Source organism: Amycolatopsis sp. NPDC005961 (genome assembly GCF_040629235.1).
Classification (GTDB): domain Bacteria; phylum Actinomycetota; class Actinomycetes; order Mycobacteriales; family Pseudonocardiaceae; genus Amycolatopsis; species Amycolatopsis camponoti.
In genome coordinates, this window is record NZ_JBEXVF010000016.1 from 1 (window position 1) to 112,404 (window position 112,404).

General features: G+C 69.8%; 110 protein-coding genes and 2 pseudogenes (1 of these 112 only partly in view). 62 read left to right on the plus strand and 50 right to left on the minus strand.

Annotated elements, in window-relative coordinates:
- Positions 1–139: 139 nt before the first annotated feature.
- Both ABZ342_RS16845 and ABZ342_RS16850 read right to left on the minus strand, forming a co-directional pair.
- Complete coding sequence (locus ABZ342_RS16845; protein WP_360473676.1) at positions 140–1,147, minus strand: right-handed parallel beta-helix repeat-containing protein; 1,008 nt, start codon at positions 1,145–1,147, stop codon at positions 140–142.
- 13 nt (positions 1,148–1,160) lie between these two features.
- Complete coding sequence (locus tag ABZ342_RS16850; RefSeq protein WP_360473678.1) at positions 1,161–3,080, minus strand: hypothetical protein; 1,920 nt, start codon at positions 3,078–3,080, stop codon at positions 1,161–1,163.
- Between the two features lie 317 nt (positions 3,081–3,397).
- Between ABZ342_RS16850 and ABZ342_RS16855 the strand changes: the two genes are divergently transcribed.
- Positions 3,398–3,838: a hypothetical protein gene (locus ABZ342_RS16855; RefSeq protein WP_360473680.1), complete on the plus strand. Its 441-nt coding sequence runs from the start codon at positions 3,398–3,400 to the stop codon at positions 3,836–3,838.
- A 313-nt stretch (positions 3,839–4,151) separates the two neighbouring features.
- On the opposite strand, the gene ABZ342_RS16860 is transcribed toward ABZ342_RS16855, so the two are convergent.
- The gene (locus ABZ342_RS16860) at positions 4,152–4,907 is read right to left on the minus strand and encodes an NAD(P)-binding domain-containing protein (RefSeq protein ID WP_360473682.1); all 756 of its coding nucleotides are present in this window, start codon (positions 4,905–4,907) and stop codon (positions 4,152–4,154) included.
- Positions 4,908–4,979: 72 nt separating this feature from the next.
- On the opposite strand from ABZ342_RS16860, the gene ABZ342_RS16865 reads away from it, so the two are divergent.
- The 6 genes and pseudogenes from ABZ342_RS16865 (at position 4,980) to ABZ342_RS16890 (ending at position 8,731) form a co-directional block, all read left to right on the plus strand.
- On the plus strand, positions 4,980–5,564 hold the full coding sequence (locus ABZ342_RS16865; protein ID WP_360473684.1) for a TetR/AcrR family transcriptional regulator: 585 nt from the start codon (positions 4,980–4,982) through the stop codon (positions 5,562–5,564).
- Positions 5,565–5,626: 62 nt separating this feature from the next.
- Positions 5,627–6,193: a hypothetical protein gene (locus ABZ342_RS16870; protein WP_360473686.1), complete on the plus strand. Its 567-nt coding sequence runs from the start codon at positions 5,627–5,629 to the stop codon at positions 6,191–6,193.
- Positions 6,194–6,333: 140 nt separating this feature from the next.
- Positions 6,334–6,474: pseudogene (locus ABZ342_RS16875) on the plus strand (hypothetical protein); the annotation flags it as partial.
- 47 nt (positions 6,475–6,521) lie between these two features.
- Entirely contained in the window at positions 6,522–6,656 is a 135-nt protein-coding gene (locus ABZ342_RS16880) for a hypothetical protein (protein ID WP_360473990.1), read from the plus strand.
- The gene (locus ABZ342_RS16885) at positions 6,653–6,862 is read left to right on the plus strand and encodes a hypothetical protein (RefSeq protein ID WP_360473992.1); all 210 of its coding nucleotides are present in this window, start codon (positions 6,653–6,655) and stop codon (positions 6,860–6,862) included. The genes ABZ342_RS16880 and ABZ342_RS16885 overlap by 4 nt, the downstream gene beginning before the upstream one ends.
- Before the next feature lie 180 nt (positions 6,863–7,042).
- A complete protein-coding gene (locus ABZ342_RS16890) occupies positions 7,043–8,731 on the plus strand; it encodes an SIR2 family protein (protein WP_360473688.1) in 1,689 nt (562 codons plus the stop codon).
- A 7-nt stretch (positions 8,732–8,738) separates the two neighbouring features.
- On the opposite strand, the gene ABZ342_RS16895 is transcribed toward ABZ342_RS16890, so the two are convergent.
- Positions 8,739–8,900, minus strand: a complete 162-nt coding sequence (locus ABZ342_RS16895; protein ID WP_360473690.1) for a hypothetical protein — start codon at positions 8,898–8,900, stop codon at positions 8,739–8,741.
- 821 nt (positions 8,901–9,721) lie between these two features.
- On the minus strand, positions 9,722–9,913 hold the full coding sequence (locus ABZ342_RS16900; RefSeq protein ID WP_360473692.1) for a hypothetical protein: 192 nt from the start codon (positions 9,911–9,913) through the stop codon (positions 9,722–9,724).
- A gap of 463 nt (positions 9,914–10,376) precedes the next feature.
- On the opposite strand from ABZ342_RS16900, the gene ABZ342_RS16905 reads away from it, so the two are divergent.
- The 6 genes from ABZ342_RS16905 (at position 10,377) to ABZ342_RS16930 (ending at position 22,337) form a co-directional block, all read left to right on the plus strand.
- Complete coding sequence (locus tag ABZ342_RS16905; RefSeq protein WP_360473694.1) at positions 10,377–13,667, plus strand: LamG-like jellyroll fold domain-containing protein; 3,291 nt, start codon at positions 10,377–10,379, stop codon at positions 13,665–13,667.
- 45 nt (positions 13,668–13,712) lie between these two features.
- Positions 13,713–20,453 (plus strand): polymorphic toxin-type HINT domain-containing protein, encoded by a 6,741-nt coding sequence (locus ABZ342_RS16910; RefSeq protein WP_360473696.1) that lies wholly within the window; start codon positions 13,713–13,715, stop codon positions 20,451–20,453.
- 57 nt (positions 20,454–20,510) lie between these two features.
- A complete protein-coding gene (locus ABZ342_RS16915) occupies positions 20,511–21,257 on the plus strand; it encodes a barstar family protein (protein ID WP_360473698.1) in 747 nt (248 codons plus the stop codon).
- 112 nt (positions 21,258–21,369) lie between these two features.
- Positions 21,370–21,630: a hypothetical protein gene (locus ABZ342_RS16920; protein ID WP_360473700.1), complete on the plus strand. Its 261-nt coding sequence runs from the start codon at positions 21,370–21,372 to the stop codon at positions 21,628–21,630.
- Positions 21,627–21,902: an Imm53 family immunity protein gene (locus tag ABZ342_RS16925; RefSeq protein WP_360473702.1), complete on the plus strand. Its 276-nt coding sequence runs from the start codon at positions 21,627–21,629 to the stop codon at positions 21,900–21,902. The genes ABZ342_RS16920 and ABZ342_RS16925 overlap by 4 nt, the downstream gene beginning before the upstream one ends.
- Positions 21,903–22,091: 189 nt before the next feature.
- Positions 22,092–22,337 (plus strand): hypothetical protein, encoded by a 246-nt coding sequence (locus ABZ342_RS16930; protein WP_360473704.1) that lies wholly within the window; start codon positions 22,092–22,094, stop codon positions 22,335–22,337.
- A 44-nt stretch (positions 22,338–22,381) separates the two neighbouring features.
- Here the strand turns inward: ABZ342_RS16930 and ABZ342_RS16935 are convergent, their stop codons facing one another.
- Positions 22,382–22,573: a hypothetical protein gene (locus tag ABZ342_RS16935; protein WP_360473706.1), complete on the minus strand. Its 192-nt coding sequence runs from the start codon at positions 22,571–22,573 to the stop codon at positions 22,382–22,384.
- A 154-nt stretch (positions 22,574–22,727) separates the two neighbouring features.
- Here ABZ342_RS16935 and ABZ342_RS16940 point away from each other — a divergent pair, with 154 nt between their 5' ends.
- From ABZ342_RS16940 to ABZ342_RS16950, 3 genes are read left to right on the plus strand one after another with little or no spacing between them, the layout of a single operon-like run.
- Positions 22,728–23,066, plus strand: coding sequence for a YciI family protein (locus tag ABZ342_RS16940; RefSeq protein ID WP_360473708.1), 339 nt, complete (start codon positions 22,728–22,730; stop codon positions 23,064–23,066).
- Between the two features lie 3 nt (positions 23,067–23,069).
- Positions 23,070–23,384: a YciI family protein gene (locus tag ABZ342_RS16945; protein WP_360473710.1), complete on the plus strand. Its 315-nt coding sequence runs from the start codon at positions 23,070–23,072 to the stop codon at positions 23,382–23,384.
- Positions 23,381–24,619: an RNA polymerase sigma factor gene (locus ABZ342_RS16950; RefSeq protein ID WP_360473712.1), complete on the plus strand. Its 1,239-nt coding sequence runs from the start codon at positions 23,381–23,383 to the stop codon at positions 24,617–24,619. The genes ABZ342_RS16945 and ABZ342_RS16950 overlap by 4 nt, the downstream gene beginning before the upstream one ends.
- Positions 24,620–24,801: 182 nt before the next feature.
- Here the strand turns inward: ABZ342_RS16950 and ABZ342_RS16955 are convergent, their stop codons facing one another.
- On the minus strand, positions 24,802–25,323 hold the full coding sequence (locus ABZ342_RS16955; RefSeq protein WP_360473714.1) for a hypothetical protein: 522 nt from the start codon (positions 25,321–25,323) through the stop codon (positions 24,802–24,804).
- Between the two features lie 60 nt (positions 25,324–25,383).
- On the opposite strand from ABZ342_RS16955, the gene ABZ342_RS16960 reads away from it, so the two are divergent.
- Positions 25,384–25,557: a hypothetical protein gene (locus ABZ342_RS16960; protein ID WP_360473716.1), complete on the plus strand. Its 174-nt coding sequence runs from the start codon at positions 25,384–25,386 to the stop codon at positions 25,555–25,557.
- A 219-nt stretch (positions 25,558–25,776) separates the two neighbouring features.
- Complete coding sequence (locus ABZ342_RS16965) at positions 25,777–27,033, plus strand: sialidase family protein (RefSeq protein WP_360473718.1); 1,257 nt, start codon at positions 25,777–25,779, stop codon at positions 27,031–27,033.
- A gap of 153 nt (positions 27,034–27,186) precedes the next feature.
- Here ABZ342_RS16965 and ABZ342_RS16970 read toward each other — a convergent pair whose 3' ends face one another.
- The 5 genes from ABZ342_RS16970 to ABZ342_RS16990 all read right to left on the minus strand — a co-directional run bounded on the left by ABZ342_RS16970 (position 27,187) and on the right by ABZ342_RS16990 (position 31,438).
- Entirely contained in the window at positions 27,187–28,221 is a 1,035-nt protein-coding gene (locus tag ABZ342_RS16970; protein ID WP_360473720.1) for a tellurite resistance/C4-dicarboxylate transporter family protein, read from the minus strand.
- Positions 28,222–28,263: 42 nt separating this feature from the next.
- A complete protein-coding gene (locus ABZ342_RS16975) occupies positions 28,264–28,968 on the minus strand; it encodes an SDR family oxidoreductase (RefSeq protein ID WP_360473722.1) in 705 nt (234 codons plus the stop codon).
- A 1-nt stretch (position 28,969) separates the two neighbouring features.
- The gene (locus ABZ342_RS16980) at positions 28,970–29,662 is read right to left on the minus strand and encodes a type 1 glutamine amidotransferase domain-containing protein (protein WP_360473724.1); all 693 of its coding nucleotides are present in this window, start codon (positions 29,660–29,662) and stop codon (positions 28,970–28,972) included.
- Positions 29,663–30,002: 340 nt separating this feature from the next.
- Complete coding sequence (locus ABZ342_RS16985; protein WP_360473726.1) at positions 30,003–30,770, minus strand: SDR family NAD(P)-dependent oxidoreductase; 768 nt, start codon at positions 30,768–30,770, stop codon at positions 30,003–30,005.
- 50 nt (positions 30,771–30,820) lie between these two features.
- On the minus strand, positions 30,821–31,438 hold the full coding sequence (locus ABZ342_RS16990) for a VOC family protein (RefSeq protein ID WP_360473728.1): 618 nt from the start codon (positions 31,436–31,438) through the stop codon (positions 30,821–30,823).
- Between the two features lie 170 nt (positions 31,439–31,608).
- On the opposite strand from ABZ342_RS16990, the gene ABZ342_RS16995 reads away from it, so the two are divergent.
- Entirely contained in the window at positions 31,609–32,220 is a 612-nt protein-coding gene (locus tag ABZ342_RS16995; RefSeq protein WP_360473730.1) for a muconolactone Delta-isomerase family protein, read from the plus strand.
- A gap of 82 nt (positions 32,221–32,302) precedes the next feature.
- Here the strand turns inward: ABZ342_RS16995 and ABZ342_RS17000 are convergent, their stop codons facing one another.
- The gene (locus ABZ342_RS17000) at positions 32,303–35,083 is read right to left on the minus strand and encodes an AAA family ATPase (RefSeq protein ID WP_360473732.1); all 2,781 of its coding nucleotides are present in this window, start codon (positions 35,081–35,083) and stop codon (positions 32,303–32,305) included.
- Positions 35,084–35,292: 209 nt separating this feature from the next.
- Here ABZ342_RS17000 and ABZ342_RS17005 point away from each other — a divergent pair, with 209 nt between their 5' ends.
- Positions 35,293–38,001, plus strand: a complete 2,709-nt coding sequence (locus tag ABZ342_RS17005; protein ID WP_360473734.1) for an AAA family ATPase — start codon at positions 35,293–35,295, stop codon at positions 37,999–38,001.
- A gap of 37 nt (positions 38,002–38,038) precedes the next feature.
- On the opposite strand, the gene ABZ342_RS17010 is transcribed toward ABZ342_RS17005, so the two are convergent.
- The 3 genes from ABZ342_RS17010 to ABZ342_RS17020 all read right to left on the minus strand — a co-directional run bounded on the left by ABZ342_RS17010 (position 38,039) and on the right by ABZ342_RS17020 (position 41,595).
- Complete coding sequence (locus tag ABZ342_RS17010; RefSeq protein WP_360473736.1) at positions 38,039–39,031, minus strand: DUF4331 family protein; 993 nt, start codon at positions 39,029–39,031, stop codon at positions 38,039–38,041.
- A gap of 11 nt (positions 39,032–39,042) precedes the next feature.
- A complete protein-coding gene (locus ABZ342_RS17015) occupies positions 39,043–40,296 on the minus strand; it encodes an epoxide hydrolase N-terminal domain-containing protein (RefSeq protein ID WP_360473738.1) in 1,254 nt (417 codons plus the stop codon).
- A 96-nt stretch (positions 40,297–40,392) separates the two neighbouring features.
- A complete protein-coding gene (locus ABZ342_RS17020; RefSeq protein WP_360473980.1) occupies positions 40,393–41,595 on the minus strand; it encodes an epoxide hydrolase family protein in 1,203 nt (400 codons plus the stop codon).
- Positions 41,596–41,880: 285 nt separating this feature from the next.
- On the opposite strand from ABZ342_RS17020, the gene ABZ342_RS17025 reads away from it, so the two are divergent.
- Positions 41,881–42,390 (plus strand): hypothetical protein, encoded by a 510-nt coding sequence (locus ABZ342_RS17025; RefSeq protein WP_360473982.1) that lies wholly within the window; start codon positions 41,881–41,883, stop codon positions 42,388–42,390.
- A 74-nt stretch (positions 42,391–42,464) separates the two neighbouring features.
- On the opposite strand, the gene ABZ342_RS17030 is transcribed toward ABZ342_RS17025, so the two are convergent.
- Positions 42,465–43,241: a hypothetical protein gene (locus ABZ342_RS17030; RefSeq protein ID WP_360473740.1), complete on the minus strand. Its 777-nt coding sequence runs from the start codon at positions 43,239–43,241 to the stop codon at positions 42,465–42,467.
- 110 nt (positions 43,242–43,351) lie between these two features.
- Here ABZ342_RS17030 and ABZ342_RS17035 point away from each other — a divergent pair, with 110 nt between their 5' ends.
- Positions 43,352–43,750 carry a TetR-like C-terminal domain-containing protein gene (locus ABZ342_RS17035; RefSeq protein ID WP_360473742.1) on the plus strand — a complete coding sequence of 133 codons (399 nt, stop codon included), beginning with the start codon at positions 43,352–43,354 and terminating at the stop codon, positions 43,748–43,750.
- Positions 43,751–43,782: 32 nt separating this feature from the next.
- Here ABZ342_RS17035 and ABZ342_RS17040 read toward each other — a convergent pair whose 3' ends face one another.
- From ABZ342_RS17040 to ABZ342_RS17050, 3 genes are all read right to left on the minus strand, one after another.
- On the minus strand, positions 43,783–44,529 hold the full coding sequence (locus ABZ342_RS17040; RefSeq protein WP_360473744.1) for a GAF and ANTAR domain-containing protein: 747 nt from the start codon (positions 44,527–44,529) through the stop codon (positions 43,783–43,785).
- Between the two features lie 104 nt (positions 44,530–44,633).
- Positions 44,634–45,308 carry a class F sortase gene (locus tag ABZ342_RS17045; RefSeq protein ID WP_360473746.1) on the minus strand — a complete coding sequence of 225 codons (675 nt, stop codon included), beginning with the start codon at positions 45,306–45,308 and terminating at the stop codon, positions 44,634–44,636.
- Positions 45,305–46,129 carry a DUF4397 domain-containing protein gene (locus ABZ342_RS17050; RefSeq protein WP_360473748.1) on the minus strand — a complete coding sequence of 275 codons (825 nt, stop codon included), beginning with the start codon at positions 46,127–46,129 and terminating at the stop codon, positions 45,305–45,307. Before ABZ342_RS17050 ends, ABZ342_RS17045 begins: the two co-directional genes overlap by 4 nt.
- A gap of 179 nt (positions 46,130–46,308) precedes the next feature.
- On the opposite strand from ABZ342_RS17050, the gene ABZ342_RS17055 reads away from it, so the two are divergent.
- The 3 genes from ABZ342_RS17055 to ABZ342_RS17065 are packed head-to-tail and all read left to right on the plus strand — an operon-like array spanning position 46,309 to position 48,326.
- The gene (locus tag ABZ342_RS17055; protein WP_360473750.1) at positions 46,309–46,968 is read left to right on the plus strand and encodes a sigma-70 family RNA polymerase sigma factor; all 660 of its coding nucleotides are present in this window, start codon (positions 46,309–46,311) and stop codon (positions 46,966–46,968) included.
- Complete coding sequence (locus ABZ342_RS17060) at positions 46,925–47,656, plus strand: anti-sigma factor (RefSeq protein ID WP_360473752.1); 732 nt, start codon at positions 46,925–46,927, stop codon at positions 47,654–47,656. The genes ABZ342_RS17055 and ABZ342_RS17060 overlap by 44 nt, the downstream gene beginning before the upstream one ends.
- 49 nt (positions 47,657–47,705) lie before the next feature.
- Positions 47,706–48,326, plus strand: a complete 621-nt coding sequence (locus ABZ342_RS17065; RefSeq protein WP_360473754.1) for a hypothetical protein — start codon at positions 47,706–47,708, stop codon at positions 48,324–48,326.
- A gap of 52 nt (positions 48,327–48,378) precedes the next feature.
- On the opposite strand, the gene ABZ342_RS17070 is transcribed toward ABZ342_RS17065, so the two are convergent.
- The 5 genes from ABZ342_RS17070 to ABZ342_RS17090 are packed head-to-tail and all read right to left on the minus strand — an operon-like array spanning position 48,379 to position 53,541.
- Positions 48,379–49,842, minus strand: coding sequence for an amidohydrolase family protein (locus tag ABZ342_RS17070; RefSeq protein ID WP_360473756.1), 1,464 nt, complete (start codon positions 49,840–49,842; stop codon positions 48,379–48,381).
- Between the two features lie 31 nt (positions 49,843–49,873).
- Positions 49,874–50,872, minus strand: coding sequence for a fumarylacetoacetate hydrolase family protein (locus tag ABZ342_RS17075; protein ID WP_360473758.1), 999 nt, complete (start codon positions 50,870–50,872; stop codon positions 49,874–49,876).
- Between the two features lie 15 nt (positions 50,873–50,887).
- Complete coding sequence (locus ABZ342_RS17080; protein ID WP_360473760.1) at positions 50,888–51,757, minus strand: pirin family protein; 870 nt, start codon at positions 51,755–51,757, stop codon at positions 50,888–50,890.
- On the minus strand, positions 51,757–52,575 hold the full coding sequence (locus ABZ342_RS17085) for a fumarylacetoacetate hydrolase family protein (protein ID WP_360473762.1): 819 nt from the start codon (positions 52,573–52,575) through the stop codon (positions 51,757–51,759). Before ABZ342_RS17085 ends, ABZ342_RS17080 begins: the two co-directional genes overlap by 1 nt.
- Positions 52,576–52,608: 33 nt before the next feature.
- Positions 52,609–53,541, minus strand: a complete 933-nt coding sequence (locus tag ABZ342_RS17090) for a VOC family protein (RefSeq protein WP_360473764.1) — start codon at positions 53,539–53,541, stop codon at positions 52,609–52,611.
- Positions 53,542–53,658: 117 nt separating this feature from the next.
- Here ABZ342_RS17090 and ABZ342_RS17095 point away from each other — a divergent pair, with 117 nt between their 5' ends.
- On the plus strand, positions 53,659–54,372 hold the full coding sequence (locus tag ABZ342_RS17095) for a GntR family transcriptional regulator (RefSeq protein WP_360473766.1): 714 nt from the start codon (positions 53,659–53,661) through the stop codon (positions 54,370–54,372).
- 73 nt (positions 54,373–54,445) lie between these two features.
- On the opposite strand, the gene ABZ342_RS17100 is transcribed toward ABZ342_RS17095, so the two are convergent.
- Positions 54,446–55,510: an acyl-CoA dehydrogenase family protein gene (locus ABZ342_RS17100; protein ID WP_360473768.1), complete on the minus strand. Its 1,065-nt coding sequence runs from the start codon at positions 55,508–55,510 to the stop codon at positions 54,446–54,448.
- A 123-nt stretch (positions 55,511–55,633) separates the two neighbouring features.
- Here ABZ342_RS17100 and ABZ342_RS17105 point away from each other — a divergent pair, with 123 nt between their 5' ends.
- Positions 55,634–56,542 (plus strand): AraC family transcriptional regulator, encoded by a 909-nt coding sequence (locus tag ABZ342_RS17105; RefSeq protein ID WP_360473984.1) that lies wholly within the window; start codon positions 55,634–55,636, stop codon positions 56,540–56,542.
- 69 nt (positions 56,543–56,611) lie between these two features.
- On the opposite strand, the gene ABZ342_RS17110 is transcribed toward ABZ342_RS17105, so the two are convergent.
- Together ABZ342_RS17110 and ABZ342_RS17115 are read right to left on the minus strand one after the other, a co-directional pair.
- Positions 56,612–57,424 (minus strand): SDR family oxidoreductase, encoded by an 813-nt coding sequence (locus tag ABZ342_RS17110; protein ID WP_360473770.1) that lies wholly within the window; start codon positions 57,422–57,424, stop codon positions 56,612–56,614.
- Positions 57,425–57,478: 54 nt separating this feature from the next.
- On the minus strand, positions 57,479–58,378 hold the full coding sequence (locus tag ABZ342_RS17115; RefSeq protein WP_360473772.1) for a LysR family transcriptional regulator: 900 nt from the start codon (positions 58,376–58,378) through the stop codon (positions 57,479–57,481).
- Here ABZ342_RS17115 and ABZ342_RS17120 point away from each other — a divergent pair.
- Positions 58,377–59,222, plus strand: a complete 846-nt coding sequence (locus ABZ342_RS17120) for an alpha/beta hydrolase (RefSeq protein ID WP_360473774.1) — start codon at positions 58,377–58,379, stop codon at positions 59,220–59,222. The genes ABZ342_RS17115 and ABZ342_RS17120 overlap by 2 nt on opposite strands.
- 34 nt (positions 59,223–59,256) lie before the next feature.
- Here the strand turns inward: ABZ342_RS17120 and ABZ342_RS17125 are convergent, their stop codons facing one another.
- From ABZ342_RS17125 to ABZ342_RS17140, 4 genes are read right to left on the minus strand one after another with little or no spacing between them, the layout of a single operon-like run.
- Entirely contained in the window at positions 59,257–60,729 is a 1,473-nt protein-coding gene (locus ABZ342_RS17125) for an aldehyde dehydrogenase family protein (protein ID WP_360473776.1), read from the minus strand.
- Between the two features lie 42 nt (positions 60,730–60,771).
- Positions 60,772–61,449, minus strand: coding sequence for a DJ-1/PfpI family protein (locus ABZ342_RS17130; protein ID WP_360473778.1), 678 nt, complete (start codon positions 61,447–61,449; stop codon positions 60,772–60,774).
- On the minus strand, positions 61,446–62,444 hold the full coding sequence (locus ABZ342_RS17135; protein ID WP_360473780.1) for a C-terminal binding protein: 999 nt from the start codon (positions 62,442–62,444) through the stop codon (positions 61,446–61,448). Before ABZ342_RS17135 ends, ABZ342_RS17130 begins: the two co-directional genes overlap by 4 nt.
- Complete coding sequence (locus ABZ342_RS17140) at positions 62,441–63,874, minus strand: MFS transporter (protein WP_360473782.1); 1,434 nt, start codon at positions 63,872–63,874, stop codon at positions 62,441–62,443. Before ABZ342_RS17140 ends, ABZ342_RS17135 begins: the two co-directional genes overlap by 4 nt.
- A 110-nt stretch (positions 63,875–63,984) precedes the next feature.
- Here ABZ342_RS17140 and ABZ342_RS17145 point away from each other — a divergent pair, with 110 nt between their 5' ends.
- A complete protein-coding gene (locus tag ABZ342_RS17145) occupies positions 63,985–64,665 on the plus strand; it encodes a GntR family transcriptional regulator (RefSeq protein WP_155546716.1) in 681 nt (226 codons plus the stop codon).
- Positions 64,666–64,740: 75 nt separating this feature from the next.
- Here the strand turns inward: ABZ342_RS17145 and ABZ342_RS17150 are convergent, their stop codons facing one another.
- Positions 64,741–65,505, minus strand: a complete 765-nt coding sequence (locus ABZ342_RS17150; protein WP_360473784.1) for an aldolase/citrate lyase family protein — start codon at positions 65,503–65,505, stop codon at positions 64,741–64,743.
- Between the two features lie 165 nt (positions 65,506–65,670).
- Positions 65,671–66,270, minus strand: a complete 600-nt coding sequence (locus ABZ342_RS17155) for a helix-turn-helix domain-containing protein (protein ID WP_360473786.1) — start codon at positions 66,268–66,270, stop codon at positions 65,671–65,673.
- Between the two features lie 99 nt (positions 66,271–66,369).
- On the opposite strand from ABZ342_RS17155, the gene ABZ342_RS17160 reads away from it, so the two are divergent.
- From ABZ342_RS17160 to ABZ342_RS17175, 4 genes are all read left to right on the plus strand, one after another.
- On the plus strand, positions 66,370–66,894 hold the full coding sequence (locus ABZ342_RS17160; RefSeq protein ID WP_230862851.1) for a cupin domain-containing protein: 525 nt from the start codon (positions 66,370–66,372) through the stop codon (positions 66,892–66,894).
- Positions 66,891–67,676, plus strand: a complete 786-nt coding sequence (locus ABZ342_RS17165; RefSeq protein WP_360473788.1) for a dienelactone hydrolase family protein — start codon at positions 66,891–66,893, stop codon at positions 67,674–67,676. The genes ABZ342_RS17160 and ABZ342_RS17165 overlap by 4 nt, the downstream gene beginning before the upstream one ends.
- A 210-nt stretch (positions 67,677–67,886) precedes the next feature.
- Complete coding sequence (locus ABZ342_RS17170; RefSeq protein ID WP_230862852.1) at positions 67,887–68,549, plus strand: HAD-IA family hydrolase; 663 nt, start codon at positions 67,887–67,889, stop codon at positions 68,547–68,549.
- Between the two features lie 96 nt (positions 68,550–68,645).
- Complete coding sequence (locus ABZ342_RS17175; RefSeq protein WP_360473791.1) at positions 68,646–69,254, plus strand: NAD(P)-binding oxidoreductase; 609 nt, start codon at positions 68,646–68,648, stop codon at positions 69,252–69,254.
- Here the strand turns inward: ABZ342_RS17175 and ABZ342_RS17180 are convergent, their stop codons facing one another.
- Entirely contained in the window at positions 69,255–70,166 is a 912-nt protein-coding gene (locus tag ABZ342_RS17180) for a LysR family transcriptional regulator (protein ID WP_360473793.1), read from the minus strand.
- A gap of 54 nt (positions 70,167–70,220) precedes the next feature.
- Between ABZ342_RS17180 and ABZ342_RS17185 the strand changes: the two genes are divergently transcribed.
- From ABZ342_RS17185 to ABZ342_RS17195, 3 genes are all read left to right on the plus strand, one after another.
- Entirely contained in the window at positions 70,221–71,000 is a 780-nt protein-coding gene (locus ABZ342_RS17185) for an inositol monophosphatase family protein (protein ID WP_155546722.1), read from the plus strand.
- A gap of 327 nt (positions 71,001–71,327) precedes the next feature.
- On the plus strand, positions 71,328–72,089 hold the full coding sequence (locus tag ABZ342_RS17190) for an MOSC domain-containing protein (protein ID WP_360473795.1): 762 nt from the start codon (positions 71,328–71,330) through the stop codon (positions 72,087–72,089).
- Positions 72,082–73,044, plus strand: coding sequence for a PDR/VanB family oxidoreductase (locus ABZ342_RS17195; RefSeq protein WP_360473797.1), 963 nt, complete (start codon positions 72,082–72,084; stop codon positions 73,042–73,044). The genes ABZ342_RS17190 and ABZ342_RS17195 overlap by 8 nt, the downstream gene beginning before the upstream one ends.
- Positions 73,045–73,060: 16 nt before the next feature.
- Here the strand turns inward: ABZ342_RS17195 and ABZ342_RS17200 are convergent, their stop codons facing one another.
- Entirely contained in the window at positions 73,061–73,693 is a 633-nt protein-coding gene (locus ABZ342_RS17200; RefSeq protein ID WP_155547479.1) for a TetR/AcrR family transcriptional regulator, read from the minus strand.
- A gap of 39 nt (positions 73,694–73,732) precedes the next feature.
- On the opposite strand from ABZ342_RS17200, the gene ABZ342_RS17205 reads away from it, so the two are divergent.
- On the plus strand, positions 73,733–74,683 hold the full coding sequence (locus ABZ342_RS17205) for an NADP-dependent oxidoreductase (protein ID WP_360473799.1): 951 nt from the start codon (positions 73,733–73,735) through the stop codon (positions 74,681–74,683).
- Positions 74,684–74,763: 80 nt separating this feature from the next.
- On the opposite strand, the gene ABZ342_RS17210 is transcribed toward ABZ342_RS17205, so the two are convergent.
- Positions 74,764–75,384, minus strand: coding sequence for a DedA family protein (locus ABZ342_RS17210; RefSeq protein WP_360473801.1), 621 nt, complete (start codon positions 75,382–75,384; stop codon positions 74,764–74,766).
- A gap of 313 nt (positions 75,385–75,697) precedes the next feature.
- Between ABZ342_RS17210 and ABZ342_RS17215 the strand changes: the two genes are divergently transcribed.
- Positions 75,698–77,398: an AMP-binding protein gene (locus ABZ342_RS17215; protein ID WP_360473803.1), complete on the plus strand. Its 1,701-nt coding sequence runs from the start codon at positions 75,698–75,700 to the stop codon at positions 77,396–77,398.
- A 7-nt stretch (positions 77,399–77,405) separates the two neighbouring features.
- Here the strand turns inward: ABZ342_RS17215 and ABZ342_RS17220 are convergent, their stop codons facing one another.
- Entirely contained in the window at positions 77,406–78,365 is a 960-nt protein-coding gene (locus tag ABZ342_RS17220) for a Dyp-type peroxidase (protein ID WP_360473805.1), read from the minus strand.
- A 402-nt stretch (positions 78,366–78,767) separates the two neighbouring features.
- On the opposite strand from ABZ342_RS17220, the pseudogene ABZ342_RS17225 reads away from it, so the two are divergent.
- A pseudogene (locus tag ABZ342_RS17225) lies at positions 78,768–78,938 on the plus strand (SAM-dependent methyltransferase); the annotation flags it as partial.
- 61 nt (positions 78,939–78,999) lie between these two features.
- Positions 79,000–79,278, plus strand: a complete 279-nt coding sequence (locus ABZ342_RS17230; protein WP_360473994.1) for a hypothetical protein — start codon at positions 79,000–79,002, stop codon at positions 79,276–79,278.
- Between the two features lie 6 nt (positions 79,279–79,284).
- Here the strand turns inward: ABZ342_RS17230 and ABZ342_RS17235 are convergent, their stop codons facing one another.
- The gene (locus ABZ342_RS17235) at positions 79,285–79,866 is read right to left on the minus strand and encodes a TetR/AcrR family transcriptional regulator (RefSeq protein ID WP_360473807.1); all 582 of its coding nucleotides are present in this window, start codon (positions 79,864–79,866) and stop codon (positions 79,285–79,287) included.
- A 106-nt stretch (positions 79,867–79,972) separates the two neighbouring features.
- On the opposite strand from ABZ342_RS17235, the gene ABZ342_RS17240 reads away from it, so the two are divergent.
- Positions 79,973–80,437, plus strand: a complete 465-nt coding sequence (locus tag ABZ342_RS17240) for a class I SAM-dependent methyltransferase (protein ID WP_360473809.1) — start codon at positions 79,973–79,975, stop codon at positions 80,435–80,437.
- 3 nt (positions 80,438–80,440) lie between these two features.
- A complete protein-coding gene (locus tag ABZ342_RS17245; protein WP_360473811.1) occupies positions 80,441–81,031 on the plus strand; it encodes a DUF2218 domain-containing protein in 591 nt (196 codons plus the stop codon).
- Between the two features lie 95 nt (positions 81,032–81,126).
- Here ABZ342_RS17245 and ABZ342_RS17250 read toward each other — a convergent pair whose 3' ends face one another.
- Complete coding sequence (locus tag ABZ342_RS17250; protein WP_360473986.1) at positions 81,127–82,179, minus strand: NlpC/P60 family protein; 1,053 nt, start codon at positions 82,177–82,179, stop codon at positions 81,127–81,129.
- 550 nt (positions 82,180–82,729) lie between these two features.
- Between ABZ342_RS17250 and ABZ342_RS17255 the strand changes: the two genes are divergently transcribed.
- The 3 genes from ABZ342_RS17255 to ABZ342_RS17265 are packed head-to-tail and all read left to right on the plus strand — an operon-like array spanning position 82,730 to position 86,149.
- A complete protein-coding gene (locus ABZ342_RS17255) occupies positions 82,730–82,933 on the plus strand; it encodes a heavy-metal-associated domain-containing protein (protein ID WP_360473988.1) in 204 nt (67 codons plus the stop codon).
- A 27-nt stretch (positions 82,934–82,960) separates the two neighbouring features.
- Positions 82,961–83,872, plus strand: a complete 912-nt coding sequence (locus ABZ342_RS17260; protein WP_360473813.1) for a hypothetical protein — start codon at positions 82,961–82,963, stop codon at positions 83,870–83,872.
- Positions 83,873–83,890: 18 nt separating this feature from the next.
- On the plus strand, positions 83,891–86,149 hold the full coding sequence (locus ABZ342_RS17265; protein ID WP_360473815.1) for a heavy metal translocating P-type ATPase: 2,259 nt from the start codon (positions 83,891–83,893) through the stop codon (positions 86,147–86,149).
- Positions 86,150–86,175: 26 nt separating this feature from the next.
- Here the strand turns inward: ABZ342_RS17265 and ABZ342_RS17270 are convergent, their stop codons facing one another.
- From ABZ342_RS17270 to ABZ342_RS17285, 4 genes are all read right to left on the minus strand, one after another.
- Positions 86,176–87,159 (minus strand): M56 family metallopeptidase, encoded by a 984-nt coding sequence (locus ABZ342_RS17270; RefSeq protein WP_360473817.1) that lies wholly within the window; start codon positions 87,157–87,159, stop codon positions 86,176–86,178.
- The gene (locus tag ABZ342_RS17275) at positions 87,156–87,518 is read right to left on the minus strand and encodes a BlaI/MecI/CopY family transcriptional regulator (RefSeq protein WP_360473819.1); all 363 of its coding nucleotides are present in this window, start codon (positions 87,516–87,518) and stop codon (positions 87,156–87,158) included. Before ABZ342_RS17275 ends, ABZ342_RS17270 begins: the two co-directional genes overlap by 4 nt.
- Positions 87,519–87,645: 127 nt before the next feature.
- Positions 87,646–88,959, minus strand: coding sequence for a DUF4474 domain-containing protein (locus ABZ342_RS17280; RefSeq protein WP_360473821.1), 1,314 nt, complete (start codon positions 88,957–88,959; stop codon positions 87,646–87,648).
- Positions 88,956–89,264: a hypothetical protein gene (locus ABZ342_RS17285; protein ID WP_360473823.1), complete on the minus strand. Its 309-nt coding sequence runs from the start codon at positions 89,262–89,264 to the stop codon at positions 88,956–88,958. Before ABZ342_RS17285 ends, ABZ342_RS17280 begins: the two co-directional genes overlap by 4 nt.
- 314 nt (positions 89,265–89,578) lie before the next feature.
- Between ABZ342_RS17285 and ABZ342_RS17290 the strand changes: the two genes are divergently transcribed.
- On the plus strand, positions 89,579–90,601 hold the full coding sequence (locus ABZ342_RS17290) for a DUF3592 domain-containing protein (RefSeq protein WP_360473825.1): 1,023 nt from the start codon (positions 89,579–89,581) through the stop codon (positions 90,599–90,601).
- A 176-nt stretch (positions 90,602–90,777) separates the two neighbouring features.
- Positions 90,778–92,106, plus strand: a complete 1,329-nt coding sequence (locus ABZ342_RS17295) for an MFS transporter (RefSeq protein WP_360473827.1) — start codon at positions 90,778–90,780, stop codon at positions 92,104–92,106.
- Here ABZ342_RS17295 and ABZ342_RS17300 read toward each other — a convergent pair.
- Positions 92,093–93,313: a helix-turn-helix domain-containing protein gene (locus tag ABZ342_RS17300; protein ID WP_360473829.1), complete on the minus strand. Its 1,221-nt coding sequence runs from the start codon at positions 93,311–93,313 to the stop codon at positions 92,093–92,095. The genes ABZ342_RS17295 and ABZ342_RS17300 overlap by 14 nt on opposite strands.
- A gap of 122 nt (positions 93,314–93,435) precedes the next feature.
- On the opposite strand from ABZ342_RS17300, the gene ABZ342_RS17305 reads away from it, so the two are divergent.
- From ABZ342_RS17305 to ABZ342_RS17340, 8 genes are read left to right on the plus strand one after another with little or no spacing between them, the layout of a single operon-like run.
- A complete protein-coding gene (locus tag ABZ342_RS17305; RefSeq protein ID WP_360473831.1) occupies positions 93,436–94,929 on the plus strand; it encodes an NAD(P)/FAD-dependent oxidoreductase in 1,494 nt (497 codons plus the stop codon).
- Positions 94,922–95,827: an alpha/beta fold hydrolase gene (locus ABZ342_RS17310; RefSeq protein ID WP_360473833.1), complete on the plus strand. Its 906-nt coding sequence runs from the start codon at positions 94,922–94,924 to the stop codon at positions 95,825–95,827. Before ABZ342_RS17305 ends, ABZ342_RS17310 begins: the two co-directional genes overlap by 8 nt.
- The gene (locus ABZ342_RS17315; RefSeq protein ID WP_360473835.1) at positions 95,824–97,170 is read left to right on the plus strand and encodes an FAD-binding oxidoreductase; all 1,347 of its coding nucleotides are present in this window, start codon (positions 95,824–95,826) and stop codon (positions 97,168–97,170) included. The genes ABZ342_RS17310 and ABZ342_RS17315 overlap by 4 nt, the downstream gene beginning before the upstream one ends.
- Positions 97,171–97,183: 13 nt before the next feature.
- Positions 97,184–98,566, plus strand: coding sequence for a flavin monoamine oxidase family protein (locus ABZ342_RS17320; protein WP_360473837.1), 1,383 nt, complete (start codon positions 97,184–97,186; stop codon positions 98,564–98,566).
- Positions 98,563–99,267, plus strand: coding sequence for a transporter (locus ABZ342_RS17325; RefSeq protein ID WP_360473839.1), 705 nt, complete (start codon positions 98,563–98,565; stop codon positions 99,265–99,267). The genes ABZ342_RS17320 and ABZ342_RS17325 overlap by 4 nt, the downstream gene beginning before the upstream one ends.
- Positions 99,264–100,538: an NAD-dependent succinate-semialdehyde dehydrogenase gene (locus ABZ342_RS17330; protein ID WP_360473841.1), complete on the plus strand. Its 1,275-nt coding sequence runs from the start codon at positions 99,264–99,266 to the stop codon at positions 100,536–100,538. Before ABZ342_RS17325 ends, ABZ342_RS17330 begins: the two co-directional genes overlap by 4 nt.
- Entirely contained in the window at positions 100,535–101,650 is a 1,116-nt protein-coding gene (locus ABZ342_RS17335; RefSeq protein ID WP_360473843.1) for a Zn-dependent alcohol dehydrogenase, read from the plus strand. The genes ABZ342_RS17330 and ABZ342_RS17335 overlap by 4 nt, the downstream gene beginning before the upstream one ends.
- Positions 101,650–102,948, plus strand: coding sequence for an aminotransferase class III-fold pyridoxal phosphate-dependent enzyme (locus ABZ342_RS17340; protein WP_360473845.1), 1,299 nt, complete (start codon positions 101,650–101,652; stop codon positions 102,946–102,948). Before ABZ342_RS17335 ends, ABZ342_RS17340 begins: the two co-directional genes overlap by 1 nt.
- On the opposite strand, the gene ABZ342_RS17345 is transcribed toward ABZ342_RS17340, so the two are convergent.
- The 3 genes from ABZ342_RS17345 to ABZ342_RS17355 are packed head-to-tail and all read right to left on the minus strand — an operon-like array spanning position 102,915 to position 104,133.
- Positions 102,915–103,292, minus strand: coding sequence for an STAS domain-containing protein (locus tag ABZ342_RS17345; RefSeq protein ID WP_360473847.1), 378 nt, complete (start codon positions 103,290–103,292; stop codon positions 102,915–102,917). The genes ABZ342_RS17340 and ABZ342_RS17345 overlap by 34 nt on opposite strands.
- 47 nt (positions 103,293–103,339) lie before the next feature.
- The gene (locus ABZ342_RS17350) at positions 103,340–103,471 is read right to left on the minus strand and encodes a hypothetical protein (protein ID WP_360473849.1); all 132 of its coding nucleotides are present in this window, start codon (positions 103,469–103,471) and stop codon (positions 103,340–103,342) included.
- Entirely contained in the window at positions 103,468–104,133 is a 666-nt protein-coding gene (locus ABZ342_RS17355; protein WP_360473851.1) for an ATP-binding protein, read from the minus strand. Before ABZ342_RS17355 ends, ABZ342_RS17350 begins: the two co-directional genes overlap by 4 nt.
- A gap of 793 nt (positions 104,134–104,926) precedes the next feature.
- Here ABZ342_RS17355 and ABZ342_RS17360 point away from each other — a divergent pair.
- The 4 genes from ABZ342_RS17360 (at position 104,927) to ABZ342_RS17375 (ending at position 107,494) form a co-directional block, all read left to right on the plus strand.
- The gene (locus ABZ342_RS17360) at positions 104,927–105,649 is read left to right on the plus strand and encodes a GAF and ANTAR domain-containing protein (protein ID WP_360473853.1); all 723 of its coding nucleotides are present in this window, start codon (positions 104,927–104,929) and stop codon (positions 105,647–105,649) included.
- Between the two features lie 45 nt (positions 105,650–105,694).
- The gene (locus ABZ342_RS17365; RefSeq protein ID WP_155546738.1) at positions 105,695–106,435 is read left to right on the plus strand and encodes a GAF and ANTAR domain-containing protein; all 741 of its coding nucleotides are present in this window, start codon (positions 105,695–105,697) and stop codon (positions 106,433–106,435) included.
- A 111-nt stretch (positions 106,436–106,546) separates the two neighbouring features.
- Positions 106,547–106,813: a hypothetical protein gene (locus ABZ342_RS17370; RefSeq protein WP_360473855.1), complete on the plus strand. Its 267-nt coding sequence runs from the start codon at positions 106,547–106,549 to the stop codon at positions 106,811–106,813.
- Positions 106,814–107,200: 387 nt separating this feature from the next.
- Positions 107,201–107,494 (plus strand): antibiotic biosynthesis monooxygenase, encoded by a 294-nt coding sequence (locus ABZ342_RS17375; RefSeq protein WP_230862862.1) that lies wholly within the window; start codon positions 107,201–107,203, stop codon positions 107,492–107,494.
- Between the two features lie 112 nt (positions 107,495–107,606).
- Here the strand turns inward: ABZ342_RS17375 and ABZ342_RS17380 are convergent, their stop codons facing one another.
- Together ABZ342_RS17380 and ABZ342_RS17385 are read right to left on the minus strand one after the other, a co-directional pair.
- Positions 107,607–108,155 (minus strand): TetR family transcriptional regulator, encoded by a 549-nt coding sequence (locus tag ABZ342_RS17380; protein WP_360473857.1) that lies wholly within the window; start codon positions 108,153–108,155, stop codon positions 107,607–107,609.
- Between the two features lie 83 nt (positions 108,156–108,238).
- The gene (locus ABZ342_RS17385) at positions 108,239–109,129 is read right to left on the minus strand and encodes an alpha/beta hydrolase (protein WP_360473859.1); all 891 of its coding nucleotides are present in this window, start codon (positions 109,127–109,129) and stop codon (positions 108,239–108,241) included.
- A 129-nt stretch (positions 109,130–109,258) separates the two neighbouring features.
- Here ABZ342_RS17385 and ABZ342_RS17390 point away from each other — a divergent pair, with 129 nt between their 5' ends.
- The 3 genes in view from ABZ342_RS17390 to ABZ342_RS17400 are tightly spaced (each overlapping or abutting the next) and all read left to right on the plus strand, a layout consistent with a single transcriptional unit that may run on beyond the window.
- Positions 109,259–111,091 carry an NAD(P)/FAD-dependent oxidoreductase gene (locus ABZ342_RS17390; protein WP_360473861.1) on the plus strand — a complete coding sequence of 611 codons (1,833 nt, stop codon included), beginning with the start codon at positions 109,259–109,261 and terminating at the stop codon, positions 111,089–111,091.
- The gene (locus ABZ342_RS17395; protein ID WP_360473863.1) at positions 111,088–112,062 is read left to right on the plus strand and encodes an NADP-dependent oxidoreductase; all 975 of its coding nucleotides are present in this window, start codon (positions 111,088–111,090) and stop codon (positions 112,060–112,062) included. Before ABZ342_RS17390 ends, ABZ342_RS17395 begins: the two co-directional genes overlap by 4 nt.
- Positions 112,059–112,404, plus strand: partial view of a long-chain fatty acid--CoA ligase gene (locus ABZ342_RS17400; protein ID WP_360473865.1) — the 5' end (the start) only. It continues 1,142 nt past the right edge of the window; 346 of the gene's 1,488 nt are visible here — the first part of the coding sequence; it begins with the start codon at positions 112,059–112,061; its stop codon lies off the right edge, out of view. Before ABZ342_RS17395 ends, ABZ342_RS17400 begins: the two co-directional genes overlap by 4 nt.

The window sequence follows — 112,404 nt, forward strand, 5'->3', positions numbered from 1 at the left end:
AAGCTCTTGATGGGGGTGACCCTGGTGCTGGTCGCCGACGGCGTGCTGTCGAGGGGGCACCGAAACCGCATCTTGACGGCGGCGATCGACGCCGTCCCCCTCCGCGCCGGAGGGGGACGGCGAGGCCCTGGTCAGCGGGTCAGCTGCCCGAGGTGACGGGCGTCTTCGACACCCCCTTCCCGCCGGTGGCCGTGTTGGACGCGCCGACGACGTTCGGCGACTTCTGCGAGACGCAGCTGCTCTGGTTCGTCGAGTTGATCCCGTAGCCCTGCGCGTTCGTCAGCGTGAACGTGTTCTTGGTGAACGTGTTCCCGCAGCCGGTCTTGCCCCACACGTTGTGCGTCTGGAAGCCGTCGAGGTACGGGTGGGTGACCTTGTTGCCGGTGATCAGGTACTCGTCGCCCTTGACGTCGATGGTCGAGTCGCCGGAGTTCTGGTTCTTCTCGCCCGTCCCGTCGAGGGTGTTGCCGGAGACGACGCCGTCGTGCGTGCCTTCCTTGATGTCGACGCCCTCGGCCGCGACGTTCGGGCCGATCCGGTTGTCGAGCACCTGGACGTAGTTGCTCGCGTCCGGGTCCTTGCCACCGTTCGCTCCGTAGCACTCCCAGTTGCTGTTGGCCGAGCCGAGGTACACGCCCTCGCCGTAGCCCGGCTCCTCCTTTCCGGTGTTCGTGACGGTCGAGTTCTTGATCACGCCGTACGCGCTGCCCTTGCGGAAGTGCACGCCTTCGTAGCCGATGTCGTGCACGGTCACGCCGTCGATGGTGACGTGCGTGGCGCCGTCGAGGACGATGCCCTTCTTCGCATCGGCGACGGTGAAACCGGTGAGGTTCCAGTAGCTCGCGCCTTGCAGCCACAGGCCGTAGCCGGTCTGGCCGGACGGGCAGTCGGTGTCACCGGGGTTGAACAGCGGGTCGTGCAGCACGGCCTTCGCGCTGCCGACGAGGGTGATCGGAGCCGACGCGGTGCCGGGCCGGGTCGCCACGAACTGGCCGCTGTAGTCGCCGTCGGCCAGCTTGATCGTGTCGCCCGCCTTCGCCGCGGACAGCGCCGCCGAGAGCTGGGCGGCCGTGGTGACGTCGATCGTCGTGGCCGCGGGGTGCACGAGCTGCCCGATCAGGGACGGCGCCGCGAGGGTCTTGAACATCGATGCGGTCCTTTCAGCCGAGGTTCTTGAGGAACAGGGACTTCGCGGTGCTGGTCTTCGTGTCGTCGACGCCGTGCCCGCCGGTGTAGTCGCGCTGCTCGTTGTGCGCCCAGTCGGTGATCGGCTTGCCACCGACGTCCAGGTGATGGAACGCCGAGCCGTCCCAGCCGAACTGGTAGATCTTCGTGTGGTCGGGGTAGTACGGCGTGTCCGCCGCGCCCGCGGTGACCTGCTTGGTCATCGTGTTGTTGAAGAAGACGTTGCGCGGGCCGGAAGAACCGGACCACTTGACCGCCTTCTGGCCGGTCGACCAGTAGATCGGGAACCACGTCGAGTCGTCGGGCGCGTCACCGCCTTCGTCGCCGCAGTGCGCCGTGCAGTTGCCCGAGCGGTGGGCGTAGGACACCTTGTTCGTGTTGTTCTCGAACAGGTTGTTGCGTTCGTAGCCGCCGTGGATGTTGAAGTCGGAGTCGATGTCGTTGCCGATCACGACGTTGCCCGACGCCGACCACTGGAACGTGAAGTGCCGCAGGTCGCGGGTTGTGTTGCCGGCGTAGAGCGAGTCCCAGACACGGGAGCCGCGGAAATAGCCGTTGCCGCCCTTGCCCTTGTTCCACGAGCCGTCCAGCTCGTTGTTCACGATCTGGAGGTTCTTGGCCTCCTCGGTGACGATCGGGTGCGACCCGGTCATCGTCGCGTGCGTGTTGCGGACCCAGGAGTTGGCGGCCCACTTGAACACGATGCCCTGCATGGCCAGGCTCGGCGCGAGGTTGCCGTAGTTGTCCTTGGCCTGGGTCTCGGTGACGCCCGGCGGCGCGACCTGGCCGTAGGTGAAGTCCTCGAAGCCGACCCCGACGATCGGATCGATGATCGGGGACGCCTTCGACGCGTAGGTCGAGCCGTCGATCGGCGCCGAACCGTCCGATGTGGAGTCGACCGGGACGTCGTACTCGAGCGGCTTGTCGATCGACACCGTGTGGTTCTTGGTGTCGATCGCGGTGATGGTGAACCACTGCTGGCGCATGTGCAGGTTCTGCAACGGCCACGTCGTGGGCACGGCGTTCATCGACTGGTAGAACTTCATGGTGTTCGCGGCCCGGATGTTGATGAAGCCGCCGACCTTCATGTTCGTGGTCTTGGCGCTGGTGGCCAGGTAGACGGTCTTGTCGCCGGTGCGCGCCGCGAAACCCTTGTCACCGGGCTTCTCGCGCAGCTTCGCGCCCGCCTTCCAGTGCACGTTGATCGTGCCCTCGAAGATGTCCTTCCGGTTGGCCGGGGCGGAGTTGTATTCGCTGGCGTAGCTGGGATCGACGCCGCGCGACTGGACGCGGAAGAGGCCGCGGCCCGGCCACAGCCAGCCGCCCGAGCCGTCCTCGTACGTCATTTCGTGCTGGTCCCACTGGTCGCCGTCCGGCGTGACGAAGTCGTACTGGGTGTTCTTGTCGGGGGCGTAGACGAACTTCGTCTTGTCCATGCCGGCGCCGCGCAGGATCAGGTAGTTCGCGTCGACGTGGATCTCGTGGGTGACGTTGAGCGTGCCGGACGGGAAGGTGATCAGGCTCAGCTTGGTGTAGCTCGCCGACGGCGAGCACGAGGCGTGGATCTTGTCGATGGCCGCCTGGATGCCGGCGGTGTCGTCGGCGCCGTCGTCCGGCTTCACCTTGTACGTACTGGCAAGTTGCGCCGCGGTGATCTGGCAGGTCGCGCTGGGATTGACGGAGCCCGGGCCGGGCAGGTCCTGTCCGCCGCGGAAACCGGCTTTGCTCCAGTCGTAGAGGCCCGGCACCGGCGCCGCGCGGTTGCTCGCCGAGGTGTCGAGGGCGGTCAGCGCGCCGGGGCCGGGCGCGGCGACGGCAGACCCTGAAGGCCCGGCGACGCCGAGGGTGGCGCAGACGAGCACCGCGAGGGTCGCGGTTGTTTTGTGGCGTGACAAAGAGACCTCCGAAAATGGGGGACCCGAGCCGACGGTCAGGTGGCAGTGCTGCCCGGGTGATGGGTGATGAGCGGGGGCGAGACGTCAGCGGCTGCTGGATTTCCTGCCCGCGATGAGTGCGGGGGCGAAGGCCGGTCTGCTCAAAGCTCCTCCATGGCTTGCTGGTGTGCACCAGGACTGCGTGAAGGCGGCGGTGACGGAAACGCTACAGCGTGTCCCCCCGTTAGTAAAGTTACTTTCCAAACTAAGTCCGGCGACCGTCCCGAGCCAGTCATTTGACGGGCGCTATGCGCCGGAGCCTCGGTGAAGATCCCGGCATGCCCGCCGTGACCTCGTCGACCGCATCCAGGCCGGAAACGGTGCACGGCCCGTCGGGGCTGGTTCGTGCCGGGCTGGCGCTGGCCGCGGTGGGTGCGCTCGTCGTGGTCGCGCTGGACGTGTTTCCGGCCGCGACGCCATGGAACCCGCTCCGCGACACCGTGAGCCAGGCGCAGTGGGGCTCGGGGCTGTTCCGGCCGGCCGTCGCCAGCGTGGCGGCGGGATCCGCGGCGGCGCTGACGCACGCTCGTCGAGGCGGCGACGGCCCGCGCTCCTGCCTACCGCTGGACGGCCCCGCTGCCCACCGGTCCGGTGGCCCAGTCGTTCCGCGCCCGTATCGCCATGCGCAGGGCGCACCTACCCTGGAATCAGATGTCGGACTCGAACCGGTGACGAGCCCAGGTCCGCGCGGCCGCCGTGACGGCAACTTCAGGCGGTAAGAGCTGGGGGAGCGCTGGGGAATCGGCCATCGATGAAGATCTGAAAGAGCTCCGGTAGCTCGGCTGGGAGTGGCTTGTCCGTGCACTTGGCCAATGCGGCGGCAGGCCACCAGCGGTGTTCGATGAGGCTGGCTGCGGACTCTCGGCGGCCGACGCCGCGAGGTCATGAGCGACGACGCCGTCAGCCTGAGCAGCGGTGCGAAAGTGTGCGCGGAACGGGTGAGCGAGTCGTCAGAGCGTGGTCAGCGAGCGTGTCCGGGGCGGCCGGGCGACGAAGATTCCCCCGGCCGCCCGGACAGGCTCCGACCGGGACTCAGGACAAGATCGCCTCCGGTAGGAAGCCTCCGACTGGGCCGCGAACAGCGCTGTCGAGCAGTTCGCGCAGCCGCTCGGCGGGCACGGGCACGGAGGGCGTGTCGGCGAACCAGTGCTGCAGTTCTTCCATCGTGGGGTTCTCCGGCGGCTGCCCGGGCATGTACGGCTGCGTGTAGGCGGGCGTGCCGGGCTCGAAGCGCCAGCTGTCCGCGAGCGGGCCGGCGTCCACGGTGTCGTAGCCGAGGGCGTCGAGCAGGGCGGTGGCTTCGGCGTTCGCCTCGGGGAAGTCCCCGGCGATCGGCAGGGCGCTGCGGTCGGGCGCGCCGGCCGGGCGGGCCAGCACGCGCAGGCTGCTGAAGATGATGTTGTTGCTCGCCTTGACCACGTGCGCGCCGGCCAGATGGCGCTGCACGAGGGCGCTGGAGGTCAGTTCGCCGCTGTCGAGCACCGGGATCCGGCCGTCGCGCTGCGGGTAGTAGTTCATCGTGTCGAGGACGGTCTTGCCGGCCAGCGCTTCGGCGGGCAGGCGGTCGTAGGCCACCAGAGGGATGGTCGCCACCACCAGGTCGCCGGCGGCTGCGGCCTCCGCGGGGGTGGCCGCCCGTGCGCCGTCGCCGAGCTCGCCCACCAGGTCAGCCAGCGTTTCGGGGCCGCGGGAGTTGCTGAGGACGACCTCGATCCCGGCGGCGATGGCCAGGTGCGCGAGGGTGCCGCCGATCATGCCGGCGCCGATGAAGCCCAGGGTTTTCGTCACGGTGTCTCCGTTCTTACGATAACCGACATGTGTCGGATATCCAGCGTGTGTTGCCAAAGGTACACTGACTGCGTGGTGACGTCCCCCAGCCCCGCTCCCGACCGCCGCGTCCGCCGCAGCCAGGCCGCGCTGCAGCAGGCGTTGCTGGAACTCGTCGAAGAAACCGACCTGACGCAGCTCACGGTGGCCGACGTCGCCGAGCACGCGGACGTCAACCGGTCGACCTTCTACGCGCACTACCGCGATGTCCACGAGCTGGCCGAAGCCGCCTGCACGGCGATGATCGACGATCTTCTCGACTCTCTGGCGGCCGTCGGCCCCGAGGATCCGGACGCCTGCCCGTCACCCGCCCTGACGAGGTTCTTCGCTCATCTCGCCGAGCACGCCGGCCTGTATCGCAGCCTCCTTGGCCCGGGTGGCAGCGCCCGCGTCCTCGCCCACCTTCTCGCTCGCGCGACGGCGACGATCCACGCCTCCGCTTGCGTGCTGTCCGGCGCGGACTCGGCCGACGACGACTACGACGTGCCTGCCGGGTTCGCCGCCGGCGGCCTCGTCGGAGTCGCGGTCGATTGGCTGGACCGCGGGTGTCCTCGCGCGCCCATCGAGATGGCGGTTCTCACCAAGCCGCTGGTGCTGCACCTCGCTCCGGCCTTGTGAACCGGCGCGCCGACAACGGCGGGGGCAGGTTGTTCTGTGTCGTCCGAAGGCGGATCGCGTGGTTGCGGGTCGCGGTCGAGGCGATCGCCGGTGCCGCCATCGCTCACCAGCTCGTACCGGGCGCACCCACCTGGGCCGCCGCGCTGTTGTTCATGGCCGCGCTGACCGCCGTGAACTTGTATACGGTGAAGTCGTTCGGGCGCTTCGAGTTCGCACCGCTGCTGCGCGAGGGCGGCCGGTTGTGCTGCGCAGTGCGTCGCGTTGCTACGGACCGGTTGCGGATCATGGTCGCCATGACCGCGCCCATGATCCGGACGCGGGTCGGCGTCCTGGCGGCGGCGATCGCGATCGGCGCCGGAGTCGGGCTCGCCACGCCGCTGGGCTTCGCGCACCTCGCTGCGGCCCACCCCGCAGGAACGGCTCGGGCGACGATGGGTGCTGCCGAGGTTGGCCGTGAACTCGGCGATGCGGGCGGCCCCCTGCTGGTCGGCGTGCTCGCCGCGGCGGCCACCCTGGTGCCGGGTTTCCTGATCTCGCCGCGCTCCTGGTTGTGGCCGCGCTGGCGGTCGTCGGCGTACGGATGGGAGCGCCTGCGTGACCGGCTCGCCGCAGGCGCGGGTCAGCGGTGATGAGCCAGCCGGAGATAGGTTTCCTCCGCGCCGGATTCCGGCTCGGTGTGGATCACGGCTTCGGCGAGTGCGGTTGCTAGCCGCCGAAGCCGCTGCCGACTGGCCCGTCCGACGTGGACGGCGACGAGATGTGACGCGCGATGGCCGTCCACATCGCCTGCGGAGTTGGACCAGCCGCGGGTCCTGGAGTTCAAGCAGCAGGTGCTCGACGACTTCGGCGCCCGGCCGCACTGCCGCACTGCCGCCGCCGGCCCGTCGCCGCGGACCTGCCCGACGACTGGCCCATCGCGCTGGAGCGGGCGGGCTTCGACCGGCCCCGGCCGACCGTGTGGCTCACCGAGGACTGCTGCCGTACCTGCCCGCGCGAGCCGAGGAGGAGCTGTTCGACCTCGTCCACACCCGTTCGGCGCCCGGCAGCCGGTTCGGCGTGGAGCAGGTTCCGGCGGCCACGCCGAGGGCATGAACTGGAGCATGGAGGCGATGCGGGCCGCCGAACGCCTGAGCATCAGCATGGCGGGCCTGCTCAACACCAAGCCCCGCCGCGACCCGGTGGCCTGGCCGAACGGCCAGGGCCGGCGGATAACCACCGACATCGCGGACGCCTTGGCGGCGCGGTACTGGCGTCCCCTGCCAGCGTTGCTCAACGACACGATGCGAAAGCTGAACTGATCCGCGCGGATTGCCCCTTTCTTTGACAAAAGCGTGACAAACTCCGGGAGCGCGGAGTAACGCACCCGATCGGCCATTAGCGTGATCTTCCCGGACGGCGTAACAAGTTCGACACACGGCCCGACCTCATGACGCACAGGTGCCAAGATGACACCGCAGCCATGACGCGTGAGGACGGGCATGTCAGAGGGATTCGTCTCGAAAATCGTCGATCCCCGCACGTTCGACGACGGCGACACGTTTTCTTTCGAGAACCAGCAATACCTCACGGAGCTATTCGAAACGGTCCGGGACCGCGACCGCAAGCTGACGATCGTGGTCGGCGCGGGCGTCTCGATGAACTCCGGCCTGCCGTCGTGGCCGTCGCTCATCGAGAAGATGACCGACGCGATCGCCGACCCCGACATCCGGCGGATGGCCAAGGACGACAAGTCCGACCTGATGCGCAAAGCGGAGATCATCCTGCAGTTGCTCAAGGAGGCGAAGAGCGACGTCCTCGAGCACGAGGTGATTCGGAAAGCCCTCTACCAGCAGGACCTGAAGGTGACCCCCGGGCTGCTGGCGGAGTCGATCGCCCGGCTGGCCCGCGTGCGGCGCGCCGACAGCCGCCTGCTCACGACCAACTTCGACATCGTACTCGAAGAGGCGTTGCTGGACTACTTCACCGACGACGAGGTCAAGTCCTTCTCGGTCCCGCTCGACGAGGAGGCGGAGTGGGAGCAGTGGAACGAGTCCGGCAGCCGGATCGGCGTGCTGCACCTGCACGGCAGGATCCGGCAGGCGAGTGGCCCCGACGAGCCGATCCTGCTCACCGAGTCGCAGTTCCTCCAGTACGGCGCCAAGGTGCGGGCGATCCTCGCCGACTCGATCAAGGACTCCTGCACGATCTTCATCGGCCTGAGCATGTCCGACCCGAATCTTGTCGGTTCGCTCTACGAAAACTACGAACGGGCGGCCACGGATTCGCCGTGGTTCTCACTCGGCGTCCCGCCGGCGGTGAAGAACGTCACCCCGACCCTCGCCGCGACGTACGCCATCAACTCGGCCCGGTACCTCGAGCAGAAGCTGGGGCTCAAGCCCATCTTCCTGAAGTCGTACTCGCAGCTTAACCAGGCCATCTCCGACCTCTCGCTCGCAGTCCTGGAGCCCGCGCGGTACCGGCCGGAGTACGAGGTCGGGGACTCCTTGGTCTACAGTCGGCGGTTCGCCAGGGCGCTGGACGACTGCTACACCTCCGTTGGCTGCGAGCCGCGCGCCGAAATCCCCGCCGGGCAGGCGGCGGAGGAACTGACCACTCGGCTGCACGCCGCGCTGAGCATTTCCGGCGGCCCGCTGGATGTCCTCCGGAAATTGTCGAAGGAATACGGCGACCACAAACTCGGCGGCAACGACGGGGAAAACTTCGGGCTGTTCCTCTGGCTTCGCAGCAGGCCCCTGGAAAACGGCCTGCGGCGCTACACCATCAATCTCGTGGGCACGTCGGTCTACACCCACCGCGAGGAATGGTCGCTGCGGCACCACGTGTCCATCGACCGGGGCTCCGACTTCGCCGCCGCGCAGGCGGTTTTCACCGGAACGCTGCAGGCCTCGAACCTCAGCCCGTCGCCGATCGCGCAGATCTGGCGGGGCATCCTCGCGGCTCCCATCCTGCTGTCGGGAGTGGGGAGCGATGTCATGATCGGGGATGCCCCCGCGGACGTGCTCACGGTCGGCGCGATCACCCTGAACTCGACCTACATCATCAAGGCCAACGGGGAGGACGTGGCGCCCGAGCACCTGTCCCTGATCAGCAAGCTGGATTCCGAGCGCTACAACTACCTGCTCGGCAGCCTGCAGCAGGCCGCGCAGCACGTGATGAACCTCGGCTGAGACCGGGCTACTTCTTCTTCGACTTGGCCTTGATCACCGGTACCGGTCCAGGCACGGTGACGTACACGGATCGTCCGACCTTGCGCCGCGGGGACTGGCCGATTATCGGCTCACCCGGTTCGGACGTCGGCGATGTTTCCTGCTCGCGAGCCGCCGTGTCGATGTCCATGGCGTCAGCACTCCCTTTCGCGCCGCGTACCGGTTCCGTCTGCGAGGACGATCGCACGGCGTTCTGGAGAGAGGGTCGAATACCACTCTCCGGCACCCACATTACGCCGACCGGGGGACGGCTCCGTCCAGGTGCTCATGCGATCACACTCCGCGTCAGGGTCGCATTCCGCGTCGATGATGCTACGGGCCGTAGTATCATCGAGGCAACCGCTCAATGCGGGAGTCGTCCGCCCCCATTCCGCCGTTACAGGAACGACGGGTGGTGGAACGCGCCCATCGCCGGGTTCGGTTCCACCAGGACCGCGTCCGGTTCTGCGGGTCGTAGCGGACCTGGACCTTTGCGCCACGCGCCGGAGACTGCATGACCGGCGTGATCATTGTCGTCACCACCGTGGTTGGGGTGTAAACCGGCCTCGGCGAGGCGATTGCCGTAGGGGCGGCCGGCCGCCGAGGAATCTGCCCTGCACGCAGGTCTGTATGTGCATTGCAGCCAGCACTCCGTGCCGGGCCCGCAGCACCTCGCGACGTGACTGGGGCCCGAGCAGGAGCGTCAACGCCTGGTGCACCGGGTCGTCGAGCTTGGCCGGCCCGTCTGCTTCGGGCAGCCACAGCTGGATACCTTGCGCTCGGAGCGCGGTCAGTACGGCCAGAACTGGTCTCCGTAGAACGCTCGCTCGTACTCGCCGATCACGACGGCCTCGAACGGGCGGTTCGCGGCTGCCATCAGCTGTGCCGCAGCGGGTTGTTCGGACCATGGCAGCCGACGGGAAAACCGTCGTCGAAGTACTCGACCACGATCACGCCGTGCCCTCCGATCGTCTACTCGGCGACCTCGCGCTGCCAGCCCGACGACGTTGTCCGGTTCTGGAACTCGACCGTGGACATCCGTCCGTAGAACGCGAACCTCAGCTCGCTGCCCTCGGCAGTGTGCTGGCGGCGTCGGGTGCCGGCCTGCCGCGGCGGGTCGGGTGTGTCGTGGTGGCGCAGCGGGTGGCATTGATCATCGTGCACCTCGGTGATGAGGCGGGTTCGGGTCGAAGGCGGAACGCGACCGCCCGCCATCGATGACGAGTTCGGAGCTGATATGCACCCGATCGGCCGCACCGTCGCTGCTGGCCGTCGACGGCGATCTGGGTACGGCTCATCAGGTGGCCTGGGCGGGAAGGTCCGGTCGCAGGCCCGGAGTCGGCATCACCAAACGAGTCGGATTGATCACAGATCGGCTTGCTAACGTTCTCACTTGCGTCGGTTCGCTCCCGAAGATGGCCTTGTTTCCCAGGTCGGAGCTGGTCCAAGGCGGCGATTTGAGCCCACATGTTGGTAAGTAACCAGCAATCGCGTAAACCTGTCTTGGTGAATCCTTGATCTGCTGCTAGAAGTTCTCGGGGATCAAGATCGGGTTCGGTCGACGCAGTCGGCCGGAGGTGGGGGAGTCTTCGTGCGCTTACTTCGTCGTGTCGTGCTGCCTGTTTTCGTGGGCAGCCTCTTGGCGGCTTCGGTTTCGCCGGTCGCCGCGGCGGCCGAACCGTCCGGTGAGTCGCCGGCGGTGACCGCTGCTCTCGCTGCCGCGAAGCGGTCCGGTGCGGCCGTTGGTGTTCCCGCGGAAACCACTGAATACGCCGAGGTCTTCGCCAACCCGGACGGCACCGTGACCCGGCGGGAAAGCTTGGAGCCCCAGCGCGTCCGGCGCGCGGGCTCGTGGGTGCCGGTCGACCTCACTCTGACGACGCGTCCGGACGGCACGGTGCGTCCGAACGCCGCGCCTGTCGAAGTCCGGCTGTCCGACGGCGGTGCCAATGAGATCCTCGCAGCCGCCACGAAGGGCGAGCACGAAATCGGTCTCGGCTGGCCGGGGACACTGCTTGCTCCGAAGCTGGACGGTCCGGTCGCGACCTACGCCGAGGTCATTCCCGGCGTCGACCTCAAGGTCACCGTGACCACCAAGGGCTTCAGCGAGCACCTCGTGGTGAAGACCCCGGAAGCGGCGCGTGATCCGCAACTGCGTGAGATCAAGTTCGGCAACCACACTCGCGGGCTGACGCCACGCAAGAGCGGCACGGGGACCCTCGAAGCGGTCGACGCGGACGGTGAGGTCGTCTTCCGTGGTGACGCTTCGAAGATGTGGGACTCGTCCGGCGGAACGACGCCGAGTGTCTCGGCGCGCTCTGCGGCGGGGCCCGAACCGGTGCAGCCGCCGAAGAAAGCGACGATGGACGTCGTCGTCACGCCGGAGACGACCGTGGTCAAGCCGGACGCCGCCTTTCTCACCGACCCCGCCCGGGTCTTCCCCGTGGTGATCGACCCGGAGTACTTCTGGCCGGGCGCCAAGCAGAACCATGTCGTGGTCCAGGAGCCGTGGCCTGAGGAGCACAACTTCAACAAGACCGACGGTGACCTGGGTGACCTGAAGGCCGGCTACCAGGGCGGTTACCGCTCGCGGTCGTACTTCAGCGTCGACGTCTCGGCGATGCGCGGGAAGGTCATCCACCGGGCGACCATGCGGACGCGGGTCGTGCACTCCTACTCCTGCAACGGCGGACCGACCGAACTGTGGCGCACCGGTGGCATCGGCTGGGGCACCACCTGGAACGCCCAGCCCGGCTGGGAGGTCAACCTCGGTGGGATCGGCAAGTCCAACAACGCCAAGTACTGCCCGACCGACGGCGCGGCCGAGGTGCGCATCGACGACACCGCGCGCCAGGCCGCGAACGGCGGCTGGACCACCCTGACGTTCATGCTCAAGGCCGCCAACGAAGGCCAGCAGAACGATTGGCGGCGGTTCGCGCTCGACCCGGTGATCGACTACGTCTACAACTCCGTGCCGGGCTTGCCCGCGAACCTGGGCATGGAAGGCGGCCAGATCCCGTGCGCCTCCGGCGACGCCCGGCCGTTCGTCTTCACCCCGACGCCGCGGCTGCGCGGCCGGGTGTCCGATCCGGACGGCGGCATGCTCACTGCCCGGTTCTCCCTGCACAAGGGAAAGCTCGGCGCCAGCAGCGAGGTGTGGTGGACGACGACGTCGAACATCCCGTCCGGTTCGTTCGCGGAGGTGACCGTGCCGTCCGGGGTGGTGACCGGCGAAGGTGTCTACAACTGGTCGATGTACGCCAGCGACGGCGGCAGCAACTCGGTGTGGGTGGGCAACTGCGAGTTCGAAGTGGACAAGACCCCGCCAGGCACGCCAACGGTGACGTCCACGGACTACCCGGTCGGCGGTGACGTCGCGGCCGGCGGCATCGGCCAGACCGGCGCTTTCACGGTGACGGCGAACAACCCGGACGTGCGGCAGTTCCTGTGGTCGGTGACCGACCAGCAGAACGACGATCCGAAGGAGCCGGTGAACGCCGATCGTCTCGGCGGCAGCGGGGTGTTCCGCTGGACTCCGGCCACCGATGGCCCGCAGACGGTCTTCGTGCGTGCCGTCGACCGTGCCGGCAACCTGTCGCCGATCGCCAAGTACTCGATTCTGGTCCGTGGTGGTGATCCGCTGACCGGCAACCTGAAGGCGCACTGGAAACTCGACGGCGATCTCACCGACGCGTCCGGCGAGGGCCGGTCGCTCACCTCCTCCGGCAGCGCGGACGCCACGGCGCCTGGCTACCTGGGCAACGCCGTCGCGCTCGGAACGGGCAAACGCCTCTCCGCGACGGGCCCGGCCGTCGACACGGCCAAGAGCTTCTCGGTGTCGGCCTGGGTGCGGCTGGACCAGGTCGGGGCCTGGCCGTCCGCGGTCTCCCTGGACGGCAAGCGCACCAGCGGGTTCCAGCTGCAGGCCTCACCCGAGGGCAAGTGGTCCCTGGCGATGTTCGGGTCCGATGTGGACGGCGGGGGAGCACCCCATTCCCGCGCCATCTCGGCGGAGTCCGTGCAGCCGGGCGTTTGGACGCACCTGACCGGCGTCTACGACCAAGCGGTGGGCAAGCTGCGCCTCTACGTCAACGGCACGCCGGCCGCCGAGATCGCCCACACCAGCTCCTGGACGGCGAGCGGGGACGTGCAGGTCGGCGCGGCGCTGTGGAACGGCAGCCGGGTCGACTACTTCCCGGGCGCGGTCGACGACGTCCGGCTCTACCAGCGGGTGCTGGTCGGCAGCGAAGCCGCGGCGCTGGCGAACGAATCGGTGCTCAGGGCGCACTACAAGCTCGCCGAAGGCACCGGGACGACGACCAAGGACTCGGTCAGCGGGCGCGACGCGACCTTCCAGGGCTCGGCCGCCTGGACCCAGGCGGACGGCAAGCCCGCGGCGAAGTTCACCGGGATGCCCGACACGGGGTACGGCTCGGTCGAAGCGCCGCGGCCGGACCTGCGCACCGACCGGTCGTACACGGTGTCGGCCTTCGTGCGGATGGACACCGCCGACGAGGCGCCGCGCACCGCCGTCAGCCTCCGCGACACCCGGTTCTCGCCGTTCATGCTGCAGTACCGGCCCGAGGTCGGGAAGTGGTGCTTCCTGATGTCGCTCGGCGCGAACCAGGAGGGTGGCTGGTGGGTGCCCGCCGAGGCCGACGTCGTCACGCAGCGGTGGGTGCACCTGACCGGCGTCTACGACCTGGCCGCGAAGGAAGCCCGGATCTACGTGAACGGCCGGTTCGCCGGCCGTCTCGGCGGTGTCGCGGGCTGGAACGGAACCGGTGACCTGATGCTCGGTGGCAGCCGCTGGGTCGGCCGGGACGTCGATCCGTTCAACGGCGCGGTCCGCGCGGTGCGGGTCTACTCCGGCACCTTGACCGACAACCAGATCCGGCAACTGCCCGTGCAGGACTGACCGCCCCCTTCATTCCCCCTTCGCGACCCGAATCTGGAGTTCGGCATGTCCGGAAGACGTTTCGTGCCCAAGCTCGCCCTCGTCCTGGCCGCGGTCATGGCCACGACGACGGTGCAAGCCGTCCCCGCCGCGGCCGACGAGCCCAGCTTCGTCCACCTGCCGGACCTGCAGCAGGAGAAGTCCGTCCCCGGCGGGCCGGTGCCGGTTCGTCCGCTGCCGGTGAACGCCGTCGATCAGGCGGCCGCCCGGCCGCGGGCGGAAGTGAAGTGGCCCGGCGCGGCGAAGGGGGAGACGACGGCGCCCGCCGCGGCGGCTCGCTCGACCGCGGTATCGGAATTCCGGAAAGCCGGCACGCTGCCGGTCGCGGTGGCCGTCGACGCCCCGCGGGCGCAAGCGCGCTCTGCCGCGCCTGCCGCCGAGGCAAAGGTCCGGGTCGAGACGCTTGACCAGAGCCGTGCGGAGAAGGCGGGCGTCACCGGCCTGGTGCTGGCGGTCGAGGACGCCGGGGGCGCGGCCGGGCGCTCGATGTCGGTCCGGGTCGACTACCGCGGCTTCGAATCGGCCTTCGGCGGCGACTACGGTTCGCGGCTCAAGCTGGTGCAGCTGCCGGAATGCGCGGCGCGGACGCCCGAACGTCCCGAGTGCCGCACGGCGACGCCGGTGGAGACGGTCAACGACGCGGCCACGCGGACCGTCACCGCCAAGGTCACGTTGCCCGCCGAGCAGCAGGCCTCGGAGTCCCGGGTCATGCTGGCCGCCGCGGCGGCGCCGTCCGGCGCGGGCGGCTCGTTCGAGGCCACCGGGCTGTCCCCGGCGGGCTCCTGGTCCGCCGGCGGCTCGAGTGGTGACTTCACCTACTCAGTGCCGCTACGAGTGCCGCCGCCCAACGCCGGCGTGGCCCCGAAACTGGGTCTCGGCTACTCCTCCGGCACGGTGGACGGCCGCACCAGCGCGACCAACAACCAGGCAGCGGCCCCGGGCGACGGCTGGGAGCTGTCCGCGGGCGGGTTCATCGAACGTCGCTACAAAGCCTGCGCGGACGACCTCGGCGGCAGCCAGGGCCAGCGCAAGACCGGCGACCTGTGCTGGGCCACCGACAACGCAGTGCTGAGCCTCAACGGCGTCTCGGCGGAACTCGTCCTCAAGGACGCCAAGGCAGGCCTGTGGGTACCCAAGCACGACGACGGATCCCGGATCGAGCACCTCACCGGCGCCACCAACGGCGACGACAACGGTGAGCACTGGAAGATCACCAGCAGCAACGGCACCCAGTACTTCCTCGGCCTCAACCGGTTGCCCGGCTGGAGCGACGGCAAGCCGGAGACGCGCTCGACCTACACCGTGCCGGTGTTCGGCAACAACTCCGGCGAGCCGTGCGCCAAGGCCGCGTTCGCCGACTCGTGGTGCCAGCAGGGCTACCGCTGGAACCTCGACTACGTCGTCGACCCGAACGGCAACGCGACGACGTACTACTACGAGCCCGAGACGAACTTCTACGGCCGGGACATGGCCGCGGACAAGCAGACCTCGTACGTCGCCGCGGGCCAGCTCCGCCGTGTCGAGTACGGCCTGCGCTCGACCGCGTTGTTCGCGCCCGCGCCCTCGCGCGTGTGGTTCGACACCGCCGAGCGGTGCCTGCCGACGAGCACCTTCGCCTGCAACGCCGACCAGCTGACCAAGGACACGGCGAAGAACTGGCCGGATGTACCGTTCGACCGGATCTGCAAGGCCGGCGAGAAGTGCGACAACCGGACCTCGCCCGCGTTCTTCAGCCGCAAGCGGCTGGTCAAGGTGCTCACCCAGATCCGCCGCGACGACGTCACCGGCGACGCCCAGTGGCGCGACGTCGACGCGTGGACATTGCGGCACCAGTTCCCGGACACCGGCGACGCGCTGTCCCCGGCGTTGTGGCTCGCCGGGATCACACACACCGGATTGGCCGGTGGCACCGAAGCCCTGCCGGAAATGGTGTTCCACGGTCTGTCGATGCCCAACCGCGTCTCTGCTGGTGACGGCCTGCCGCCGATCACCCGTTACCGGATCGAGCGCGTCCAGAACGAGGCCGGCGGCATCACCGAGGTGAAGTACTCGGACCGTGAGTGCGTCTGGGGCTCGGCGATGCCGGCCAGCCCGGAGAGCAACGGCAAGCTGTGCTTCCCGAGCTGGTGGCTGCCGGAGCACGGCTACGACGCGGTTCTGGGCTGGTTCCACAAGTACGTCGTCAAGGCGATCACCGAGGACGACCGGACCGGCGGCTCGGCGCTGAAGAAAACCGCCTACGACTACCTCGGCGACGCCGCATGGCACTTCGACGACGCCGAGTTCAGCGAGCCGAAGCACCGGACTTGGTCCCAGTGGCGCGGGTTCGGCGAGGTCCGCACGACCACCGGCGAACCGGGCACCACGCAGACGGTGACGGTCGAACGGTTCCTGCGCGGCATGGACGGCGACCGACTACCGAGCGGAACCCGCTCGGTCCAGGTGGCGCCGTCCGAAGGCGCCAAGGTCACCGACTCCGAGGCACTGGCCGGGTTCACCTTGGAGTCCCAGTCCTACGAGGGCGGAAAGCTCGTCTCGTCGTCGGTCAAGGTGCCGTGGCTGCACGGCCCGACGGCGACCGCGGGCGAGGACAAGGCGTACATGACGAACGTCGAGACCACGCGCGGGCGCACGCTGCTCGGTGACGGGACCTGGCGGCGCACCGAGGTCAAGAACTCCTTCGACGGCCACGGCAACGTCGTCCAGGTCGACGACTCCGGCGACCTCGCGGTCACCGGCGACGAAACCTGCGCCCGCACCGAGTACGTGGCGAACGACACCGCGTGGATCCAGGACCGCCCCTCGGGCGTGCGCACGGTCGCGCTTCCGTGCTCGGCCGACGAGAACACCCCGGGCAAGCTGATCGGCAAGGTGCGGCAGAGCTACGACGCCCTCGCCACCGGAGCCGCGCCGGTCAAGGGCAACCTGACGGCGACCGAGCGCTGGACCGGCACGGACTGGCAGCTGACCCAGGGCACGACCTACGACGACCTCGGCCGGCCCATCAAGGTGGTCAATTCCGCCGGTGACGAGGTCAATTCGGTCTACGAGCCGGGTCCGGAGTTCGGCGTCCGCAAGGTCACCAAGACCGACCCGCTCGGCTACGAGTCGGTGACGACGATGGACCCGGCGCACGGGCTCACGACGTCCGATGTGGACATCAGCGGCCGCCGCGCCGACATGGAGTACGACGCGCTCGGCCGGCTCGCCCGCGCCTGGGCGCCCGGTCAGTCCAAAGCGGACAAGAAGGATCCGACCAGCAAGTTCGGCTACCGCTACCGGACCGACGCGCCGACCGTCGTCACCACGAGCTCGCTGCGCGAGAACGGCGGCTACACGACGTCGTACACGTTGTACGACGGCATGCTGCGCGAACGCCAGACGCAGCTGCCCGCCGTCGCCGGCGGCCGGATCGTCAACGACTGGTTCTACGATTCCCGCGGCCTGCAGGCCAAGGTCAACGGCTCGTACTACAACGACCAGGCCGCCGGCGAGGCGCTGCTCGGTGTGCTGGACAACGCCGTGCCGAACCAGACGGTCACGGAGTTCGACGCGCAGCAGCGCGAGACCGCGGTGATCTTCCGCAAGCTCGACGTCGAGCAGTGGCGGACGAGCTTCGGCTACGCGGCCGACCGTGTGACGACGGTGCCGCCGCTGGGCGGGACCACCACGACGGTCATCCGCGACGTCCACGGCAACGCCGTCGAGAAGCGGCAGTACCACGGCCGCGAGGCGACCGGGGACTACGACTCGACGAAGTACGAGTTCGACGTGCGTGGCCTGATGACCACGCTGACCGGCCCGGACAACGCGAAGTGGACCTACGAGTACGACGGCCTCGGCCGCAAGCTCACCGACCACGACCCGGACGCCGGCGAGCGGCACTACACCTACACGGCGCTCGACCAGCTCGAGACGTCGACGGACGCCCGTGGGTTCCGCCTCCGGACCGAGTACGACAAGCTCGGCCGTCAGGTGGCGCAGTACGAGCGGCCGGGCGTGGAGGCGCCCGAAGCCAAGGTGGCCAGCTGGTCCTACGACAAGGTCAAGCGCGGCACGGTGGACACGGCTACGCGGCACGCCGGCGGCAAGGACTATACGAAGAAGGTCACCGCCTACGACGCGGCGAACCGGCCCACCGAGACCGAGGTCGTCATCCCCGACGGCGAGGGCAAGCTGACCGGCAGCTACGCGTTCAGCACGTCCTACGACGCGAACACCGGCCAGGTGACTTCCCGCACCCAGCCGGGCGCGGGCGGGCTCGACCCCGAGCTGATCAGCTACTACTACAACGACCTCGGGCTTCCCACCGAAACCCAGGGCGCCGATACCTATGTGCCGGAGCACCTGTACTCGAAGTACGGGGAGACGCTGCGGCTGACGCTGGGCTCGGGCAGCAAGAAGGTCTACACCTCGATGTTCTACGAGGAGGGCACGCGGCGCCTGGCCGGCGTCGACGTCCAGCGCAACCTCGAGAGCGGGGCGTACCTGGCCAAGCGCAGCTACGGCTACGACCCGGCGGGCAACATCACGAGGCTGGCGGACACCCCGCCGGGCGCGGTCGGGGACGTGCAGTGCTTCGGCTACGACTACCTCAAGCGGATGACCAGCGCGTTCACGCCGAAGAGCGGGAACTGCGGCGAGCAGCCGTCGGTCGCCGGGCTGGGCGGAACGGCCCCGTACTGGCACGAGTACGCCTACGACAAGGGCGGCAACCGCACGTCCGACGTCGAGCACACGGCGGCGGGTGACACCACGCGGACCTACGGCTACGGCGGCCCGGACGGCGCCCAGCCGCACACGCTCCGGACCGTCACCCAGACCGGGCCGACGGGCACGGCGAAGGACGAGTTCGCCTACGACCCCACGGGCAACACGACGAGCCGCAAGGTGTCGGGTTCGTCGCAGACCCTCGAGTGGGACGCGAGCGGGCGCCTGGCGAAGCTCGAGGAGCACGACGGGCGCAAGACGTCGTTCGTCTACGACGCCGACGGTGGCCGGCTCATCAAGCGCGAGTCGGGCACTACGACGCTGTACCTCGACGGCATGGAACTGGTCGTGCGCAACGCGACCCAGGAGCTGACCGCGCGGCGGTACTACGACCACGGTGGCTCCGACGTCGCGGTGCGGACGTCCGGCTCGGGTGGTGGTTTGTCGTGGCTGCTGGGTGACCACCAGGGCACAGCATCGATGACCATCAACGCGTCCACTTTGGAGGGCAAGAGCCGTCAGGCCGACCCGTTTGGCAATCCGCGGGGGAAGCAGCCGGCGTCGTGGGCCGACGACAAGGGCTTCGTCGGCGGAACGAAGGACGACAGCGGCCTGACCCACCTGGGCGCCCGCGAGTACGATCCGGTGACCGGCCGGTTCGCCTCGGCCGACCCGGTGCTGGATTTCGACGATCCGCAGCAGCTCAACGGGTACGCCTACGGCAACAACTCGCCGGTGACGAACTCGGACCCGAACGGCCTGTACTGGAAGACCGTCTCGGTGGCCAAGCGGACCGCGGTGACGACGTTCGTCTGGGCGCTCTACATCGTCGGGCTGTTCATGCCGGTCGTGATGCTGGTGGCGGTGACTTATTGGGTTGTGCAGGTCTTCTACTACCGGATCTGGATCGACCCGCCGTGGGCGGGCGGCGGTGGTGCGGGCGCGGGTGACGCCAAACAGCAGGCACTGAAAGAGGCGGGCCTGAGCCAAGCCGAGTACGAGGAAGCCAAGAAGGCGGCGGCGGACAAGCGCAGCTGGATCGACGTGGCGATCCAGGTCGGTGGCGACATCCTGCAGGAGATCATCGGTGTCAAGGGCGTCGTCGACAACTGCATCAAGGACTTCAACCTGGCCGGCTGCGCCTGGGAGATCCTGACCTCGCTGCCATGGGGGAAGGTGCTCAAGGGCGGCAAGATCGTCGACAAGATCGTGTCGGCGTTCAAGGACACGCTGACGTGGATGCGCCGCCGCGACAAGGCGGCAGCGGATCTGCGGCGGGTCGAGCAGGCCGAGGAGCGCCTGTCGAAGGTTTCGTGCAACAGCTTCGCGCCGGGAACGCTGGTCCTGATGGCGGACGGGAGCCGTCGTCCGATCGAAGAGATCCGGCTTGGGGACCGGGTGCTGGCCACGGACGTTTCGACGGGCCGAACCACCTCACGCGAGGTGGTCGCGACGATCATCGGCCAGGGCTGGAAGCACATGGTGCAGATCTCGGTCGCGGGTCAAACCCCGATCGTGGCCACCGACGGTCACCCGTTCTGGGTGCCCTCGCAGCGTGGCTGGGTGGATGCGGAGGCCCTCCGGGCGGGCGATGACCTGCTGGTGGCGGGTGGGGCCGTGGTGACGGTTTCAGCGGTCCGCGAGCTGACTCGGCCGGCGCGGGTCCACAACCTGACGGTGGACGCGGACCACACCTTCTACGTCGAGGCCGGGGAGCGTCCGGTGCTCGTCCACAACGACAATTGCCCGAAGGGCAAGTTGTCCGACCCCCTGCCCAAGGGCATGAACAACAAGATCGCCTCTGCCTACGACGATGTGAAAGCCGGAAAGCTGACGTCGCATGACACCTACTCGGGACGCGAGTACCCGTGGTGGGGTGGAGCCAAGGAATACCGGGTTCCCGGCCGTCCCGAGACCGACCGCATCCTGGAGAAGGAGCTCTCCAACGGCTCGAAGGTGTACGGCTGGACGTCGACCCACTATGACAAGATCCAACGGTTCAGCGCGCCACACTTCCCTGATTCGGGCTGGAACTGAGGAGTCGGCAGCGGTCGTGCGCGTCCAGCGGTGACGGGAAGGGGAAAGGGGAGTCAGGTGGAGTCCGTTGAGAGTGGTGCGCTGTACCGCCTGGTCGACGGGAGCGGGGGCAACCTGCTCGTCGAGGCCGAAGAGCTGGACGGTTTCTTCGTCTCTCCGGGTGACGACTCGTCGGAAGTCGCGTTCTTACGGGCGCGCCTCGGTGAGAGACCTCCGCGGCGCGTCGAGGACGCGGTCCTCGAGGTAGTGAACACAAAGCGCGAAAGGAAAGGTGAGTACCTCGTCGGAGGGGTGATTTTCGGTGACTCCGGTACGGCGGACGCGCGGGGCGAAGTTCCCCGCGTTTCGTTCCGGTACTTCGGCGACCGGTGTGAGTATCCGGAAGCAGCCGGGATTTGGCCGCGGTGGGCGTCGGGACGGCCGCTGCGGACGGGCGAGTGGCTTCAACGCCCGGCCGGCCACCACCAGGCTTGGCTGCACGTCGTGCGGAACTCGTGGTTCGCCACCGGTCACGGTGCTGTCAGGTACGGGAACGCGGAGGTGATGACCCTCGACGGTGCGTCGACTGTGACGAAGGCCGGCTTTTACTGTGCGTTGGGCGAAGCTGCCAACGGTCCGGGGGGCTACTTCGGTTCGAATCTCGACGCACTCGCCGATTGCCTCCGCTCGAGTCCGGTAGGGACACGACCGGTCAGGCTCTTGTGGAAAGACTTCTCCTCCTCTGAAGAGGCGCTGGGGAAGCAGTTCGTGAGCGCGATCACGGCTGTCTTGGGTGAGTTCGGCGTGGTCGTCGAGGTTCGATGACTCCGGACGACATGGGTGAGGACAGCAGGGGCGGTTTGCCCGCCGCACTGTCCGGGTCGAGTTCTTCGAGTCCCGAACCGCCGCCCACGTCACCGGTGAGATGGTCCACGTGATGCCGGGCGACTTGCTCGCCTCGGAGGAGATCGCGCTGGTGGAGTGGGGTGGTCCCGCCCGATGTAGTGACGAGCTTGCGGAGATCGTCTTCGTCAGTGATCTGGCGGGTACGGGGTGCGAGTGGCCGACGACGACCGGGCTTGACGATGTGGTGACGCTCCGGACTTTGCGTGGAATCCAGCGGAAGCTGGGGAAGGTGGTTCGCGCGTACTACGGGAAGCGGCGGAGCGAGGCGCGACAGAAGAGATCCGGTGGTTGAGCGAGTGGTTCTCGAGTCAATGCGACGGCGACTGGGAGCACGAGTCCGGCGTCCGGCTCGAGACGCTGGACAATCCGGGTTGGAGGCTGCGCGTCGACATCGTGGGCACCGGTGTGGAGGGCCGAGTGCTGCCGAGGTCGAAGGTGGACCTTGGAGCGGGTCGCTGGCTCTGGACGTCCGCTGACGGGAAAAGTTACGAAGGGTCCTGTGACGTGCGGTCGCTGCGTGAGTTGGTCGCGGCGTTCCGGGGGTTCGTGTCGTCTCTGGGGTGAGGAACGGTCATGACCGAGCAGGCGAGTGGTATGCGATGCGCCGCGTTCCGGTGAACCGAAGTCAACGATCCGGCGTACGACGCACTGGTCACATTGGAGTGGGCTCCCCGCGCGTCCGCTGTCGGGGAGGTGCGTAGTGATCGTTCCGGTGATGCTGTCCTGGCAGCGTCGCCAGGACGCGGTGTCGATGTGATCGGCAAGGTCTTATCGCAGTCTCCTGGCGGCCAGGCTGAGCCGTGTCGGCGAATAACCGATCAGCGGCATGAGCGGATGTTCGCCATCTTGATAGACGGCGATGGCGGCCGACGTGTGGAGAAGGGTGTGCTGGGCATCGTTACTGTGGGCGGCGTGGAGCGCCGTATCGACCTCAGCAACCCTGATCTGGATCGGGCGGCTGCGGTGATGGCCGCGCGGTGCGTTGGCTGGCGCGGCTGACAGCTCAGGCCACGAGGACAGCACCACGGACGGCCGAAGGCGTTCTACTCCTGTATCGACGGGCGGGTCGACTGGGTTCCCGTCCACTCGTGTGCGCGCGGCTCCCCGGTGGACGGACGCCGGCGGCGCGTCCACCGGACGACCAGCTCGCCCAGGCGTTCCTCGGCCCGGCGGCGGTCGCGTTCGCCCTGGTGGGTGGCAGCCCACAGCTGTCCGGTCTGGCTGATCGGGATCATGACGGCTCCTCCGGTCGTGGGGTGGTTCCGCCAGGACGACGCCGCGCTTCGCCCGGATCGACAGATCGCCGGAAAACTTTTCGAGCACCTGTCGATTCCGGGCCGCGGCGGCGTCGGGTGGGTGAGAAGCTTCACCAGACGAACAGGAGGAGTCTTGCGGTACATGCTGATGATCTGCGATGACGGCGCGGAGTTGTCCAGCCCGCCGGAGATCGACGCCAAGCCCGAGTTCGTTGCCTGGCTGCGCGACGTCGAAGCGCGCGGTGCCCGCCGGGCCGGGACGCTGCTGCGCCCACCCGTCGAAGCCGTGACCGTGCGGGTGCGCGACGGGCGGCGGCTGACGTCGGACGGCCCGTTCGCCGAGACGAAGGAGTGGATCGCCGGTTGCGAGGTCGTCGAGTGCGACGACCTCGACGAAGCCATCGCGATCGCGTCCGCGCACCCCGCCGCCGGGCGGTTCCCCATCGAGATCCGGCCGTTCGGGGAGGACTGAACGATGAAGTTCCTGATGTGGGTGTGCGTCGACCCCGAGCTCGTCGGCACCGCTGAGGACTGCCCGGACGACTGGGTCGCCGAAGCCGGCGTCCGCCGGCTCGAAGGCAGCCAGCTGAGGTCGGTCGCCGACGCGACGACGCTGTGGCCGCGGGACGGCGGCACGTTCGTCTCCGACGGCCCGTTCGCCGAGACGAAGGAGCAGATCGCCGGCTACGACATCCTCGACTGCGCCGACCTCGCCGAAGCGATCGACATCGCGGCGGCACACCCGGTCGCGAAGTTCGGTGCCATCGAGCTGCGCCCGGTGTGGGAGTGACGGACACCGTCCGCGCGGCGGTCGACGAGGCCTTCCGCGGCGAGTGGGGTCGCGTCGTCGCCACCCTGATCCGGGTCACCGGCGACTGGGACCTGGCTGAGGAGTGCGCGCAGGAAGCGTTCGCCAAGGCCCTGGACACCTGGCCCCGGGACGGCGTGCCGCGCCGTCCCGGGGCGTGGCTCACGACGACCGCCCGCCACCGGGCGCTGGACAAGCTGCGTCGCGGCGCCGCCGAGGCGAACCGGCTGCGGGACGTCGCGGTCACGGCGTCCGGGGGCGACGACGTGCCGCCGGAGCCGGACGACGTCCCGGACGACCGGCTGCGGCTGATGTTCACCTGCTGTCACCCGGCTCTGCCGCTGGAGGCGCAGGTGGCGCTGACGCTGCGGACGCTCGCCGGCCTGAGCACCCCGGAGATCGCCCGTGCGTTCCTGGTGCCGGAAGCGACGATGGCGCAGCGGATCGTGCGTGCCAAGCGGAAGATCCGCAACGCCCGCATCCCGTACCGCGTCCCGCCGGCCGACCTGCTGCCCGAGCGGACGGCCGGCGTGCTCGGCGTTCTCTACCTGCTGTTCAACGAAGGCTATTCGGCCAGCGCGGGCGCCGACCTGGTCCGCCGGGAACTGACGGCAGAGGCGATCCGGCTCACGCGCGTCGTCGTCCGGTTGCTGCCGACCGCACCGGAAGCGAGCGGGTTGCTGGCCCTGATGCTGTTCCACGACGCCCGCCACGCGACTCGCACCGACGACGTGGGGGACCTGGTCACCCTGGCCGAGCAGGACCGCACCCGCTGGGACCGCGCGGTGATCGACGAGGGCGTGAGCGTCCTGGACACCGCGCTGGCCCTCGGCCGGCCGGGCCCGTACCAACTCCAAGCGGCGATCGCCGCGTGCCACGCGACGGCGTCCCGCGCCGAGGACACGGACTGGGCGCGGATCGCCCGGCTGTACGAGCTGGTGGCAAAGCTGAGCCCGTCCCCGGTGGTCGAGCTGAACCGGGCGGTGGCGGTGGCGATGGCCGACGGCCCGGCGGCGGGCCTGGCCCTGACCGACGACCTCGCGGCCGGGGGCCACTTGGCGGGCTACCACCTGCTCTCTGCGACCCGTGCGGACTTCCTGCGTCGTCTCGGCCGGCTCGGGGACGCGGCGGCGGCGTACCGGGAGGCACTGGAACTGGCGCCCACGGAAGCGGAACGGCGGTACCTCACCCGGCGGATCGAAGAACTGGATCCGTGACGCGGCGGGTGACGGCGGCGTGGCGAGCCGAGCCCGGATCGGCCGGCCGCGTGGTTCACGATGACGGCGGCGCACCCCATTGCAAGGTTCGGTCAGCAACACGAGTTGGATGGCGCTCTTGTTCCTCGCAGGCTGGCGGCTTCGGTCGGCGCGGTAATGACGGGTAGAGCGCAAGACTATTGTCAGCGACCGTTCGCCACATCGCGAATGAGTTGAACAACGTCGGCGGGCGTCGCCACATGCCGGAAGTTGGGCATCGTGATCGAGCTGTCGTCGGACGCGAACATCTGTTCCCCGTGAGACTTGGCGGCGGCTGCTAGCGCGTCGTGCATGTCGATACCCGTGGTGATGATCAGACGGCAATGGAGGGCGAGCACGCCGTTGAGGAAGGGTGCGATCGCGCCGGGGTGTGCGTTCGGTGAAATGAGGTGCTGGGCGTTCACGGGCTCGGCGTTGGTCTCTGCCTGGATTGCTCGCCATATTTCCGGAGCGTTGCCCGCGGGGGTGCTGGCCAGGCAGACGCGCGCGTTGCGCGAGATGTTGGCGTAGACGACCGGCTGCGGGGCCGGCTCTGCGGGCCACAGCAGAACGGTGGCTGCAGCCACCAGCACACCGAGGACGGCCCAGTGTAGGCGTTTCACGACTTGCCCTTTCCGTTGATCGCCCTCCGGCGTAGCAACCCACATGAAGAAGTCTGCATCCAACCTGTGCCTAGTCTCTGCATCGTCACACGCGGCACCGGTGAGTCCAAAGCAGTGGTGAGCATGTGCGACGCCGATTACGCCGATCAATTGTGGGATTGGTGGTGGGATTCCACTTATTCCGGCTACCACTTCATGAACCGGATCTCGAACTTGTGCCTCGTCGCCCGCGGCACGTCGCCTGCGATTCAATCAACCTGCGGCAACTACTCCGACCAAGTCTGGCAGCTCTACTGACAGAGCGAGCGTCTACAGACGCGACGTAAGTGCAGATTTACTGGATGACCAGCCACCGGCGAAAGCCTTGGCCGTCGCCTCGGGGTTGCGGTAGTAGCCGAGCATGACGTTGTTGGCGCGCATGACGATCGCCCGGCAAACACCGGAAGCCCGGCCTAAACCTGGGAGCCCGCTGGAGCGTGCGTACCCCTGGAGGATCGCACGGTGAAAGGGAAATCGGTGAGAAAACGGATATTTGCCATCGTTCTGGGCACGGTGGCGAGCGCGGTGGTGTGGACCGGCCCGGCCGGGGCCACGACCGGCACGACCGCGGCGCTGCAGGCGACGTACGGGGCGGTGGTGGTCGAACCCCAGGACCCGAACCGGCAGTACCGGGCCATGCCGTCGCTGCAGTACGTCACCTGGACCGACGCGGCCGGGGTGACCCGTCACCGGTTCGTCCGCAGCTTCCAGGTCAGCGCCGACGGCGATTCCGCCGTCAAGCTGCGCATCGAATACCAGGACGACGCCGGCAAGTGGCAGGCGGCGCTCGACGCCCGCACCGGCGAGCCGCTGCTGGACTCCGAGGACGCGCAGTTCGCCAAGGTCGGCAACGTCTTCACCGCCACCAACGGCGACCTCGTCGCGGTCGAGGAGCTGGGCCGGGTCGACGCGACCGGGAAGCGGTACGCGGTCCGGTGGACCTCGGCCGATGGCGGGGCCAGCTGGCGCCCGAGCCGCGCCGATCTCGACTTCACCGGCGGCACCATCAGCTCCGGCACCGGGCGGCTCTTCCAGGGCGTGCTCACCCTGCCCGACGGCAGCCAGGTCGTGCCGTTCTACGCGGCGCACCAGAGCACCCTCTCGGCGGCGTACCTGCTGTCGGGCAACCACGACGGCACGGCGTGGAAGCGGGCGTCGACGGTCTTCCTGTCCGGCACCTACAACTACACGGAGGCCGCCGTCACCCGGCGCGCCGACGGCCGCCTGCTGATGGTGACCCGGCTCGACGAGATGTCCGGTGGGCTCGCCTACAGCCGGCTGCTCGGCCGGGTCACCACCGGCCCGGTGAATTCCGCCGCTGACCTCGCCGCGGCCACCTGGGGCGCCGCGTACGCGCTGAAGGTGCCCGGTGCCGCGGACGAAACGGCCGTGCGGGGCGTGAACCCGGTGCTGCACACCATGGACCAGGGCGTGCTGATGCTCGTGTTCGGGCGGCCGCGCAACAAGATCACGTTCAGCTACGACGGTGGCACGACGTGGACCACGGTCCACAGCTTCTACGACAACCTGCCCACCGGCTGCTCCGGCGGCTACGGCCTGCACCCGTGCGACACGCTGGGGTCCAGCGGCTACCAGGGCGTGGCGGTCACCGGGCCGCGCACCGCGAAGGTGATGGGGGACAACTGCCAGTCGGGCTGGGGCTGCGCGGGCGCCTACACCTACCCGCACACCACCGACGACCGGCTGTGGAGCGCGACGGTCACGCTTTCCTGACCGGCGGACCGCACGCGCGCGCCACCGGATGTCCATGGTGGATGGTGGCGCGCGGGTGCCGGTCCTCAGCGCTTGAGCTTCGCGTACACGATGACGTTGTCGAGGTAGTTGCGGTTGGCCGAGTCATACCGCCCGCCGAGGAGCGCTTCTTGATCAGGAACTACTGCTCGTGAGGTGCGGCCGAAGCGCGCCGACCACCATGGTGGTGATCACCACTACCCAGACCGCCGCACCGACCCAGATTTCCCCACGGCCCAGCGAGGTCAGCCACGATGTTTCGGTTGTGCGTCCCAGTTCGTGGGTGGTGACCCCGTACATCCCGATCGGGAAGACCAGGTTCCACCAGCCGAAGTCGTACCGCAGCGGGATGCGTCGCAGCACATGCCGCCATATCCCCAAAGCCAGCAGCATCGGAACCAGCCAGCTCGAAAACGCCCACAGGACAACGGACCAGCCGACGATGACCGAGCGCGGCAGCATCAAATCGTCCAGTGGCAGTTCGAGGAGCCTCGCCCCGGCGAGCACGGTGATCGCCGCCGCGCCCATGAAGATCCAGGCCGAGGTCATGAGGTTCTCCGGCACCACTGGCCGCGCCAGCAGCCTGGCCAGGACGATCCCGGCGGTCAGCAGGTACTGCATCAGCCCGATGGCCCAGCACGCCATGGCCAGTACCGGCAGCAGGTGGCCCGTGGCCTGGCGACTCAGAGCGGCCGCCGCGACGGCCACCGACTCGGAGCTCACCGCCCAGAGGAACCAGGTGCCGTTCACCTGGTCGATCGATGGCCGCCGGCTCGTGGTGGCGATCAGGCCGAGGGGAATGCCGTAGCCCAGCAGCAACCACCCGAGCGTTCCCAACGCCAAGAACGCCCAAGCCGCCGCGGTATGGCCGTCCGATACCAGGCGGGCGGCCAGTACGTTGGCGGCGATGGCGATGGTGAGGAACGCGAATGCCCTTGGCCCGAAGAAGTCCGCGGCGAATCGCCGTCGCCAGTGCACCAGGCGCCACCCATAGGCCGGCACCAGCACTGCGAACCCGGCCAGGCCCACCACCAGCAGCACGACGGAGGCGATGCGGGCGCCGTCGAGGTTCAGGGCGGTGGACACGATGGCGGTGCCCATGACGAACGCGCACGCCCCCGCGTTGAGATTCGCGACCGCGGAAGACGCAACCGTCCGGTATCGGTCCATGACGTACCTTTCACTGCTGGCCGAAACCCAGGCCTTGCGCGATCAGTGGCCGGCGCTTCGGCCGCCGTCGACGTGCAAGATTTCGCCGGTGACGAACGGGGCGTTCTCGAGGTAGAGGATCGCGTCGACGACGTCGCTGATCTCACCCAGCCTTCCGAGTGGGTGAAGCCGGGCGAGAGAATCCTCGTACGCAGCCGGATCCGAAGTCTTGATGACGCCCAGCGCGACCGCGTTGCTGCGGATGCCGCGGGCCGCGTACTCGATGGCCAGCGCCTTGGTGGCGGACTGCAGGCCGCCCTTGGTCAGCGACGCCAGCACTGAATTGACCGAGGCGTCGGCGTGGTCGGCCAGGCTGCTGCTGATCTGCACGAGGTGGCCACTGCCTTGGCGGAGCATCTGTTCGACCGCCAGCTGGGTGATGCGGAAGAACCCGGTCAGGTTGACGCCGGTGACGACCTCGTAGTCGTCCCGGGTGTACTCGGTGAACGGCTTGGCGATGAAGAGGCCGGCGTTGTTGACCAGGGTGTCGATGCGGCCGAACCGCTCGATCGCGGCGGCGGTCACGCGCGCGGCCGTGGCGGGGTCCACGACGTCGCCCCGGACGGCGAGGACGTCCGGGTCCGCCCCGGGCGCGATGCTCCGCGACGTCGCGACGACGGCGTAGCCGAGCTTGCGGTACCCCGCCACCAGGGCGGCACCGATACCCTGTGAGGCGCCGGTGATGATGGCGACCTTCTTGCCGGGCACGCTATTCGAGGATCTGCATCAGCCGGTCCGCCAGGATCGCGGCCGAGTGCGGGTTCTGCCCGGTGATCAGGTTGCGGTCCTCCACCATGTACGGCTTCCAGATCTCGCCGCGGCTGAACTCGACGCCGAGTTCCTTCAGCTCGTCCTCCAGCAGCCACCGGGTCCTGGAGGCGAGCCCGACGGCCTCCTCTTCGTCGTTGGTGAAGCACGTGACCCGGTAATCCTTGAAGGGCGACACGCCGTGGATCCTGGTGGCCAGCATCGCGGCGGGGGCGTGGCACACGATCGCGAGCGGCCGGCCCGAGGCGAGTTGTCCGGTGAGGATCCGTCCCGCGTCGGCGTCCACCCACAGGTCCTCCATCGGACCGTGGCCGCCGGGCAGGTACACCGCGTCGTAGTCCTCGATGCGCACGTCGGACAGTTTGAGCGGCCGGCGCATGACCTCCGCCGAGCGGATGATCGCCTCGAGTTCCAGTGCTCCCTCCACACCGCCCGCCATTTCGGGGCGCAGGCTCATCATGTCGACGTTCGGGGTCACACCCCGGGGTGTCGCGACCACGACCTGGTGGCCGGTCTCGGTAAGCGCTTTGTACGGGGCCGCGAACTCTTCGGCCCAGTACCCGGTGGCGTACCTGGTGCCGTCCTTCAACGTCAGGTACGTCGCTCCGGAAACCACGAACAGGATCTTCGCCATGGTTGATCACTCCTTATGAGCTTTGTCGAAGGAACCGGCCGGGTCGCCGCCGGACAAGGCGACCGTCGGCGACCGGTCCCGGGGTGGCGGCCGTCGGGGGCACGCCGGCCAGTGAGGACGCCACTGCTCCGGCGCCCACGAGCTTGACCAAGAGCCGCTTGATGATCATCGAGATCCTTCCCTCGCTTCAGGACACCCTTTGGCGGCCGGGTGCCGGGCCGCGGTTATCTGGGCAGTAGCGCTGAACCGTGCCGTGCTCGCGCCGACCGACGCCGCCTGCGGGTCGGTGAAGACCACGCGGGGCACCGCCGTGAAATCGGCTTCCTCTTCCGGCTCCCGCCTACCAGGTCTGCTCGCCGGCTCGGACCAGCATTTCGTTGACGGCCACGCGCCGGTCCCGCGTGACGATGTAGCCGATCGCGTCCGCGATGTCGGCCGCCCGCAACGCTTCGATCCCGCCGACCTGCCGTCGGGCCGCGTCCCGGATGGCGTCGCCGAGGTGGTCCACCAGTTCCGTGTCCACGGTGCCGGGCTCCACCACACTGACCCGGACGCCTTCGCCGAGCAGTTCCTGGCGGAGCGATTCGGTGAACCCGGTCAGGCCGAACTTGGTCAGGGTGTAGCCGCTGCTGCCCGGCCGGGCGACCCGCCCGGCCGTCGAGCCGACGTTCACCAGATCCGCCACCTGTCGCGGCGATGTCGATGCCGCGTCGATCAGGTACGGAACCGCGGCGTGCGTGACGTGCAGCAGCGCCGCGACGTTGAGGGAGACCATCCGGTCCCAATCCTCGACGGAGGTCTGCAGCGCCGAGCCGAGCAGCATGATCCCGGCGTTGTTGACCAGGACGTCGAGCCGCCCGAACCGCTCCAGCGTGGCCTGCACCGCCTCGTAGGCGCTTTCGGGCTCCGTGATGTCGGCCGTGACGGCGACCGCGTGGCCGCCGAGCCCGGCGATGTCGTTCACGACCTGGTCCAGGCGGTCGCGGCGCCGCGCCACCAGCGCGACCGCCGCGCCCTCGCGAGCGAGGTGGCGTGCGGTCGCGGCGCCGATCCCGCTGCTGGCGCCGGTGACCAGCGCGACGGCTCCGGCCAGCGACTTCTCGGACATGAGCCTCTCCTCCTTCCGTGTCGGGGGCCGGCCGGCGGCGTCCACGCGCCTCAGGTGGGCAGTTCCGCTCCGGACCGTTCACGCACCATGTGCTCCGCGTACCAGTCCGGCCAGTCCGGGTCCGCCGCGCCGGTGCGGGCCTCGTGCTCGCCGTGCGCCGCGGCGGCCCGGCGCAGCGCGCCCGCGAGGTCCGCGGCCGAGGCGAACGTGGTGACCGCCGGGTCGACCCGCCCCGGGAGCCGGGTGGTGATCTCCTGCAGGACCCAGCCGTTGCCGTCCGGATCGTCGAACGAAAGGAAAGAGCCGTAGCTGGCGCGCCGCGGATCCGGGCCGGGCACCCGGGCGTCGGTCCCGGCGTGGTGGAAGACGCCGCCGGCGTCGTGGAACACCTCGCTCGGATCGGCGCCGAGCCGCTTCAGCTCGTCGCGCGCGGCTTCGACGTCGTCGACGACCAGGTGCAGGCCCTGGGCCGAGCCGGGTGCCTGGGCCGTGACCGACGTGCCGAAGATGACCGACGCCGGCGACCCGGGCGGGGTCAGCTGCACCACGCGGAAGTTCTCGTCGGTGGCGACGTCGGCGTCGAGCCGCCAGCCCAGTGCCGTGTAGAAGGCCTTGGCGCGGTCGACGTCGGCGACCGGGACCACGACGACCTCGAGCTTCATGTCCATGACCGGCGCCTCCAGCGCTCGTGGGGAGTCCGACGTGCCGAGTTTCGTCCGGCCGGCCGCCGGCTCGCGCCCGTGACTCTCCCTGGTTCCGCGGGCCAGGGGGAGTCACGGGCGCGAGCGGCCACCGGCCGGCCGCACCCTGGACGTACCGACCGACGAGGAGGCTGGAGATGGAGTACCTGGTCACCATGACCACCCGGGTGCCGGACGGAACGCCGGCGCACGAGGTGGACGACATCCGGGCCCGGGAGGCCGCGCACACCCGCGACCTCGCTGCCCAGGGGCAGGTGCTGCGGCTGTGGCGTCCCCCGCTGGAGCCGGGCGAATGGCGCACGATCGGGCTGTTCGCCGCCGCAGACACCGGCGACCTCGAACGGGTTCTCGCCTCGATGCCGTTGCGCGTCTGGCGGACCGACGAGGTCACCGCGCTCGGCGCGCACCCCAACGATCCCGGTCCCGGCAAGGTGCCGCTCGCGGCGGGCGACGAGGAGTACCTGGTCACGTTGGTCGTCGGTGTTCCGGCCGGGACGAGCCCGGAGGCCGTCGACGAGAGGTTCGCCCGCGAGGCCGGCCGTGCTCGTGAGCTGGCCGCCGACGGGTACCTGATCCGCCTGTGGAAGCTGCCCGGCGAAGGCCGCAACCTCGGGCTGTGGCAGGCGACCGATGCCACGCGGCTGCGGGAGATCCTGCGGTCCCTCCCGCTGGGCGACTGGCTCGACGTCGAAACGGTGTCGCTGACAGCGCACCCCAGTGACCCGGTAACCGCGGGAGCGACGCCATGACCAGCACGGCACTCACCGGCGCGACCTACGACGTCGACGGCGGCCAGCAGCTCATCGCGTGAGGAAGGACTGGGACACCGATCTATTCCTCCACGAGTGCCGTCTCCAGCCCCGGCAGGGTGGTACGAAGCTGCCGACGGGAGCTGATGCCGAGGACCCCGAACACCTTGCGCAGATGCCACTCGACGGTACGCGGGCTGAGGAAGAGCCGGGCACCGATCTCCGGGTTGGAGAGCCCGTCGCGCGCCATCCGGGCGATCTGCAGCTCCTGCGACGTCAGCTGGGTACGGGTGTCGTCGGACCGCTTGCGCACGGTCTCGCCGGTCGCCGCCAGCTCGGCGCGGGCGCGTTCCGCGAACGCCTCCATTCCGATCGCGGTGAACTGCGCATGAGCGACGTGCAGGTGCGCACGCGCCTCCAGCTGCCGGCCCTCGCGGCGCAGCCACTCACCGTAGAGCAGGTGTGCGCGGGCCAGCTCGGGTCGCAGCAGGCTCCGGCCGAGCCGCTCGATGGCGTCCCGGTACAGGCCGTCAGCCCGCTCGCCGGTCGTCGTCAACGCCCGGGACCGGGCGACGATGCCCTGTGCCGCGTCGTTGGGCAGGTGGGCCGTGGCCTCGAGCACGTGGTGGAGGGCGTCCTCCGCGACTGCCGTCCGGCCGGCTCGGGTCGCGGCTTCGAGCAGCTCCACCGCGGCCCAGGCGGACAGATACATCCGGGGGTGGTAGCCGACGGCCGCGCGCGCGGCGACCAGCGCTTCTTCGTACTGGCCGAGCCCGTTGCACAGAACGGCCCGGGAGAAGTCGCAGCGCTCGGTCACCGTTCCCTGCCCGGCCGCCGCGGCCTCGGTCAGGACGGCCTCGATCACCGCCCGAGCCTCGGCCTCCCGGCCGCGGGAGGCGGCGAGCCTCATCGAGACGTACGACCCGGTGATGGACTTGGCGCCGTCTCCGGCCGCATCGATTTCCGCGATCGCTTGCGCGACGTCGGCGAAGTCACCGCACCGCACCCCGGCTTGCGCGAAGACACCCAGCTCGACCTGAAGCCGGGCAAGCGCCCCGCTGTCGCGCGAGATCTTCAGCGTGCGCGCGCGAAGGGCGTAGACACTCTCGTCGTCCCAGATCGTCCACGCCGCCAGTACCGCCAACCAGTTCCATCGGATGATCTCTTCGTGCGGACACGCCTCGTCGGTGAAGGCGGCCACCGCCTGCCGAAGCTGTGGCGCGGCGGCTCGCGGCCCGTCGATCGTCAGCGTGGCGAGGCTGTCCAGCAGCAGATCCACCGGCCGGGCGGCCTCGTCCGGGTAAGGGGCGGCTCGCGCCGCTCGGGACACCGCGAGGCGGTCGTCACCGGCGGAGCCGTGGCCGGCGACGAACGCGGCGGACCACGCGTCGAGATACGTCTCCCGGGCGAGACCGGCGTCGACCGGTTCGAGTCGTTGCGCCGCCTTGAGCAGTGACGCGGCAGCGTCGCCGGTCATCGTGGTGAACATGGCGAGCTGTCCGTGGAGGATGTCCACCTGCGCGTGCTGGTACTCGTCCAGCGTCCCGATCTCGGCGACCGACAGGATGCGTCGCGCCGCGTCGAACCTGCCCGCGTCCAAACTCGCCCGAGCCGCGACCAGTGCGCGTTCGGTGCGCCGCGCCGGGTCGCCGCTGAGCCCCACCGCCCGCTGAAGCAGCGCCGCCACCGCGGCGAGACCACCACGTGCCCGGGCGCGTTCCGCGGCCTGTTCGAGCTCGGTGGCGACCTGTTCGTCGGGTCCCGAGGCCGCGCCGGCACGGTGCCAGGCGCGACGATCCGGATCGGTGGTGGCGTCCGTGACGCCGGCCAGGACGCCGTGCACGCGGCGCCGGTCCTCCGGCGCGGCGGAGCGGTAGACGGCCGTGCGTGCGAGCGGGTGCGTGAACTGCACCCGGCCGTCGAGCCTGACCAGGCCGGCGTCGGTGGCCGGGGCGAGCGCCGCGATGTCCAGGTCGAGCACGGTGGCCGCGCGATGCAACAGCGCGGTGTCGCCGACGGATTCCGCCGCCGCGGTCAGCATGAGCAGTCGCGTATCGGCGGGAAGTGAGGAGGCCCGCTGGGCGTAACTCTCCTCGATCTTGTTGCCGATCGGTCGGTTGTCCGGCAACCCGAAGCCACCTGCGAGATCGCCGTCTTTCCAGGCCCGGGGAAGCTCGGTGAGCGCGAGCGGATTGCCTTGGCTCTCCGCGATGATCCGGTGGGACAGGTCGATGTCCACGGGGCCGCGGATGTTTCTCAGCAGCAGCGCCCGCGAGTCGCTGTCATCCAGTCCGCCGACCGGCAACTCCGGCAACCCGGTCAGGACCTGATCGCCGATTCCCCGGCGCGCGACGCACACGATCGCGATCCGTTCGGCCAAGAGCCGCCGGGTGACGAACGCGAGGATCTGCGCCGAGGCCTGGTCCAGCCACTGGACGTCGTCGACGATGCAGATCAGCGGCCGGTCCTCGGCCACCTCGGCGAACAGCGTCAACGTGGCCAGCCCGACCAGGAACCGGTCCGGCGGCGGGCCGGCTTCGACTCCGAACACGGTCGCCAGTGCATCCCGTTGCGGCGCCGGCAGTCGCTCGATGTGATCGAGCATCGGCGCACAGAGCTGATACAGGCCGCTGTAGGTGAGCTCCATCAGCGACTCGACCCCGACCGCCGACGCGACGTGCCAGTCGTCGACTTTCCCGGACAGGTACCCCAGTAGCGCGCTCTTGCCCACACCCGCGTCGCCGCGCAAGACCAGCACCTGGCTCGTGCCGCCCAGCGCAGTGGTCACCAGGCGATCGAGGGCCTGACATTCACGCGCACGACCGAGGAGTTCCGGCGCGGCACTTCCGACCTTGCGGGACATGGTGTCCTCTAGGTGGTCCGATGCGGCATTCGACTGGCCTCGCTGAGTCGCTCACCTGCTGCGAGCGGCTTCGAGTGATGGTAGCGACGTTCGACCCGGCTCGTGATTGTTGGACAGGGCGCCGGCACCCAGCGAGACTGGTGCCACATCACGTCACGCGGGTCCTGGTCGGCGGCCTGGGGGACAGTCATGAGGCAGAGGCGGTTCGCATGACCGGGCCCAGCCTGGTGGATCGAGAGGCGGAACGCGCCGCTCTGGACGAGATGATCGCCGCCGTCCAGGCCGGGGAAAGCCGCGTGCTCGTGCTCCGCGGGGCGCCCGGAATCGGTAAATCCGCGCTTCTGCACTACGCGGAGAACGCCGCGAGCGGGTTTCGCAGGCTGCGCACCGTCGGCATCGAGTCCGACATGGAGCTGGACTTCGCCGCCCTGCACCAGTTCTGCCTGCCGCTGCTGGCCCGGCTGAAGGACCTGCCGGCACCCCGGCGTGCCGCACTCGAGACGGTGTTCCGCTTGCGCGACGGTGCCCGGCCGGACCCGTTCCTGGTCGGCCTGGCCATCCTCGACCTCCTGTCCGGCGCCTCCGAGGACCAGCCGCTGCTCTGCGTCATCGACGACGCGCACTGGCTCGACCGGTCCTCGGCCCAGGTCCTGGGCTTCGTCGCCCGCCGGCTGCTGGCCGAGTCGATCGCCCTGGTCATCGCGTCCCGGGTCCCCGGCCCCGAGCTGAACGGCCTCCCGTCGAGGGAGATCGCCGGCCTGCGCCACACCGATGCGCGCACACTGCTCGACTCGGTCGCCGCCGCGCCTCTGGACCGCGGCATCCGCGATCGCATCGTCGCGGAGACGCACGGCAACCCGCTCGCCCTCATCGAGTTGCCTCGCGGCCTGACCACAAGTCAGATGGTCGGCGGCCTCGGCCTGCCGAGCGCCGACACGCTGCCCGGCCAGATCGAGGAGAGCTTCCTCAAGCGGATCGGCTCACTTCCGCAGCAGACACGGCTGCTGCTCCTGGTCGCCGCCGTGGAACCGGTCGGCGACCCGGACCTGGTCCGGCACGCCGCGGAGCGGCTCGGCGTGCCCTCCGCGATGAGCGGCATCGACGGCCTGCTGACCATCGATAATCGGGTGACCTTCCGCCATCCGCTGGTGCGATCGGCGATCTATCGCGCGGCGTCGCCCACCGCCCGGCGAGCCGCACACCTGGCCCTGGCCGAGGTCACGGATCCGCGGTCCGCCCCCGACCGGCGTGCCTGGCACCTCGCCTCGGCCGCCGCCGGGCCCGACGAGGCCGTCGCCGCGGAACTGGAACGGTCCGCCGCCCGGGCGCAGGCACGCGGCGGAATGGCCGCGGCGGCCGCGTTCCTGCACCGGTCCGTCGCCCTGACCGTCGACCCGGCCCGGCGTACCGACCGCATGCTCTCGGCGGCCGAGGCGAGTTTCCAGGCCGGCGACGTGGAGGACGCCGACCGGCTCCTGAGCGCCGTCGGCGTCTACCCACTCGACGCCTTGCAGCGGGGACAGGCGGCGGTGCTGCGCGGTCAGGTTGCCTTCGCCACCCTCGATGGCGCCAACGCCACCGCACGGACGATCGAGGCCGCGCGGCAGCTGGAGCCGGTGGCACCGCAAGCCGCCCGCGAGACCTACCTGACCGCGTGGGGCATCGCTGTCACCTTCACCGATCCGGCATCGTTGCTCGAGGTGTCGCGGGCCGTCCGGCTCCTCCCGCCGCCGGCCGACCCCGGCCCGCTGGACCTGCTGCTCGACGGCTACGCCCAACTGGTCACGGACGGCACGGCAGCCGCTGCGGACACGCTACGGCGGGCCGCGGCGGCGCTCGTGAACCTGCCCGCGGAGCAGGTGTTGCGGTGGGGCTGGGTAGCGACCGGGGGCATCGCCGCCGTCTGGGACGACGAAGGCATGCGCGAACTCTGCGATCGTTGGCTACGCGTGGCGCGCGACGCCCACGCGCTGCGCGAACTGCCCTTCCTGCTCACCACGTCCAGCTTCGCCAGCTCCTGGACCGGTGACTTCGAGGCGACAGCCGCCTCGATCGCCGAGGCCGATGCCGTCGCCGCCGCGACGGGCAACCCACTGCCACCGTACGGCGAACTGCGACTGCTCTCGCTGCGCGGCCGGGAGCCGGAGGCCGCCGATCTGATCGCGGCCACGATTCGCGCCTCGACCGCTGCGGGCCTCGGCATGGGCAACACAGCCGCGCAATGGGCGGCCGCCGTGCTCTACAACGGACTCGGGCGCTATCCCGAGGCGATGCGTGCGGCCATGGCCACCACCTACGTCTCCGAGCCGGGGATCTCCACCTGGCTGCTGCCCGAGCTGGTGGAGGCGGCCAGCCGCTCCGGCGAGCCGGAGATCGCCCGGGAGGCGCTCGACCGGCTGACCGAGACGACGCGGTCGTTCGACACCGACTTCGCCCGCGGCGTCGAGGCCCGGACCCGGGCACTGGTCACCGACGGACCGGAGGCCGAGGACCTCTACCGCGAGGCCGTCGAGCGACTCGACCGGACCCGCCTGCGGCCGGAGTCGGCGCGGGCCCATCTGGTGCACGGCGAGTGGCTGCGCCGCCGCAGACAACGCGTCCGGGCCCGCGAACAGCTGCGGACCGCGTACGAAATGCTGGTCGCCATCGGGATGGAAGCGTTCGCCGAACGCGCCCGCCGCGAGCTTCTGGCCACCGGCGAAACCGTGCGCAAACGCACGGCCGTCCGGGCGCCGGGGGTCGAGCTCACCGCCCAGGAGCGGCAGATCGCGTTGCTGGTCCGCGATGGCTACTCCAACCGTGAGGTCGGCGAGCGGCTCTACCTCTCCCCGCGCACCGTCGAATGGCACCTCCGGAGGATCTTCGCGAAGCTGGACATCGACTCCCGCCGGAAACTCCGGGACGTCCTGCCGGCCTGAGAACGTCATTGCTGCTCGGTGCCGCGGCTGGTGGCGATCAGACCGGGTAAAGGTTGGGCACGCCGAGGTAGGGGAACTCACGCAGCAGGTCGTCGTGCGGCTGGAGGCCTTGGGAGCCGATCTTCCCCTTGCTCATCCAAGCGAAGCGGGCGCTGAAGGCGTCGCCGGTGAGGGTGCGGCCGTTCGGATAATCGGCCGGCCGGCTGCGGTCGTAGCGAAGTACGTCAGGGAGCACGATCAAGGCGGCTGCTCTGGCCTCCTCCGGCGAGTAGCCACCGTTGTCCTCCAGGAACTTGGCCCAGATCTCGAGGTAGTTCACCACGTCGTCGACCGGCTGCCTGCGGTTGTATTCGTTCTTGGTGTTGTTCGGGCTGACGAACGGATTGATCGTCGGGTGTCCACCGCGGTCCACCTGGACGATCGCGCCGTCACGGCGCACGCTGACCGAGGCCCACACCCCGATCACCGGGTCCGGGCTGAGCAGGTCGTTGGGCACCTCCACCGCGATGGACAAGATGTTGCGGTCGGCGAAGGCGTCCTGCCCGGTCCATTCGAAGCCGTGAAACGCGCCGTCCGCGTCGGCGAAGAAAGGGTCGCTGCGCACCCCGATGAACAGCCGGACCGGGCCGGTCTGGATCGCCCCCGCCGTGGCATCGAACCCGACGGGGGTACCGGCGACGAGGATGTCGCCAGACGGTTCGGCCTGGCGGGCCTGCGGGCCGGTGGCGTAGTAGGCGGTCGCGGTCTGCACACCGTTCTTCAGCTCGGAGAACACAAATGTGAATGCGGCGTCGGCTTGCGCATCCGCGTCGGTGTCGACGTTGATCCGGTAAATCCCGTCCGGATGGAATTCCGGTTTCATGAGAAACGGGGGCATCGCGCTCATGCCGGCCGTGTAGGGGTTCAGGTCGATGATCAGCACCGTCTTGGCGGGATCATCGGGTGCGGCGAACACGAAGAGGTCGGTGAGGTCCAGGCGCGCGTCATCGCCCGGGAATTTCAGATTGGCCGCACTGTAGTGATTGGACATGGTGCCTCCTTTCATCGAAGCGGGCGAAAGGCGGCACGGAGTTCCCGGGTGAACAGCCCGGGCTCCTCCCAAGCCGCGAAGTGTCCGCCCCGCGTGGGCTGGTGGTAGTAGTCGAGGGTCGGGTAGATGGCCTCGGCCCAGCTACGGGGAGCCTGGAAGATTTCGCCGGGGAAGGCGCTGAACGCGACCGGCACGCTCACCGTCGGAGAGCTCTGCCCGGCGGTTCGCGCTCTTTCCCAGTACAGCCGGGCGGCCGACTCGCCGGTCCCGGTCAGCCAGTAGACCGACACGTTGTCGAGGACGTGCTCGCGGGTGAGGCCGCCCGACGGCGGTCCGCCGAGGAAGGCGCGGGAGATCTTGCGATAGCTGTCCGTGTCGTGATCGAGCATCCAGGCCGCCAGGGCGACGGGCGAATCCAGAAGTGCGTAGCCGATTGTCTGCGGCCGCGTCGACTGCTCGACGATGTACCCGCGGCCGCTCGTCGAGAAGACCTGGAGGGCGGTGGCCGCGGCCTTCTCCTCGTCGGTGTTCTTCGGCAGGGAGGCGGTGCTGCCCAAGGCCGGCGTCAGCAGGTTCACGTGGATGCCGAGCAAACCGGCCGGAGCCAGGCGGCCGATGCCATCGGTCACGGCGGCGCCGACATCCCCGCCCTGAGCGACCCAGCGGGGGTAGCCGAGGCGGTGCATGAGCTCCGCCCAGGCTCGCGCGGTTCGGTTGGAGTCCCAGCCGATCCCGTCCGGTTTGCCGGAGAAGCCGTAGCCGGAGATGGACGGTAGAACGAGGTGGAAGGCGTCCGCCGCCGTGCCGCCGTGCGCGGTCGGATTCGTCAGCGGACCGACGGTCTCGAGCAGCTCGACGATCGAGCCCGGCCAGCCATGGGTCATGATGAGCGGCAGTGCGTCGCGGTGGCGGGAGCGTACGTGAATGAAGTGGATGTCGACGCCGTCGATCCGGGTCTTGAACTGGGGTAGCGCGTTGAGCTTCGCCTCGAACCGCCGCCAGTCGTAGCCGGTCGTCCAGAAGCGGGCGAGCGCCTGAGCGGTCGCCAGCTGCACGCCTTGCGAGCGGTCGGAGACGAGCTCGCGGGTCGGCCAGCGGGTTGCTTCGACGCGGCGGTGCAACTCCGCCAGCTGTTCGCGCCGGACCGCGACCCGGAACGGGCGGACCCCGTTCGGGTCGGTGGGCAGCGCGGCGATGGCCGGCGTCTGCCCCAGCACGGTGGACGCGGCGACGGTGAGGCCGGCCGCGACGCCTGCCTGGAGCACTTGCCGTCGAGTGGGTCGGGACGCGGACGGAGTCATGGTTTCTCCACTTCTGGGTTCGTCGGAGTTCGCGGCGCGGACATTTGCCGCGGCCGTGTCCTATCGCCGTGGCCGGAACGCGGCCCGCACCTGCTCCGCGAACAGCTCAGGCTCTTCCCAGGCAGCGAAATGGCCGCCGCGGGCCGCGACCCCGAAGTAGTCGAGCGTCGGATAGGCCTTCTCGGCCCAGCTGCGCGGCGTCCGCCAGATCTCCCCGGGGAACGTGCTGAAACCGACCGGAACGCGGGGATCCGGCAGCGGCGGGCGGCCCGCGGCCGGTGCATCCGGCCCGTACGCCTCCCAGTACGACCGGGCCGTGGACGCCCCGGTGCCAGTCAGCCAGTAGGTCGTGATGTCGTCGAGGAGGTGATCCCGCGTGAGACCCCCCGACGGCTTGCCGTCGACGAACGCGCCGGCGATCTTGTAGTAGGCGTCCGTGTCGTGGTCGATCATCCACCCGGCGAGCGCGGCCGGCGAATCCAGCAACGCGTAGCCGATCGTCTCCGGCCGGGTGGCCATCTCCACGAAGTAGCCGTTCCCGGTGGTCTGGAAAACCTTGATCGCGGCGAGCGCCGCGCGTTCCTCCTCGGTGTCGTTCGGCAGCGACGACGGGTCGTTGAGCGCGGGCACCAGCAGATTCGTGTGGATGCCGGCCAGGCCCGCCGGACCCAGCCGTCCCATCGCGTCGGTCACCCCGGCGCCGACGTCACCACCCTGGGCCACGTACCGGCCGTAGCCGAGCCGGCTCATCAGCTCCGCCCACGCCCGGGCCGTGCGCACGAGATCCCACCCGACCTCGGCGGGCTCGCTCGAGAAGCCGTAGCCGGGCAGGGACGGAAGCACGAGGTGGAAGGCGTCCGCCGCGGTGCCACCGTGCGCGGTCGGATCGGTCAGCGGGCCGATCGAGTCGATCATCTCGATGACCGAGCCGGGCCAGCCGTGCGTCATGATCAGCGGCAGCGCATCCGCGTGCTTCGATTTCACGTGGACGAAATGGATGCTCACCCCGTCGATTTCGGTGGTGAACTGGGGCAGCGCGTTCAGCCGGGACTGCACCCGGCCGAGGTCGTACCCGTTCGCCCAGTACTGGGCCAGCGCCCGGATCGTCGCCAGCTGCACCCCCTGGGAGCGATCGCCCACGAGCTCCCGGCTCGGCCAGCGCGTCGCCGCCAGCCGGTGGCGTAGGTCGTCGAGCGCCCCTTTGCGGAAGGACACGGTGAACGGTCGGATCGCGTGGCTCGTCTGCTGCTCGAGCGTGGTCATCTCATGCACGGCCTTTCCCTCGAATTCCGGCGCGAAGAGATCCAGGTACGGGAGGTGGTACGACCCGCTCTCCGGATGTGCACCAGCATGGCAACCCGCTCGGGCGATTCGCGCCCGTGAAAGACCCCGGTCGACACACTGGGGTCAGGCCCCAGGGGGCGCCCGGGTTCGGGTGGGTCGGACCATCGACCCGGTTCGGAACGGGCAGTTCGTTCGGCGGGGGCAACCCGGACGGCCCTTCTGGGCGTCAGTCCGGCAAGGGAACGCCGGGAGGTCGCTTTGGATGTGCCGTCGAATGTTCTGCTGCCGGGTGAGCGGTTGCTGTGGTCGGGACGGCCACAGCGTTTCACCCTTGCTCGGTTCGACTGGCTTCAGCTCGTCTTCGGGCTGGCCTGGTTGATCGCGACCATCGTGGTCCCGGTGGCCAGGCACCAATCGCTGTCGTTCTTGGCCTGGGGCGTCGGGGTGGGAGGTGTCGCGTCCCAATGGGTGCCGGTCGTCGTCAGGGTGCGGGGGCGGCGCGGTGTCGAGTACGTCGTGACCGACCGGCGGATCGTGCTGGCCGATCGCTTCTCGGGGAGGACGCGCGCATCGGCGTATCTGGGCACGTTGCCGCCGCCGGTGGTCCGGATCCGGCGGGACGGCAGCGGAACCATCGTCTTCGGCAAGTTCTCGCGTGCCCCTGTGGTGCCCCCTCCTTCGGTGGGGGCCCTGATGGTGACGGGACTGGTCGCCGTGCCGGAGGCCGGGCGTGTTCGTGATCTGATCGCGTGGGCGCAGGCCGGGCGGGCCTGACCTCACCCGGCATCCGCCCATCGGCATGAGCGTGCGTCGTGGCCGGATGACGGGCACCTTCCGCGCCGCAGCGGTCAACGAGCTGAAATCCGGCGAGTTTCGGTCACCTTGGTGTTGTAGTGGGCGCCGTTCACGACCGTCGTCTCGACAAGGACCTCGAAATGTTTCATCTTTTTCAGCCTGCGGAGGAGCTTCCGGTCTCCGAGTTTCTCCGCTGCGGCTGCGGTTCCGTGTTCCCAGCAGCCCGCCACGATGACGATTTCCGACGTACCCGGAGCCAAGGGGTTCGGCGTCCGGATGATCAAGGCGTGGTCTCTGACCGGATAGCCTGACTCCTCGTACTGCGGCGCCAGCGTGCGGCCTGATCTCAGGTCGTTCACGACGTGCGCCTCGTGGTCCGGATCTTCGGCGAAAGCGTAGGAGACTACTGCGTCCAGCTTCGCCAGCATCGTCCTCGTCACGTCGTTCGCCACCGGTCCGCCGATCAGGACGAGGTCGGAACTCAGTTCACGCGGGGTCAATTGCTTCGACTCGGTGATCTTCCCGGCGAAGCCCAGCTTGCGGAGCTGGGCTTCGATTTCAACGAGGGTCTGGATGTCGCCCATGCCGACCACGCCGGCTCTGGCCCACCGTTGCCGCGGTCCGAAGTCGTGGGCTCCCAGGACGATCAGCGGGTGGCGGCCACCCAGCGCCCGCCAGAATCTGCGCGCACGGACCAGCTTCAGGCGTCGTCTCGCGGTCGTCGTCGACCAGACCAGCACGCCCCCGATGGCTGCCGCGATCAGATTGCTGGAGATGTCGGGGAAGGCTTGGACCAGCCAGCCACCGATTCCTCCGACAGCCGGCGCCATGCACAACACCCCCATCGACACGAGTCCGCTTACCCAGTCGCGCTCAGCCCAGGTCCTGTTACTGCCTGCTCAGCTGCTCGGTCAGCACCACGCGGAGCTCGCCCGGGGTCGTGGAGGTCGACACCGGGTGCACCTGCTGTGACCTTTTCGGACACCTCGAGGCGCTCCGGCTCGGGATGTCCGACCCGGCTTTCGGCCACGTGCTGCCGGCCTTGATGGCCGACCTGGCCGACGATCCGGAACTGCGGGAGACCTTTCTCGCCGTCGTCTGGGAGCCTCGCCGGGAGGCGTGCGTCGAGTCCTTGAAGAAGGGTGAGGTGCGGGGGGATATCCGCCCCGGGCTCGACATCGACCTCCTCATCGACCTCTTCGCCGCTCCGGTCGTGTTCCGCGTGCTCTTCGGGCATCGGAAACTCGACCAGGAGTTCGTGCGGGACGTGATAGGCGGCGTCCTGTCCGGAGTGGGCACAGCCGACGGCGGCGGCCTCTGTGCGCACATCGGTCCTTGATGGACATCAGCGGTTCGTCGCGCCCGACCTGGTTAGTGCCGGCTCGGGGAAGCCGTGGTCTCGGCGACGAACTTTTCGGCGACGTCGCGCAGTTTGACGTTCTGGTCCTGTGACGCCTTGACGAGCAGGTCGAACGCGTCGTCGGACGGGATGCTGTGCAGGGCCATGAGGATGCCCTTGGCCTGGTCGATCACCGCGCGGGAGTTGAGCGCGGTGCGTAGTTGTCCCATGGTCTCGCGGGCGGTGTGGTGCCGGAGGGTGCTGCGCAGCGCGGATTCGGCGGCGGCGGTGTAGAGGCCCAGCAGCGCGGCGTCGAGCGCGCCGAAGCTGTTGCCGCCGGTGTCGTAGAGGTTGAGTGAACCGTGGTAGTGGTGGTCGACGAACAGAGGGGCGGACAGGTAGGCGACGACTGAGTGTTCGTTCGCGGCCGCGGTGAATTCGGGCCATTGTTCGGCGGCTTCGGTCACCCTGACGCGTTGGAGTTCGCCGGTGCGGGCGGCCTCCAGGCAGGGGCCTCGCCCGGCGTCGTACTGGGCCTGGTCGACGTGGTGCGCGCTGTCACCGGTCGCTGTCGCGGTGTACGGGGCGCCGTCGCGCAGCAGCGTGATGCTGGCGATTTCCGCGTCCGGCACCGCATGCATGACCTGCCGGCACACTCGCTGCAGAACGACCAGCAGTTCCTCTTCTTCGGCGATGGTGCCGGTCAGGCGATCCAGCGCGTCGGTCACGTCGTCCACTCTTCGTGCGGCGTCCCGCTCGGACAGCAGGTCGTCTTCCATGTCGTGCTCCCTCGCGGCGGGCTCGGCGTCTCCGACCACAGTAAGCGTCGCCTGGCGGCCTGGGCAGCGTGGGCGTTGATGCCGGGCCTCCGATCGCCGGGGTGTTATCGGGGAATCGCCGTGACGACAATGTTGTCCAGGTAGTTCCTCGTCTTTCGGTCGAACGTGCCACCGCAGGTGAACAACGTGACGCGAGGGCGGCCCTCGGTGTCGAAGTAGGTCCGCAGGTCGATGTCTTCCTTGGGAATCTGCTCGCGCGCGGTGACGACGTAAGTGCGCGTCTTGCCGTCGTCGCCAATGAGTTCCAGCGACGATCCGGGCCGCACTCGGTGCAACTGGAAGAATGCGCCGGGGCCGGATTCCGCGCTGTCGACGTGGCCGCCGATGACCAGCGACCCGGTGTTCGCGTCGAGTCCGGGGCCGTACCGGTACCAGCCGACAGCGCCGACGTCGCGGGGCGCGTCGAAGGCGCCGGTCCCGTCCACTCCCGCGGGCAGCACCGTCGCCGTCACGCCGATGTCGGGCAGCTTCAGCACCCTCGGTTTGATGACCCGCGTCGGCGTCGGCAACTCGGCGGCATTGGTGGGCGGTGCGGTGGTTTCCGGGGCGACAGAGGGCGGCGCCGTGGTGGCGAGGGCGACGACTTCTCGCTGCGGTTGTGAGGTCGACGCAACGGTGCCGGCCACCGCGAGGACGACTCCAGCGGCGACGAAGGTCGCACCGAGGTGGCGGTGCGCCCCGGCGAACCGGGACGCACCGCCATGCGCGGGTCCGCTCATCGCGACGTCGGGTCCGGACGCCGGCGGACCAGCAGGGCGGTGCCGAGGAGCGCCAGCAGCACACCACCCGCGGCCAGGAGGGACCAGCCGCCGGCGACCTCGTCGGCAGCCAAACCGCCCGAGCCGGTCGGCATCGACGAGGGTGCGGAACCCAGGCCCTTGATCGTCTGGGCGGCGAGAGCGAGGGTTTTGGCGTCCGCGGAACCGATGGCATAGACGATCGTGGCCGTTCCGGCGGCCAGGTCGAGGTCCTTCGGCCCGAGCACGACGGTGGCGGTGCCGGCCAGGGTCACGTCGGCGTCGACGACGCCGGCGGGAAGGTCGGCCATGACTTCCTTCGGGTTCGTCAGCCCGGTGAACACCGGCTTTCCCGCGGCGCGCACGTCCACGGCCGGCGCGGCGGCGGTGTGCCGGACGACCAACCGGGCTTTGCCCGGCGCGGTCCGGCCGGTGTCGTTGACGAACGCGGTCAGCGCGGGCTTCGCCGAAGTGTCCAGGTGAGCGATGAGGCTGAGGTTCTTCCCGCCGGGGACGGCGAGGTTCTTGTTCTCCAGCAGCGCGCTGGAGACGGGATCGCCGGGCTTGGTCAGCGCGACGTCGTAACTGCCCTCGGCCAGAGACAGCGGGCCGGCCACGCTCGCCGGTTGGAAGTTGTCGAGGGTCTTCTTCCCGTTGACGTAGACGTCGACCGGCTGGCCGGGGATGCCGTGGACGACCGAGACCATGGATTCCGTGGCCGCGGCGGCGGGAACCTGTGCCGAGAAAGTGGCCAGGACCCCGGCGGAGACGACCAGGGCGAGCGAACGCAGTGATCTGGGCATCGACTGCTCCTTCGGATCGGTGGCTCGTGCATCCGGTGGTTCGCCGCGGAGCCGGCGAACGGATGCGACGCGGAAGAAAACAGCCGGTCGCCGGGGGTGAATCCGCCGGGGCCGCCGCGGGCGTACTGCTGTTCGCCGGGATCTGCCGGCCCGGGGACCGGAACTCGAGGTGCACGAGGATGCTGCTGGTGGAAGGTGTTGCGTCGGCCGGGAGTGCGGTTACTGTGGCGCCCGTGTCCGATGACGCCGAGATGGCCGGCGAGCTCGCCCGCCGGTTCGCCGACGGGGAGCCGGATGCCTTGCGGGCCGTGTTCGACCGGCACGGGCCGGCGGTGCAGCGGCTGGTGCGCGCCAGCTTGCGTGACCAGGCCGACGTCGATGATGTCGTCCAGGCCACCTTCGTCTCCGCGTGGAACGGGCGGCACAGCTACGACCCGGACAAGGCCGGCCTGCTGGCCTGGCTGCTGGGCATCACCCGGCGTCGCATCGTGGACCTGCTGCGCGCCCGGGGCCGCCGGCAGCGCGACAGTGCCGCTGCCGCCGCGACGGCCCCGGCCGAGGCGCCCTCGGCGGAGTCCCCGGAGCGGATCGTGGACCGGTTGATCGTCGCGGACGGTTTGCGCCGGTTGCCGGACGCGCAGCGCGAGGTGCTCGAACTGGCCTTCTATGCTGACTTGACCCACACCCAGATCGCCGAGCGGACGGGCCTGCCGCTCGGGACGGTGAAGAGCCACCTGCGCCGCGGCATGCAGAAGTTGCGCTCCGAGCTGGACAGCGCGCCGGAGGAGGTGCCCGATGACGCATCCCGATCGCGATCACCTCGTCCTGCTCGCCCTTGACGATCAGGAACCCGGCGCGGCGGACACCGCTCACCTCGACAGCTGCGCCGACTGCCGTGAAGAGCTCGAATCGCTGCGAGCGGTAGCGGGCCTCGGCCGTGAGGCGGCGGCGGAGACGGCGCTACCACCGGTGGCGGAGGCGGTGTGGGAGCGGATCGCGGCCGAGACCGGTCAGCCGTCGCTCGTGGCCGCGCGCGAGACGGCGGAATCGGGAGACGACGCCGATCGTCGGGATGTCCCGCGGCCTCGCTTCGGCCGGGCCGTACGGTACGGCGTGGTCGCGGCGGCCGCCGCCGCGGTGGCCGCCGTGGTGACGGTGGTGCTCACGGGCGGTGGTCCGGATGAGGGCCGGGTGATCGCGCAGGCGCAGCTGAACCGGCAGGTGGCCGCGCCCGCCGAGGCCGCCGGTCAGGTCCGGATCATCGACAGCGGCGGCGGCTCGCTGCGACTCAAGCTCGAGCTGACCGGCATGCCGGCGCCGGCGGGCCTGTACGAGATCTGGCTCTACGACGGCAAGACCACCATGATTCCGCTCGGGGTCGTCGCCGGCACAGATGCCGACGTGGCCATCCCCCACACCCTGACGCTGCAGGCCTTCCCGATCGTCGACGTATCGGCGCAGCAGCTCGGGCAGCAGGAGCACGGCACCAGCATGGTTCAGGGAACCCTCCGCGTCGAAGGGCCGTAGCCGAGCGAAAGCGAAAGCCACCGCGAATTCTCGTCCGTGTGCATCCGGCATGGCCGCTGTCGCCGTACCAGCAGCGTCCGGAAGCATCGAGAATGGAGCTGTTATGCGTCTTCGCGTGGTCGGAGTATCGATTGCCGCAGCGGCGATCATGACCGGCGCCGTGGCAGCGCCGGCTCAGGCCGCTCAGCCGGCCGGCACCACGGCAGCGTTTCATGCCGCGTCGCACCACCACGGGTTCCACTTCGGGAAAGGCCGCACCGACCTGACGCTGGACCCGGCGGCCGCCGGCGCGCTCACCTCGCTCGGGGTTCGGGTTTCCCCGGTCCTGGCCAAGGTCAGCCACCCCGGCGGCAAGACCGTGTTCGGATTCACGATCGTCGGAAACCCCCAGGACGGCACCATCGAGCACGTCGGCGGGCTGCTGCTGCGCGCGGGCGGGACCTGCCTGTACCTGACCGGTTACACGATCGACCTCAACCGCGGCGTGCTGAGCGGGCGGGTCAACTTCGGCACCCGGGCCGACTTGTTCACGGTCGGCGCCGCGACACCCGATGGCGTCACGCTGGCGCTGACCGCCCCGGCGGCGGCGCTGCTGAACAAGACCTTCAAGGTCAGTGCCTTCACCGCCGGCCTGGTCATCGGGTACGGCAATCCCATGATCCGCAAGTAGCACCGGTTCTCGGCCGGGGGAGTGGCCTCGCCACTTTCCCGGCCGACCGGCGTCAGCTGTAGGCGAACAGGTTCTGCTGGACGTCCGCCGCGCGGAACAGGTGATCGCGGGACCGCTCGAGTTCACCGCGCAGGCGGACGAGGTCGGCTTCGAGCAGGGATCCCTGCCACTTGCGGATCTTGCCGGCGACGATGACGGTCTCGACGTTGCTCCGGTCCATGAGCGACACCACGGCTCCAGGCGCACTGTTGAGCGGGGTGACGTTGAGTGCGGTGGCGTCGAGCAGGACGATGTCGGCTTCCTTGCCCGGAGTCAGTGAGCCGGTCTTGTGGTCGAGGCGCAGGTGCTTGGCGCCGTTGAGGGTGGCGAACCGCAGGACATCCCGGACGGTGAACAGCTGCGGAGTACCCGGTGCAGGCTCCGGATAGTGGCCGGGCGGGGTGAAGCCTCCCTGGGCGAGGACGCTCTCGTTGACCAGCATGCGCTGCATGGTCATGGTGGAGCGCATGAGCGTGAAGGGGTCGGGAGCCATGGTGGTCTCGACGTCGGAGCTGAGAGAAGGTTCCAAGCCCAGTTGCTGCAGCTTCAGCAGCGGAGGGGTGCCGTGGCGCATGGTCATCTCGATCGGCGTGGACACCGAGACGTGGACACCGGCGTCACGGACGCGCTCCCACGCGAAGTCCGACATGCCGGTCATGTGGATGAGGAGCACGTCCGGACCGAAGCCGATGTCCTTTCCGGTCCCGCCGCGTCCGTGGGCGAGGTCGTCGAGGAGCGGTCGCATGCCGAACGCACCCACGGCGTGGGCGGCGATCTGCAGGTCCAGCTCGCGGGCGATGCCCCAGGCGTTCGAATACAGCTCCTCGCCGAGGTAGAACTCGCCACCCATGACCATGGTCACCAGCTGGTCGTCGGAGGAGAACCACTGCTTGCGGATGCGGTAGGCGTCTTGGGGGTAGCGGGCTTCGGCGCGGCCGTCGCCTTCGAAATAGCCGAAGGCCGCGCGACGGCCGGCGTCGGCCAAAGCTTCGATCGCGGCGTCGGTGTGCTCGGGGGAGTGGTGGATCTGGGAGACGTCGAGCACGGTGGTGACGCCGGCGTCGAGCTGAGCGAGCCCGCCGAAAAGCGTGTTGATGTAGACGTCCTCGGGCCGGTACACCGGCGCGAACCGCTGCAGGACGTGGCCGACATACGTGGGGTCCGCGCTGGGCGCGCCGGATCCGTCGTCGACCAGCAGGCCGTTGGCGAGGAACGAGCGCAGCGCGGTTTCGAACAAGTGGTGGTGGGTGTCGACGAAGCCGGGCATGACGATGCGCCCGCGTGCGTCGACGACGTCCACCCCGGGTGCCTCGATCGCGGGGGCGACGGCGGCGATCTTGTCACCGTCGACGAGGACGTCGGCGATCTCGAAGTCGCCCACGTCCGGGTCCATGGACATGACGGCTCCGCCGCGGATGAGGTAGCGCCGACCCGGACGGCCGGTGTCGAGCGGGGCGGCGGCGGGGTTCTCGGGCATGGCTGTGCTCCTTCATGACTGGTTCGATGGGCTAGGAAGACGCGGGGGCGGCGCGCGGCGCGCCGGTGTAGCTGGGCAGCCCGGCGCCGGGCGGCGGGACCTGCCGGGCACCGACCGGGTTGCGCAGCACGCCGACGCCGGACGCTTCCAGCTCCACGACGTCACCGGGCTGGATCCAGCGGTCCAGTTCGAGACCGCAGCCGCCACCCACGGTGCCGAGCGCGAAGAACTCTCCGGGATGGACGGGTTCGTCGAGGGAGGCCCAAGCCAGCACCTCGGCGAACGAGAACTGCCGGTCGGCCGTGGTTCCGCTCGCCCAGGTTTCGCCGTTGACCCGGGCCGTCAGCTCGATCGACCATTCGTCGACTTCGTCCATGGTGAGCACGCTCGGCCCCATCGCGGTGCAGAAGTGCTTTCCCTTGGACGGCCCGATGGTCAGGCTCATCTCGAAGAACTGGATGTCCCGTGCGCTCACGTCGTTGAAGATCGTCACGCCGGCGATCAGGCGGCCCGCCTCGTCGGGAGTGAGGTTGACCCCGCCACCCGAAGTGAAGAAGCCCAGCTCGAGTTCGAAGTCGAGCTGTCCGGTGTAGGACGGCCACAACAGCGGATCACCAGGTCCGACGACCGTCTCGGCGTTGCCCTGGTAGCAGATCGGCATGGCGGTGAAGGCCGGGGGAACCGGTAGGCCGGATCCTGCCGCGTGGTCGGTGTAGGTCAGGTAGTCGCGGATGCGGCGCGGGCGGGGGACCGGTGCCAGCAGCCGCACGTCGTCGAGGGGTAGGACCGCCGGTGTCCCGTCCGGCGCGCTCAGCTCGGGCCCGTGCTCGTCGGCGAGGAGGAGTGCTTGCGCGCCAAGGTCGAGCCCGCGAGCGCCTTCTCCGAAGAAGGCCACCATCTCGGTGGGAAGGCGTGGTGCGCCGCCCCGTGTGGCGCCCCGCAGCGCGCGATCGGGGTCGACGACGACGTCGCCGTGCTGGATGCCCACCCGCGGCAGCTCGCCGGGGGCGACGTAGGTGACCAGGCGCATGGTTCCCCCGTTCGGTCAGCGGTACTGGAGGCGGGCTTGGCGAGGGACGTCACCGAAGTCGCCGCGGTGGAAATCGCGGAAGGCCTGGGCGATCTCGTCCTCGGTGTTCATCACGAACGGGCCGCCGACGGCGACGGGCTCGCCGATCGGTTCTCCGCTGTAGGCCATGACGACGACAGGGGTGTCTCCCCGTGCCTCCACGGCGATCGATGAGACGAGCGCTGGTGGGGCGGGGTCGGACCAGGCGATCTGACCGGCTTCGACGGCGTGTCCGGCGATCGACGCCCGGCCGGAGAGGACGTAGAGGAACGCGCGGTCGCGGCCGGGCAGGAGGTGGTCGAGCCGGTGACCCGGTTCCAGCGTGAGAATCGCGCCGGAGATGGGCCACTCGTTGACCGCGGGTCCGCTGAGCTCGCCCACCTGGCCCGAGATCACGTCGATCCGGGTCCCGTCCTGTTCGATGACAGGGCGTTGTCCGGCGAGCAGGTCCTGGTAGCGCGGACCGGTCAGCTTCCGGTCGGCGGGAAGGTTCACCCACAGCTGCAGGGTGTGTGCTCGTTCGTCACGGAAGGCGAGCTCGCGGTGGATGATGCCGTGGCCCGCGGTCATCCACTGCACGTCGCCGGTGGTCAGCGCGCCGCTGTTGCCGGCGCTGTCTCCGTGCTCGAGGACGCCGTCGACGACCAGGGTCACGGTTTCCACGCCGCGGTGCGGGTGCCATTCGAAGCCGGGAGAAGAGAACCAGTCCTCGCTCAGGACGAGGAAGGGATCGGTCAGCTCCGGACGGGCTGGGCCCATGACGAGGTACCGGTCGTCCACTTGGGCGTCCGGCCCCAGGTGCGTCTTGCTTTCGATCCGCGCGAGAGCGCGTTGCGGGATGGTCATCAGCGCGCCACGAAACGCTGCCGCAGCTCGCCGATTCCCTCGACCCAGCTGCGGAGCTCGTCTCCGGGCTGCAGGTACCGCTCGGGCTTCCGGCCCATGCCCACGCCGGCCGGGGTGCCGGTGAAGATCACGTCGCCGGGATACAGGGTGACGACAGACGACAGGTGTGCGATCAGCTGCGGGACGGAGAAGATCATGTCGGCCGTTCGGGCCTTCTGCACTTCCTCGCCGTTGACCGTGCACCCGATCTCCAGGTCGTCGGGGTCGGGCAGCTCGTCCGGCGTCACGAGGACCGGGCCGGTGGGGGAGAACCCGGCGTGGGACTTGGCCAGGCTGAACTGCGGGACCGGGCCGCGCAGCTGCGACCGGCGCTCCGAAAGGTCTTGGCCCACGGTCAGCCCGGCCACGTGGCTCCAGGCGTGCTCGAGGTCGACGTCGCGGGCCGTCCGGGAGATCACCGCGACGAGCTCCACCTCCCAATCGACGGCCTCGGTCGGCAGGCGCACCACGCTGACCGGCCCGGAGAAGGAGCTCGCGAACTTGGTGAAGACCGTCGGCTCCTCCGGGAGCTGGGTGATACCGCCCTCGGCGGCGTGGTCCGCGTAGTTGAGACCGATCGCGAAGACCTGCCGGGGCGCCGGCGCGGGCGAGCCGAGCGACGCCGGGTCCAGCTCGGCCGCGTCACGGTGGTCGTCCTGTCCGGCTGCCCACTGCTTGAAGTCGTCGAAGACCTCGTACACGGCTTGCGGATCCGCGGCGAATCGGCCCTCGCTGGCACTGGCGACGTCGATGGCACGGTCGGCGATGAGGAGCTTCAAGCGTCCTCCGACATTGGCGATGCGCATGGTCGATCAGGCTTTCTCGTGCGAGTCGGTCATCAGTTCCGCGAGGTCCTCGGGCTTCAGGAACGACGGCGGGGGCGGCGGTCCCCAGGCGTACAGGCTCTTCTCGCCGGCGATGACGCCGGGCTTCCAGAGTTGGTCGTCGACGATGCAGTCGAGGTCGGAGTAGTACTCGGAGAAGTTGCCGGCCGGGTCGCGCAGGTACCAGAAGAAGTTCGAGCCGATGTGGTGCCGGCCCAGCCCCCAGGTGTGCCGCTCCGGGTGACCTTCCAGCATCGCGGTCGCGCCGCGGCCGACCTCGTCGACGTCGTCGACCTCCCACGATGTGTGGTGCAGGAAATTGACGGGCGCCTGCTGGACGAGGACGTTGTGGTGGTCGGTGGAGCAGCGCAGGAACGACGCGAGTCCGGGGGCCTCGTCGCTGACCTTGAAGCCGAGGCCTTCGGTGAAGAACCGCTGGGTCGCGGCCTGGTCGGCGGATCCGAAAACCACGTGCCCCAGCTTTCGGGGCCGGACCGGCTCCTGCCGCTCGACGCCGGGTGCCCGCACGTCGGGTCTGGTGACCGCGCCCGGCGTGTTGTACAGGGGAGCGGGCGTCGGCTTCTGCTGCAGCCGAGGCGTTATCGACACGACGACCTCGAGGCCGGTGACCGGGTCGGCGGCGCGGAGGGCGTCGCCTTCGCGCCGGGCATCGACCTCGAGCCGGTTCAAGGACGCCGTGATGCGCTCCAGGTCGTCCGGGTCGTCGACGCCGACGCCGAGGGTCAGCAGCCGTCGGCGCGGGCTGTGCCTGATGTGCAGTTGGTCGCCTCCGTCCGTGGTGGCGAACCGGTGCCCGTTGCCCTCGCCGGAGGGAGTGAGCCCGAACTCCCGGTAGTAGCCGGCGGTTTCCTCGACGTTCGGCACGCCGACGGTGATGTCGGTCAAGCGGTGCAGCCCCATCGATGGCCTCCTTGCTCAGGTGGGTGACGACCTCCGAGATTTCATACCCCACCGCAAACTCTCGATCGTCAACAAGAGAATCGATTCTCCGGGGTAGAGTGTGGTATCGTTCCGGACATGGTGAAGCGTGCGGGTGGAGAGAGCCTGGCCGTGGCCGTGTACGAGCAGGTGCGATCCGCGATCCTCAACAGCGGCGAACTCCTCCCGGGGCAGCGGCTGAAGCCCGCAGACCTGAGCGGCCGCTATGGCGTGAGCCTCAGCGTCGTCCGCGAGGCGCTCGGAATGCTGGCCGCCAAGGGCCTCGTGCGCATCGACCGCAACCGCGGCTTCCACGTCACCCCGCTGACCGAGGAGACGCTGGCCGACTTGACCGAGGCCCGGCTGATCAACGAAGGCGCGGCGGTGCGGCTGTCAGTGCAGCGGGGCGACGTCAGCTGGGAGTCCGAAGTCCTGGCCGCGCACCACCGGCTGGCCAGCCAGCCGCTGTTCCTGCCCGGCGACCCGCCACCCCGCAACGAGGAGTGGGCTCGGGCGCACATCGACTTCCACCACGCCCTGATCAAGGCCTGCGGCAACCCGATCCTGCTCGACATCTGCGCCCGGTTGACCGACACCGCCGAGCTCTACCGGGCATGGTCCGCCGCCGGAACCCGGCGCGTGCACCGCGACGTTGCCGCCGAGCACCGGGGCCTGCTCGAGGCCGCGCTCGCGCGCGACGCCGACCTGGCCGTAGCGCGGTTCGAAGCGCACGTGACCCGGACCGGGCAGGTCCTCGCCAGCTCCGGTCTGCTCGCGGCCGACGGCGAACCCGCAAGCGGTGCGGCGAGCTGATCCGGGTCCACGAGCCGTCGTCCGTCGGACACCGGCGATTGCGCGCCGCAGCCTGGGTCGTCGCTGCGGCGCTTCAGGTGGCGTCGCTCAGCAATCGGCCGAAGCCTTCGACGGCGAGGTACGGGTTGAGTTGCGGGTGACGGCCGGCCACCGCCACGTCGCGCCAAAAGCGCTGCAGCGCGTTGCTCGTGGCGAAGCCGCTCGCGCCGTGGAGGTCGAGCATGCGCTCGATCGCCGCGCGGCAATCCGTTGCGGCGTCGGCCCGCTCCTGCTGCATGCGGCTGTTTTCGAGGGGCGTGACGGCCGGCTCCGCGTCGATCCGCGCCGCCAGGGCCTGCATCGTCCGCTCGGCGCGCTGCGCCAGGGTCGTCGCCTCCGCCAGCCAGTGCCGGGCGCCCGGCGAGTCGCTCATGCGCGTGTACGACGTCATGAACGGCTTGCGGGGTGAGGCGAACATCGAGCCGATGACGTCCAGTGCGCCGAACGTCGCGCCCACGACCGTCGCGAGCACACTGAGCCCCCACAGGTTGACGGCTTTGGGGTCGGGTGGGTAGTGCACCCGATGGCCCGACGCCACCTGATCGAGGGGAACCAGGATGTCGTCGGCCACGAGTGAATGGCTGCCGGTACCGCGCATGCCGGCCATGTCCCACGTGTGATCGACGCTCAGCTCGGCCGTCGGGACGAGGACGAGCGCGAACTCACCGTCGACGATCGTGCCGAGGCTGGCCCACGTGGCGTCCTCGCATCCGGAAACGGCCGCCCACCGGCCGCTGACACGCACGCCATCCGGGCCGCTCTCGCCGCGACCGGTCGGCGCGCCGACCCCGCAGAACAGAGCGTCGGGATCCGCGAACAGTTCGTCGAGGGTGTGGTCGGGGAAGTCGCCGAACGTGATCATGTTCTTGCTGACCAGGCAGGTGCTCACGATCCAGGCGGTGGACGGGCAATCCCGGGCCATCGCGGCGATCACGTCCGCGACGGCGGTGGCCGTCGCCCAGGAGCCGCCGTGCGTGGCGGGCGTGCGGAGGGCGAACGCGCCGACCGCCTTCGCGGCCTTCAGGCTGGTCGAAGCCAGCCGACCGCGTTGTTCGGTTTCCGCAGCGTTGGCGGCGAGGATTTCGATCACGATGTCCACCGAAGCGCGGTCGGTGGCACGCTGCCATAAGCGCACGGTCCGGATTCATAAGAATTCGGACGGCAGCGGAGCCCGCTGCGCCTGCTCGCCGCGACGGCGCGAGCTACGATCGTCCTCGTGGACATGATCAGCGAGGTGATCAGCGCACTCCACGCAGGGAGGCCGTCCGCGGCGCGGGTCAGCCAGTCCGGAGAGTGGGGCTTCCGGCTTCCGGATATCGAGGGCATGGGCTTTCACGTGGTGCTCGGCGGCGAAGGCTGGTTGACCACAGGCGGCGGTCCGCCGGTGAGGCTGCGACCCGGAGATGTGGTGCTCGTGCCGTACGGCGCGGAGCACGGGCTCAGCCATTCGGCCGCGGCCCGGCTCGGGAGCCTGCCGATGATGCGGCAACCGCTCTGGACCAGGCCCGCCGAGGGATCCGCGCACATCGACTTGATCCTCGGGTGCTACCACGTCGGGCACACCAGGACCCACCGGTTGCTTCGAGACCTCCCGCCGGTCGTCGCCGTTTCGCCGGACTTCGAGCGGCACCCGGAGCTGCGGGCGCTGATGGAATTGCTCTCGGCGGACGTGTCCGAAGGCACGTCGGGCATGGCGACGGCCCGGGCCGCGCTGGTCGACCTGACGCTCGCCCACGCGCTGCGCCACGGATGGCAGCAGTCCCGTGACGCGGAGTGGCCCCATGTCATGGATCCGGGCATCGCCGCGGCGATCGACCGAATGCACGCCAATCCGCAGCAACCGTGGACGTTGAAAAGTCTCAGTGAAATCGCGGGCATGTCGCGCACCGCGTTCAAGCAACAGTTCACCGCTCTGGTGGGTACGCCGCCGATCACCTATCTCATCGATTGGCGCCTGACGCGCGGCGCGCGTGCACTGCGCGATTCCACGGCACCGCTGGCGGTGATCGCGCGTCAGGTGGGCTACTCGAGCGAGTACGCCTTCGGAAACGCGTTCCGTCGCAAATTCGGCGTGTCGCCGGGCCGATTCCGCCAGCAGGTGACCCGCGAACTGACGCCGGTAGGTGAATAGGCCGTCCCGACCCGGGCTTGACCGCGGTCGGGGCGTCAGATGACCTGCTTTTCAAGAGGGGCCACAGAACTACCGGGCGGTGACGCGACGGGGATCGAAGACACGCGCCATCGTCGAGGCAGCTCGCCGGCGGCTCAGGAGCCGGCTCGTGAGCACGCCGAGGCGGTTCGCGCGGCCGTCGATCACGACCGGGCCCGGGTCGCGGCCCTCCAGGTGGTTCAGCGCGGTGGTCACGACGTCGTCGGGCCGGCGGAGTTTTCCGGCGGTCAGCACCGCCGCGTCCGGGCCCATGCTCGACGTGAAGTCGGTGGCGGTGGCGCCGGGGCAGACGGCGAACACCGTGACGCCCGTGCCGCGCAGTTCGGTCCACAGCGATTCCGTGAAGCTGAGGGAAAACGCTTTCGTGGCGCCGTAGACCGCCATCCGGGGTGCGGGCAGGTAGGCGGACACGCTGGCGAGGTTGATGACGAAGCCGTGGCGGGCGTTCACCATGCCGGGGAGGAAGGCGGCGGTCAGCCGCATCGGTGCCAGGGCACCCACGGCGACCTCGGCGGAGAGCCGGGCGGGTTCTGATTCGAGGAACGGGGCGAACGATCCGGACGCGGCGTTGTTGATCAGGCCGGTGACGTGGATGCCCTGCTCGGTGACCGCTTGGTGCAGTTCATCGGCGGCGCCGGGCCGGGCGAGATCCGCCGGGATCACGTCGACGCGGGCGTCGGCAGTGCGGCGGAGTTCCTCCGCCAGCGAGGTCAGCCGGTCGGCGCGGCGGGCGACGAGCACGAGGTTCGTGCCGCGGGCGGCCAGTGTCCGGGCGAACGCGGCTCCGATACCGGAGCTCGCTCCCGTGAGCAGCACGGTCTGGGCGCGGTAGTCAACGGTCATGCCCCCAGCGAACCGGCGGCCGGCGCGCGCGTCCAAGACCTGTTTCGCACCCGGTCATGCACGAGCGGCATCGCGGACGAGCAGCATCTCCGCGGAGCGGATGAACTCCGCGACGAGCGGGTCGGTTTCCCCGGCACGGCTGGCGACGACGACCCGGCTCGGCTCGGCCCCGTCGACAGGAACGGCGACCAGGTCGGGACGCAGCGTGAAGCGCCGGTCATCGGCGGGGACGACCGCGATGGCGGTGCCCTCGGCGATGGCCTCGAGTTTGTCGTCGTAGGTGTCGGCAAGGGTGGGACCCAACGGGGCCGAGCCATTGCCTTCGCGGGGTTCGAGACGCCAGAAGCCGGTCCAGTCCTCGCCCATGCCGGTGCAGCCGACGAGCGGCTCCGACCGGACGTCCGCGACGTCGATGGACTCCTTGCCCGCGAAGCGGTGGGCGGTCGACACCAGCGCGACCAGAGGCTCGGTGTAGAGCGCCGTCACGGCGAGGTCGTTTTCGGGTATCGGCAGCGGTGCGCGGATGACCAGCGCGTCGATCTGCCGGTCCACCAGCGCACCGGCCTCCCGCGAGCTGAGATGACGGGTGCGGACGTGGGCGCCGGGACAACGGTTTCTCAGGTCGCGGACGGCGGGGGTGATGACGAGGTCGTCGGCGTACCCGACGGTGATGGTCCGGGCCGGCGCCGCCGCGCGCGCGGCGAGCACGGACTGCTTGGCGTGGTGCACCAGTTGCTGGGCCCGGGGCAGGAACGCCGCGCCGGCGGCGGTGAGCCGGCTGCCCTGGCTGGTGCGTTCCAGGAGACGAACCCCGAGTGCGTTTTCCAGCCGCTGGATCTGACGGCTCAGGGACGGCTGGGCGACCCGCAACTGCTCGGCCGCACGGGCGAAGTTCAGCTGCTCGGCCACCACCAGGAAGTACCGGACCAGCCGCAGGTCCAGGTCGGGGAGCATGTTCGCAGGCTACTCCGTCATGCCGTCCCGGTATGGCGACGTGCGAACGAGGTCTTGGACCCACGGCACGGTGTGGTGGTGTCTTGGGGACATGACCATTGCTTTCGTCAACGGCGTTCCGGTGACCCCCGCGGTGTGGACGCCTCTGATCGACGAGTTGCCCGAGGCCCGGCAGCGAGAGGCGGTCCTGCTGGCACCGCCGGGCTTCGGTGCACCCCTCCCCGCGGATTTCGCGGCCACGTTCGACGACTACCGGGATTGGCTCATCGATGAGCTCTCGCGGTTCGACGCGCCGGTCGACCTCGTCGGCCACAGCTTGGCGGGCGGGTATGTGCTGGAGGTGGCGATGGGCCGTCCCGACCTGATCCGCAGCTGGGTCAGCGACACCGTCGCCGGTTACGAGCCGGACTACACCTGGCACGACCTCGCGAAACTGTGGCAGACACCCGGCGAGGGGGAACGCCACGTCGAGGAACTCTTCTCGGGGGACGCCGGTGACCGGGCGGCGCGCATGGTCGGCTGGGGCATTCCGGAGCCGACCGCCGGCGAGGTCGCGCTCCACCAGGGCGAGGAGATGAGCAGAGCGATTCTCGCGCTGTACCGGTCCGTGCCCCAGCGGGTGCTGATCGAGCGAGGCCGCGATTTGTCCGCAGCGGCAACGAGGCCCGGGTTGGTCCCCATCGCCTTGCAGGACGACACGGTGGGCAGCCCCGCCCTCCGCCGCCGAGCCGCCGAGCGGGCCGCCGCCCGCACCGCCGACCTTGAGGGGCTCGGCCACTGGTGGATGCTCGACGACCCGGCGCGGACGGCCGCCATGCTGATCGGCTTCTGGGACAGCTTGTGAACCGCGGGGGAGTGCGGCGCTCGCCGGGGTGAGTTCAGCTGATCTCTCCGCGGACGGCTATGTCATCAACGCCGTCCTGGACGGCGTTGATGACGTAGCTGACCGACGTGGGACGCGTCATGGCGTCCAACGCGTGCACGCCACCGGAGGCACCCATGCCGCTGACGCCGGCGGGCTCGATGAGCCGGCCCAAATCGCCCAGCTGCCACCCGCCCAGCCACAGCGCGCCGGTGGGGATGGAGCAGGCCAGCTTCCGGTGCTCCGCGTCCGCCGTGTAGACCGTGGCCGCCAGCCCGAACTCGGTGCGCTTGGCCTCCTCGACCCCGGCCTCGAACGACGGCACGACCTGCACGGCGGCGACGGGACCGAACGTCTCGGCGCACATCAGCTCCATCTCGGGGCGCACGTCGACCACGACGGTCGGCGGGTAGAACCAGCCCGGTCCCTCGGGGACCTCGCCGCCGACGAGCACCCGGGCGCCGGCGGCGACCGCGGCCTCGACCTGCCGGTGGACCAGCTGCCGCTGGTCCCCGTCGACCATGGGGCCGATCTGCGTCCCGGGATCGGCCGGATCCCCGACGACCTGCCGGCGGGTGGCCGCCACGAGCGCGTCGACGAAGGGTCCGGCCACGTCCTGGTGGACGTAGATCCGCTCCATGGCCGTGCAGATCTGGCCGCTGTTGAGGTAGGAGCCGACGGCCACCTCCTCGGCGACGGCGTGCACGTCGACGTCGGAGTCGACGACGACCGGGTCCTTGCCGCCCAGCTCCAGCAGCGCCCGGTTGAAGTTCGCTGCGGCCGCCGTCGCCACCGAGCGGCCCGTGCGCACCGAACCGGTGAAGTGCACGAGGTCGATCCCGGGGTGCCCGGCCAGCGGAGCGCCGGAGTGCCCGTCACCGAGGAGGAGGTTCACCGCGCCGGCGGGCAGGCCCGCCTGGTCGACCAGCTCGAAGAACCCGGCGGCGGAGATCGACGCCTTCTCCGACGGCTTCACGACCACCGTGTTCCCGGCGGCCAGTGCCTGCCCCAGCGTCATGAGGATCGTCGTGACGGTGAAGTTCCACGGGACGATCAGCGCAACGACACCGACGGGGAACCGCTGGACGTCCGTCGCGACCCCGTCGACGACCTTGACCCGGTGGGCGAACCGGTAGCTCTCGGCGTGGTCGAGGGCGTCGGTGAAGGCGGTCAGGCCGGCATGGATGAACTGCGCGGCGATCTGGCGCGGCTTGCCCATCTCCTCGGTCTCCATGGCCGCCAGGTCGTCGACGTTCTTCTCGACGAGGGCCGCGAGGTGCCGCAGCCGGGCCAGGCGGTCCGGCAGGTCCAGTGCCGCCCATGCCGGCTGGGCGCGCCCAGCGGCCCGGACCGCGGTGTCGGCGTCCTCGGCGGTGCCGGCGGGCAGCACCGCGACCGGGGTCTCGTCGTACGGGTTGAGCCGCGTGATGGTGTCGGCCCCGGACGAGCCGACCCACCGCCCGTCGATGTGGTTCTGCAGCGTTCGCATGGTCGTGCCCTTCTCTCGTGACGTGTGGCGAACCGACGGAGATCAGGTCAGGGCGGTCGTGGGCACGACGCCGCCGATCTTGCCGAGCTTCTCGCCGAACCTGGCTCGGAGCGCCTCGATGACCTCGGCGGGCGCGGTGCCGGGGTGCCCGGAGCCGAACGGCGGAGCCGGGTTGTACTCGATGTAGAGCTGGATCATCTGGGCGTACGTTGGGTTCTCGATGTCCGCCATCAGCTCCAGCGCGAAGTCGACGCAGGCCGTGACCCCGCCACCGCTCCAGAACTTCCCGTCACGGACCGTCCGCGCGGGGTCCGGGATCGCGCCGTACTGCGCGAGCTGGTCCAGGAACGCCCAGTGGGTGGCGCTGCGGCGGCCCCGCAGCAGACCGGCCTGGCCGAGGATCAGCGAGCCGGTGCAGATCGACGCCACGTAGCGCGCGTCCTCGCCGAGCCGCCGGAGCTGCTCGAGCATGCCGGGCGTGGTCGCCGCGCTCATGTCCGCGGTGCCGCCGACGAACAACAGGTCGCAGCGCTCGATGTCGCTGAGCTTCTCGACGTCCCGCAGCGGGAGGCCGAGAGCGCAGGTGAGGTCGCCCCCGTGCTCGCTGGCGAGCCGGAGGTTCGCCCCCGGCAGGTGCGCGAACACCTCGTAGGCGCCGAGGAAGTCCAGCTGCGCGCACCGCGGCCAGAGCGCGAACACGATGTCGAAGGTCTTGGTCATTTCGATGCTCCTGGGGATCGCTGCGCCCGGGCCGCGGCGCTCGGCAGCCGGTTCACCGGCGAGCGCGGTGCCTCGCCGCGCAGGATGCGGGCCGACTCCTCGACCACCTTCCGCTTCAGCTCGGCGAGCGACTCCTCGCTCCAGTGCGCCGCGTGCGGGGTGAGGATGGCCGACTCGCAGGTCAGCAGGGGATTGCCCAGGTCGACCGGCTCGGCGTCGAAGACGTCGATGCCGGCGCCGAAGAGGTGCCCCGAGCGCAGCGCGCCGGCGAGCGCGGCCTCGTCGACGAGGCCGCCGCGCGAGACGTTCACCAGCACCGCGCCCGGCTTCATCCGGGCGAGGGCGGCGCGGTCGATGACGTTGCGGGTGGACTCGAGCAGCGGGACGTGCAGTGACAGGACGTCCGACCGGGCAAGCAGTTCCTCGCTGCCGACCAGCTCGATGTCCAGCGACTCGACGTCCGCCTGCCCGACCGCCGGGTCGTGCCCGATGACCGTGTAGCCCAGAGAGCCGGCGATCTCGGCGACCCGCCGACCGATGCGGCCGAGCCCGTACAGGCCGAAGGTCTGCACGTCGGGCCGGTGCACCCCCGGCACGGCCCAGTCCGCCCAGCCCGTGGCGCGCATCCCGGCGTCGAGAGCGGGGAGCCGTCGCTGCACGGCGAGAGTGAGCGCGATGGCGTGGACGGCCACCTCGCGGTAGTTCGCGTCCGGCACGTTGCTCACCCAGATGCCGCGCCCGGTGGCCGCGTCCAGGTCGACGGTGTCGAACCCGATGCCGCACCGGCCGATCGCCTGGCACCGCTCGAGTCCCTCGATGACCGTGCGGCTGATCTCCTCGACGACGACGATGAGCGCGTCCGCGTCCGCGGCACCGGCGAGGATGGCCTCCTCGCTCGACCCGTCGATGACCTGGAAGTCGACATCGAGGCCGTCGTAGGCGCTCAGGTCCTCGTCGCTGAACTCGATCAGCTTGCTGGTGCAGACGACCTTCACCGTGCACCGCCAACGGCGGTCGCGGTAGCGGCGTAGCCCTTGAGGGCCGGGGTCTCGGCAAGTTCCTCGGCGCTGAAGAGGGGCCGGCCGAGGAAGATGCCGGCGAGCGTCATGAGCTGGGCGGCCGCGAGGATGCCCGCGACGATCCACGGTTCCCCGCCCAGCTGGCCGACGAGGAAGGCCGCGAGGAGCGGCGTCGGGCCGGCGATGAGCGCGCCCTGCAGCTCACGGGACGAGAACAGCCCTGAGGAGCGGTACTCGGCCCGGAACAGGGCCGGCATGAGCACGGTGTGGGCCGCCGCCACCCCGGCCCACCCGAAGGCGTTGAGGGCCACGCTCGCGATGATGATCGGCACGATCGCACCGGCCTTGAGGATCGCGACGTACGGGACGGCCAGCAGCAGCGCGCCCGCGATGCCGATGAACATGACGCGGCGGACGCCGATGGTGTCACCGAGCCGGCCGAACACCAGCAGCGCCAGGAACCCGCTCCCGAAGACCGCGCAGGACATCAGCAACGCGTAGCTGCCCGGCAGGCGAAGCGCACCGCTGATGTAGCTGATGGCGAAAGCACTGGTGATGTAGCTGGTGACGTTGAGGCCCGAGGGCACGAGGAAGCCGGCCACCCAGTTGCGGGGACTGGCTTTGACGGCTTTCGCCATCGCGACGAGTGGGTTGCGGTGCGCCTGGGCGAGCTCGCCGCGCTGCCGTTCGTGCTGGACCTCTTCGAACTCCGGGGACTCCAGCATCGACCGCCGCAGGACGAGTCCGATGCCGGTGAAGACCGCGCTCAGCAGGAACGGGATGCGCCAGCCGAAGCTGAGGAAGTCCTCGGCGGAGAACACGGCGCTGGTCACCGCGAAGAGGACCGAGGCGGTCAGCACGCCGAAAGTCGCGCCGGCCATCGCCAGCGAGGACAGGTAGGACTTGCGCCCGGGCGTCGCGCTCTCGTTGGCGATGATGATCGCCCCCGCCATCTCGGCGCCGGCACCGAACCCCTGCGTCACCCGCATGAGCAGCAACAGAAGGGGCGCCCAGATGCCGATGGCCGCGGACGAGGGGAGCAGGCCGACGATCGTCGTGGAGGAACCGACGAGGATCAGCGAGAAGATCAGCACCGGCCGGCGGCCGAAGCGGTCGGACGCGGCACCGAGCACGATGCCGCCCACCGGACGCGCGACGAACCCGACGGCGAACGCGGCGAAGGTCGCGAGCAGGGCCACTTGGGCGGACTGACCGCTGAAGAAGACCTTCGAGATGACCAGGCCCGCGGCAACGGTGTAGAGGCCGTAGTCGTACCACTCGATCGCGGTCCCGACACCCGCGGCGACCGCGGTACGGGTCCCGGAGCGCGCCCGTCGGCGCGGGCCGGGGGCGGGTGAACTCGGCGCCGTCTGGGGTGACGGGGTCATCGATGGCTCGCTGGTCATCGGAGTTCCTCTCTCGTCGGCGGTGACGTCGGCTCGGGCTTGCTGAAAAGCTACGGGCTCGTTTGCGTTCTGTCGACAGTCCACAGAATATTTTCCGGTAAGGTTCGGCCATGACCGCGACGGACCCCGCAGCCGAGTTCGAACGCATCCAGGTGGGCTCACTGGTCGATGAGGCGCGGCGGCAGATCCGGCGCAACATCCTCACCGGCCACCTGCGCCCGGGAGAGCGTCTCCGGGACTCGGTGCTGGCCGAGGAGATGGGCGTGAGCCGGTCCCCGGTCCGCGAGGCCCTACGTCTGCTCGAGCAGGCGGGACTCGTCGAGAAGACGAACAACCGCTCGTACCGGATACCGGCGTTCGCACCCGAGGACGTCCACGAGCTGGCCGCGCTGCGGGCGGCCGACGAGATCCTCGCCATCCGCACCATCGTGACCAAGCGGCTGCCGCTGGACTCCCTCGCCGCCGCCATCGAAACCATGGCCGCGGCCGGGAACGATCCGACGAAGGGGCTCGCGGCGGACGCCGCCTTCCACGCCGAGGTCGTACGCCTGTCCGGCCTGCCTCGACTGGTCGAGCGCTATGAGGTGCTCATCGACCAGATCCGGCTCGTGCTGCGAGCGAACGAGATCGAGACCTGGCAGCGGACTCCCTCGATCGCGGCAGCCCACCAGCGGCTCCTCGACCTGATGCGGGCCGCCGTCGAGGGCGGCGACGTCGCCGAGCTCGTCCGCGTGTGGGAGGACCACGTCCTGCGCGGAATGGCGGCACCGCAGGTGCTCGACCCGCTCTGAGGCCGCCCGTGGCGTCGGGGGAGCGGGGGCAGGCACCTGGTCGCCCCCGCTCCTCGCCGATCTACGGCAAGATCCTCAGACCGCGCTCCGGCTTCGGATCCGCCCGATCGCCTCGATGTCGGCCGCGGCACCCGCGCCCACGTAGCCGATGTCCGTGCTGAACAGGACGAAGTCCGCCCCGTGGTCCACCATCCGCTGCGCGACCTCGGCGGTGAAGACATACGCGCCGTAGTGCTTCCCCAGCCGCTTGGCGCTGTCGCCGATCGTCTCGAAGGCGTGCCACACCTGCGGGTCGTCGATCCCCGCCGCCACATCGACACCCATGCTCAGTGCCATGTCCGACGGTCCCATGACCGCTCCGTCGATCCCTTCCACGGCGAGGATCGCGTCGATGTTCGACAGCGCGAGCGGCGTCTCGATCATCACCAGGGTGAGCACGTCGTCATTGGCCGCCGCGGGCGTGGCGTGCAGTCGTGGCGCCCCCCACGAGCGAGCACCGAGCGGCGGGAACCGAGTGTTGTCCCGCACCATCTCCGCCTGCTCCGGCGTGTTGACCATCGGCGCCACGATCCCCCGGGCGCCCAGGTCCAGGGCGCGCTGGATGCCTATGGGGTCGTTCTCCCCGATGCGCACGAACGGGGTGGTCCCGCCGAGCTCCAGCGCGTACAGCAGCGCCGGGATGCTGTCCTCGGTCACGTACGCGTGCTGCTGCTCGATGATGACCCAGTCGAACCCGGCATCGGCCATGGCGTGCGCGGTGGAGATGGCCGGAATCCCCAGCATGGCGCCGAAGGCGGGCTCGTGGTCGCGCCACCGCCGGCGGACGATGTTCTCGGTCATACGCACCTCTCGTCGATTCGCGCAGGTGGCGGGGACTCTCTGTCCGCCTCCGAGGGGACGGGTCCGTCCCCAGGCATCGACACTAAGGCCTGATCTGATTTCTGTCGACAGTATTCATTTTGTCGATGCCTGGCGAGGTCGCCGGGGAGGGTGTGTGCGACGGGGTCAGCTGCACCCGAGCGTGAGGACCTCGTCGAACGCGGCGCTTGACTCGCTGACGAGGTCGGCGGCGGTACGGGCACGACGTCGGGCCGTCTCGTAGCAGGCGAGCGCGATCTGCCCGGCGAACACGGCGATGGTCTGCGAGGTGCCGCGGCTTCGCAGCACCTCGGCGAGGTTCGACGCGAGCTGCTGGGTCTTGAGTGCTTCACGTGCGCGCAGCTCGAGGTGCTTTTCGACCAGGTCGGTGTGGTGCTGGTACGCGTCGAGGTCGTCCGTCACCTGAGCGAACAGGCGCAGGACGATCGGGCGCAGCTGTTCAATGGCCTCCCGGTGGTCGCTCGCGGCGCCGACGGTGTCGTCTGCGCCCGCCGAGGCGATCGTGTCGAGCAGCGCCTGCTCCTTGGCGAAGACGACCTCCGTCTTGTCGCCGAAGTAGCGGAAGAACGTCGTGCGGCCCACCTCGGCGCGAGCGGCGATGTCGGTCACCGACACCGCGTCGTACCCGTGCATCGCGAAGAGCTCGTCGGCGGCATCGATGATGCGCTGCCGTGCGCGCAACTGCTTGCGCTGGATGAGGGAGTCAGGCGCCTGTTCCGGTGTCACCGAACCAGCATACGCGCATCCGGATCCCAGGCTCACTTGGAACGCAGTGTGCTACGGTACTTAGTACCAACACGAACTCCGCTGCGAAGGGACACGATCGTGATCGAAGAAAAGGACACTGCCGCTGCCGTGGCGCCTCATGGGGTGCCGTTCCTGGCCGGGAGGGACACGGCCCCGGCGTACTGGGCGTTCGGTGTCCTCTGGGTCGTCTTGGCGGATTCCGAGCAGACCGGGGGAGCGTTCTCGGTGATGGAGCAGTGGATGCCGTCGGATGGCGGTCCGCCGCCGCACGTCCACCCGATCGACGAATGGTTCAACATCCTCGAAGGCTCCATCGAGTTCCGCGTCGAGGACGAGCCGCCGATGCGGGCGACGGCGGGTGACTCGGTGTGGATTCCGCGGGGAACGGTGCACAGTTTCACGACGAAGAGCGCCGCGCACGTGTTCAACGGCTACACGCCCGCCGGTTTCGAGCAGGTCATCATGGGGCTGGGCACTCCTGCGGAGCGCCGCGAACTGCCGCCGGAGGATCTCGGGTTCGAGCCTCGTGCCGCGGCGCAGTTGATGGACAACTTCTGGTCGGCGAGCGCCGACACCGGCTGGGCCAAGAAGTGGATCCAGTGAGCGAGCAGACGGTGTCGCCGGAACTGGACGCTCTGCTCGACAGCGTCGCGGCGACGGTTCCCGTCCGGACGGAGGCGGCTCGGTTCGGGACGGCGGGAACCGAGTACGAGGGTTTCTTCGCTCGTCCGGCCGGCAACCCATCGCTCGCGCGCCCTGGCGTGCTGGTGCTGCACGATTGGTTCGGCCGCAGCGACCACGTGCGGGTGCGGGCGCGGATGCTGGCCCGGCTCGGATACGTCGCTCTGGCCGGAGACGTCTACGGAGCGGCGGTGTCGGTGAAGGGCCCGGAGCAGGCGATGGCCCTGGCGTCCACCTACACCGGCGACCCGGCGTTGTTCCGGGAGCGGGTCGCCGCGAACCTCGCGGCGCTACGGGCGGACCCGCAGGTGGACGCGTCCCGAGTTGCCGTCATCGGCTACTGCTTCGGCGGAACGGGGGCGCTCGAACTCGCTCGGTCCGGCGCCGAGGTCTCGGCGATCGTGACGTTCCACGGGAACTTGGAGACCCGGGCGCCGGCGCGTCCCGGCAGCATCGTCTCGCCGATCCTCGTCCTGACCGGGGCGGACGACCCGGTCGTGCCTTCGCCCGTGCTCGCGGCCTTCGAGGAGGAGATGAGGGCGGCCGGCGCGCCGGATTGGCAGGTCGTGACGTACTCCGGTGCGATGCATGCCTTCGCCGTCCCTGGTACTGATCTGCCCGAGCACGGGGCCGCGTTCCACCCGTCGGCGAACCGCCGCTCCTGGGTTGCCATGGCGGACTTCCTCGAAGAGGCGTTCACCTAGCCGGACGTCGTCCCGGGTCGAGGTGACTGGTGGCGGCCTGGCGTGCGGACAGGTGAAGGCCTCCGGCGGTGAAGTGGACCTGTTCGGGAACCGCTTCACCGATTGGAGGCCTTCATGTCCCCACCCTGACCCACGCACCCGGTTGCCACTCGCGTGCCTGATCTTTCACGTAACCTCTTCGCATACCGCGACAGAACAGGATCCGTAGCTGTGACCCACCCGTTCAGCGTCAACGCCGACGGCTTCCTGTTCGACATGGACGGAACGTTGGTCGACTCGACCACCGTGGTCGAAGCCGTCTGGACGCGGTTCGCCGGCCGGCACGGACTCGACGCGGAGACCGTCATCCGCTTTTCCCATGGGCGTCCCTCGATGGACAGCCTCGCCGAGTTCCTGCGCGGCCACAGCATCGAAGCGCGTGAAGCCATCGCCGCGGACCTCGCCCGGCAAGAACTCGATGACACCGACGGCATCGTCGAGATCGTCGGCGCCGGTGCCCTCATCACGGCGCTCCAGCAGGTGCGAGCACCGGTGGCCGTCGTGACCAGCGCGCCACGGGACCTCGCCCTGCTCAGGCTGAAGGCAGCCGCCGTTCCGGTACCGGACGTGCTCGTCTCCGCCGACGACATCGCGCGCGGAAAGCCTGATCCCGAAGGCTTTCTCAAAGCAGCCGACCTCCTGGGCGTCTCGGTCGCCCAGTGTGTTGCGTTCGAGGATTCCGAGGCCGGCGTGCTCGCCGCATGCGCGTCGGGCGCCACGACGATCGTGGTCGGCACGCACACCTCCGCGGCCACAACGGGTCTTGTCCGCATCCCGCACTATGCCGACATCGCTCTCACCACCGATGGCGACCAGTTTTTCCTGCATGCCTGACAGCCGCTGGGCCGCGACGCCGATTGCATGACGGTAAATAAACCCTTAACTGACATGCACTTGCTGTTAAATCGCGGGCTCCGTAATGTTTCTGGCATGAACCTCACCGTCCTCGCCGCGTCCGGCCGAACCGGACTCGCCATCACTCGAGAAGCCTTGCAGCGTGGCCACACCGTCACGGCGATCGCGCGAGACCCCGCGCGCATCGCCCTTCCCGAATCACCCGAGCTGCGCAAGGTCGCGGGTGATGTGACCGATCCCGGCAGCATCGCCGCCGTCGTCGGCGCGGATTCCGTCGTCCTTTCCGGACTGGGGACGGAACAAGCGGGAATCCTCCGCGCCGGCGCCAAAGCGCTCGTCGCCGCCGGACCGCGGCGCATCGTCTGGCTCGGCGCCTACGGCACGGGCAAGTCCGCGGAGGTGGCCGGGGAAGGGGCCGCGGTGCTCGGAAAGCTGCTGGGCGACCGGCTGCCGGACAAGATCGACGCCGACAACACCATTCTGGCCGCCGGGGGAACGGTCTTCCACGCCGGCCTCCTCGACGAAGGTCCGGAGAGCGCCCACCGGCGCACGGTCGGGCTGGACGCCGCGCCGCCCTTCGACCTCACCGCGAAAGTCAGCCGGGAAACCGTCGCGGCCGCGATGCTCGACGAAGCCGAGACGCCGCGTTTTCCCGGCGCGGTCGCGTTGCCGCTGGCCGGCTAGTCAAGCCGCGACGGCCTCCTCGATGGCTTCCTCGATGGCCGCGCGCACCTGGTCGCGAAGCCAGGAGTGCGCGGGATCCGAACTGTAGCGCTGATGCCAGTTGCAGATGATCGCCGCGGGTTCGGACTCGACCGGGAGCGGCCGCGTGATCAGGCCGAACGCCTCGACGAGCGGACGGCTGAGGATCGCTGTGCTCGTGACCAGTACATCGCTGCTGCTCGCGATCTGCAGCGCCACGGCGAGGGTGGCGACCGCGGCCACCACCCTGCGGTCGAGGCCTTCGGCCGCGAGCAGATCGTCGATCGGTGCCCTGAGACGACCGCGCCGGGAGACCAGCACGTGCGGTTGTTCCGCGTACGCCCGGAAGTCGAGGCCGTCGGCGCAGGGATGCCCCGGTCGCATCGCCACGACGAGCGGGTCGTGCCCGAGCGCCGCGGACTCTATCTCGGGCGATTCCGGCCGGCCACCGCCGAGTTCCATGTCGACGCGGCCCTGCCGGAGGTCGTCGGTGTCGGCCGAATTCTCCGCCAGCACACGCAATTGCACGCCGGGGGCCTGCTTTTGCACCCGTCCGACCAGGGCCGGGACCAGTAACGCGGCCAGCGTGTCGTGGCACTGGATCGTGAAGGTGCGTTCCAGGGTGGCGAGGTTCGGCTTGCGGGCCGGCAGGAGCACCTCGTGGGCCATCCTGACCAGGCCGTGAACGTCCTCCCGGATCGCCGTCGCATACGGGGTCGGCACCATCGCGTGCCCGGCACGCACCAGGATGTCGTCCCCGGTCACCTTGCGCAGCCTGCCGAGCGTACGGCTCACCGCCGGCGATGAGAGGTGCAGCCGCTCGGCCGCGCCCATCACGCTGCCCTCCTCGAGCAGCGCGTCGAGCACCGTGAGCATATTCAGATCTACCTGCATGACAGTAAATAGTAATGGAAAACCAATGCGTCCAACGCAACTGAAGGAGTACCCATGACCACCGAACTGCTTCCCGCCGCCACTGCCGCTGTCCGTCGCGCGGGCGAACGGCTGCTGACGCGCTACTCCACCGAGACACGTCAGTCCGGTCGCGCCGAACTCCTCGCGGCCGCCTACGACAACGACGCCGCGGTGGTCGACGTGCTGCGGCCGGCGCTGGCCGAGATCCGCCCGCAGGCGAGCTGGCTGAACGACGAGCACGGCTTCGGTCCCTTGGACGAGGGCGAGTGGTGGCTCATCGACCCGGTCGGCGGCAATGTCAACACGGTGCACGGAATGACCGACTGGAACGTCGGGGTGAGCCTCGTTCGCGATGGACGCCCCGTGCTGTCGGTGCTCTACGTTCCTTTGCTGGATCAGATGTTCACGGCCACGGAGGGTGGGGGGACGTTTCTCAACGGCGTACGGCTGCGGGTTTCCGACAAGAAGTCGCTGGACGGCGCCCTGGCCGGCACCGGGCAGTCGAAGCCGAACCAGGACCCCGAGATCGCGGAGCGGATGGGGGCCTCGTTCACCGCGATGATGAAGTCGACCATCTACGTCCGGATCTCGGTGCCGGCGACCCACCAGCTCGCCCAGGTCGCCGCGGGCCGGATGGATCTGCACTGGAACTTCGAGAACGTCCGCTCGCAGGTCGCCGGTGTGCTGTTGGTGCAGGAGGCCGGCGGTGTCGTCACCGACTTCGACGGCAAGCCGTGGACCCTCACCAGCACCGGCTACCTCGCGGCTGCCCCGGGCGTGCACGCCGCGGCGTTGGAGGTCCTCACCGCCTGACCGCAGGGCGCTGAGTGCGAGCCTGCTGCACAAACCCAGGGTGTCCGGTGCCTCGGCAGCCGCTGCCGAGGCACCGGAGGCCCAGCGTGACGGCCAGGGCCGACGACGATCTCTGCGGATCCGGCCCGGGACACGCAGGCCAGCACGCTCCCCTTCGGTTCGACCGTTTCGGTGCGAAGACCGCGCGGATTCCGGAAAAGTGAATCGTGGGTTGCCGAGAGTGCACTTGTCGTCCACTCCGGATGTCCTTAGCCTCGGCCCTGACGCGATCGCCAGTAGCATCGAGACAGCGGGGTGGGCGCCTCCATGGTGAAGGAACGAGGCTCGGTGAAGGCGCTGTTCTGCTATCCGGTGAAAGGGCTCAGTGCGCAGCCGCTGGGCCGTGTCGAACTCCGGCCCGGCGCGGGAATTCCGAACGACCGGATGTTCGCCTTCGCCCGTCCGGACGGCAGGTATCGGCCAGGAACTCGTGACGGACTGCCGAAGCAGGAGTTCTTCGCCCTGGTCTCGGACTGTCGCCTGGCCGGACTCGACACGCATCTCGACCCGGAGACCGATGTCCTCACCGCACGAGTCGCGGGGCACGAGGTGCTGAAGACCGACTTGACCACTGAGGACGGTCGCGACACCGCGGTGCGTTTCTTCACCCGCGTCCTCGATATGCCTTCGGGTGCCGCGCCGTTGTTCGCGCGGGAAGCAGGTAGGCGTTTCACCGACGCTGCCGCGGCTGGGGACGGACCGATGAACTGGCTCTCGTTGGTCAACCTGGCCTCGGTCCGTGACCTGGAGCTCCGTACCGGCACCGTGGTCGATCCGATGCGCTTCCGGGCCAACATTCTCGTCGACGGCCTACGCGCGTGGTCCGAGCTGGACCTGACCGGCCGGAAGTTCGAGCTGGGGGACGTGCGCGTGAGGGCCGTGCACCGGACCAAGCGCTGTGCCGCGACCGAAGTCGATCCCGTGACCGGTCGTCGCGACTTGCCGGTGGTGTCCATGATCGACAGGACGTATGGGCATCGGCTCATGGGAATATACCTGGAAGTTCTCAGCGCCGGTGTCCTGGAGAAGGGCGACGAGATCGTTGTCTGAACTGCGGCTGAGGGTAACGGAGACCACCGACCTCACACCCACCGTCCGTCGTTTCGCCCTGCAGGACCCCGAGGGGCTCACGCTACCGCCGTATGAGCCGGGCGCGCACATCGTGGTGACCACCCCGGCCGGTCACAGGCGCAGTTACAGCCTGGTCGATCCAGGTGGTGCCCGGCCGCGAGAGTATGTCGTGTGCGTGCGCCGCGACGGCGGCGGCCGAGGCGGTTCGGTGAGTATGCACGATGACGTGGCCGTGGACACCGATCTCGTGGTATCCATGCCGGCCAACAGGTTTCCGCTCCGACCTTCTCCCCGGTACCTGTTCGTCGCCGGAGGCATCGGCATCACGCCGCTGCGGGCGATGGTGCGCCGATTGCGGGCCGAGGGCAAGACCGGTGTGCGGCTTCTCTATCTGACGCGGTGCGCTGAGGAAACGGCGTTCCTCGAGGAGTTCGACGGCCCGGAGGACACTGTGCACCACAGTGACGACGGTGGCCTTCTCGACTTGTGGCCGTACTTTGCCGTTCCGGACGACGATGTGCGCATCTACTGCTGCGGGCCCGCGCCACTCATGCGGACCGTGCAGGCGCTGACGGCACATTGGCGGATGAGCCGGATCCACATGGAGGAGTTCGCGGCCCCGCACAGCGGGATTTCCGTGCCCTTCACGGCGGTCTGGGCTCCCGACGGCCGCCGGGTGGACGTTCCCGCGCACCTGTCGCTACTCGCCGCCCTGCGCCGGGCCGGCGTTCCGGTCACCTCGTCTTGTGAGGCCGGCGTTTGCGGCACCTGCCGCCTCGAGGTCCTCGAAGGTGAGGTCGACCACTGCGACTCCGTGTTGACCGAACGAGAGAAGCTCTCAAGCATGCTGGCCTGTGTGTCGCGCGCCAAGTCCACCGAGATCGCAGTTGCGCCGCATCTGGTGGTGTCTCAGTATTCTTCTGCCGATGACTGAAGTCTGCGGCGTGCGGTCAGCGTCTGGAGAGGGGTAGCCGGGCGGCCGGTGGAAGTGGCGTCGGGACGGGGTCGGCCTGGAACGACTGCATCATCAGGGCCGTGAGGCGGCGTGATGCTGCCACCCGCATTTGGGGTGTCTCGGCTCGGATGCCTTCGTTGGCCATCAACGCCAGGGCGATGTCCTCCAGCACGAAATCCGCACGCAGGCGGCCTGCTTCCTTCGCGCGCCGGACCAGTTCGAGCAGCTGACGCAGCGTGCGGTCGCGATTCGCGGCGGATTCGAGCGCGTTGGGAAGCTGCGAGGTGAACGCACGGGCGAAGCCCCGGTCGAGGGCGTGCAATTCCATGAGCTTCTCGATCACCGACCGGAACCCGCTCCACGGGTCGCCCGCCTCCAGGCCTTCGTCCACGATCGCCGAGCAGGTGGCCATCTGCTCGGCGAAGGCCTCGGTCAGCAGCGCTTCCTTGGTGGGGAAGTGCCGGTAGACCGTCGCGGCGCCGACCTCGGCGCGCCGAGCGATCTCTCGGATCGGCACGTCCAGGCCGTCGGCGGCGAAGGCGGCGCGGGCGACCACAAGGATGCGCTCGCGGTTGTCGCGAGCGTCCGAACGGAGGTGCGCTCTCACTTGGGTCGTCACCGCTCTCATATTAGCTAAACGGACGGGGTGCTTCGTTACGGTCGTCGTATGAGAGCAGTCCAGTTCACTGAGTACGGCCCGCCCGGCGTTGTCCACGTCGCCGAGGTGGCGGCGCCGCACGCCGGTCCGGGCGAGATCCGCGTCGCTGTGCGGGTCTCCGGAGTCGCGCCCGGGGAAGTCCGCATCCGCTCCGGGGCGCTGCGCGAGGTGGTGCCGGTGACCTTCCCCTTCCGGACCGGGTTCGACGCCGCAGGTGTGGTGGACGAGGTCGGCGCCGGCGTCACCGGGGTGGGCGTCGGCGACGAGGTGTTCGGCATGGCCACCACAGCCATGCGCGGCGCCAACGCGGACTTCGCGATCCTGGCCGCTTGGGCACCCAAACCGGCCGCGTGGAGCTGGGAGGAAGCGGGCGGCGCGGCCGGCGGCGTCGAGACGGCCACCCGGGTGCTCGACCGGCTCGCGGTCAGGGCCGGGCACACCGTGCTCATCCAGGGCGCGGCCGGCGCGGTGGGCACGATCGCCGTCCAGCTCGCGGTCGGCCGCGGCGCCACCGTCATCGGCACCGCCAGCGAGCACAACCACGACACCCTGCGTGCTCTCGGTGCGGAGCCGACGACATACGGGGCGGGCCTGGCCGAACGAGTACGCGTGCTGGCCCCCGCTGGGGTGGATGCGGTGTTCGACTGCGCCGGAGGGTCGTTGCCGGACCTCATCGCCATCGCCGGTGACCCGGGGCGTGTGGTGACGATCGCCGACCTCACCGCGGCGGCCCACGGCGTGCACCTCTCGCACGGAGCCCCGTCTGACGACACGGGCGCGGCGGTGGGAGCCGGCGCCGACCCGCTCGCGGTGCACGGCCTCGCGATCGCGGTCACGCTCGCCGGCGAGGGCCGGCTGCGGGTGCCGGTCGCCGCGGCGTTCCCGCTCGCCGAGGCCGCGGCCGCGCACGAACTGAGCGAAAGCCGCCATGCCCCCGGAAAGATTGTCCTGGTGAGCTGATCGGACGCGTGTCGACTCAGGCGAAGAACTCCTGTTTCGACAGTCGCGAACGCAATCCCTTGCCCATGGCGTCGTCGCCGTCAGTCGACGACGGTTTCCGTCGTGACGGCGCTTCGGCGACGTCGGATGTAGCGGACGGCTTCGATCGCACCGGTCACCACGAACGCGAGCCCGACACCGACGGCGATCCCGAGCAGGGTGTTCTCCTGGAACACCACGCCACCGAGGTAGCCGGTGAGCGCGGTGTACGCACTCCACGTGGCGGTGGCGAATCCGACGAACAACGCGTACTTGCCCAGCGGGTAGCCGACGATGCCGGTGGACAAGGTGGCCAGGTAGCGGCCGACCGGGATGAACCGCGTGGTCACGAGGATGAAGCCGCCGCGTGCCTCGAGTTCGCGAGCGAACCAGTCGTGCGCCGCGCGTCGTTTCGTCCCGGGTGGCAGCCGCCGGAGCACCCGCACCCCGAGCAGTCGTCCGACCACGTAAGGGATGAGGTCGCCGAGGAAGGCGCCCAAGGCCGTGGCGGCGATGACGAGCACGATGTCGGTCTGCCCGCCGGCGGCGTAGACACCGGCGACGATCACGACGGCCTCGCTGGGAATCAGCGGGAGGAAGGAGTCCAAGCAGGACACCGCGATGAGCACGGCGTACAGCCATGGGGAGGTGATGAGCGATTCGGCCAGCTCCAGCCAGTCCATCACGGGCTGCCGCTCTTCGTTCCGAGGTGCAGATGGATTGTCACGAGGAATCCCTTCCGGAGCGGTCGTCGGTACGTCATCGAAGTGCGGACCGCGTAACACCCGCTGCCGCGACGTTAAAGAACGGTTCAAGCATCGGCAATGACAAGTTTGTCAACATGTGTTTGAGCCACAGGCAATCGGCAGTGCGCGCCGGGACAAGCCGGTTATCACGAGCGAAAGAACTCCGTACCAACGTTGCACTGGTGTGAATCGGCTGCGGTTCCTACTGTCGACCCGGCACCCGCATCCCGCTCACCGAGGAGGAGACATCGTGAACGCGACTGGCGCGTACCGGCAGAGCAGGGACCAGCTGCTGCACCTGCGTGGCGAGCACGACCGCGCGGTAGCCGAGTTCCGATGGCCGGAACTCGGTCCGCGGTTCAACTGGGCAGTGGACTGGTTCGACGTCATCGCGGCCGGCAACGACCATCCGGCTCTCGTCGTCGTGGAGGAGGACGGGTCCGCGACCGAACGAACCTTCGCCGAGATGTCCCGTGCCTCCGATCGCCTGTCGTCGTGGCTGGCGGCCCGAGGTATCCACAAGGGACACTCGGTGCTGCTGATGCTCGGCAACCAGGTCGAGCTGTGGGAAGCGATGCTGGCCATCATGAAGCTGGGAGCGGTGATCGTGCCGACCACGACGGCGGTGGGGCCGGCCGACATCGATGACCGGATCGCCCGCGGCGACGTCCGGCACGTGATCTGCAACGCCGCGGACACGGGCAAGTTCGACCAGGTGCCCGGCGACTACACACGGATCAGCGTCGGTGCGGCCGAGGGCTGGTCCGACCTGCGGGCGGCCGCGCACCTGCAGCACGCCCCCGTCCCGCACCCGGGCACCACGCCGGACGATCCGTTGCTGTTGTACTTCACCTCCGGTACGACGTCGCGACCCAAGCTGGTCGAACACACGCAGGTTTCCTACCCGGTCGGTCATCTGTCCACGATGTACTTCCTGGGCCTGCGGCCCGGCGACGTGCACCTGAACATCTCGTCACCAGGATGGGCCAAGCACGCGTGGTCCTGCTTCTTCGCGCCGTGGATCGCCGAAGCGACCGTCGTCGTCTACAACTACCGCCGCTTCGACGCCACGGCGTTGCTGGATCAGTTGCGTCGCCGGAAGGTCAGCTCGTTCTGTGCTCCACCGACTGTCTGGCGCATGCTGATCAATGCCGAGCTCGACGAGCGCCCGGAGGCGCTGCGTGAGACGGTCGCCGCCGGGGAGCCGCTCAACCCCGAAGTGATCGACCAGGTCCGTCGCGCATGGGGCCTGACCGTACGCGACGGATTCGGCCAGACCGAGACCACCGCCCAGGTCGGCAACACGCCGGGGAGCGCGGTCCGGCTCGGCTCGATGGGGCGGCCGCTGCCGGGAATTCCCGTCGTCCTCGTCGACCCGGTGACCGGTCGCCTGGTCACCGAATCGGGCGAAGGAGAACTGTGCCTCGATCTCTCGGCACGGCCGCTACCGCTCATGACCGGCTACCGGGATGACGCCGAACGCAACGCCGAAGCGATGCGCGGTGGCTACTACCACACGGGCGACGTGGCGAGGCGCGACACCGACGGCTACATCACTTACGTCGGCCGCACCGACGACGTGTTCAAAGCGAGTGATTACAAGATCAGCCCGTTCGAACTCGAGTCGACGCTGATCGAGCATCCGGCGGTCGCCGAGGCCGCGGTGGTTCCGGCACCGGATCCTGTCCGGCTGGCGGTGCCCAAGGCGTACGTCGCGCTGGCACCCGGCCACGAGCCGACGAAGGAGACGGCGTTGTCGATACTGCGGTACGCCCGGGAGCACCTCGCCCCCTACCAGCGCGTACGGCGACTCGAGTTCTACGACCTGCCCAAGACGATCTCCGGCAAGATCCGGCGCGTCGAGCTCCGGGCACGCGAGGAAGACCTGGCGGACAACCCGCAAGCGAGCGCCGAATGGCGGGACGACCAGTTCCCGGGTCTCAAGAGCTGAACCCACGTCACGCCGATGTGCGGGCCCTGCTGGAACCGGTGCTCGCTGCAGCCTCGGTCGTGGTGGGTGCCGGCGGGTTCTCGAGGAAGTCCTCGGTGGGCACGAAGAACAGGCCGCCGGTGACCGCCGTGGAGAAGTCGAGGATCCGGTCGTGGGTTCCCGGCGGGGAGCCGAGGAACATGTTCCGCAGCATCTGCTCGATGATGCCGGGATGGCTGGTGTAGCCGATGAAGTAGGTGCCGAACTCCCGGGTGCCGATCGTGCCGAACGGCATGTTGTCCCGCACGATCTGAAGCTGGGTGCCGTCCTCGTCGGTGATCGTGTTCAACGCGACGTGCGAGTTCGGCGGCTTGGCCGCGTCGGGCAGTTCGATGTCGCTGAGCTTGTGCCTGCCGATCGCCCGTTCCTGCTCTTCGACCGGTAGCGCCGCCCAGGTGTCGAGGTCGTGCAGGTACTTCTGCACGACGACGTAGCTGCTCCCGGCGAAGTCCGGGTCCTCGTCGCCGACCTGCACCGCGGCCACGGCGGCTGCGCCGGACGGGCTCTCCGTGCCGTCGACGAAACCGAGCAGGTCCCGTTCGTCGAAGTACCGGAAGCCGTGCACTTCGTCGGCGACGTCGGCGCGGCCGTCGAGTGCGGTCATGAGCTGGGCGGCCAGCTCGAAACACAGATCGAGGCGCGTCGCACGCAGGTGGAACAGCAGATCGCCGGGTGTCGACACCGCCTTGTGCGTGGCGCCGGCCAGTTCCCGGAACGGATGGAGCTCCGCCGGGCGCGCCGAGTCGTACAGCCGGTCCCACAGCTTCGCGCCGATCCCGACGACACAGCTCAGGTCGCCCTCGGGGGCGCGGAACCCGACGGCGCGCGTCAGGCCCGCGACGTCGGTGAGCATGTCGCGCACGTCGTCTTCGGCGCCCGCCCGTACGGTGACCACCAAGAAGATCGCCGCCACGGCCGGCGGCGCCACTACTCGTTGCGGTTGCGCTCGCCGTCCCACCCGCATCACCCTGTCACCTTCTCCGTGGATTCCCACGCTCCGGGTCAGCCTGGCACGCCGACCGGTGCTGCGCACGTGGTCATCCATCCACAAGGGCGGGTTCTGGCGCCACCGACAGCGGACGTGGTGCCGGCCGACAACGGCCGGTCACGGTTCAGGAGTGCGGCCTCCGGGCGACAGCCGAGTCGGCAACACCGAGCGAGGCCGTCGCGCGGTGATCGCCCGCGGTGCAGACTCGGCACCACGAGCCGGGGCGGTATCGCGAACCCGCGGTGCCGCCTCGGTCATACGTGCACGTGCCGCGCGCTGATCGTCGCCTGGAAATGCGGGCATTCCGCGATGTCTTCGTGGTCGCACCCGAGCGCGCGGTCGATGAGGTCCAGCGACGCGCTTCCCGGCGCGGGCGAGCTGCGCGCCCACAGCTACGACCTGCTGCGAGTTTCCCCCGGTCAAACGGTCGTCGATGTCGGCTGCGGTTCCGGTCGCGCGGTGGCCGAGCTCACGGGCCGGGGCGTACACGCGATCGGCGTCGACCCGGATCCGCGGATGCTCGCCGCCGCGCGCGAACGGTGGCCGGACCTCGGCTTCCAGAAAGGTTCCGCAGGTGATCGCCGGAACCGTGCCCAGCCCGCGAGCCGCACGCGGCTACCGCGCGCTGCTGCTGGACGCGGGCTTCGACGACGTCGCCGTCGAAGTCCGAACCGCGGTCTTCACCGACCGCTTGGTGCTGGCGATGGTGAGCGGGTTCGCCGCGGCGGCCTGTGAGGCCGGAGCCGTCGGACGTGACCGGGCGGACGCCTGGCTGGCCGAGCAGGCTCGGCGTGCCGAGGCGGACCGCCTGTTCGTGGCCGTGCCGCTGTTCATCGCCGCCGGAGCCGGCTGACCGGGGTCAGGCCGGGTGTCGCAGGCCGTCCAGGGTGAGGGCGGCCAAGCGGTGGGCCGCGGCGAGAGAAGGCAGCGTGCCGGCCGCGGTCAGGGCGTGGAGGCAGTAGGTCGCCAGCTCGTCGGCGGCCACGTCGTTCCGGATGGCGCCGTCCTCGGCCGCCTCCGCGAGCAGTTCACGGAACAGGGCGTGCAGGTGCTGCTCCGCGTGGGCGACGTGGTCGCCGCGGTGGAGAAGCGTCACCAGCTCGGTGCCGTGGTGGTGCTGGGCGCGTTCGTGGTGGATCACCGCATACGCGTCCAGCACCTTCTCGAGCCGTTCGCCCGCGGTGCCGCCTTGGTCGCGGATCTCCGTGAGCTGGGCTAGGTGGGCGCGGATCCGGCGCTCGTGCCACGCGGCCAGGATCGCCTCGACGTCGGGGAAGTACTTGTACAGCGTCGCCCGGCCGATGCCGGTCTTCGCCGCGATCTGCGCCATCTTCACCCCGGTCAGGCCGTGCTCGGCCACGAGTTCCGCGGTCGCGTCCAAGGTCGCCTCACGCACCGCCTCCCGGTGCGCCTCGATCGTCTCGTTCCACAGCTTCGGCACGCGCTGAGCATACACAACGACGTGCACGATACGTTCTGCATTGACAGCGACACTCTGTCTCGATAAAACTGGGCGGCGTTCACCTCCGGAAGGAAGGCTCATCCCGATGACCGCTGCGCCACACCGCCGCCCGGGCGGCCCCGATGACCTCTATCGCACCCCGCCGCCGTGGGACATCGGCCGGCCCCAGGCGGCGTTCCGCGCTCTCGCCGACGCGGGCGCGATCCAGGGGCGAGTCCTCGACGCCGGGTGCGGGACCGGGGAACACGTGCTGATGTGCGCCGCGCTCGGCCTGGACTCCACCGGCATCGACCTGGCGGCCGCGGCCTTGCGGCGCGCCGAGGACAAAGCACGCGAACGGGGCCGCACGGCCAGGTTCCTCCGCCGGGACGCCCGCGAACTGGCCGAGCTGGGCGAGTCGTTCGACACGGTCCTCGACTGCGGCCTGTTCCACATCATCGACGCCTTCGCCGACGGGTGGCACGTCGACTCGATCGAACCCGCCACCATCGAAATCACGCCCACCCCCGACGGCATCCGCGCCTGGTTCGCCGCCGCGACGAGGATCTGAACGATGCCGGTCGCCGAAGCGCGGATCGTCACCCCGCGCGCCGAACGGTTCCTCACGCAGCTGTGCCGCCACGCCGAGGCCATGGGCGGAAAGGCGCGGCACTTGCACGGCGGAGAAGGGCAGGCGCGTCCCGAAGTCGTGCGGGTCGAACGTGGGGAGAACACGGGGAAGATCACGTTCAGCTGGGGCGAGTGCACTCTCCGATCCACTTCGGACACTTTGGCCGTGCACGTCGAGGCCGAGGACGCGGACAACCTGGCCGGGCTTCAGCGCATCCTCACCGCCGACCTGGAGAGGTTCGGCCGGCGTGACGGTCTCGAGGTGAGCTGGCAAGGCCAGGCAGGTCAAGTCGGCGTCGTCCGCCGGTCTCGCGCTACGACCATCGCGCTCATCGCGGCCGTGGCCCTGGCCGTCGCCGCGCACGTGGCCTTAGGCGGGGCCGCCTTGGCGGCTTGGCGCTGGACGAGCGTGGTCGCCGACATCGTCCTCGGGCTGGTGATCCTGAAGATCGTCGTCGTGGCCGTGTTCGCCCGGCTCCGGCTGCACGGCACCGGGCCGGCCGCGCTCACCTCCCGGCGAGCACACCGCCGGTAGAAGACCGGCGGATCATCCGCACCGGCGTGCTCCGGCGTGGGCCGGGGCGGCATCGCGAGTGCGCGATGCCGCCCCGGCAGTGGTGTTCGCCGAACCTACGCGGTCGGCCGGGTCGCTCCGGCGTACTGGCTCTGCAGCGGCGAGATCTTCACGACGTCGCCGCTGGTCGGGGCGTGCACCATCTTGCCGCCGCCGATGTACATGCCGATGTGCGACACGGGCGAGTAGTAGGCCACGAGATCGCCGGGCTGCAGCTGGTCGCGGGGGACGGGGGTGCCGTACTGCGCCTGCGCCGCGGAGTTGCGCGGCAACGTGATCCCGGCCTTCTTGTACGCCCAGAGCAGGAGGCCGGAGCAGTCGAACGAGTCCGGCCCGGTGGCGCCCCAGACGTAAGGGCTGCCCAGCCTGCTCAACGCCGCGTCGACCGCGGTCTGAGCTGCGGCCGTCGGGGCCTTGACGTTCGGTGCCGCACCGCCGGTGTCGCGCTGGGCGGCCTTGTCGGCGGCGCTCAGGTTCTTGTCGGCCGCTTTGACCTGGTCGATCTGCTCGTTGAGGGTTTTCTGCTTGGCCTTGATGTCCTCGGTCAGCTTGGCGGCCGCGTCGCGAGCGTCCTGGGCTCGTTTCGCGGCGTCCGATGCGTTGTCGGTGGCGGCGGTCGCCTGACGCACGGCGCCGGTGAGGTTGTTCATCGCGGCGTTCTTGTCCGTGGCCAGCACTTCGAGCGCCGAGGACCGGTCGAGGAAGTCCTGTGTGGACGTGCCGGAAAGGAGTGCCGACAGCTTGTTCAGCTGGACGCCGCTGGTGAACGACGCACCGGCGAACTTGTCGACCTCGGTCTGGTACTTCTTCCGGTCCTCGGTGGCCTTGGCACCTTGGTCCTTCGCCGCGGTGACATCGGAGTTGGCCTGGTCGAGCTCGCTTTGCTTGGTTGTCAAGTCGCTCTGCGCCTTGAGCAGATCCTCGTTGAGCTTCTCGGCCTGTGCCGCGAGTTCGCGGTACTTCGCCAGAGCGTCCGAAGAACTGGGCGGGGCTTGGGGTGCGGGGACAGGGGCGGCGGTGGCCGAAGGCTGGGCGACGGTGACCACGAGGATCACCGAGGTCGCCGCGAGGATGGCTGAAACCACCCGCCGGATGGGCTGCGACTGCACGGTCGCGCGGGTCTCCTTCACTCGTCGTCCGCCGGCGGGAACCACGGACGAAGAGGTCGGGGGGTCTCTGTTCGTCGTTCCACCGCGCCGGCCGATTCGGACAGCGCGAGCCGCATCAGGTGTTGCCCGCGGTGTGGTTCCGGTTCCCGGCTTCCCGACAAAGCCGTTCCGGCGGTGATCCCGCGTCGCCGTCCGGTCGACGGCAGCGGCCGCGAGATCTCGGCCAGGCTACGAAAAGATTTCGGCGGTGTCCACCTTCTGACTCGAGAAATTCGTTACAGGCAGCCAAGTCACGCTCTGCTATGGCGATTAGTACTGTCTGCTATAGTGCATAGTAGACCCGTTTGCCGCCCCTGGTCGCGTATCGGCCGTCGCTGTCGGGCGGACCCGGCGGTGAGAACTTTCCCGCTCGGCTGGTGCCTCGTTCTCGGCGACCTCGTCGCCCCGGCGACCTTCAATCGACTGACCCCGCTGGCCGGGCTCGGCGTGGATGAGAGTCGGCTCACTTGAAACCCATACCCCCTAGGGGTACCTTGAAGGCATGAAACCCATGACCACCGGCTACACCGTCACCGGCATGACCTGCTCGCACTGCGTGGCTTCGGTCAGCGAAGAGGTCGGCGCGATCGAGGGCGTCACCGACGTCGCCGTCGACCTGCCCACCGGGGCCGTCACCGTCACCAGCGACCGGCCGCTCGACGACGCGCGGGTCCGCGCCGCCGTCGAAGAGGCCGGCTACACGCTCGCCGGGTAGGCCCGGCCATCACGCGAGGGGACAGACATGAACACCACAGCACGGCTCGCCGGTTTCGGTGGAGCGCTCGTCCTGCTGGCGGCCGGAGGATTCGCCGTGGGGAACGCGGCGGGCCCGGTCTCCGCGGCGACCAATGAAAACACCGGCCACGGCGACATGGGCAGCGAGCACGCGGGGATGACCGCTCCGGTGGCGGACCTGCCAGGTGGGCTGGCGTCGAGCAAGGACGGCTACACCTTCGCGGTGGCCGACGCGACTCCGGAGCCGGGTCGCTTCTCGTTCACGATCACGGGGCCGGACGGCAAGCCGGTGACGGGGTTCGACGTCGAACACGAGAAGAAGCTGCACCTGATCGTGGTGCGCCGGGACACCGCGGGCTTCCAGCACGTCCACCCGGAAATGGCGCCGGACGGCACGTGGAGCGTCCCGCTGACCCTGCCGGCGGCGGGTTCCTACCGCGCGTTCGCCGACTTCACCCCGGCGGGCGGCAAAGCGATGACCTTGGGGACCGACCTTTCCGTCGCGGGCGACTACCGGCCGGCGACCTACGCGACCAGCCGCACGGCCCAGGTCGACGGCTACACCGTCGAGCTGGCCGGGGACCTCACCGCCGGCAAGACGTCCCCGCTGACGCTGACCGTCAGCCGCGGCGGCGCCCCGGTCACCGACCTGCAGCCCTACCTCGGCGCCTACGGGCACCTGGTCGCGCTGCGCGAAGGCGACCTCGCCTACCTGCACGTCCATCCCGATGGCGCCCCCGGTGACGGGAAGACGGCCGCCGGACCCGAGGTGAAGTTCGCCGCCGAGGTGCCCAGCGCCGGGACCTACCGGCTGTTCCTCGACTTCCGCCACGGCGACGTCGTCCGCACCGCCGAGTTCACCCTCACGACCGCCGGGAGCCCCGCCGCGCCGACACCCTCCGACGGCCACGGCCACTGACCGCGAAAGGAGCCGATCATGACCAGCACCGGTACCCCGGTCACCGAGATCGAACTCGCGATCGGCGGCATGACCTGCGCGTCCTGCGCCAACCGCATCGAGCGCAAGCTCAACAAGCTCGACGGCGTCAGCGCCTCGGTGAACTACGCGACGGAGAAGGCACGCGTGCACGCTCCCGAAGGCGTCGACCCGGCCGCGCTCGTCGCCCAGGTCGAAGCCGCCGGCTACCACGCGACGCTGCCCCAGCCGGAACAGCCCGGACCGGAAGCCGAGGAGGACGACCCGACGCGGCCGCTGCGGCAGCGCCTGATCACCAGCGCGGTCCTCGCCGTGCCGGTGATCCTGCTGGCCATGGTGCCCGCGCTGCAGTTCACCTACTGGCAGTGGATTTCGCTGACCCTGGCCGCGCCGGTGGTCACCTGGGGCGCGTGGCCGTTCCACCGCGCGGCGTGGACGAACCTGCGCCACGGCGCGGCCACCATGGACACCCTGGTGTCGATGGGCGTGCTCGCGGCGTCCGCGTGGTCCCTGTGGGCGCTGCTGTTCGGCACCGCCGGCACGCCGGGCATGGTGCACCCCTTCGAGCTGACGGTCGCGCCGTCGGACGGCGCCGGCAACATCTACCTCGAGGTCGCCGCCGGCGTCACGACCTTCATCCTGGCCGGCCGCTACTTCGAGGCGCGGTCCAAGCGCCGCGCCGGGGCCGCCCTGCGCGCCCTGCTGGAACTGGGTGCGAAGGAAGTCGCCGTGCTGCGCGGCGGCGCCGAAGTCCGCATCCCGACCGCGGAACTGGTGGTGGGGGACCGGTTCGTCGTCCGGCCCGGCGAGAAGATCGCCACCGACGGCGTGATCGAGGAAGGCAAGTCCGCCGTCGACGCCTCGATGCTCACCGGCGAGTCCGTACCCGTCGAGGTCGGCGAAGGCGACACCGTGACCGGCGCGACCGTCAACGCCGGCGGGCGGCTCGTCGTGCGGGCCACCCGGGTCGGCGCCGACACCCAGCTGGCGCAGATGGCCAAGCTGGTCGAAGACGCCCAGAGTGGCAAGGCCGACGTGCAGCGCCTGGCCGACCGCGTGTCCGGCGTGTTCGTCCCGATCGTGATCGGCCTGGCCGCCGCCACCCTCGGCTTCTGGCTCGGCACCGACGTCGGCGCGGCGGCCGCGTTCACCGCCGCCGTCGCCGTGCTGATCATCGCCTGCCCCTGCGCGCTCGGCCTGGCCACGCCGACGGCGCTGCTCGTGGGCACCGGCCGCGGCGCCCAGCTCGGCGTGCTGATCAAGGGCCCGGAGGTGCTGGAGTCCACCCGCCGGGTCGACACCGTGGTGCTCGACAAGACCGGTACGGTGACGGCCGGCCGGATGACCTTGACCGGTGTCCACGGTGCCGAAGGCGTCGACGAGGGCGAGCTGCTGCGGCTGGCCGGTGCCCTGGAAGACGCGTCCGAGCACCCGATCGCCTCGGCGATCGCTCGCGGCGCCCGGGAGCGGGTCGGAGACCTGCCCACGGTCGAGGACTTCACGAACGTCGAAGGACTTGGCGTGCGGGGGGTGGTCGACGGCCACGCGGTTCTCGTGGGCCGCACGGCCCTGCTGGCGGACTGGAGCCAGCCACTGCCGGACGACCTCGCCGCCGCCAAGGCCGCGGCGGAGCAGCGCGGGCACACCGCGGTCGCGGTGGCTTGGGACGGCGCCGCCCGTGGCGTCCTGCTGGTCGCCGACACCGTCAAGCCCACGTCGGCCGAAGCCGTCGCCCAGCTGCGCGAACTGGGCCTGACCCTGGTGCTGCTCACCGGGGACAACGCGGCCGTCGCCCGCGCGGCGGCCGCGGAGGTCGGCATCGACGAGGTGATCGCCGAGGTACTGCCGGCGGACAAGCTCGACGTCGTCAAGCGGCTGCAGGACGAAGGCAAGGTCGTCGCGATGGTCGGCGACGGCGTCAACGACGCGCCGGCGCTCGCCCAGGCCGACCTCGGGCTGGCCATGGGCACCGGCACGGACGTCGCGATCGAGGCGAGCGACATCACCCTGGTGCGCGGCGACCTGCGCGCGGTGGCCGACGCGATCCGGCTGTCCCGGCGCACGCTGCGCACGATCAAGGGCAACCTGTTCTGGGCGTTCGCGTACAACCTGGCGGCGCTGCCCCTGGCCGCGGCCGGGCTGCTGAACCCGATGATCGCGGGCGCGGCCATGGCGTTCAGCTCGGTCTTCGTGGTCGGCAACAGCCTGCGGCTGCGCGGCTTCACGTCCCGGTCGACGACCCAGCCGAACCGAGCCTGACAGCGGTGTTCACCGCGCGGCGTCTCTCACGTCGCGCGGTGAACACTGTGGACGGACGTTCGCCGGTCTCTCACCGGCAGGCGAGGAAACCGGTGACCAGCACCAGCGCCACCGCGATCAGGTGCGGCGCGAGGAACGCGGCGAAGCCACCCGAGATCGCCTTCGGCGCGGTCATCGGCCCGCGGTGACGACGAGCGGGTGTCGAGACGGCTCAGCCGGATCGCCGTGTCACCGCCCGCCATCGCGAGGGCGCGGCGCGGGCCGTCCACCGCCTTGATCGTCAGGAGCGCGGAACGGAGCGGTTCGCGTCCGCACTGCGCGGCCGCCGCCTGGTCGGCGGCCAGCTCCACCAGGAGCCGCGTTGCGCCGGGCAGTGCGCGCATCAACGGCACGAACCGCAAGGTGCGGCCGAGTACCTCCGCCCAGCCGGTGAGCAGGTGATGGTGCCCGTGGACGTGGGCACGTTCGTGGGCCAGCACCGCCCGCAGTTCGCCCTCGGTCAGCCGCGTCGCGAGGCCGTCGCTGGCGACCACCAGCGCCCGGCGGCCGCCGAGGCTGTACGCGATCGGCTGCGCTTCCGGCAGCCACAGGATGGGCAACGGCCTGGCGTCGCGGGTGCCGGCCAGGCGCAGCGCGGTCAGATGACGCCGATGCAGCACGTGCCGCCGTCGCCGTCGCCGCAGCGAAGCCAGCGCCAGCCGGCCGAGCGCGACGGCCAGGACGATCCCCGAGATCGTGCCCGCGAGCGGGTCGAGCCCGGGGACGTCGTCGTGGTTCAGCGCCGACCAGCAGTCGTGGAGCACCCCGATGACCGCGTCCGCGGGGCCATGCCCCGGAAGGACGAGCAGCAGCACCCCGGCGACCGTCCCGGCGACCACGCCGGCGGCGGTCAGCAGCCACCAGGCGATCGCCGTCCCGGGATCGACCCTCGCGGCCAGCCTGCTCAACAGCGCCGGAGACCACCAGCCGACGGCGGTGGTTCCGAGCAGCAGGGCCGCCGCGAGAATCACCGCTTTTTCGGTTTCCGGCGCAGCGCCCGGCGGAGGACGTCCGACTCTTCCTCGGAGACGGTGCTGACGAAGTGCAGCAGCACGGACTCGCGGTCGTCGACGGAGTCGAGCACCTCGCGCAGGCTCTGCGCGGTGGCTTCCGCCCGGGTCGTGACGGCGCGGTAGTGGTAGGCGCGGTTCTCCAGGTCGCGGACGACCCAGCCCTTCCGGTGCAGGTTGTCCAGGACGGTCATCACCGTGGTGTAGGCCAGGTCCCGGTGCTGGTTGAGGTCGTCGAGCACCTGGCGGACCCGCAGGGGTTCCGCCGCGTTCCAGAGCACGTCCATCACCGACGCTTCGAGCTCGCCCAGACCCAGCATGGCACCTCCGCGGGCCAGGATACTTCGTGCCCGTGAGACCGCCGATCGGTGATCAGCTCGCCGGGGACGGTCGCCGGAGGAGGACGACGAGCCGTACGTGTTCACGCCGGTGGGCTCGCTGTAGTGGTCACTTCCGCCAGTCGTAGCTCAGCGTGGGCGGCTGGTCGGAACCCTTCGTGACGGTGAGGTGGTCGTTCGGGTGCGCGGCGGCGTACCGGACCATCTCGTCGTACATCCGGTCGCGCATCCCGACGTCCCGGACCTCGATCGTGGCGCGCTGGGCCAGCGGGAGCTGGTCGGCTTTCACGTCCGGGTCGTTGCGGATCGCCAGGTTCCAGAAGTGCTTCTTGTCGGTGCCGTCGGCGCCCTGGCCGTCGTTGGTGAAGTAGACCTGGCCGGTGTCCTTGTTGTAGATCGTCTGGGTCACCTTGATCTGGTCGTCGCCCTGGGCGGCGTTGAAGTGGCCGTTGTTGTTCGGCGAATCGCTGGTGTAGAAGCCGACTTCGCCGCCGAACGCGTGGTTCGCGTACTTGCCCTTCCACAACTCCAGCCGGTACGTCTTCCCGGTCTCGGGGTCGGTGAACTCCATGTTGTCGCCGTCGTCGCCGGTTTCGTCGAGCTCCATCCCGAACGCCTCCCCGAACTTGTCGTAGAGGTCCTTCCAGCCCAGGTAGCTCTGCACCGAATGCTCGCCGGTGGTGAAGAAGCCGCCTTCCTCGTTGTACCGGAAGCCGAGGTAGTCGTAGATCTTCTGCGCGACCTCGGGATTCTGCATGATCTTGTTCCAGTCCTGGTGCAGCAGCGCCGCCCGTAGTTCCGGGTACTTCTTCAGCAGCGCGAGGAGCCCGGGTATTTCGCGGAGCATGATCGCGCCGATCTCGGCGAGGTTCCGCTTCTCGGAGCCCGCGAGCTCCCACACCTGACCGGTCTTGAACCGCAGCTTCTGGCCCTCGATGAGCAGGATCGCGTCGTAGGTGGTGGTCACCCGCTCGAGGTCGGCCAGCACGACGAGGGCCTGGGCCTTGACGGCCTTGTCCTGCGCCCAGGCGACGGCGAGGTCGACCTGGCGGATCCCGAAGCCGTGCCACCCGTGGTCGAGCTTCTTCTGGAGGCCCTGGGCGTCGGCGCGCTTGCTCCGGGCGTCCTGCTGGGCCTTCGCCAGCGCGTCGCGGATCGTCTCGAACGACTTGGCCGAATCCTCGAGGTCCCGGGCCTGGTCGTCGCGGTTCTTCTTGAACGCTTCCAGCGATGCGAGCGCCGCTTCACCGGCGCCACCGTGCCAGCCCTCGCTCAGCTGGACGCGCACGCTCTCCAGCAGGGCCTTGGTGTCCTCGACCATTTCCTTGGCGTCCCGGCAGGCCCGGGCGCGGTCGTCCAGCTCGGTGGGGCTGCCCTTCTCCACCTGGTCGGCGAGCGCGTAGATCTTGTCGAAGACGCTCACCGGTCGATCCTCGCGAAGGTGCTGTCCAGGGCCTTCAGGAAGGCGTCACGAGCCCCGGAATCGGTGCTGTGATAGCTCTTCGCGGCCGTCTGGATGCTCTCGACCAGGTATTCGACCTGCTTCTGCGCGGCGTCCAGGTCGTCCTTGCGCGTCGCCAGCCAGACGTCGTAGTCCCCGGCGAAGCCGGCGGCGCGCGCTGTGCTCCCGACGTTTGGCGATCCGCCGATGGACAGCGTCGGCGGAGCGCCCGCACTGAGCTTGGCCGCCGCGGCGTTGATGTCCGCGACGTCGACCTCGAAACCCACCGGACCTCCCTCTCCGCCGTCCGAGTGACAGACCTCGTCGGCAATGTAACAGTTTGCCGCAGGTCGGAAGCCGAGGTGCCGTTTTCCGCTCCCCGGTCAGTGGCCAGAACCGGACACGTGCACGTTGCATCATTCGCGTCCTTCGCGCAGAGAAGCGACGACGTGCGAATGGTTTCCACGAATTGCGCCGAGTGGGCATTTGCTCGACTGTCGGGCTTGCTCACTTGCACGCCTGGCGTGGTCGTCCGGTTGCCTCGCCGTCGTGTGCCGTTTCTCGCAGCATCGTTGCTGCTCAAGGCTTCTAAGCTCGGCTGATGGACCCCTTCGGCGGTTTCGTCCAACGGCGGTGGTTGTGGTTCGCCCTCCCGGCGGCGGTGGTGGCCGTCTTCGCCTTTTCTCCGGATGTGGTGGCGGCTTTCGGGCTGGTTCCCGCTGTTGCCGTCCTGGTTGCGGTGGGGTCCGGCGGCGCGGTCTGGCGCCTGCGGGTGTCGGTCCGGAATCGCGCTGCCGCGAGCGAGGACGGTTTCGGGGGCTGGCTGCCGCTGCCGACCGACCACGACCACGACCACGACCGCAGGATCGACTTCGCGGCCGAAACCGGGCGGCTGCGCCGGGTGGCGCGTCGCGCGGCGGCGTTCGTCTTCGTCTGGATGGCACTGGCCGGGGCCGGAGTCGCGGATCTGGTCCTGCTCGACCAGGCCGCCGACGAGCTCCTCGCCACCGGCGCGCGGACCACCGGCGAGGTGGTTTCCGTGCAGACGTTCTCCCGGGGCGAGATGACGTTCGAGGTGCGCTTCGGGTCGCGGACCGCGAAGATCGACCGCGACTCGCAGATTTCCTACACCGTCGGCGAGCGGGTCACCGTGATCTACGACCGGGACGATCCGGATCGCGTGCGCACCCCGGTGGAAGAGAACAAGAGCCAGTTCCTCGTGACCCTCGGCTACGTCCTGCTCGTGGCCGGCTCGCTCGGGACGTTGTTCGCTGTCCTGGCCGCGGTGGGCTGGCGGGGCCGGGCCCGCGCGGTCGCGGCCACCGGGTGGCGGAACGCGACGGTCGACATCGTGCGCGTCTTCGCGCGCAACGGCCGCTCACTGAGGCGGCCCCCGCCGGAGATCCACGTCCGCTTCCGCGAGGGCACCGGCATCGTGCTGAAGGCGATGTCTTCGACGCACGGGGCCAATGCGCTGGCGGACTTCACCGACCGGCTCGCGTGGGTGGGCGGCTGGGGACGGCACATGGTCGTCCTCTTCCCGAACGGCCCGCGCCGCCCCGGTCCGTACGCGGTTCCGGCTTTCGCGTTGAGCCTGCGCACCGAGGGCGGCGGCCGCCGGTGATCGGCGGGCGGCGGTTCGTCCACGGTGACGACGTGGCCGGGCCCGCATGTGGCGTCACGTCGCCGGGTTGGTGCCGGATGCACAGCGCTGCGTGAATCGGGGTGCGGACTGTCGTACCCAAGGGCGATCGCGATGGCGACAGTGGGTCCTCACGATCGACCGACAAGGACAATCACATGCCGGATTTGACGTCCCCTCAGCGGCGAGTGCGGGGTGCTGTCGCCGCGGGTGTGGTCGCGGTCGCCACCGTAGTGATCGGGAGTACCGCCCGCAGGCGCGGCGAGTCGTTCGGTCTGCACGCTCCGCCCCGCAGGGCGCGGCTCGCGCGCAAAGCCGTCCCGAAGGCGCAGCAGCAGGTGAAGAGCCGGTGGACGGTTTTTCTCGCTTACGGGCTGCTGGCCGCGGCCAGTCAGGCGCTCTTCGTGACCTACGCGCCCGTCACCGGGGACGCCGCGCGGCACTTCGGCGTTTCGGTCGAGGAGATCGGGTGGCTGTCGCAGGTCTTCCCGCTGGTCTACGTGCTTCTCGCGATCCCGGCCGGTCTCGCGCTCGACCGGTTCCTCCGGCCGGCCCTCGTCGTCGGTGCCGCCCTGACCGCCGCCGGGGCGTTCCTGCGGCTGGTCGCCGACGACTTCACCTGGGCTTTCATCGGGCAGGTCGTCGCCGCGGCGGGACAGCCGTTCGTCCTCAACGCCATCCCCGGGCTGGCCGTGGGTTACCTGGCCGCCAAGGACCGCGCCACCGGGATCGCCGCCGCGTCCTCCGCCACCTTCGGCGGCATGGTCCTCGGGTACCTGCTCGGCGCGTTCCTGCCCGGCGAGAGCCACATCCGGCTCCTCACCCTGGTCACCGCGCTGATCGCGCTGGACGCCGGGCTGTGTCTCGTCGGAGCGCTGCGCTCCCCGCCGACGCGGACGAGCCCGGTGACGGGCGGTCTCCGGGCCGTGCGGGCGGCGTTCGGCAACCGGTACGTCCGGCGGTTGTGCGCGGTCGTCGCCATCCCGATGGGCACGTTCATCGCGCTCGCGACGTTCGCGCAACCGCTGCTGGCCCCGGCCGGGGTCCCGGAAGCCACCGCCGGGCTGATCCTCGCGGGCACCATGATCGCCGGGGTGCTCGGCTGCGCCGTCGTGCCGGTGTGGGCGGACCGGCGCGGCCGCGAGGTCGCGCTCATGGGCACGGGGATCGCGTTCACGGCCGTGGCGTGCCTGCACCTGGCCTTGGTGCCCAGCACTCCGATGGCCTTCCTGACCCTGCTCGGAACGGGTTTCGTGCTGCTGCCGGCATTGCCCATCGTGCTCTCGCTGAGCGAGCGGCACGCCGTCGACGCCGAGAGCACGGCCGCCGGGCTGATCTGGATGGCGGGCAACCTGGGCGGGGTCGTGCTGGCGACGGTGGTCGGATTCCTGGTGACCAGCCCGGCCCTCGCGTTCGTCGCCCTGTCCGGCGCGACGCTGCTGGCTTTGCCCGCCCTGCGCTGGTTCCGGCAGCTCAGCCGGTCATGACCTCGGGCGCGACGTCCAGTACGAGCAGTGCCGCGGCGAGGTGGGTGGGGTTGTCCTCGACCTTGACGTTGGCCAGCTCGTTGGCCCGCGAGACCCGCCGCTCGACGGTGTTGCGGTGGGCGTAGAGGGCCGCGGCGGCCCGGGTGGTGCTGAAGCCGCATTGCACGTAGGTGAGCAGCGTCCGCCGCAGCTCCGGGTCGGCGTCGGCCAGCGGACCGAGGGTGGTGCCGACGAACCGGCGGGCGCTCGCGGGGTCCTGGGTGAGGGCGTCGATCAGCTCGACGTCGGCGTAGGCGGTGAACCGGCGGTGAGAGCCGAGCCGGACGACCAGCGCTTGGGCCGCGAGGGCGTCCTGGTGGCTGGACCGGAACCCGCCGAGTCCACGTCCCGGCTTGCCCACCGCCACGCGGATCTCCTCGGCTACGACTTCCTCGATCCGCGGTAGCTCGACCGAATCCGTTCCGGACAGCCAGAGCCAGCGTGAGGTGGCACTGGCCCGGGCCACCAGTGTGTTCCGACTCTCCGCAGTGGAGCGCACCGCCGCGATCGCCTCGTCCAAAGCGTCGTGGTGCCGGGGATCGTCGACCCACAGCACCAGGCCGACGTGCCACCGCGCCATCCGGTAGCGCAGGCGTCCCTCGGCGAAGTCCTCCGACACCGGCGCCCCGCCGGCGATCATCTGGATCAGCGCGATCGCCTCGGCGTCGGCGTTGCCCATCGCCGCGGCGAGGCTGGCTTCGCGCAGCATCGCGACCGAGTCGAGGGCGTACTGCACCAGCGACTTCGCCGAGATGTCCAAGACGCCCACCAGCACGTCACGATCCGCGCAGCACTCCACGCATTCCTCCAGCCATCGGCGCCAGCCGATCCCCAGCGCCGCTCGCCACCCCCCGGCGAAGTCGGGCGCGATGCCGCGGGCCACGAGATCGCTGATGTAGGCGGTGATCCTCGGACCGACGTACGGTTCCACGCGCCGCCCCGGGTGCTGGATGTTCGAAGTCAGCCACTGGACGAGATCCGAGCGGTTGAGGTGACGGTCCTCTTCGGCCAGTGACGCGTCCGAGAGCAGCGCGGGGTCGTCCTGTGCCGTGAGCGCGAGCGTCGAGATGGCGTCGGTCAGCGCTTCGGTGTCCGCCAGGAGCCGCTGGCACACGGACCGGATCGCGTCGGCGACCTCGAGGGGCGGCGCCGGCCACAGCTCTTCCATCCCCGAAGTGTGCACTGTGCACCAGCTCCGCGCGAACCCTGTGCCCGCTGCCGTTGTGACCGCGGCCATGGCTTGGCGACAGTTTAGCCATCACAAGCCGGCTCAGCGAGGAGAGACAGACCATGGCAGCTGAGGTGCTGAACGCCGACGAGGAGTTCGACGTCGTCGTCATCGGCGCGGGGATTTCCGGGATCGGCGCGGCGACGTATTTCCGCCGGGAGCTCCCGGGCAAGTCCCTCGTCGTGCTGGAGGGTCGCGACGACATCGGTGGTACCTGGGATCTCTTCCGGTACCCCGGCATCCGGTCGGACTCGGACCTGCACACCTTCGGCTACGAGTTCAAGCCGTGGCGCCACGAGGCCGCGATCGCCGACGCCCCGCTGATCCGGGAGTACCTCCAGGAGACGGTCGAGGAGAACGACCTGGGACGCCTCATCAGGCTGCGCCACCGGGTCGTCCGGGCGGAATGGTCCTCAGTGGACTCGAAGTGGACCCTGCGCGTCGAGGCCGCGGGCGCGACGAAGACGATCCGGGCGCGGTGGGTGTTCGCCGCGACCGGCTACTACCGCTACGACCAGGGTTTCTCACCGGAGTTCCCGGGACGCGACGAGTTCGAGGGCCGGATCGTCCACCCGCAACACTGGCCCGAGGACCTCGACCACAGCGGCAAGAAGGTGGTCGTCATCGGCAGCGGCGCGACCGCGATCACGCTGGTGCCGGCCATGGCCACCGCCGCCCGGCACGTCACGATGCTGCAGCGCACGCCGACTTACGTCATGGCGCTGCCCCGCGTCGACCGGGTCGCGACGACGCTCACGAAGCTCCTGGGCGAAAAGCGCGGGTACGCCGCGACGCGGTTCAAGAACATCTGGCTCGAACACGCGACCGTCAAGGCCCTGCGGGCGTTCCCCAAGCTGGGGCGCGCGGTGATCCGGCGCGAGAACCGCAAGCGCCTGCCCCGGGGATTCGACGTCGACAAGCACTTCACGCCGCCGTACGACCCGTGGGACCAGCGCCTGTGTCTGGCCCCGGACGGCGACTTCTTCGACGCGATCAAGGCCGGCACCGCTTCCGTCGTCACCGACACGATCACGAGGTTCAGCGAGCGCGGCATCGTCCTGGCATCGGGCGAGGAGCTGGAAGCCGACCTCATCGTCACCGCGACCGGGCTGAACATGCGGCTGTTCGACGGCATGCCGATCGTGGTCGACGGACGCGAGATCGACCTCGCGGATTCGGTCAGCTACCGCGGAATGCTGCTGAGCGGGATCCCGAACTGGGCGATGGCGATCGGCTACACGACCTCGTCGTGGACGCTCAAGGTCAGCCTGATGTGCCGCTACTTCATCGACCTGGTCCGGCACATGGACGCCCACGGCCACGACCGGGTGGTCCCGGTCGCGCCCGCGGGCACGCCGCGCCGGCCGGTGATGGACCTGCAGGCCGGCTACGCCAAGCGCGCCGAGAAGATCCTGCCCAAGCAAGGAGACACCGCGCCCTGGCGGATGGCGATGTCCTACCCCGAGGACGCCAAGGCGCTGCGCGGTCCGGTCGCCGACGAGCACCTCGAGTTCGGCGCCGCGCTGTCCGCCGGACGGCGGTCCGCCCGTGTCTGAAGACCACTACGCGGCGCTGCCGTCCGGCACGACCATCTGCTACCGCGACCACGGCGACCCAGCCGATCCCGTGATCCTGCTCATCGCCGGATTGGGCGAGGACCTCACTTTCTGGCCCGGCTCGTTCGTCGATTCGCTGCTCGCCCGGGGTTTCCGGGTCGTCACGATGGACAACCGCGACGTCGGCCGGTCGACGTTCGTGACCACCCCGTCGCCCCGGCTGTGGCGCCAGGTGCTCGCGCGTCCCCGCCGTGACGCCTACACGCTGGCGGACATGGCCGCCGACGCGGTCGGCGTCCTCGACCACCTCGACATCCGGCGGGCCCACCTCGCCGGCCGGTCGATGGGCGGGATGATCGCGCAGACGGTCGCCGCGGCCGAACCCGCGCGGGTGCTGTCCCTGACCTCGATCTTCTCGACCACGGGCGCGAAGAAGGTCGGACAGCCGGCCCGGTCGACGATCCGGCTCCTCGCCGCCCCACCAGCGCGGACGAGAACCGCGACCGTGCGCGCGCACCTGCGGATCACCAGCCACGTCTCCGGCACGGCGTACCCGATCGACGACGCCGCCGAGGCCGCCACCGCGGCGGGCGGCTGGGATCGCGCGACCGGTGACCTGGCCGCGGGCGCGGCCCGGCAGATCCAGGCGATCCAGGCATCCGGAGACCGCACCGCCCAGCTGCGCCGGATCACCGCGCCCACCCTGGTCATCAACGGCGACCGTGACCTGCTGGTCGCGCCCAGCGGCGGCGCCGCGACGGCGAAGGCCATCCGCGACGCCCGGCACGTCGTCATCCCCGGCATGGGCCACCACATCCCCGAGGCTCTCGTCGAGCCCATCACCCGGTACCTCGCGGAACATGCCACGACGCAAGGGAAAGCGAGCGCGTCATCATGAGGATCGACAACGTCGAGTGCAGTACCTTCAGCGGCTGGATCGACCCGCCCGCCGACGTCCTGCCCAGCCTCGACGGCGACCTCACGTGCGACGTCGCGGTCATCGGCGGGGGCATGGGCGGCATGGCGACGGCGCTGCGGCTCGCCGAGCGCGGCCGGGACGTGGTGCTGCTGGAGGCCGAGTTCTGCGGCTACGGATCCAGTTCGCGCAACGGCGGCCAGATCGCGAGCGTGCCGGGCGGGGACCTCCGTCTCCTGGGCCTCTTCTACCCCAAGAAGGTGCCCGGCATGGTGCGGCTGGCCGAGAACTCCGCGAGCTTCGTCGAAGACCTCATCAAGACCCACGGCATCGACTGCGACTACGAGCCCAACGGCTTGGCTTTCGCCGCGGTGGGACACGGGCAGATGCTCAGGACGCGGACGGTGGCGGCGATCCTCCGGCGCGCGGGCGGGCGCGGTCGCGTCGGTACGAGCGAGGAGCTCGGCATTCCCCGCGGCTTCGTCGGCGGCATGCGGGAGGCCATCGGCGGGATGCTGAACCCCGGCAAGCTGAGCCGGGGAATGCGCCGCGTCCTGGTGTCGTCGCCGGCCCGGGTGTACGAACGGACCAAGGTCACCGACGTGACGCGGCGCGACGGCCAGGTCGTCATCGCGACCCCCGGCGGCAGCGTGCGGGCGAATCAGGCGGTGCTCGCGACGAACGCCTACTCGGGGGAGTGGGACATCACCCCGAAACGGCTCTCGGTGCCGTTGTGGCTCGCCGAGATGGAGACCGAGCCGATCGCCCCGGAGCGGCTCGCCGCGTTGGGCTGGAGCAGCCGGTCGGGCGTGATCACCCAGCACCAGGTCATGGAGCACTATCGCCTTACCGCGCGCGGCACGATCGTGTTCGGCGTCCGGCGCGTCGAGCGCGGCCTGACCTACCCGCTGCCGGCGAAGGCCCCGGACCGCGAGCTGGTCGAAGAGCTCGCCGGCGCGTTCGCGACCCGGTTCCCGACGCTCGCCGACGTCGCCGTGGAGCGGGCGTGGGGCGGCTGGATCGCGATCACGTCGTCCTGGCTGTCGATCGCCGGCCGCATCGGCGACAACGTCCACTACTCGATCGCGTGCAACGGACACGGGCTGGCCCAGGCGCCGTACGTCGGATCACTCATCGCCGACTCCATTGTGGACGGAACACGGCACGAGGACCTCGACGGCATCTGGGCGGCGAAGCCGAAGTTCCCGCCCTTCGCGATGGTCGGGCCGCGCGGCCTCCGCTTGGTGTCGGCCCTCGACCGCTTCACCGACCTGATCAACGGCAGCCGGCGCCGCGCTCTTCGCGCTGCCGCTCGTGCGTACTGAAAAGGAGAAAACCATGTCGCCATCTCGTGAGCGCCACCCCGCGGCCGGCTCGGTCGACGTCGTGGTCGTCGGGGCCGGCTTCGCCGGGCTGAGTGCCGCGGAACGGCTCGTGAGCACGGGCCGGTCCGTCCGGGTCGTCGAAGGCCGCGACCGGGTCGGCGGCCGATCGCTCTCCGGCGAAGTGGCCGGGGTGAAGGTCGACTTCGGCGCGACGTGGGTCGCCAGGCGGCACACGGCGATCCGCGATCTCGCCGACCGCGTGGGGTGCACCACGACCGGCCAGTTCGCCCAGGGACGCAACGTCCTGTGGCTGGCCGGGCGGCGCCGCACCTACCGGAGCACCATTCCCAAGGTCTCGCCGGCGGCGCTGGTCGACTTGACCCGCATCCAGCTGGCGCTGAACAAGCTGGTCGCCACCATCGACGTCGACGCGGCGTGGAAGTCGCCCCGGGCCGGCGAGTTCGACGCGGTTTCGTTCGGCGAATGGCTCGACCGGAAGAACGCGCAGCCGGTCACCCGGGCCATGATGACCGTCGTCAGCAAGGTGCAGTGGGGTTGCAGCCCGGGAGATGTCTCGCTGCTGCACGCGCTGCGCTACATCCGCGCGGCGGGCGGGGTCGACCACATGCTCGACGTGGAGGGCGGCCAGCAGCAGGACCGGTACACCGAAACCACTCAGGAGATCGCCAAGCGCGTCGCGGACCGGCTCGGCGACCGCGTCGTCCTGGGGACACCGGTGCGCTGGATCAGCCAGGACGACAACGGCGTCATGGTCCGCACCGACTCGGAAGAGATCACGGCGCAGTACGCGATCGTCGCCACGGCACCGGCGCACCGCGCCGACATCGCCTTCCACCCGGCCCTGCCCGCGCCGGTCGAAGGGCTCGCGAAAACGTGGCGCATGGGCGTGCTGAGCAAGGCGTTCGTCGCGTACGAGAAGCCGTTCTGGCGGACCAACGGGCTTTCGGGTGAGGCGGTGACCGACACCGGGTCCGTGTTCATCACCTTCGACGTCTCGCCCGATGGTGGCCCCGGCGTCCTGATGGCGTTCTGCGACCCGCGCGTGTTCGACGGCTTCAGCCCCGAGACCCGGCGCAGCATGGTGCTGCGGCAGCTCGTCCAGCTGTACGGCACGCAGGCGAGCGCCCCTCTCGACTACGTGGACCACTGCTGGGGAGCGGAACCGTTCGCCCCGGGCGGCCCGAATCCGGCTGTCGCCCCGTACGCGACCACGACCTACGGCCCGGCGCTCACCGAGCCCCACGGGCGCGTCCACTGGGCCGGCACCGAAACCGCGGGGGAGTGGGCGGGCAGCATGAACGGTGCCGTCCTGAGCGGTCAGCGCGCCGCCGAGCGCGTCGCGGCCATGGTTTCTCGCGAGGTGTCGCTGCGATGAAAGATGTGGTCTTCCTGCTCGCCGACGTGTGGATGATCTTCGTCGGCTACTTCTTCGGCTGGCGGTTCATCCGCCGCTACGGCAACTACCTGCTCGGTCTCGAATGGATGGTCGTCGCGACCTCGGGCAGCAACTTCCTCGTCTGGTCGTTGCTCGGCGGCGACAAGAGCAGCGTGCTGTACGGCGTGGCGTACTTCTTCGACGCCTTCTCGCGGTCGGTCGGCATCACGCTCATCCTCGTCATGGGCTTGATGAAGGTCACCCGTGGCTACAAGCCGTCCGTGGCCGTCGATGTCGGCGTTTTCGCGCTCGCCGCCGTAGCCGGGCTGTTCCTCCGGCACTTCCACGGCGAAGACCCCTACACCGACAAGGCCGCGTTCGCCGTCGCCGCGTTCTACGTCGTGGTCAACCTCGTCTCGGCGGTCTTCCTGGCGTCGTTCGCCAAGCGGCTCTGGGACGTCGGCGCGAGGTGGCCGGCGGTCTGGACGGGCCTGGTGACGGTGACCGCCACGACGATCGCGGTCGTCTACGACTTCTTCCCCTTCCCGTTCGACGACGCGAACCGCACGTTCTTCTACACCGCCGCGCTGGCGACGTGGGGCACCCAGGGGTTCGTCTACTTCTTCGCCTACCGCGCGCTGGACAACCACAACGCGGCCCCGAGCGCGAAACCGACTCAGGAAGCGGGTGCGAATTCATGATGGACCGGGCAATCGACCTGGCCGAGAAGGCCTACCGGGCGAAAGCGACCACGGTGGCTCAGCGCGCCGAACTGCTGCACACCGTCGCCGCCCTGCACACCGCGCGCAGCGGTGAACTCGCCCGCCTCGCACACGAGGAGATGGGCAAGCCTCTGGACGAGGCCGTCGCCGAGGTCGAGTTCAGCGCGTCCATCTATGCGTTCTACGCCGCGAACGCGGAGTCGTTCCTCGCCGACGAGCCCGTCGAGCTGCTCGAGGGGGAGGGCACGGCGGTCATCCGCCGCCAGCCGATCGGCGTGCTGCTGGGCATCATGCCCTGGAACTACCCGTACTACCAGGTCGCCCGGTTCGCCGCGCCCAACCTCGCCCTGGGCAACACCATCGTGCTCAAGCACGCGCCGCAATGCCCGGAGTCGGCCGCGGCCCTGCAGCGGATCTTCGCCGACGCCGGGTTTCCCGAGGGCGGTTACGTCAACGTCCAGGCGACCAACGAACAGGTCGCCGACGCCATCGCCGACGCCAGGGTGCAAGGCGTGTCCTTCACCGGTTCCGAGCGAGGCGGAGCGCAGGTCGCGGAAACGGCAGGCCGCAACCTCAAGAAGGTCGTGCTGGAACTGGGCGGCTCGGACCCGTTCATCGTGCTGTCCACAGAGGACCTGGATGCCACGGTCCAGGCCGCGGTGGACGCCCGGTTCGAGAACACCGGGCAAGCCTGCAACGCGGGCAAGCGGTTCATCGTCGCGGACGACATCTACGACGAATTCCTCGACAGGTTCACGAAAAAGGTGCTCGCCAAGGCCGATGGACTGGCTCCGCTGTCGTCGGTGACGGCCGCCGAGCGCCTCGAAGACCAGGTCCGGCGGGTCGTCGACGAAGGCGCGACCCTGGTCTGCGAAGGACGGCGCGAAGGCGCGTTCTTCCCGCCGGGCGTTCTGACCGGGGTGTCGCCGGCTTCGCCGTCGGCCGCCGAGGAATTGTTCGGCCCCGTCGCGACCGTCTACCGCGCGGGATCCGAAGCCGAGGCCGTCGAGCTGGCCAACAGCACCCCGTACGGGCTGGGTTCCTACGTGTTCACCACCGATCCCGAGCAGGCGATGCGCGTCGCCGACCGGATCGAGGCGGGCATGGTCTTCGTCAACGGTGTCGGCCTGGAAGGGCCGGAACTGCCGTTCGGCGGGATCAAGCGGTCCGGCTTCGGCCGCGAACTGGGCCGGGCGGGGATCGACGAGTTCGCCAACAAGAAGCTCATCCGCGAGGGGACCCTGCGATGACCATCGAATTCGACGCCGCCGTCTTCCGGGCGCCGGACGCGCCGCTGACCGTCGAGCGGGTTTCGCTCCCCGACACACCGCCGCCCGGTGAGGTCCTGGTGCGGCTCAAAGCGAGCGGGGTGTGCCACAGCGACCTGCACGTGCTCGTCGGGGAATGGGAGGTGCCCGCGCCGATGATCCTCGGTCATGAAGGCGCGGGAATCGTCGAGAGCGTGGGCGAAGGCGTCACGACCCTGGCGGAGGGCGATCACGTCGTCCTGTCGTGGACGCCGTCGTGCCGCCGGTGCCGCTACTGCGTCAGCGGACGGCCCGTCCTCTGCGACATGGTCAGCCGGCACTCGGCGAACCACCTGTCGTTCGACGGCCGGACCCGCGTCACGGCGGCGGACGACCGGGACGTCCACAGCTTCGCGGGCCTCGGCACGTTCGGCCAGTACACGCTCGTGCCCGAATCCGGCGCCATCGCGATCCGGGACGACGCGCCGTTCGAGCAGGCGGCTCTGATCGGGTGCGCGGTCACGACCGGGGTCGGGGCGGCGGTGAACACCGCGAAGATCCGGCCGAGCGACACCGTGCTGGTGCTGGGCTGCGGCGGCGTCGGGCTGAACGCGATCCAGGGTGCTCGCCTGGTCGGCGCGCGCAGGATCATCGCCGCGGACCTCTCCGACCGGAAGCTCGAGCAGGCGCGCGTCTTCGGTGCGACGGACGTGATCAACAGCGCGCGGGAGGATTTCGAAGACCGGGTCTCCCAGCTCACCGGCGGACGCGGGGTGGAAGTCGCGATCGAGGCCATCGGGCTGCTGCGCACCATCGAGTCGGCCTACGCGGTGCTGGCGCGGGGCGGGAGGGCCGTCGTGGCCGGCCAGGTGGCGGACGGCGTGCGCGTCTCGATCGACCCCTTCGTCCTGTCCGACCAGGAGCTTTCGCTCGTCGGCTCCAACTACGGCTCGAGCAAGCCCGCCGTCGACTTCCCGCTGCTGGTCGAGCACTACCTGAACCACCGCATCGATCTCGACTCGCTGGTGACGCGCGTGATCGGCCTGGCGGACGTCGACGAGGCGTTCGACGAGATGAAACGCGGCGTCGGGATCCGGACGGTGATCAAGTACTGATGGCTCTGGAATCGTCACGGCTCGCTTTCGAACGTGCGGGCCGCAGCGTCGGCGGTGGCGTGGGGTCCGGCCTGCGCGCCGCGATGCGTCCCCACCCGCTCTTCGTGCGGGAGGCGCGGGGCGCGCACGTCTGGGACCTCGACGGCGACCGGTACGTCGACTACGTCATGGCCTGGGGGCCACTCGTACTCGGCCACGGCGACCCGCGCGTGCTGTCCGCCGTGACCGAGGTCGCGAAGAAGATGCAGGTGGTCGGCACCGGCCACGCCCTCGAATACCAGGCCGCGGAGGCGGTCCTCGACGCCGTGCCGCACGGCGAGCGGCTGCTGTGGAGCAACACGGGGACCGAAGCGGTGCAGGTCGCGCTGCGCCTCGCCCGGGCCGCGACCGGGCGGCGCCGCGTCCTCAAGTTCGCCAAGAGCTACCACGGCTGGCACGACAGCGTGCACGCCGGCATGTCCGAAGAGGACGGCGATCGGCCCGCGTCACCGGGCGGGCGGGGACAGTCGCCGAGCGTGCTGGACGACCTGGTGATCGCGCGCTTCAACGACGTGCCGATGGTCGAGCGCCTCCTGGGCGAGGCTGTCGAACGCGACCTCGCGGCGGTGCTCGTCGACCCGGTGATGAGCAACGCCGGTGTCCGGGCGCCCGAGCCGGAGTTCCTGTCCACGGTGCGCAACCTGTGTGACCGCCACGGTGTCGTCCTCGTCTTCGACGAGGTGATCGCCGGATTCCGGATCGCGCGCGGCGGCGCGGCCGAGAAGTACGGCGTGCGCCCCGATCTGTCCGTCTTCGGAAAGGCGATGGCCGGAGGCTTCACCCAGAGTGCCGTCGTCGGCCGGGCGGATCTGGTCGATCAGGTGACGGCGGGCGTCGTCCACGCCGGAACGTTCAACGCCAACCCGATCGCGCTCGCCGCCGTCGACGCCACCATGCGCGCCCTGGCCGGCCCGGCGGTCTACGAGGCGCTCGAGGAGACCTCGGCCGAGTTCGAAACCCTCGTCGGCGGTGTTCTCCGCTCGGTTCCGGGGTGCGGCAGCTTCAACCGGGTCGGTTCGCTCCTCCAGTACGTCTCCGCGGACGGGGCGACCGGACTCCGGGGCACCGGCGGGCTCTGGACGGTGATCCTGGAAGGGATGCTGCGGCGGGGCTTCCTGTTCATGCCCTCCGGCAAGGTCTTCCTCAGCACAGCGCACACCACCGCGGACATCGAGGCGACGGCCGGGGCACTCGGGCAAGTACTGCTCGACCGACACCGGGTGTTTCAGCTGCCGGTGGCGTCGGACAGCGTCGGGTAGACCGCCAGCACCTCGTCCAACGCGGTGAGGGAGAGACTGCGCAAGCCCGGGCCGGTCGCGACCACCCGCAGCAGGGTGTGCTCCCCGGCGGCGTGCTGGGCGACGAGCAGGACGTGCAGGCCGGCGGAGGCCAGGAAGTCCACCGCGGTCAGGTCGATGACCACCCTGGCCGGCCTTCGGGCCATGACCTCGGTGACGGCTTCGGACAATCGTGCCGCGGTGCGGATGTCCACGGTCCCCTCGACGGTCAGTACCTGCGCTCCCCCGACCGCGCGGACCGACACGACCAGGTCGTCACGCGGGCCGGCCAGGGGTTCGTCGGGATCAGGACCGAGAAGGGGCACACCGGCCATTCTGCGCGCACACCGGTGGACGCAGAAGGCCCGGAGCTTCAGCTGCGGTGGGAGACCGCGAGGGTCGCCCAGACGACTTTCCCGCCTGACCAGCGGCGGAGGCGCAGCTCGGGCGACGACGCGGTGTGCCGGAGCGCGTTGCCGAGGAGCTCGTCACCGCCGGCGATCACGATTGAGGTTCAGCGTCCGACGCTACTCGGCGGTGCCGAGGTCGGCGCGGCATCAGGACGGCCCAGACGACCTTGCCGCCGGCCCAGGACCGGCTGCACCCCCAGGCACGCGTGCTCTCGGCGACCAGCCGGAGTCCGAGACCGTGCTCCCTGGGGCGCTCGAGCAGTACGGCCTCGCGCGGGTCGTCGTCGGCCACCGAGATGATGAAGGTGTCCCGGCGCAGCTCCAGCCGCAGCCGGGGGTGCGACGTGGTGTGCCGGACCGTGTTTTCCACCAGCTCGGTCGCGACCAGGCGCGCGTCGTCGACGTGCTCCTGCACCTGCCACTGCTCGCAGACACGGCCGACGAACGCCCGTGCGACCGAAGATGCCTGTGGCGACGCGGCCAGCAGCTGCAGGGCCCGTCGGCGGGGCGGTCGGTCGCGTGCCCGCTCGGCCGCGGGGACGTCGGCGTGGATCGGCACGAACCGGTCCGCTGCCTGCTTCGCCAGCCGTGCCACGTGGTCCGGGTGGTCGGTCACCACCGCGAACGGGATCCCCGGCCAAGCGTCGATCCGCGCCGCTATCGCGGTGAACACCGTCATCAAGGTGGTGTCGCCGATGTCGAGGCCCCGGATGTCGGCGATGACGCTCACCGGCGCGTCCGTGGCCACCTTGAGCACGCCGTCACGTAGTTGGCCGAAGTCAGAGTGCCGGTCACGGTCGCCACGGTCGACTCCGCCCGGTAGTCCGGCACCAGGTGCAGGCCGTTTTCACTGATCATGAACTCGCCTCGATCTCGGGAGGCGGCACGGGGCAGCTGCCGACCGGGGTGCCGCGGAGGGAGGGTTCGGCGGCTTCCAGCCCGAGTGCGGCAAACAGGGACGCGCGGTCACCGGCGTCGCTCGCGAACGATGCCACCACCCGGGCTCCGCGATGGCGCTGCTCGCGGGAAAGTCCGGTGGTACCGGTCTCCTCGGGCGATGCCGTGGGGCGCCTCATCGACTTGAGAGCTGCCGGACGCCCGCCGGTTGCCCGTGCATCACGACGATCATCGGATCCTCCGCCGGTAGCCGACCTCTTTTGGTCGTACCGCCGGGGTCCGGAGCGGGACGCGTATCGACAGCCGGCACGGAGGCCGGCGCGGTCGATGCACAGAGTGTAGCCCAGAAGGCTCGGGGTGATCGGAGTAAAACCAGTTCGCTCGCTCGCCGCTGCTCGACCTCAGCCCACAGTTCTGTCGGTGCTGGAAGGCCGTCGGGAAATCTCGACCACCGGATCGAGTACCACCTATTTCCGGATTTGCCTTCGCGCCGTACTTCGGCTGGTTTTGCCCCGGCACGGGGCGACCACGCGCGGTAGGGTTCCGGGGAACGCACCCGCGGTGGCGGAGCTGATCCGGACCCTGTCTTTTCCGAGTCGGTGTGGTGTGAGAACACCGACTCGGAGGAGGACAAATGCGGCGGCGGGTGTCCCGTGGCTGAGATCGACGTCCTGCGGGCGAGCGTGCTGGCCGCGCTCGCCGGCGGTCAGTCCGGCAGCGGCGTCGACATGGTCGGCCAGGTGTGCCGCGCGTGCGTCCGGTTGCTCCCCGTGGACGGCGCCGCGGTGTCGGTGATGGCCGACGCCGGCCAACGGGAGGTCGTCTACACCAGCGACGCGGTGAGTGCGGCGTTGGCCGAACTGCAGTTCGCCCTCGGGGAAGGGCCGTGTTTCGAGGCCTACACCCACGGCGGCCCGGTTCTGGTCGCCGATCTCGCCGCCGGGCTGCCCGCCGCGTGGCCGGTGTTCGCCGCGCAGGCCGCCGACTTGGCGGTGGCGGCGTTGTTCACCTTCCCACTGCAGATCGGGGTCGTGCGAGTGGCAACCTTGGACACCTACCGGGCGACCCCGGGCTCGCTGGCCGGCGACGAGCTCGCGACCGCCCTGCAGGTCGCGGACCTCGCCGCGCTGGCCCTGTCCGGGCTGCTCGGCGGGGACCGGTGGCTCGACGGCGACGGGCGGTGGATGGAGGGGGCCGGGATGCGGCACCGGGAGGTGCACCAGGCCACCGGCATGCTGATCGCGCAGCTGGACCTGTCGGCCGCGGAGGCGCTCGCCCGGATGCGCGCGTATGCGTTCGGGCACAGCCGCGCGCTGCGCGACGTCGCCTCCGACATCGTCGCCGGGCGGCTCGAAGTGGACCGGGAGCCCTGGTGAGGACCACGATGAAGACACACGACGAACATTCAGGAGGTGGTGGGCATGGCCGACCGTGAACGACAGGTGACCCGGACGTTCGTCGCGCTGGCCGACACCCTCGTCGACGACTACGACGTCGCCGACCTGCTGCACACGCTGGTGCGGCGCTGCGTGGAGCTACTCGACGTCGCCGCCGCCGGCCTCACGCTGGTCGACGAGCGCGGGAGCCTGCAGGTGCTCGCCTCCTCCACCGAGCAGGCCCGGCTGCTGGAGCTCTTCCAGCTCAGCATCGACGAGGGCCCGTGCGTGGAATGCTTCGCGACCCGGGCGCCGGTCCTGGTCGCCGACGTCGCCGCGGAGGCCACGCGGTGGCCGCGGTTCGCGGCGGAGGCGTCCCGGCAGGGGTTCGCGTCGGTGCACGCGCTGCCGATGCGGCTGCGCAAGCAGGCCGTGGGCGCGCTGAACCTGTTCGGCACCCGGCCCGGTGAGCTCGCGACCGACGATGTCGACCTGGCGCAGGGGCTGGCCGACACGGCGACCATCGGCATCCTCCAGGAGCGGGCGATCCGGCGCGGGGAGACGATGTCCGAGCAACTGCAGACCGCCTTGAACAGCCGGGTAACCATCGAGCAGGCGAAGGGCGTCCTCGCCGTGACCGGCCGGCTCAGCATGGACGACGCCTTCACCGCGTTGCGTGGCTACGCCCGCAGTCACAACCTCCTGCTCGGCGATGTCGCCCGGGGGCTCGCGGAGCGGAAGCTCGACCCCGCACTCGTGCTGACCCGCCACGTCCGAAAGACCTGACCGGGATCCATCCGGTCAGCGCTGCCGGTCCGAGAGACCGGCGCGTACGGTGGGTTACCCGCCCTGGACCCCGGCGAGTGCCGTCAATCGCCGACCGAACCGGGGTGTGCCGTGGAATCACCGTTGGACGATCTGGCCGACGACTACCCGGTGGGCTGGGTTCTCACCTACCGGCGCCGCCGGACGCCCGGTCCGCCGTTCGGCGGTTTCGCGGCCGGGGTGGTCCTCGGACCGCCGGTGCGGGACGCGTGCACCGGCCTCGAATCCATCCCGCTCGCCTCCCTCGGCGACGGCCCGACGGTCTGGGTGGCCGACCGGGACGTGATCGGCATCCAGCCCCGCCGGGTCCCGGACAGCGGGGCGGCCGCACCCCGCTGAGGTATGTCCACTCAGGACACCTCGGGTTCCGGATCGGTGGTGCGGGATCGCCGGGTTCCGGATCGTGCCGTCCGGGAATTCCCCGGCGCGGACCGTCTCGTTTTCGTCCCATGTGGACGGTCCGGAAAGGACCGTCCACGGGTGGGGCAGCAGGGCCTCGCTGATCTGGTGAACTCCGCCCAGCCGCCCGGTAGCGGGGACGCAAGGACCGCGTGTCACCGCCACGTCGTCAGGTAACGGCGCTGCGGCAAGTGAAGCGACTCACGATCGCAGTGATGTCACGCCGCGACATCATGGTGTAGGGTTTCGGATGACCAGTCGATCCGGGATGCGGAGACCGTCGCCACGAGGCTCCCGGAACGCCGAAGCCTCCCAGAATTTGGAGCGATGACCATGATCCTCGAAATCGCCGAGATGAGCGTGAAGTCGGGCAGCGAGAAGGAATTCGCGGAAGCGCATGCCGCGGCCAGCGAGGCGTACGGAGCAGCCGAGGGAATGCTCTCGGCACGCCTCACCCAGGGGGTCGAGACCCCGACGAAGTTCGTGCTTCTCGTGGAATGGACCGATATCGAGGCCCACGAGCGTTACCGCGACACCGAGCAGTACGGTCATTGGCGCGCGGCGATCAGCCCGTACGTGGCTGGGCCCGCTGCCGTCCAGCACACCCGCGTCGTCGCCTGACCCGAGCGGACCGGCTGGTCCGCGGGAACGATCATTCGTGATGGGCCGGTTCCCGTGGATCGCCCACCGGCGTCGTCCGGCGCCGGTGGGGTCGAGGCCAGGGCCGGATCGATCAGGGGTGCTGTGTGGCCGGCCAGGGCACGATGGCGGAAAGCAGCGACATGACGGTTTCGGTGATGGTCGTCAGGTCGGTGTTGTCGTTGCTTTCCAGCCACTTCCGGTAGGCCGTGCGAAAGATCTGGCTTCCCGTCCCGGCCGCGAGTTCGGCGATGTCCGGGTCGATTCCGCGCTCGCAGAGCACCCGGCGGAACCCGTCGGCCATCTGGTGCTGCTTGATCAGGTCGCGTTCCAGCAGCCGGGGGTTCGCTGCGATCATCTGGGCCCGCCGGTGCTGGATGTCTCGTGATCCGAGTTTTTCCCAGTCGTAACCGGCCAGGGTCCGGGTCACTGCCTCGAGCGGATTCGTGAGGTCGGGCGTCTGCCGGAGCTCCTGGACGAGCGCCTCGTCGAGGACGTGCGCGTCAGCGAACAGAATTTCTTCCTTGTCCGGGAAGTACCGGAAGAAGGTCCGGGCGGTGACGCGGGCGCGTTTCGCGATCTGGACCGCGGTGGTTTCCTCGAAACCCTGCTCTTCGAACAGCTCCATGGCAGCCTGTTTCATCCGCTCTCCGCTGCCTTCTTCCCACCGGGGCATGGCGCCAGGATACCTGTCTGTCTCGTCGGGGCAGTGCGTGAGCCGCTGACTCAGCGGAGGTGCTGGGACAGGAACAGTGCCGCGCGGTCGATGGCCTGACCGGCTTCGTCGAGGATGCCGGCGAAGGACTGGAAGACGTGGGGGACCTCGGCGGTGACGTCGAGGACGGCGTCCACGCCGGCGTCGATCGCTCGGGCCGCCAGGCGTGCCGAGTCGTCGAGGAGGACTTCGTTCGTGCCCGCTTGCAGCAGCATCGCCGGGAAGCCGGTGAGGTCCGCGGACAGGGCGGGGCTCAGGTGCGGGTGCCGCGGATCCTGGCCGGCGCAATACATGCCGGCCAGTGGTCCGAGCATCTCCCGGGTGAAGATCGGGTCGGTTCCCGCCTTGGTGTCCATGCTCTCGCCGCTGAGGGTCAGGTCGAAGCAGCCGGAGAAGGCGACGACCGCCGCGGGGGCGGGCAGGCCGGATTCCCGTGCCCGCAGCGCGGTCGTGACGGCCAGTGAGCCGCCGGCCGAGTCGCCGACCAGCGCGATGCGTGCGGGGTCCTCGCCGTTCTTCAGCAGGGCGTGGTAGGCGTTCGCGCCGTCGTCGACCGCCGCCGGGTACGGGTTCTCCGGAGCCAGCCGATAGTCCACGGACAGGGCCCGCGTCCCCGTACGGCTCACTAGGGCGCTGGTCAGCGGCAGCGCCGTCTCCGGCGAGCCGAGGCTCCAGGCGCCGCCGTGGAAGTACAGGATCGTTCCCGGGCGGGCGCGTTCGGTGGGCTCGACGAGGAGGGCGCGGCGGTCGCCGAGCGTCGTCTCGGAGGTGCGGATCCCGTCCGAAACGGCCATCTGGGCTTGCGTCGCGGCGTAGCCGGCGCGCAGCTCTTCCAGGTTCCGCGGCGCGGGCCGCGGCTGTCGCAGGATCGCGTCGACCTGCGCACGTTGTGCCTTGCTCATGTGCTGACCTGCCTTTTCACGTCGAGGTGGCGGATGTCACGCCGCGACATCAAACTAGCACGATGTCACGTCGCGACATCAAGTGCTACGGTGATGTCACGCCGAGACAACGCGAGGAGAGGGACCGCCATGAACGGCATCACGGGCAGTGGCCGGAGGGTTTCCACGGAATTCGATCCCGCGCGGCTGCGGCGGAAGTACCGCCAGGAGCGGGAGAAGCGGCTGCGGCCCGACGGCACCAAGCAGTACCTGGACGTCAGCGGGGACCACGAGAAGTTCGCGGCCGATCCGTACCTGGAGTCGAGTCCCGGAGGTCAGCCTCGCGAAGCTCGGTTCGCCGAGGTGGAAGCCCTTGTTCTCGGCGGTGGCTGGGCCGGCCTGACGATGGCGGCGCGGCTGGACGAGGCCGGGGTGCGTGATTTGCTGATCGTGGATCAGGCCGGGGACTTCGGTGGCGTCTGGTACTGGAACCGGTATCCGGGTGTGCGCTGCGACATGGAGTCCTACGTCTACATGCCGTTGCTCGAAGAGATCGGGACGGTGCCGAGCGAAAAGTACGCCGGTGGCCCGGAGATGCTCGAGCACGCGCGGGCGATCGGACGTCACTACGACCTCTACTCGCGGGCCCTGCTCGGGACGACGGTCACCCAGGTCGTCTGGAACGAGCAGCTGTCCCGGTGGGTGGTGTCCACCGATCGGGGGGATGTGCTGCACGCGCGGTTCGTGATGGTCGGGACAGGCCCGCTGAACCGGCCCAAGCTGCCGGGCATCAAGGGGATCGAGATTTTCCGGGGAAAGGCCTTCCACTCCAGCCGGTGGGACTACCGGATCACCGGCGGCGACTGGAACGGCGGCCTGGACAAGCTGGCGGACCAGCGGGTCGCGTTGATCGGCACCGGCGCGAGCAGCATCCAGATCCTGCCGCGCCTGGCCCCGAGCGCGAAGCAGGTGTACGTCTTCCAGCGCACCCCGGCGATCGTCAACGCCCGCGACAACCGGCCGACCGATCCGGACTGGTACCGCGATCTGGAGCCCGGTTGGCAGCGCAAGCGCATGGACAACTTCGTCGAGCTCATGTCGGGCCGGCCCGTGGCGGACCTGGTCGACGACGAGGTCACCCGGATGGCCCGGCGGGTCGCGGTGGCGGCGGCCTCCGGCGGCCCGGGCGGAGCGCCGGACTTCGCCGCGATGCAGGCCGTCGACTTCGAAAAGATGGAGGAGATCCGGGCGCGGGTGACCGAGATCGTCCGTGATCCGGCTACGGCGAAATCGCTGCAGCCCTGGTACGACTATTTCTGCAAGCGCCCGCTGTTCAGCGACGACTACTACCCGGCCTTCAACAACGACAACGTCACCCTGGTCGACACCGACGGCCGCGGGGTGGACCACATCACCGAACACGGAGTCGTGGTCGACGGCGTCGAGTACGAGGTCGATCTGATCATCTATTCCACGGGGTTCGACTCCGGCGCCTACACCTACGAAGCGGGCGGGTACCAGCTGATCGGGCGGGACGGGGTGTCGCTGGCCGAGCACTGGCGGCACGGGATGCGCAGCCTGCACGGCATGATGACCAGCCGCTTCCCGAACTTCTTCCTCATCGGCGGCATCGAGCAGGCCGCCATCTCGATCAACTTCCCGCACGTCACCTCCCGCCAGGCCGAGCACGTCGCGGCGCTGACGGCACGTTTCCTGCGGGCCGGTGTCGCCGTCGCCGAGGTGACCGCCGACGCCGAGCAGCGCTGGGCCGACGAGCTGGCCCGGGTGCACGTCGACCGCACGCGGTACGACGCGGAATGCACCCCGAGCTATTACAACAACGAGGGCAGGCTCGACGACCCGAAACCGACCGTGCTGGGCGGCCAGTACGGCCCTGGGCCCCTCGGTTACCTCGCGGTGGTGCGGGACTGGGCCGCCACGGGCGTGGATCGCGACGTCACCATCACCAAGGCCGCGCTGTGAAGCGCCTCCAATATCACCGGTACGGCGGCCCGGAAGTCCTGCGCCTGGAGGACTTCGAGCCGGCCCGGCCGGGTCGCGGCGAAATTCTGGTGCGGGTGAAGGCCGCGGCCGCCAACGCGATGGACTGGAAGATGCGCAACGGCGAGATGCGCCTCATGACCGGCCGCAGCTTCCCGCGAGGGATCGGCAACGACTTCTCCGGTGTCGTGGCGGCGGTCGGTGCGGGGGTGACCCGGGTGCGGGTCGGCGACGCGGTGCTCGGCGGGACGAGCCTCAAGGGGGCGGGAGCGTTCGCCGAGATGGTCATCGCCGACGAGAAGGCGGTGGTCCGCAAGCCGGCCGAGCTCTCCTTCGAACAGGCCGCGGCCCTCCCGGTCGTCGGGATCACCGCGTTCCAGGCGGTCCTCGGCCGGGGCAAGCTGCGAGCCGGGCAGGCGGTCTTCGTCAACGGCTGCCTCGGCGGCGTGGGCCGGGCGGCGGCCCAGATCGCGTTGCTGTCCGGCGCGTCCGTGGGAGGCAGCTGCCGGGCCACCGCGGTGGACGAGGCGCACGAACTCGGCATCACCCCGGTCGTCGAGTTCGGCTTCGACCCGGCGCGGCTCGAAGGACGATTCGACCTGGTCCTCGACACCCCCGGCACGCTCTCGGCCACAGCCGCGCGGACGCTGCTGAAGCCCGGTGGCCGCATCCTCGACATCGTCCCCACGCCGTCGAAGCTCGTGAGGAGTGCCCTGCCGGGACCGTATCGCCTGATGCTGGGCCGGCCCAGCCCCGAGGACCTCGACGAGGTGGCACAGCTGGCCGCGCGGGGACAGCTGCGGATTCCGATCGCCCGGACCGTGTCGCTCGCCGCCGCGATCCCGGCGCTCAGCGAACTCGAACGCCACGGCACTCCCAAGGGCGGCAAGCTGATCATCACCGCCGCCGACGTCGACGAGCCGCGCCCGCGGGCCGACGGAGGTCCGCGGTGAACCTCGCCGGCACCCTCGTGCGCAGCGCGGACGCATTCCCCGGCCGCCCCGCGGTCCGGCTGCACGACACCGTCCTCACCTACGCCGACCTCGACCGCCGCAGCGCCGCCGTCGCCGCCATGCTCGACGCCCGCGGGGTGCGGCCGGGCGACCGGATCGCCGTGATGCTGCCCAATGTGCCCGAGTTCGCCGTCGTGTACTACGCGATCCTGCGCGCCGGCGCCGTCGTCGTACCGATGAATCCGCTGTTGAAGGAACGAGAGGTCACCTACTACCTCGGCGACTCGCAGGCGCGGATGATCTTCGCGGGGGAGGGGTGCGCCGGCGCGGCCCTGGCCGGCA

Bases quoted from the DNA above. Each gene is read 5' to 3' on its own strand.
- ABZ342_RS17275 (WP_360473819.1), bottom strand. From the start codon at position 87,518: ATGCTGGGTCTGGGCGAGCTCGAAGCGTCGGTGATGGACGTGCTCTGG.
- ABZ342_RS17325 (WP_360473839.1), top strand. From the start codon at position 98,563: ATGAAAGATGTGGTCTTCCTGCTCGCCGACGTGTGGATGATCTTCGTC.
- ABZ342_RS17260 (WP_360473813.1), top strand. From the start codon at position 82,961: ATGAACACCACAGCACGGCTCGCCGGTTTCGGTGGAGCGCTCGTCCTG.
- ABZ342_RS17045 (WP_360473746.1), bottom strand. From the start codon at position 45,308: ATGAGCGGACCCGCGCATGGCGGTGCGTCCCGGTTCGCCGGGGCGCAC.
- ABZ342_RS16980 (WP_360473724.1), bottom strand. From the start codon at position 29,662: ATGGCGAAGATCCTGTTCGTGGTTTCCGGAGCGACGTACCTGACGTTG.
- ABZ342_RS17340 (WP_360473845.1), top strand. From the start codon at position 101,650: ATGGCTCTGGAATCGTCACGGCTCGCTTTCGAACGTGCGGGCCGCAGC.
- ABZ342_RS17030 (WP_360473740.1), bottom strand. From the start codon at position 43,241: ATGGCGCCGGCTGTCGGAGGAATCGGTGGCTGGCTGGTCCAAGCCTTC.
- ABZ342_RS17000 (WP_360473732.1), bottom strand. From the start codon at position 35,083: ATGTCCCGCAAGGTCGGAAGTGCCGCGCCGGAACTCCTCGGTCGTGCG.
- ABZ342_RS17115 (WP_360473772.1), bottom strand. From the start codon at position 58,378: ATGCTCCCCGACCTGGACCTGCGGCTGGTCCGGTACTTCCTGGTGGTG.
- ABZ342_RS17255 (WP_360473988.1), top strand. From the start codon at position 82,730: ATGACCACCGGCTACACCGTCACCGGCATGACCTGCTCGCACTGCGTG.
- ABZ342_RS17055 (WP_360473750.1), top strand. From the start codon at position 46,309: ATGCTGCTGGTGGAAGGTGTTGCGTCGGCCGGGAGTGCGGTTACTGTG.
- ABZ342_RS16845 (WP_360473676.1), bottom strand. From the start codon at position 1,147: ATGTTCAAGACCCTCGCGGCGCCGTCCCTGATCGGGCAGCTCGTGCAC.
- ABZ342_RS17010 (WP_360473736.1), bottom strand. From the start codon at position 39,031: ATGTCCAATCACTACAGTGCGGCCAATCTGAAATTCCCGGGCGATGAC.
- ABZ342_RS16885 (WP_360473992.1), top strand. From the start codon at position 6,653: ATGAACTGGAGCATGGAGGCGATGCGGGCCGCCGAACGCCTGAGCATC.
- ABZ342_RS17150 (WP_360473784.1), bottom strand. From the start codon at position 65,505: ATGACCGAGAACATCGTCCGCCGGCGGTGGCGCGACCACGAGCCCGCC.
- ABZ342_RS17330 (WP_360473841.1), top strand. From the start codon at position 99,264: ATGATGGACCGGGCAATCGACCTGGCCGAGAAGGCCTACCGGGCGAAA.
- ABZ342_RS17145 (WP_155546716.1), top strand. From the start codon at position 63,985: ATGACCGCGACGGACCCCGCAGCCGAGTTCGAACGCATCCAGGTGGGC.
- ABZ342_RS17065 (WP_360473754.1), top strand. From the start codon at position 47,706: ATGGCCGCTGTCGCCGTACCAGCAGCGTCCGGAAGCATCGAGAATGGA.
- ABZ342_RS16855 (WP_360473680.1), top strand. From the start codon at position 3,398: ATGCCCGCCGTGACCTCGTCGACCGCATCCAGGCCGGAAACGGTGCAC.
- ABZ342_RS17110 (WP_360473770.1), bottom strand. From the start codon at position 57,424: ATGACCGTTGACTACCGCGCCCAGACCGTGCTGCTCACGGGAGCGAGC.
- ABZ342_RS17315 (WP_360473835.1), top strand. From the start codon at position 95,824: ATGAGGATCGACAACGTCGAGTGCAGTACCTTCAGCGGCTGGATCGAC.
- ABZ342_RS17125 (WP_360473776.1), bottom strand. From the start codon at position 60,729: ATGCGAACGCTGCAGAACCACATCGACGGGCGGTGGGTCGGCTCGTCC.
- ABZ342_RS17375 (WP_230862862.1), top strand. From the start codon at position 107,201: ATGACCATGATCCTCGAAATCGCCGAGATGAGCGTGAAGTCGGGCAGC.
- ABZ342_RS17090 (WP_360473764.1), bottom strand. From the start codon at position 53,541: ATGGGGCTGCACCGCTTGACCGACATCACCGTCGGCGTGCCGAACGTC.
- ABZ342_RS16945 (WP_360473710.1), top strand. From the start codon at position 23,070: ATGAAGTTCCTGATGTGGGTGTGCGTCGACCCCGAGCTCGTCGGCACC.
- ABZ342_RS16920 (WP_360473700.1), top strand. From the start codon at position 21,370: ATGCCGGGCGACTTGCTCGCCTCGGAGGAGATCGCGCTGGTGGAGTGG.
- ABZ342_RS16990 (WP_360473728.1), bottom strand. From the start codon at position 31,438: ATGGACATGAAGCTCGAGGTCGTCGTGGTCCCGGTCGCCGACGTCGAC.
- ABZ342_RS17205 (WP_360473799.1), top strand. From the start codon at position 73,733: ATGAGAGCAGTCCAGTTCACTGAGTACGGCCCGCCCGGCGTTGTCCAC.
- ABZ342_RS17295 (WP_360473827.1), top strand. From the start codon at position 90,778: ATGCCGGATTTGACGTCCCCTCAGCGGCGAGTGCGGGGTGCTGTCGCC.
- ABZ342_RS17140 (WP_360473782.1), bottom strand. From the start codon at position 63,874: ATGACCAGCGAGCCATCGATGACCCCGTCACCCCAGACGGCGCCGAGT.
- ABZ342_RS17120 (WP_360473774.1), top strand. From the start codon at position 58,377: ATGTTCGCAGGCTACTCCGTCATGCCGTCCCGGTATGGCGACGTGCGA.
- ABZ342_RS16890 (WP_360473688.1), top strand. From the start codon at position 7,043: ATGTCAGAGGGATTCGTCTCGAAAATCGTCGATCCCCGCACGTTCGAC.
- ABZ342_RS17265 (WP_360473815.1), top strand. From the start codon at position 83,891: ATGACCAGCACCGGTACCCCGGTCACCGAGATCGAACTCGCGATCGGC.
- ABZ342_RS17320 (WP_360473837.1), top strand. From the start codon at position 97,184: ATGTCGCCATCTCGTGAGCGCCACCCCGCGGCCGGCTCGGTCGACGTC.
- ABZ342_RS17380 (WP_360473857.1), bottom strand. From the start codon at position 108,155: ATGAAACAGGCTGCCATGGAGCTGTTCGAAGAGCAGGGTTTCGAGGAA.
- ABZ342_RS17245 (WP_360473811.1), top strand. From the start codon at position 80,441: ATGCCGGTCGCCGAAGCGCGGATCGTCACCCCGCGCGCCGAACGGTTC.
- ABZ342_RS17365 (WP_155546738.1), top strand. From the start codon at position 105,695: ATGGCCGACCGTGAACGACAGGTGACCCGGACGTTCGTCGCGCTGGCC.
- ABZ342_RS17105 (WP_360473984.1), top strand. From the start codon at position 55,634: ATGATCAGCGAGGTGATCAGCGCACTCCACGCAGGGAGGCCGTCCGCG.
- ABZ342_RS17305 (WP_360473831.1), top strand. From the start codon at position 93,436: ATGGCAGCTGAGGTGCTGAACGCCGACGAGGAGTTCGACGTCGTCGTC.
- ABZ342_RS17290 (WP_360473825.1), top strand. From the start codon at position 89,579: ATGGACCCCTTCGGCGGTTTCGTCCAACGGCGGTGGTTGTGGTTCGCC.
- ABZ342_RS17075 (WP_360473758.1), bottom strand. From the start codon at position 50,872: ATGCGCCTGGTCACCTACGTCGCCCCCGGCGAGCTGCCGCGGGTGGGC.
- ABZ342_RS17385 (WP_360473859.1), bottom strand. From the start codon at position 109,129: ATGAGCAAGGCACAACGTGCGCAGGTCGACGCGATCCTGCGACAGCCG.
- ABZ342_RS17185 (WP_155546722.1), top strand. From the start codon at position 70,221: ATGACCACCGAACTGCTTCCCGCCGCCACTGCCGCTGTCCGTCGCGCG.
- ABZ342_RS17335 (WP_360473843.1), top strand. From the start codon at position 100,535: ATGACCATCGAATTCGACGCCGCCGTCTTCCGGGCGCCGGACGCGCCG.
- ABZ342_RS17070 (WP_360473756.1), bottom strand. From the start codon at position 49,842: ATGCCCGAGAACCCCGCCGCCGCCCCGCTCGACACCGGCCGTCCGGGT.
- ABZ342_RS17390 (WP_360473861.1), top strand. From the start codon at position 109,259: ATGAACGGCATCACGGGCAGTGGCCGGAGGGTTTCCACGGAATTCGAT.
- ABZ342_RS16910 (WP_360473696.1), top strand. From the start codon at position 13,713: ATGTCCGGAAGACGTTTCGTGCCCAAGCTCGCCCTCGTCCTGGCCGCG.
- ABZ342_RS17050 (WP_360473748.1), bottom strand. From the start codon at position 46,129: ATGCCCAGATCACTGCGTTCGCTCGCCCTGGTCGTCTCCGCCGGGGTC.
- ABZ342_RS16970 (WP_360473720.1), bottom strand. From the start codon at position 28,221: ATGGACCGATACCGGACGGTTGCGTCTTCCGCGGTCGCGAATCTCAAC.
- ABZ342_RS17060 (WP_360473752.1), top strand. From the start codon at position 46,925: ATGACGCATCCCGATCGCGATCACCTCGTCCTGCTCGCCCTTGACGAT.
- ABZ342_RS16960 (WP_360473716.1), top strand. From the start codon at position 25,384: ATGTGCGACGCCGATTACGCCGATCAATTGTGGGATTGGTGGTGGGAT.
- ABZ342_RS16985 (WP_360473726.1), bottom strand. From the start codon at position 30,770: ATGTCCGAGAAGTCGCTGGCCGGAGCCGTCGCGCTGGTCACCGGCGCC.
- ABZ342_RS17240 (WP_360473809.1), top strand. From the start codon at position 79,973: ATGACCGCTGCGCCACACCGCCGCCCGGGCGGCCCCGATGACCTCTAT.
- ABZ342_RS17040 (WP_360473744.1), bottom strand. From the start codon at position 44,529: ATGGAAGACGACCTGCTGTCCGAGCGGGACGCCGCACGAAGAGTGGAC.
- ABZ342_RS17020 (WP_360473980.1), bottom strand. From the start codon at position 41,595: ATGACCACGCTCGAGCAGCAGACGAGCCACGCGATCCGACCGTTCACC.
- ABZ342_RS16995 (WP_360473730.1), top strand. From the start codon at position 31,609: ATGGAGTACCTGGTCACCATGACCACCCGGGTGCCGGACGGAACGCCG.
- ABZ342_RS17180 (WP_360473793.1), bottom strand. From the start codon at position 70,166: ATGCAGGTAGATCTGAATATGCTCACGGTGCTCGACGCGCTGCTCGAG.
- ABZ342_RS16935 (WP_360473706.1), bottom strand. From the start codon at position 22,573: ATGATCCCGATCAGCCAGACCGGACAGCTGTGGGCTGCCACCCACCAG.
- ABZ342_RS17300 (WP_360473829.1), bottom strand. From the start codon at position 93,313: ATGGAAGAGCTGTGGCCGGCGCCGCCCCTCGAGGTCGCCGACGCGATC.
- ABZ342_RS17095 (WP_360473766.1), top strand. From the start codon at position 53,659: ATGGTGAAGCGTGCGGGTGGAGAGAGCCTGGCCGTGGCCGTGTACGAG.
- ABZ342_RS17175 (WP_360473791.1), top strand. From the start codon at position 68,646: ATGAACCTCACCGTCCTCGCCGCGTCCGGCCGAACCGGACTCGCCATC.
- ABZ342_RS17200 (WP_155547479.1), bottom strand. From the start codon at position 73,693: ATGAGAGCGGTGACGACCCAAGTGAGAGCGCACCTCCGTTCGGACGCT.
- ABZ342_RS17130 (WP_360473778.1), bottom strand. From the start codon at position 61,449: ATGACCAAGACCTTCGACATCGTGTTCGCGCTCTGGCCGCGGTGCGCG.
- ABZ342_RS17005 (WP_360473734.1), top strand. From the start codon at position 35,293: ATGACCGGGCCCAGCCTGGTGGATCGAGAGGCGGAACGCGCCGCTCTG.
- ABZ342_RS17210 (WP_360473801.1), bottom strand. From the start codon at position 75,384: ATGGACTGGCTGGAGCTGGCCGAATCGCTCATCACCTCCCCATGGCTG.
- ABZ342_RS17080 (WP_360473760.1), bottom strand. From the start codon at position 51,757: ATGACCATCCCGCAACGCGCTCTCGCGCGGATCGAAAGCAAGACGCAC.
- ABZ342_RS16895 (WP_360473690.1), bottom strand. From the start codon at position 8,900: ATGGACATCGACACGGCGGCTCGCGAGCAGGAAACATCGCCGACGTCC.